Genomic DNA, 111,490 nt, shown 5'->3' with positions numbered 1-111,490 from the left:
CGGTGATGATCGCCTCGCCTGCGGCCATGCCGAGCGAGCCACCCATGAACTCGAAATCCTGTACCGCCGCGGTGATGGTCGCACCCTCGACCTCGCCCACGCCAACCTGGACGGCATCCTGCATGCCGGTCTTGGCGCGGGCGTCGCGCAGGCGGTCGACATAGCGCTTCTCGTCGCGGAACTTGAGCGGGTCGATCGGCACCTCTGGCAGGGCGATCTCTTCCCATGCGCCGCCGTCGAAGAAGGAGACGAGGCGCGCCTTGGCGCCCATGCGCAGGTGATAATCGGAGCCCGGGATGACGAAGAGGTTGGCCTCGACGTCCTTGTGGAAGACCATCTGCCCCGTTTCGGGGCACTTGATCCAGAGATTTTCCGGCACCTCACGCTTGAACAGCGTCTTGATCTTGGGCCGTACGACGTCCGAAATCCAGTTCACGGGGGCAACCTCTGGTGTCCCGGCGTGGACCCGCCACGCCCGAATGGGTCACGGAACCTGGCCGCAACCCTGATATACCGTCACGCGGCCTTCACATAGACCTTCGCGAGGCTTTTCGCTAGGTGCGACGGTGTTGCAAAGGTGGCGCCTCTCCCTCATCCGGGGAACGGGAGAGGGCCTCGTCCTCACGCCGCCGTTGCCTTGGCGGCCGAGCGCACGCCGGCGGCGAGCTCGCCCACCAGCGCCTCCACGGCTGCGAGCGTCCCTGCCGTCGCCCGCCCCTCGCCGTCGAGCGAGGCGCGCACGGCCTCGACGAGGGCGGAGCCGACCACGACGCCGTCGGCGCCGCGGGCGATGGCCGCCGCGTGCTCGCCGGTCTTGACGCCGAAACCGACGACGACCGGCAGGTTCGTATGGGCCTTGATGCGCGCCACCGACTGCGCCACGGCGCCGAAATCCGGCGTCGCGCTGCCGGTGATGCCGGTGATCGAAACGTAGTAGACGAAGCCCGAAGTGTTGGCGAGCACAGCCGGCAGGCGCGCGTCGTCCGTTGTCGGCGTGGCGAGACGGATGAAGGACAGCCCCGCCTTTAGCGCCGGGACGCAGAGCTCGTCGTCCTCCTCCGGCGGCAGGTCGACCACGATGAGGCCGTCGACGCCGGCTTCACGCGCATCCTTCAGAAAGCGCTCGACGCCATAGATGTAGATGGGATTGTAATAGCCCATCAGGATGACAGGCGTGTCCGCCTCGCCCGCGCGGAGGGCGCGCACCATGTCGAGGGTCTTCTTAAGCGTCTGGCCGCCCTTCAGCGCCCGCTGCGAGGAGAGCTGGATGGCCGGGCCATCCGCCATCGGATCGGTGAAGGGCATGCCGATCTCGATGAGATCGGCGCCGGCGCGGGGCAACGCCTTCAGGATTGCGAGCGAGGTGTCGGCATCCGGATCACCGGCCGTGACGAAGGTCACGAGCGCCGCGCGGCCCTCGGCGCGGCAGGCGGCAAAGCGCCGGTCGATGCGGCTCATCAGAACTGTCCTCCAAGGATGTCGGCGACCTGCGGCACGTCCTTGTCGCCGCGGCCGGAGAGATTGACGACCATGATGTGGTCCTGAGGCTTTTGCGGCGCGAGCTCGACCACCTTGGCCAGCGCATGGGCCGGCTCGAGGGCAGGGATGATGCCCTCGAGCTTGGACAGGAGCATGAAGGCCTCGAGCGCCTCCTTGTCCGTCGCGGAGATGTAGGTGACGCGGCCGGTCTCGTGCAGGAAGGCGTGCTCGGGGCCGATGCCCGGATAGTCGAGCCCGGCCGAGATGGAGTGAGCCTCGGCGATCTGGCCGTCGTCGTCCATCAGCAGATAGGTGCGGTTGCCGTGCAGCACGCCCGGCCGCCCGCCGGTGAGCGAGGCCGCGTGCTGGCCGCTCGCAAGGCCGTGGCCGGCCGCCTCGACGCCGTAGATCTCGACATCCTTGTCGTCGAGGAAGGGATAGAACAGGCCCATGGCATTGGAGCCGCCGCCGATGCAGGCGACGAGCGAATCGGGCAGCCGCCCCTCGGCCGCAAGTATCTGCTCGCGCGTTTCCTTGCCGATGACGGCCTGGAAGTCGCGCACCATGCCGGGATAGGGATGGGGGCCCGCCACCGTGCCGATGCAGTAATAAGTGGTGGCGACATTCGTCACCCAGTCGCGCAGCGCCTCATTCATGGCGTCCTTGAGGGTGCGCGAGCCGGACTGGACGGGCACCACAGTGGCCCCGAGCATCTGCATGCGGAAGACATTGGGCTTCTGCCGCTCGACGTCGACGGCGCCCATGTAGATGACGCATTCGAGGCCGAAGCGCGCGCACAGCGTCGCCGTCGCGACGCCGTGCTGGCCCGCGCCGGTCTCGGCGATGATGCGCTTCTTGCCCATGCGGCGGGCCAGCAGGATCTGGCCGAGCACGTTGTTGACCTTGTGCGAGCCCGTGTGGTTGAGCTCCTCGCGCTTGAGATAGATCTTCGCGCCCTTGCCGCCGGCACCTTCACGCAGGCGCTCCGTCAGGCGCTCCGCATAATAGAGCGGGCTCGGCCGACCGACATAATGGGCGAGATAGCCGTCCATCTCTGCCTGGAAGGCGGGATCGTCCTTGGCCGCGGCATAGGCCTTCTCGACCTCGAGGATGACGGGCATCAGCGTCTCGGCGACGAAGCGGCCGCCGAACATGCCGAAATGGCCGCGCTCATCGGGCCCCGAGCGGTAGGAGTTGAGCGGTTGCACAGTCACGCGACCTTCATCCTTCTCAAGCGGCGGAGCCTCGGCCCGCGCCTCGTCCATTCTCTGTTCGTGCGACAGCGGGAACCGGCTCGCCGCCGAGGTCTCCCGTTGCATAAGCCAAAGCGGCCGGCAGGGCCACCGTGACCGTGACGCCTTCACGCCCGCGCCGCGGCGACAAAGGCAGCGATTCTACCAGCGTCCTTCTCGCCCGGCGCGCTCTCCACCCCGGAGGACACGTCGACGCCGACGAAACCTGGAACATCCGTCAGCCGCGCGACGGCTGTGCCCACATTGTCGGGATCGAGCCCGCCCGAGAGCATGAAGGGCCGCCCCCCGGCCCCAGCCGCGAGGATATCCCAGTCGAACGCGATGCCGTTGCCGCCGGGCAGCACGGCCCCCTTCGGCGGCTTGGCATCGAACAGCAGGCGGTCGACGACCGCCGCATAGGGAGCGTGGCGAGCGAGGTCTGCCGGCTCGCTGACGCCGATCGCCTTCATCACCTGCGTGCCGGCGAGCCGCCGGATGGCGGCCGCGCGCTCGGGCGTTTCCTTGCCGTGGAGCTGGAACCAGTCGGGCTTCAGGCGATCGCGGATGGCGGCGATCGCCGCGTCGTCGGCATCGACGGTGAGCGCGACGATCTCGGCGCGGCCGCGCACGAACCCGGCGAGGGTGACAGCCTCGGCGAGCGAGACATTGCGCGGGCTCTTGGGAAAGAAGACGAAGCCGACCATGTCGGCGCCCGCCGCCAGCGCCGCAGCGACGGCCTCGGCGCTTCTCAACCCGCAGATCTTGACGATGGTGGACATGACGCCTGCAAGTGGCACGACGGCACCGGCTTGTCCATCGGGTACCCCCGGTGACGCAACAGCGAAGCCGGCTGAAATGCTTCAGCGGCTCACGCCTTCGGCAGCGCGGCCCGCCCGGTGGTGCCGCGCAGTTGTTCGGCCTCGCTGCGCCATCGGTCCGCCTCGCGGCGATAGCGCTTCTCCGCCTTGCGGTGCTTGCCCTGGGCGAGCCAGGCGGCAATGCCGCCGACGAGGACGCCGAGTATCACCGCAGCGAAGATCACGACAAAGAATGGCACCGTCACGGCAAGAGCCGGCTCTGTGCGCGAGAAGGGATCAAAGGACAGCTGGACCGGCGCGCGGTTGGCCACCGCCAGGAGCACGATGACGACCGCGACTGGCGCCAGCACCAGAAACTTGACGAAGCGCTTCAACGTCACGGCTCCACTTCCCTCACGCGCTCACGCTCACGGCGGCCTTCCTGCCCGCCGCCGGGGCGGCGGCGCTGCCGTTGAGGCGCAGGCGCATCTCCTTGCCGGTCTTGAAGACGGGAATCATCTTCGATGCAACATCGACCGTCTCGCCCGTGCGCGGGTTGCGGCCAACGCGCGCATTGCGCTGCTTGACCGAAAAGGCGCCGAACCCGCGCAGCTCGACCCGATCGCCTCGCGCGAGCGCGCGAGTAATCTCCTCGAGGATCGCATTGACGATATTCTCGACATCGCGCTGGTAGAGGTGCGGATTCTGCTCGGCGATCCGCAACACGAGCTCGGACTTGATCATATCCCCCGCCTATCTCTTTGAAATTTCAATTATTTTGAAGCGAAGGGTGCCAGACGGCGAGGAGACCGTCAAGCCGTCCCGCTTCTTCGCGCAGCGCAGCCGCCCGCAGCGCACCGGCCAGGTCGTCATAACCGGCGAAAGCTGCCGCGCGGCCGAGGAGCGACCAGAACGACAGGCCGAGCCGCTCGCTCTCGGCCTTCCATTCCCGGACCGGCAGATCGCTGGCGAGCTTCTTCTCCTTCTCGAGCCATGCCACCGCCTGGCGCTGGCCGCCGAGTTCGTCGACGAGACCAAGTTCCTTCGCCTGGCGACCGGTGAAGACACGCCCGTCGGATACCTGATCGAGCGCGGGGCCGGAGAGGGAGCGACGCTGGCCGACAAGGCCCTTGAACCAGGCGAAGGAATCGCGAACGACGCTCTCGAGCGCGGCGCGCGCCTCCGGCGAAGTGGGCTCGAACCCGTTCGGCGCCGCCTTGAGCGGGCTCGACTTCACTTCCTCCACCTTCACTCCGAGGGTGTCGAGCAGGCCGGCGAGGTTGGGATACTGGATCAGGACACCGATGGAGCCGACGAGCGAGGTATCGCGCGAGACGATGCGCTCGGCCGCAAGGGCGGTGATATAGCCGCCGGAGGCGGCGAGGCCGTCGACGAGCGCGACCGTCGGCTTCTCCGCGGCGAGCTCGCGCAGCGCCGTATAGATCGCCTCGGCGCCGGAGGTGGTGCCGCCGGGGCTGTCGACGCGCACCAGCACGGCGCGCACCGAGCGGGCGTCCTTGACTCGCCTGATGAGGTCGAGCGTGCGCTGGTCGCCACTGATGAAGCCGCCGATGCGGATGGCGGCGATCTGGTCACCCGTGACCACCGAACCCGCGCCGAACCGCGCACCGAGCGCGACCACGACGGCGATGAGGGCGAAGACGGCAAGGACGCGCCAGAACGAGAGCTTGCGCCTCAGGCGCCGGCGGTCTGCCATGATGTCGGCATCGTATGTCATTGGCGAAGCTCGGCTCTTCACCTCGGCTGGTCGGGACGCCGTGGACACTAGCCCCGGGCCCCGTCACGGGCAAGGCGGGGCGGTGACAAAAAGCAGGCAAAGCAAAACCCGCCCGGAGGCCGGGCGGGTCGCTTGCGAGGATCACCTGCAGATCGTGCTGCGGGGCAGCATGGCCGTCCCGCAACGAAGATCGCGGCTTACTTCTTCTCGTTGGCGCGCTTGAGGGCGGCGCCGAGGATGTCGCCGAGCGAGGCGCCCGAGTCGGTCGAACCGTACTGGGCGATCGCCTCCTTCTCCTCCGCGACCTCGAGGGCCTTGATGGAGAGCTGGATGCGGCGGGCCTTGCGGTCGAACTGCACGACGCGGGCATCGACCTTCTCGCCCGGGGCGAAGCGCTCGGGGCGCTGCTCGGAGCGGTCCCGCGCGAGCTCGGCGCGGCGGATGAAGGCGGTCATGTCGGTGTCGACGATCTTCACCTCGATGCCGGAATCCTTCACCTCGACCACCTCGCAGGTGACGACGGCGCCCTTCTTGACATCGCCGGCATCGGCGAAGGGGTCGCCCTCGAGCTGCTTAATGCCGAGCGAGATGCGCTCCTTCTCGACGTCGACGTCGAGAACGACGGCACGCACCACGTCGCCCTTCTTGAACTCCTCGATGACCTGCTCGCCGGGACGGTTCCAGTCGAGATCCGACAGGTGGACCATGCCGTCGACGTCGCCGTCGAGACCGATGAAGAGGCCGAATTCGGTCTTGTTCTTGACCTCGCCCTCGACGACGGAACCGATCGGGAACTTCTCGGCGAAGGCATCCCACGGGTTCTGCAGGGTCTGCTTGAGGCCGAGCGAGATGCGGCGCTTGACCGGATCGACCTCGAGAATCTGCACCTCGACCTCCTGGGAGGTCGACACGATCTTGCCGGGGTGGACGTTCTTCTTCGTCCAGCTCATCTCGGAGACGTGGATGAGGCCCTCGATGCCCGGCTCGAGCTCGACGAACGCACCGTAGTCGGTGATGTTCGTCACGCGGCCCTTGAAGCGGGCGTTGACCGGGTAGCGGCCGGCGATGCCTTCCCACGGATCGGCCAGCAGCTGCTTGATGCCGAGCGAGATGCGGTGCGTCTCGTGGTTGATCTTGATGATCTTGACCTTGACGGTCTGGCCGATCGAGACGACGTCGGTCGGGTGGTTGACGCGCCGCCACGCCATGTCGGTGACGTGCAGCAGGCCGTCGATGCCGCCGAGGTCGACGAAGGCGCCGTACTCGGTGATGTTCTTGACCACACCCTCGACGACCTGCCCCTCCTCGAGGTTGGCCACGAGCTCGGAACGGGCCTCGGCGCGCGTCTCCTCGAGCACCGTGCGGCGCGAGACGACGATGTTGCCGCGGCGGCGGTCCATCTTGAGGATCTGGAACGGCTGCGGCACGCCCATGAGCGGCGTGACGTCGCGCACCGGACGGATGTCGACCTGCGAACGCGGCAGGAAGGCCACGGCACCGTCGAGGTCGACGGTATAGCCGCCCTTGACCTGGTTGAAGATGATGCCTGTGACCTTCTCATTGTCCTCGAAGGCCTTCTCGAGCTTGACCCAGCTCTCTTCCCGGCGCGCCTTGTCGCGCGAGATGACGGCTTCACCGAGCGCATTCTCGATGCGCTCCAGGTAAACCTCGACCTCGTCACCCACCTCGAGCGACTGGTCCCGACCCGGACCGACGAATTCCTTGAGAGCAACGCGGCCTTCGGTCTTCAGGCCGATATCAATGACGGCGACGTCCTTCTCGATGGCGACGACGCGGCCCTTGACGACGGAACCCTCGACGGGCTCGGCATGCGAGAAGGACTCTTCGAGAAGCGCCGCGAAATCTTCACGGGACGGGGCCTGGTGAGCGGATACGGACATTCGGTCTCCTAACGCCGATCAAGGCGGACAACGCCGGCGGCTGGTGTTGCATCACGCCCCCTGTCGCCGGCCGCACGGAATACGCACGTATTCCATGCGGTAGTGGCCGCCCGCCTGCACCATGCGGCCCGGCGGCCGTGCCGGCGTCTTGAACCGGCGACGGAGAGCGTCTGATCAATGTCGGGGAGCGGGGGTCTTGCGGCACGGAGCCCATCTCGCACGAAGCTAATGGCAAACTCCGCCGCACACAGGATGCAGCGCCCCACCGAACGGTGGTGTCATAACGAAAACGCGGCTTTTCCACAAGCGGAAACGGCCGAGCGACGGGGAAAAGGAACCCGTCAGCGCCGCACGAAGGTGAGATACATCGGCAGGCGCCCTTCCCGCAGCGCCTTGGCCTCGTAGCGCGTGCCGGGCCAGCCCGTCCAGGGCCGGCGCCAGTCGTCCGCTCGTTCGGCCCGCCAGGCGAAGAGGCCGCTGCGGTCGATCCGCGCCAGCGCCCAGGCGGCATAGTCGTCGATGTCGGTGGCGAAGCGTAGCTCGGCGCCCGGCCGCATGACGCGCGCGAGCGCGGCGAGGGTTTCCTCGCCGATGAAGCGCCGCTTGCGGTGGCGGCGCTTCGGCCAGGGGTCGGGATAGAGCACGAAGACGCGCCCGATAGAGGCCTCGGGCAGACGCGGCAGGACGAGGGTCGCATCATCGTCCCAGACACGCAGGTTGGCGATGGCGTGCTCCTCGACGCCGGCAAGGAGCTTCGCCATGCCATTGACGAAGGGCTCGCAGCCAATGAAGCCGATGTCCGGGTTCTCGCGGGCGCGGGCGAGAAGGTGCTCGCCGCCGCCGAAGCCGATCTCGAGCCAGACCTCACGGACCGGATGCGGGAACAGGCCCGCGGGGGCGAGCTTATCCGTGCCCGCCGGCAGGCGCAGCCGCGGCAACACCTCCGCCAGCAGGCGGGCGTGGTTGTCGCGCAGCTTGTGGCCCTTGCGGCGCCCGAAGAAGGCGCCGCCCCTGTCCTGCTCCGCGATCACGCGTGTCGTCCGGATACCTGCCTCAGCCGAGCGCGGCGCGGATGGCGCCGGCGAGATCGGTGCGCTCCCAGGAGAAGCCACCGTCCGCCTCGGGAGCGCGGCCGAAATGACCGTAGGCCGAGGTGCGGGCGTAGATCGGCCGGTTGAGGCCGAGGTGCTGGCGGATGCCGCGCGGCGACAGGTCCATCACGTCCATGAGCACGCGCTCGAGCCGTGCCTCCTCGACCTCGCCGGTGCCGTGCAGGTCGACATAGAGCGACAGGGGCCTGGAGACGCCGATGGCGTAGGAGAGCTGGATGGTGCAGCGCTGGGCGAGGCCCGCCGCCACCACGTTCTTGGCGAGGTAGCGCGCGGCATAGGCGGCCGAGCGGTCGACCTTGGTCGGGTCCTTGCCCGAGAAGGCACCGCCCCCGTGCGGCGCCGCCCCGCCGTAGGTGTCGACGATGATCTTGCGCCCGGTCAGGCCGCAGTCGCCATCCGGACCGCCAATCACGAACTTGCCCGTCGGGTTGACGTGCCAGACGGTCTTGTCGTCGACCCAGCCCGCGGGCAGCGACTTGCGCACATAGGGCTCCACGATCGCGCGGATGTCGTGCGAGGTCAGCTCCTTGCCGGCATGGCTCTCGATGTGCTGGGTCGAGACCACGATCTGGGTGACGCCGACCGGCTTGCCGTCGGCGTAGCGCACCGTCACCTGGCTCTTGGCGTCGGGACCGAGCAGGCCGGTCTCGCCGGACTTGCGCGCGGCGGTCAGCGTCTTGAGGATCTCGTGAGCGTAGTAGATCGGGGCGGGCATCAGCTCGGGCGTCTCGCGGCAGGCGTAGCCGAACATGATGCCCTGGTCGCCGGCGCCCTCGTCCTTGTTGCCGGAAGCATCGACGCCCTGCGCGATGTGCGCCGACTGGGCATGGAGGTGTACCTCGACCTTGGCCGTCTCCCAGTGGAAGCCTTCCTGCTCGTAGCCGATGTCCTTGATGGCAAGGCGGGCGAGGTGGGCGAGATAGTCGTTCGTGATGTCGGACGGGCCGCGCACCTCGCCGGCGATGACGACGCGGTTGGTGGTCGCCAGCGTCTCGCAGGCGACGCGCGCCTCCGGCATGGCGCTGAGATAGGCGTCGACAATCGTGTCCGAGATCCGGTCGCAGACCTTGTCAGGATGGCCTTCCGAAACGGATTCGCTGGTGAAGAGATAGTCCGAACGCGCCACGTTCCCGATCCTTTCGTCACACGCCAAGGCCCGTCTCCGAGCTCCAGGAAAGAGACCGTGTTACAGACCGGATTGCATCGCAGTCCGGTCGGAACGGGCTCTGGCCCAAAGGCGAGGTGTTGTGACAGCCCGGACGCACAGGGTCAAGATGGAATGACGGACGGGTTCGATAGAGCGAACGAAACGGACGGCGTCAGGCGTCCTCGCCTTCCGTGTCGGCGAGAGCGACGACGAGGTCGACGATGCGCCGGCGCACCTTCGCGTCCTTGATGCGGATGAAGGCCTTGGTGAGCTGCACGCCCTCGCTCGTCGACAGGAAGTCGGACACATAGCTCGAGGATGGCGCCTCGGCGAAGCCACCGCCGATGACGCCGTCCGCCGCCGGCGCGCCGTCAAAGAAAAACTCTACCGGCACGCCGAGCACCTTGGCGATCTGCTGGAGGCGGCTCGCGCCGATGCGGTTCGTGCCCTTTTCGTACTTCTGCACCTGCTGGAAAGTCAGGCCGAGGGATTCGCCAAGCTTTTCCTGGCTCATGCCGACGAACATGCGTCGCATGCGCACGCGACTGCCGACGTGCTTGTCGATCGGATTGGGGACTTTCTTGACGCTCGCAGGCGCTGTTCTCATGGTCTTCCCGTCCGTTCGTCGCGGCCCACCCGGCCATGTCGCCGTGCGGTCATCGCGCCGGCGGCTACACTCAAGGTGAAGAACCAGAATACCACATCCCCGAGCCGGGCATAAATCGTCGGTGACAGCGCTTCAGGCAAGGGGGCATCGAGAATCCCCTCCGTCCCCAGCGGCAGCGAGGCGATGACCCGGCCGTAGCCGTCGGCGACCGCCGAGATGCCGGTGTTGGCCGCCCGCACGAGAGGAATACCTTCCTCAATGCTGCGTAGCCGGGCTTGCGCCATGTGCTGGTAGGGGCCGGGCGTCTCACCGAACCAGGCATCGTTCGTGACATTGATCAGAACGCCGGGACGCGTGCCGTCCTGCGGCACCACCGCGCCCGGAAAGATCGCCTCGTAGCAGATGAGCGCCGCCACCGGCGGCAGGCCCGGCACCGGTAGGACGGTTCGCTCGCGCCCGGCCTCGAAGCCGCCCGGCGCATGCACGAACTGGCGCAGGCCCAGACGGCGCAGCAGCCCGTCCAGCGGCAGGTATTCGCCGAAGGGGACAAGGTGAACCTTGTCGTAGATGCCGGTGATGCGGCCTTCGTCGTCGACGACCTGGACCGCATTGAAGAAGCGCAGGCTCGTCTCGCCGGGGAGCGGCTCCATCGCCCGCGCGGCGCCCGTGACGAGCACAGCCCCGGGCGGCAGAAGCGCCGCGATGGCGCCAAGGGCATCGGGGTCGCGCGCGAGAAGGAATGGAAAGGCGCTTTCGGGCCAGACGAGATGGGTGACGCCATCCATGCCCCGAGCCGCACCGGCAGGCGCGACGCCGTCACCCTGCACGGCGGGCCCGTTGTCGCTGAGCGCAAGATAGCGGTTGAGGATCGCCTCCCGGTTCTCGGGACGGAACTTGGCATCCTGCGGCAGGTTTGGCTGCATGATGCGCAACGCAACGCCCGGCACGGTCGGTGAGGGGCTTCCGGGCAGCCGCCACAATCCGTAGCCGGCCATGGCGGCGAGGACGAGCAGGCCGGCGACCGTCGGCCCCGCACGACGCCAGTGCCCGCCGTCGTCGGCGAGGGTCGCCGGTGCCGCGAGAATCGCCGCCGCAAGCACCGTCAGGCCGTAGAGCCCGACGAGGGACGCCACCTGCGCCAGGTGCAGCTGCTGGCCGAGGGCCATGCCGAGGCTGTTCCAGGGAAAGCCCGTGAGGATGTGGCCGCGCAGCCATTCGGCAACGGCAAGGCCCGTGGCGAGGGCGAGGATGCGCGCCGGGCCGGGAGACCAGATGAGCCGGGCGAGGCCGAAGCCGAGAGCATAGAAGAAGGCGAGCCCCGCGGGCAGGCCGACGACGCCGAGCGGCAACGCCCAGGCGAACTCGTCCGCCTCCACCAGGAAGGCGGCGCCGAGCCACCACAGGCCGGCGAGAAAATAGCCGAAGCCGAACCACCAGCCGGTCGCCGCGGCCGCCAGCACGGGGCGCATCGGCGTGCGCCCGCCCGCCCCGTCAATGAGCCAGACGGCGAGCGGCAGGCTGACGGCGAGCACGGGCCAGAGCCCGAAAGGCGGCATGGCGAGGGCGGCGAGCCCCCCCGCGGCGAAGGCCGTCAGGCGCCGTCGCCATCCCCAGGACAGGACGACGCCGCGCGCGAAGCCGGCGAGCGTCAAGCGGCGGCTCCCGGCTTCTGGTGCTCCAGCGCATCCCGCGCCGCAGTCACGTTGTCTTCCGTCACGGGCGCAGGCGCCTCTTCCGCCCCGCCCTCGGCCCTGCGGGCCGCGCGGCGCACCAGGGCCGGCTCGGTCCTGACCTTGTGGATGCGGATCTTTTTCAGGCGGCGCGGATCGGCATCGAGAATCTCGAATTCGAGGCCTTCGGGCCCCGGCACAAGCTCGCCGCGTACCGGCACGCGGCCGGCGAGGGTGACGATGAGGCCGCCGAGCGTATCGACCTCCTCGGCGATATCAGCGTCGGCGAGTTCGACGCCGAGAGCCTCCGAGACGTCCTCGAGGCTGGCGCGCGCATCGATGATCCAGCGTTCGTCGCCGTCGGCGACGATCTGCGAGGCCTCCTCGTCGTCGTGCTCGTCCTCGATGTCGCCCACGATCATCTCAACGATGTCCTCCATCGAGACGAGGCCATCGGTGCCACCATATTCGTCGATGACGAGGGCCATATGCGTGCGCGTCGTCTGCATCTTCACGAGCAGGTCCATGGCCGGCATGGACGGCGGCACGAAGAGCACCGGGCGCAGGATGCTGGCGCGCGAGAGCGGGGCCTCGAGGTCGACGCCGAGTCGCACGGCCTGGGCCTGCACCTCCACCGGCGCATCGCCACGGCCGCGGCCGACATTCCGGCGCAGGCGCTCGCGACCCGCCGTCTCAGCTCGCGCGGCGATATAGTCGACGAAATCACGGATGTGCACCATGCCGAGCGGCTCGTCGAGATTCTCGCCGTAGACGGGAATGCGCGAATGGCCGGCCGTGCGGAAGAGGTGCAGCACGCTCGCGAGGGTCGCGGAAGCCTGCACGGCGACGATGTCGGCGCGCGGCACCATCACGTCGTTGACACGCAACTCGCGCAGCGACAGGACGTTCTTGAGCAGGGAACGCTCGATCGGCGTGAATTCTCCGCCAGGCAGGTTGGTGTCGAGCGCATCCGCGAGATCCTCGCGGATCGAGGGGCCGGCCTTCAGTCTGAGACCCGTGAGTAGCCGCTCTATCCAGCTTTCGTGCTCTCCATCCCGCCCCTGTGGAGCGGGCCTCGCTTCCTCGCTCGAACTTCGATCCTCGCTCATCGTCCTTCTTGGCTCCAGGAGCATGTACGCCAAGGGCCGCGGCCCCGTCGCAGGCGCTTCATGCACAAACAACGACTTTGGGGCGGAACGGGCCCGCCACCCTTCACTCGCCCAAGGCCGCACCGGCGTAAGGATCGGCGATGCCGAGCCCCGCCAGAATGCGGATTTCGAGACCTTCCATCTCCTCGGCCTCGCCATCGGTCTCATGATCATAACCGAGAAGATGCAGCATCCCATGCACGACGAGATGGGAAAGGTGGTCGGCCAGCGTCTTGCCCTCCTCGTCCGCCTCCCGCCGCGTCGTCTCGTAGGCGATGATGACATCGCCGATATGGGGTGCCGAGGCCAGTTGTTGAGGGGGGCAGGCGGGGAAGGACAGGACGTTCGTCGCCTTGTCCTTGCCGCGCCAGCGGGCGTTGAGCGCGCGCACGGTCTTGTCGTCCGCAAGGACGACGCTCACCTCGGCGCCCGGCGCGACCGGACGCCCGCCGGCATCGAGCGTCGCCTGCGCCGCACGTGCCACGAGCGCATCCGCGCCGGCCAACTCGTCCCAGCCCTCGCTTTCGACGGCGATGTCGATATGGGCGCCGTTCACGCTCAGATCCCCCGGCCGACCTCGTCATAAGCCTTGACGATGCGCCGCACGAGCTCGTGCCGTACGACATCCGCCTCCTTGAAGGTGATGCGGCCGATACCTTCGACGCCGTCGAGGATACGCACCGCCTCGACGAGGCCCGACACTTGCCCGGGCGGCAGGTCGATCTGCGAAGGGTCGCCCGTGACGATCATGCGGGAGCCCTCGCCGAGGCGGGTCAAGAACATCTTCATCTGCATTGACGTGCAATTCTGCGCCTCGTCGAGCAGGATCGCAGCATTGGTGAGCGTACGCCCGCGCATGAAGGCGAGCGGCGCGATCTCGATGACGCCGGTGGACAGGCCGCGCTCGACATGGCGCGCCTCCATGAAGTCGTAGAGCGCATCGTAGACCGGCCTGAGGTACGGATCGACCTTCTCGCGCATGTCGCCGGGCAGGAAGCCAAGGCGCTCACCTGCCTCCACTGCCGGGCGCGACAGGACGAGCCGCTCGACGACGCCCTGCTCGAGGAGCGAGACGGCATGGCCGACGGCGAGCCAGGTCTTGCCGGTGCCGGCCGGCCCCTCGGCGAAGACGAGCTCGCAGCGCCGCAGCAGGCGCAGATAGGCGTCCTGCGCCGCGTTCCGCGCCCTGACGGCGCCGCGCTTGCGGGTCGCAATCTGCTCGAAGGTCGAGCGCTGCTGCGCCTCATCCGCCGGCGGGAAGAGCGAGCCCTGGCGGGCGCTCTCGGCGATGGCGCCGTCGACGTCGCCGAGGGAGACGATCTCGCCGGCGCGCGCCCGCTCGTAGAGGCTCTGCAGCACGCGGCGCGCCTGCTCGGCCGCCTCGCTCGTGCCGCGGATGACGATGTGGTTGCCGTTGGCGTTGGCGAGCACGCCGAGACGTCGCTCGAGATGGGCAAGGTTCTGGTCGTACTGGCCGGCGACGACGCTGGCGAGTCGGTTGTCTTCGAAGGCGATCTTGATCTCCGGGGCATCGCGGGCGCCGCCAAAGGCCTGCGACCTGTCCTTCACCTGACGCTGCGGCAGACCATCGTCTGGCTTCAAGCTCGTTCTCCTCGCGTCCTAGGCTGCGCTCGCCCTCTCCTCGGGCGGGCCGGCGGCGAGCCGGCCGAACAGGCTGTTGGGGGCCGCCCCGACGATCTCGACCGGGACGATGTCGCCGACGGTGAGGCCCTCGGTCTCGAGCTGCACCGCCTGCAGATAGGGCGACTTGCCGGCGAGCTGGCCGGCATGGCGCCCGGGCCGCTCGATGAGGACATCGACCGTGCGCCCGACGGTCGCGGCGTTGAACGCGCGCCGGTCCTCGTCGAGAGCGGCCTGCAGGCGCGCGAGCCGCTCGGCCTTGACGGGCTCGGGCACCTGCCCCTCCATCTCCGCCGCCGGCGTGCCGGGGCGCGGGCTGTACTTGAAGGAATAGGCGCTGGCGAAGCCGATGTCGGCGACGAGGCGCATGGTGGCCTCGAAATCCGCGTCGCTCTCGCCGGGAAAGCCCACAATAAAATCGGACGACAGCGCGATGTCCGGCCGTGCCTTGCGCACGGCGTCGATGATGCGCCGGTACTCGTCGCCGGTGTGGCGGCGATTCATGGCGGCAAGGATTGCGTCGGATCCTGCCTGCACCGGCAGGTGGAGATAGGGCATCAGCGCCGGCAGGTCGCGATGGGCGGCGATCAGCGTCTCGTCCATGTCACGCGGATGGCTCGTGGTGTAGCGGAGGCGGGCCAGCCCCGGCACCTCGGCCAGGCGTTCGAGCAGCATGCCGAGCGTCCAGTCGCGCCCGTCCGGCCCCTCGCCGTGATAGGCGTTGACGTTCTGGCCGATGACGGTGATCTCGCGTACACCCGCCCCGGCGAGCCGCTCGGCCTCGGCGAGGATCTTGGCGACGGGGCGGGAGACCTCGGCGCCACGCGTGTAGGGCACGACGCAAAAGGTGCAGAACTTGTCGCAACCCTCCTGCACGGTGAGGAAGGCCGAGACGCCACGGGCGCGGATCTTCTCCCGTGCGGGGGCCGGCAGATGGTCGAACTTGTCCTCGGCCGGGAATTCCGTGTCGACGAAGCCGGGGCGCGCGCTCGCCTCGGCGAGAAGCTCGGGCAGGCGATGATAGCTCTGCGGCCCGACCACGAGGTCGACGACGGGCGCGCGGCGCACAATCTCGCCACCCTCGGCCTGGGCCACGCAGCCGGCGACGACGACCTGCGTCTGGCGCCCCTCGGTCGCTCGCTCCTTCTTCATCTCGCGCAGGCGGCCGAGCTCCGAATAGACCTTTTCGGCGGCCTTTTCGCGGATGTGGCAGGTATTGAGGATGACCAGATCGGCGTCCTCCGCCGTTCGGGCCTCCACATAGCCCTTGGCTGCCAGGGCGTCCGCCATGCGCTCCGCATCGTAGACGTTCATCTGACAGCCGTAGGATTTGACGAAAACCTTCTTCACGTGTCTGCCTGTCACCCGCTTTCGACTCAAGGCTCCGGGCCGACCGGCCCGTCCCTCTGTTTAAGGCTTCTCGCCTCCGGAGAGAATAGGCAAGGCAAGATTGGCCCCGGCAGACGGCGGATGAATGACGTGACCCGCGGCCTCAGGGGCCGCTTGCCCGCGCCGCCCGCGCCGCCGCGCGCACCACGTCCTCGGCCGCTTTCGTCGCCGCCTTGCGGTCCGTGCCGCCGTTGAAGGCGATGGGCTCACCCCAGGTGATGCGCACGTCGAACGGCGCTCCGGAGACGACCGCGGCAAGATGCGGCGCCAGCTCCATGTCCCCGTGCCAGGCAATGGCGGGCCGCTCGTTGCGGCCGAGCGGCAGGCCGTGGCGGCCGACATAGGTGATGGCAAGAGGCCGTAGCACGATCTCGGACGCAGGCGCCTCGGCATCGGTCACGGCGTCGCGCGCGGCCCCCACGAGGGCGGAGCGGAAGGGCAGGATCCGCAAGCCGTCGCCCGTGGTGCCCTCCGCGAAGAGCACCATGGCATCGCCCCGGCGCAGTCTGTGCGCCACCTCGACATTGGTTGCCGCCGTCGCCTTGCGGCGCGTGCGGTCGATGAAGACCGTGCGCTGCAGCCGGGCGAGCAGGCCGACGACCGGCCAGCCGTTCACCTCGGCCTTGGCGATGAAGGAGAGCGGCGTCAGCGTCGAGATGACGGGAATATCGAGCCACGAGATGTGGTTGGCGAGGATGAGGGCCGCCTCGCGGCCGTTGGGTGGCCGGCCCGCCACCTTGATGCGGATGCCGAGAACGCGGCAGATGAAGCGGTGGTAGACGAGGGGGATGAGGCGCGCCGCCCGGCTGTCGAGCCTGACCGCGAGCGCCTGCAGCGGAATGCCGACGAGCGTCGCCGGCACGATGAGCGACAGGCGCAGAATGCCCCGCAGCGACAGCATGGCCGGTTCAGTCCGCCTCGTCCTCGAGCGGCACGGCATAGAGCTCGAGCCGATGGTGCACCAGGCGGTAGCCGAGGCGCCGCGCGATCTCGGCCTGGAGCCGCTCGATCTCTTCGGAGTGGAACTCGATGACGTCGCCGGTATTCATGTCGATGAGGTGGTCGTGGTGCTCCTTCGGCGCGCGCTCGTAGCGCGCGCGGCCGTCGCCAAACTGGTGGCGCTCGATGATGCCCTTGTCCTCGAAGAGCTTGACAGTGCGGTAGACGGTGGACAGCGAAATGCGCTCGTCCACGGCCGCGGCACGGCGGTGCAGCTCGACGACGTCGGGATGGTCGTCGGCATCGCCGAGCACCTTGGCGATCACGCGGCGCGGCCCGGTCATGCGCATCCCGCGGGCGACGCAGGCGCGTTCGATGACGTTGCCTTGCAGTCTGCGCTTCACCCCCGCCAAACGGCCCGCCTCCCTTTCCTGATCATCCCGCTCTTATAGGAAGCCGGAAGACGCGCGTCCATGCCGGCCGGACTACGGCTCACGGCAGGTCGCGCGCCATGACGAGGGCCGTCGCCGTGCTGCCGTCCCCCTTGCGATAATAGCCGTCGCGCCGGCCGACCTCCTCGAAACCGAAGCGCCGATAGAGCGCCAGTGCCGGACCATTCTCGGCCTCGACCTCGAGGAAGATGCGCCGAGCGCCGCGCCCAGCGAGCGAGCCGAGGTGATGGGCGAGGAGATGGCGGGCAAGCCCCCGGCCCCGCCGCGCCTCGGCGACGGCGATGGTCAGGATCTCCGCCTCGTCGGCGGCCACGCGCGACAGAGCAAAGCCGTCGAGGGCCCGGCTGTCCGCCGCAAGGACGCCCTCCGCCACGTTGCTGCCTGCGGCGATGAGCCGTTCGAACTCGCTCGCCTCCCAGCCGCGGGCAAAGGAGGTGGCGTGGATCGCCGCGACCGCGGCCGCGTCGGCAGGCGACAGTGGCCTGACGAAGGCTGCGGGAAAGGAGGATGAAGCACGGCCCAGCCAGCGGTCGAGAATCATGGCGCGCCGATTATCACCGATGGCTCAGCGCCGGGGAATGCGCATGTGTTCCTGCGGCTTGGCATCGGGGGCGCGCAGGTATACGGGCTTGGGCAAGGCCGTCGCCGGGTCGGCGGCCATGCCGAGCCGCGCCACCCAGGCGATGTGCGGCGCGATCTCGGCATCGGCGATCTTGGCGTCGACACCCAGATTGCGCAACTCGTGACCGAGGATCGCCGCGCCGGAGCCGGCGATGGTCATGGGGCCCGAGCCGATGACGCGGGCAGCATCGCGCACCGAGACATGACGGGCCGGGACGATGGTGCGCCCGCCGGCAGCGATGCACTGGAAGTAGAGATGGCCATGGCGCGCATCGATGGCCGCAGCGTTGAGGCGGTTGCCGCCAGCCGCGACCAGCGGCGCGAGGAAGGCCGACAAGGTGGTGACGCCGACGACCGGGACGCCGGCGGCAAGGCCGATGGCCCGGGCCGCCGAGATGCCGACACGCAGGCCCGTGAAGCTGCCGGGGCCCACGGTGACCGCGACCCGATCGAGCGTTTCGAAGCCGCCCGGCACGGCCGCCATGACGCGCTCGACGAGCGGCAGCAGTGCCTCGGCATGGCCGCGCGCCAGCACCATGGTTTCTTCTGCAAGGACGGTGCTGCCGCCGAGAACGCAGGCGGAACAGGCGCCGAGCGCCGTGTCGATGCCGAGAACGCGCAAACTGAAGTCTCCCTCGCTGGCACGTCCTCTAGATCGCCGCGCGCGGCGCTGGCAACCGTTTTTAGTGGTCGGGCCCCGAGCTTGGCCTCAAGCCTTCACACGGCCTCGACCTCGCGCACGTCGGGCAGGAAGTGCTGCAGGAGATTCTGGATGCCGTGCTTGAGCGTCGCCGTCGAGGAGGGGCAGCCCGAGCAGGAGCCTTTCATCGCGAGATAGACCACGCCGTTGCGATAGCCGCGGAAGGTGATGTCGCCGCCGTCGCCTGCCACAGCAGGGCGCACGCGCGTCTCGAGCAGTTCCTTGATGGTCTCGACGGTGGCGGCATCCTCCTCGGCGAAGAACTCGTCCGCCTCGTCCGTATCGACGCCGGCATCCTCGCGCAGGAGCGGCGCGCCCGACATGAAATGCTCCATGATGGCGCCGAGGATGGCCGGCTTCAGGTGCTGCCACTCGCCGCCCGTCTTGGTCACTGTGATGAAGTCGTGGCCGAAGAAGACGGCAGCCACGCCATCGATGGCGAACAGTCGCTCGGCCAGCGGCGAGCGCGAGGCGTCCTCGCCCGAGCGCAGGTCGAGCGTACCCTCGGGCAGGACGGTGCGTCCAGGCAGGAACTTGAGGGTCGCCGGATTCGGCGTGGCTTCGGTCTGGATGAACATTCAGGTCTCTCCTCACGCGACCGGGTCAAGAACCGGCGGTGACAATGCAGCGGCTGTTGGCTCATTCCTTAGAACCGTTCCAACAGACAATACACCCTTCAATGTGGCGGTTCTTTTGTCCGGCGCAAGGTTCGGCGCGGGTCGCTCAGGCGAGCGCGTCGATTTCCTCGTCGGTGAGATGGCCCGGCACGATGGCGACGGGGATGGGGAAACTCGCCGCCGCCTTGCCCGCCATCATCGAGACGAGCGGCCCGGGCCCTTCCGAGCCGGTACCCGCAGCAAGCACGAGGAGGGCAATGTCCTCGTCCTCCTCGATATGACGGACGATCTCCTCGGACTTGTTGCCGACGAGGACGACACGCTCGGGCTCGAGGCCGGCGATGTCGCGCACACGGGCGCTCGCCGCGTCGAGGAATTCGTTCGCCTCTTCCACGGCCTCGGCCTGCATGAGCTCGCCCACGCCGAGCCAGTGTTGGTATTCCCCCGGCGGAACCACGCTAAGCAGCGTTACCGATACGCCGGTGCGCGCCGCCCGGCGGGCGGCGAAATAGATGGCCCGGTCGCACTCGGGCGTGTCGTCCACCACCACCAGGAACTTGGCGCGATGGCCTGCTTCATAGGATCGCCGCCGCTTTCCGGTCATCGACCACCGCCTCGTGTCCGCCGCTTGTGCCCCGATGCTGCCAAGCGGCGCAGCGCGGATCAACTGTTACGCGCGGAACGAATGAAGCCGACGATGTCATAGACGGCATCAAGCGTCTCGCGCGCGATGACGCGCGCCCGCTCCGCCCCCTTGCCGAGCACAGCGTCGATATGGCCGGGATCGGCGACCAGGCGCTTCATCTCGGCGCCGATGGGCCCCATCTTCTCCACGGCAAGGTCGACCAGCGCGCCCTTGAAGGAGGAGAACTGGGCGCCTCCGAACTCGCGCAGCACCTGCGATTTCTCCACACCCTTGAGGGCGGCGAAGATGCCGACGAGATTCGCCGCCTCGGGCCGGCTCTGGAGCCCGGCCTCCTCGCTCGGCAGCGGTTCCGGATCGGTCTTGGCCTTGCGGATTTTCTGGGCGATGGCGTCGGCATCGTCGGTCAGGTTGATGCGCGAATAGTCGGAGGGGTCCGACTTCGACATCTTCTTGGAACCGTCGCGCAGCGACATGATACGCATTGCCGGCCCCTGGATCAGCGGCTCGGTGAGCGGGAAGAAGGCGTCGCCGTGGCCGTTCTCGGCGATGGCCGCGGCATAATCGTTGTTGAACTTCTGAGCGACGTCGCGCGTCAGCTCGAGATGCTGTTTCTGGTCCTCGCCGACAGGCACGTGCGTGGCCCGATAGGCGAGGATGTCGGCAGCCATCAGGGTCGGATAGGCATAGAGCCCGACGGAGGCATTCTCGCGGTCCTTGCCGGCCTTCTCCTTGAACTGCGTCATGCGGTTCAGCCAGCCGATGCGGGCGATGCAGTTGAAGATCCAGGCGAGTTCGGCGTGCTCGGCCACCTGGCTCTGGTTGAACACGATGTGCCGCTCGGCATCGATGCCCGCCGCGAGGAAGGCCGCCGTCACCTCGCGGATCTGCCGGCGCAGTTCCTTCGGATCCTGCGGCACGGTGATGGCGTGCATGTCCACGACGCAATAGATGCAGTCGTATCTTTCCTGCAGCGGCACGAAGCGCGAGATGGCGCCGAGATAATTGCCGAGATGGAGATTGCCCGTCGGCTGTACCCCGGAAAACACCCGTTCCTTGAAAACCGCCATTGCCTGCTCCCCTGACACGAGGCGCGGCCTTATCGCAATGGCGGACGGTTTCCGCAAGATGCGGCGAGCGCTCAATGGCGCAGGAGCCGGCGCGGGTCGACTCGCAAGGCAACGCACAGGACGCCGTAAAGCGCGAGGCCGGCGAGGCAGATGGCGGCAAGGAGAGCAAGGCTCACGAGACCGTTCCGACCGGGCGTCAGGCTGCCCGCCCCCCATGCCGCGAGTCCGGCCACCGCCACCGCCATGACGACACTCGCCAGCCCGAGCCTCAGGATGCGTCCGGCGTCGAGGGCCGCTGCAGCCTGTCGCACGGCGGGGGAGAGAAGGAGTAGTGCCGCATTCGCGATGAGTCCGGCAGACATCGCGAGCGCGACGCCGGTGGCGCCGGACAGACCTTTCAGGATCAAGCCTGCCAGAAGGGTGGCAGCGATACTGCCGAGCGTCGCCATGACCGGCACGCGCATGTCGCCCTCGGCAAAGGCCGCCTGCATGAAGACGCGCGCCAGCGCTGCCGCCGGCAGGCCGACGGCAAGTGCTTTCAAGGCAATGGCGGTCATGGCCGCGTCGTGTGCGGAAAAGGCGCCGCGGACGAACAGCACCGCTGCCATCGGCTCGGCGAGCACGAGGAAGGCGGCAGCAGCCGGCAGGGACAGGGCGAGCGCCGCCTCGCCGGCACGGGCGGCCACGGCATGCCGCGCGTCTGCGCCGGCCGCGCGGGCGGCGATCTCGGGCAGGACGACCATGCCTGCCGCGAGCGACACAAAGGAGAGCGGCAACTGGAACAGCCGCTCTGCATAGTAGAACCAGGACACGGCCGAGGGTATGGCCGAGGCGAGTTGCGTCGCCGCCACCGCCATGAGCTGCGGCGCGGCACTGGCCATGAGGGCCGGGCCACCCAGGGCGAAGAGCCGCCGCATGTCGGGACTCCAGTGCGGCCGGGCAAGACCCGGCCATACCCCGCGGCTGGCCGCCATCGCGGCGACGAGTTGTAGAAGCCCGGAGAGGCCGACGCCGAGCGCGAGCCAGGTCGCCGCGGACCGCTCGTCAAGGGCAAGACCCGAAAGGATGGCCAGGAAGGCGAGGAGCACGACATTGGCCGCGAGCGCGATCGCGGCGACAGCCGAGAAGCGCCGCTCAGCCGACAGGAAGGCCGTCAGCAGCGCGGCGATGAGCGAAAAGCCGATGAAGGGCGCGGAAAGCCGCAGGTAGGACGCGGCCAGCGGCAGGCGCTCGTCCCCGCCGGCATAGCCCGCCGCCAGCGTCAGGACGACGAGCGGGGCGAGCAGAGTGACGAGCGCGACGATCCCGAAGCCGAGAAGGGCTGTCGCAGCGATCGATTCGGCCGCGAAACGTCTCGCGGCGACTGGACCTCGCTCCGCACCGATGTGCAGGAACAGGGGTACGAAGGCGCCGTTCAGCCCGCCGTCGGCGAGGACGCGGCGCACGAGGTTGGGCAGGCGGAAGGCAACGAGGAAGGCATCGGCCACCGGCCCGGCACCGATGACAGCGGCGATGGCGACGTCGCGAACGAAGCCGAGGATGCGCGAGCCCGCCGCGCCGAGCCCGACGAGAAGCCCCGCGCGGGGCAGCGGGGAGGCGGTTTCGGCTGCGGGCGCGCTCACCGCCGTTGCTCGCGGCCAATCGATTCGGCGCCGGACCGATCAGAGGATGAAGCGGCTGAGGTCGGCATTCTGGGCAAGTTCCCCGACCTCGCGACGCACATAATCGCCGTCGATCGTCACCGTCTCGCCGCCGCGATCGGGCGCCGTGAACGAGATGTCGTCGAGCACGCGCTCGATGACGGTCTGCAGCCTGCGGGCGCCGATGTTCTCCACGGTCCGGTTCACTTCGACCGCGATATGGGCGAGCGCGTCGATGGCGTCATCGGTAAAGGCGAGCGTCACGCCCTCCGTCGCCATCATGGCGACCGCCTGCTTGACGAGACTCGCCTCCGTCTCCGTCAGGATGCGGCGGAAGTCGGCCTCGTCGAGCGAGGACAGTTCGACGCGGATGGGCAGGCGGCCCTGCAGCTCGGGCAGGAGGTCCGACGGCTTCGCCACATGGAAGGCGCCGGAGGCGATGAAGAGGATATGATCGGTCTTCACCGCCCCGTGCTTGGTCGAGACCGTCGTGCCTTCGATGAGCGGCAGGAGGTCGCGCTGCACGCCCTCGCGCGAGACGTCCGCCCCGCCGCGGCCCTCACGGGCGCAGATCTTGTCGATCTCGTCGAGGAAGACGATGCCGTTGTTCTCGACCTCGCGGATCGCCTCCTGCACGATCTGGTCCTGGTCGATGAGCTTGTCGCTCTCCTCCGCCACGAGCGGCTCGTAGGCGTCGCGCACGCTCAAGCGCCGCGGCTTGGTGCGGCTGCCGAAGCCCTTGCCGAAGATGTCACCCAGCGAGATGGCGCCGACAGAGGCGCCAGGCATGCCGGGCAGTTCGAACATGGGCAACCCGGCGCCCTGCGTCTGCAGCTCGATCTCGACCTCCTTGTCGTCGAGCTCACCCGCCCTGAGCTTGCGACGGAAAGAATCGCGCGTCGCCTGGCTGGCGGTGGCGCCGACGAGCGCATCGAGCACCCGCTCCTCGGCGGCGAGCTGGGCCTTCGCCTCCACGTCCTTGCGCCGCGCCTCCTTGACGAGGGAGATGCCGACCTCGAGGAGGTCGCGCACGATCTGCTCGACGTCACGGCCGACATAGCCGACCTCGGTGAACTTCGTCGCCTCCACCTTGAGGAACGGCGCATTTGCGAGCCGCGCGAGCCGGCGGGAGATCTCCGTCTTGCCGCAGCCGGTCGGGCCGATCATGAGGATGTTCTTGGGCAGGACCTCCTCGCGCAGCGGCCCCTCGAGCTGCTGGCGCCGCCAGCGATTGCGCAGCGCGATGGCGACGGCGCGCTTGGCCTCCTTCTGCCCGACGATGTAGCGGTCGAGCTCGGAAACGATCTCGCGGGGGGAGAAGTTGGTCATTGCTGTCCTCGTTGCGCCGCACCGTCGCGCGCCATGAGAAGCACGCGGCCGAAGGGCGTATCTCTTTCCTCGAGCGGCCGGAAGCCGGCCTTTTCATAGGCCCGGATAGCCCGGGCGTTCATTGGATTCGGATCCGTCACGATCCGTGGCACGCCTTTGCTCTCCAGCATCTCGCAGAAGCGGCGGATGAAGGCCGTGCCGTGGCCTAGGCCGACCATGTCGGCCTCGCCGATGAACTGGTCGATGCCGCGCGCGCCCGGCGGCTGGTCGGCATAGGGGTGCCCTGGCTCGGCATGCACCACGTAGCTCTGCAGGAAACCGATTGGCCGCCCGGCATGGGCGACGATGAAGGCCTCCATGGCCGGGTCGGCCAGATCGGACCGGATGCCCGCCACCTCGCTGTCGACCTCACCCCACCAGGCCGCAACGTGCGGCGTCGCGATCCAGCGTCCGAGGAGGCCGAGATCCGCCTCCGTCACCGGCTCAAAGGAATAGGGGGACGCGGCCATGCCTCAGGCGTTCTCCAGGGTCTCGATGACGAGGTTGCCGTTGGTGTAGACGCAGATGTCCGCGGCGATGGCGAGCGAGCGGCGCACGATCTCCTCGGCATCGTGGGTGCTGTCGGCAAGCGCCCGCGCCGCCGCGAGCGCATAATTGCCGCCGGAGCCGATGGCCATGATGGAGGTGCCGTGGATCGCCTCCGGCTCCAGCACATCGCCGGTGCCCGACAGGAGGAGGCCGATGTTCTGGTCGGCCACCAGCATCATCGCCTCGAGGCGGCGCAGGTAGCGGTCGGTGCGCCAGTCCTTGGCGAGTTCGACGCAGGCGCGCATCAGCTGACCGGGGAACTGGTCGAGCTTGGCCTCCAGCCGCTCGAACAGCGTGAAGGCGTCCGCCGTCGCGCCGGCGAAGCCGCCGATGACCGCGCCCTTGGCGAGGCGGCGCACCTTGCGGGCGTTGCCCTTGATCACCGTCTGGCCGAGGCTCACCTGGCCGTCGCCGCCGATCACGGTGCGCCCGTCCTTGCGGACCATGAGGATGGTCGTCGCGTGAAACTGCCCGTCCGCCGCTGTCTGCATCAAGTTCACCATTCCCTCGCGCCGGTATCCGACGTGCCGGCGACCGGTCGATCATCCCGCAACATCGCCTTCATGTAGGCGTTTTTCGCCCGTCGGCCAACGCCGCCCGCAACAGAAGGGCCGGGTGACGGACGGGCGCGACGAAGCGCAGGGTGGCGCCGGGCGGCGTCGCTTGCTAGAAGGCGCATGCGCCGCGACAGCGGCTCTGACGGAGATGAGAACCCATGCGCACCGCCAGCGTGTCACGCCGCACGAGCGAGACGGACGTTTCGGTGAAGCTCGCCCTCGACGGCGCGGGCAAGGCCGAGATCGCGACCGGGGTCGGCTTTCTCGACCACATGCTCGATCTCCTGGCCCGCCATGCGCTCTTCGACCTCACCGTCTCCGTCACCGGCGACACGCATATCGACGACCACCACACGGTGGAGGACAGCGCCATTGCGTTGGGCCAGGCCTTCGTGCAGGCCCTCGGCGACAAGCGCGGCATCGCGCGCTATGCCGACGTCCACCTGCCCATGGACGAGACGCTGACGCGCGTCGCGCTCGACATCTCGGGCCGGCCCTTTCTCGTCTTCCGCACGGCCTTTGCCCGCGACAAGATCGGCACCTTCGACACGGAGCTGGTGCGCGAGTGGTTCCAGGCTTTCGCCATGAATGCGGGCATCACATTGCACGTCGAGACGCTCTACGGCGACAACCAGCACCATATTGCGGAGAGCTGCTTCAAGGGCCTCGCCCGCGCGCTGCGCCGCGCCGTGGCTCTCGATCCGCGCGAGGAGGGCCGCGTACCCTCGACCAAGGGATCCCTGTAGAGGACGCCATGGCGGTCTATACCCTGCACCTGCCGGCGGGCGCGCAACCGGGCGATGCCCGCGCGCTCGACGAGGCCGTCATCGTCAAGGACGGCATCGCCTGGTGGGCGCTGATCTTCCCGCTCGTCTGGTTCCTCTGGAACCGTCTGTGGCTCGGCGCGCTCGCGGCCCTCGGGGCGTCCGTGCTCGTCGCCGCCGCCGGGCGGGTCTTCAACCTGTCGCAGGGGGTGACGACGCTGCTCGGCATCCTCCTTGCCGTGCTCCTCGCGCTCGAGGCCAATGCCTTCCGGCGCCGGGCGCTGGAACGGCGCGGCCTCGCCGCCGTCGACGCGGTCGTCGCCGACGATCTCGAAAGCGCCGAGGTGCGCGCCTTCGCCCGCTGGCTGTCACGGGAAGCGCCGGCGCCGGCCCCGCGCGGCCCCATCGCCGCGCCCGCCATGCCGGCCCCGGCGCGCGAGGCGCCGGTCATCGGCCTCTTCCCCGAAACGGAGCGCCGGCCATGAGCGCAGCGCCGACCATCGCCATCATCGACTACGGCTCCGGCAACCTGCATTCGGCGCACAAGGCCTTCGAGCGCGCGGCCCGCGAGGCCGGCAGCGACGCGCGCGTGAGCGTCACCAGCGACCCCGACACGGTGCGCCGGGCCGAGCGCATCGTGCTGCCCGGCGTCGGCGCCTTCGCCGACTGCCGCCGCGGGCTCAATGCGGTGCCGGGCATGGTGGAGGCGCTCGAAGAGACGGTGCGCGGCCGCGGCCGGCCCTTCCTCGGCATCTGCGTCGGCATGCAGCTTCTCGCCACGCGCGGCCTCGAATACGAGACGACGCCGGGCCTCGATTGGATCGGCGGCGATGTCGCGGCCATCGCGCCGGCCGACACCGCGCTCAAGATCCCGCATATGGGCTGGAACACGCTCGACGTGCGGCGCGCCCATCCGCTCCTCGCCGGGATCCCGACGGGGGCGGACGGCTGGCACGCCTATTTCGTGCATTCCTACGCGCTCACGCCGGCGGATGCCGACGATCTCGTCGCAGTGACCGACTACGGCGGGCCGGTGACGGCGGCCGTCGCCAGCGACAATATCGCCGGCACGCAGTTTCACCCGGAGAAGAGCCAGAAGCTCGGTCTCGCCCTCATCAAGAACTTCATCGGTTGGCGCCCGTGATCCTGTTTCCCGCTATCGATCTCAAGGAAGGCCGGTGCGTGCGCCTCGTCCAGGGCGACATGGACAAGGCCACCGTGTTCAACGACGACCCCGCCGACCAGGCGGCGCGCTTCGCGGAGCAGGGCTTCGAATGGCTGCACGTGGTCGACCTCGACGGGGCCTTCGCCGGCCGGCCGATGAACGCCGCCGCGGTCGACGCCATCCTTGCCCGCATCGCGCTGCCGGTGCAGCTCGGCGGCGGCATCCGTGACCTGCGCACCGTCGAGGGCTGGCTCGAGAAGGGCGTCCGCCGCGTCATCATCGGCACCGCGGCCGTGCGCGATCCCGATTTCGTGCGCGAGGCGGCGCGGCGCCATCCGGGCGGCGTCGCCGTCGGCATCGACGCGCGTGACGGGCGCGTCGCCGTCGAGGGCTGGGCCCAGACCTCGGAAATGACGGCGGAGGACCTCGGCCGCCGCTTCGAGGACGCGGGCGTCACGGCCATCATCTATACCGACATCGCTCGCGACGGCATCCTCACGGGCCTCAACATCGAGGCGACGCTGCGCCTCGCCGAGGCGGTGTCGATCCCCGTGATCGCCTCGGGCGGGCTCGCCTCGATCGAGGACGTGCGCCGGCTGCTGCAGCCCGACTGCCGGAAGATCGCCGGCGCCATCAGCGGCCGGGCCCTCTACGACGGGCGTCTCGACCCGGCGGAGGCCATGGCGCTCATCCGCACCAGCCGCGGCGCCGCCTGATGCTCAAGATCCGCGTCATCCCCTGCCTCGACGTCAAGGACGGCCGCGTCGTCAAGGGCGTGAAGTTCCTCGACCTGCGTGATGCCGGCGATCCCGTCGAGTGGGCCATCGCCTATGACGCGGCGGGCGCGGACGAACTGTGCTTCCTCGACATCACCGCGAGCCACGAGGATCGCGGCATCCTGCTCGACGTCGTGCAGCGCACGGCGGAGGCCTGCTTCATGCCGCTCACCGTCGGCGGCGGCGTGCGCACGGTGGACGATATCCGGGCACTCCTGCTCGCCGGTGCCGACAAGGTGTCGATCAACACGGCGGCGGTGAAGAATCGCGATTTCGTGAAGGAAGCGGCCGAGAAGTTCGGCGACCAGTGCATCGTCGTGGCCATCGACGCCAAGGCCGTCGGGCCGGGCCGGTGGGAGATCTTCACCCACGGCGGCCGCAATGCGACAGGCATCGAGGCCATCGCCTTTGCGCGCGAGGTGGTCTCGCTCGGGGCCGGCGAGTTGCTCGTCACCTCCATGGACAAGGACGGCACGCGCTCCGGCTATGACCTTGCGCTGATGCGCGCCATTGCCGATGCCGTCTCCGTCCCCGTCATCGCCTCGGGCGGCGTCGGCACGCTCGACGACCTCGTGGCCGGCGTGCGCGAGGGCCATGCGAGCGCGGTGCTCGCGGCCTCGATCTTCCATTTCGGCCAGCACAGCGTCGGCGAGGCCAAGCGCCACATGGCTGCGGCTGGCCTGCCCATGCGCCTCGACACCTGAGCCGGAGGCCAGCCATGAGCGGCACTTTCTCGAGCGGCACTTTTTCTCTCGACGACCTCGCACGGATCGTGGCCGAGCGCGCCAAGGCGAGCCCGGATGAATCCTATACCGCCAGGCTCGTCGCGGACGGTCAGGGGCGGGCGGCCAAGAAGTTCGGCGAAGAGGCCGTCGAGGCGGTGATCGCCGCCGTCGCGGGCGACAAAAAGCAGCTCGTCGCCGAGGCGGCCGACGTGCTCTATCATCTGATGGTCGTACTTCATGCCGGCGGCGTGCCGTTGCAGGATGTCATGCAGGAGCTGGCACGCCGCACCGCACAATCGGGCCTTGCGGAGAAGGCGTCCCGGCAGAAGTAGGAACGGCCGGCCCCGCCGGACGGGAGACGCATATGGACAAGCCCGTGCCTGGCCTCGTGCCGCTGGAAGACAACATCTCGCCCTACCGCACCTTCTCGCGCGAGGAATGGGCGAAGCTGCGCGCCGACACGCCGCTGACGCTCACCGCCGAGGAGGTAGTGCGCCTGCAGTCGCTGAACGATCCGATCTCGCTCGCCGAAGTCGCCGCCATCTATCTGCCGCTGTCGCGCCTGCTCTCGCTCTATGTAGCTGCAACGCAAGGGCTTTTCCGGGCGACCCAGCGCTTCCTCCTCGCCGAGGAGGACGGCAAGGTGCCCTATATCATCGGCATCGCCGGCTCGGTGGCCGCGGGCAAGTCGACGACGGCACGCGTGCTGAAGGCACTGCTCGCCCGCTGGCCGAACACGCCGAAGGTCGACCTCGTGACGACGGACGGCTTCCTCCTGCCGAATGCCGAGCTCACGCGCCTCAACCTCATGGAGCGCAAGGGCTTTCCCGAGAGCTACGACACGCAGGCGCTGCTGCATTTTCTGGCCGACATCAAGGCCGGCAAGCGCAACGTCTCCGCCCCAGTCTATTCGCACCTCGTCTATGACGTCGTGCCCGGCGAGACGGTGACGGTCGACCGGCCGGACATCCTCATCGTCGAGGGCCTCAACGTGCTGCAGCCGGCTCGCATGCCGCGCGACGGCAAGGCCATCCCCTTCGTCTCCGACTATTTCGACTTCTCGATCTATGTCGATGCGGAGGAGGCGCTGCTGCACAGCTGGTACGTGCGCCGCTTCATGCGCCTGCGCGAGACGGCCTTCCGCGACCCGAAGTCCTATTTCCGCAAATATGCCGACGTGACCGAGGAAGAGGCGCTCGCCACCGCCGAGCGGCTCTGGTCGCGCATCAACCTCGTCAACCTGCGCGAGAACATCGTGCCGACGCGCCAGCGCGCCAGCCTCATCCTGCGCAAGGGTGAGGACCATCGCATCGAGGAAGTGGCGCTGCGACGGCTATGAAAACCTATATCTTGTGCCTATGAACATTTCGCATGGCACATCTTGACTCTCGCGCGCCTGCGACACTATGACTCAAGTGCTTGATGGGAATCGAAAAAGGCCACGCGAAAGCTGGCGGCTTCCACGTGGCCCTTGGTTCCTTCCCGGCTCAACCCGTTCGAGCCGCCGGGCTATGGTACCTATCGACTCGGAGGTTATGAATCCTCTTTTCGTACCATGTCAAGGGCTTGAGCAGTTAATTTATAGATGGATATCTATAAATGAACCTCCATGCGAAAACTCCGATCGGCACCCGCAAGCGCACTGGGGAGCGATGCCCCGAAAGCGGTGTTTGGAAAGTCGTTGATAGCTACGACTCCACTACCGCGCCTATTGCGAAAGGAAACATTTTTCCGCCTTATCGCAATAAGGCGGTGACGTGGGAGTTGATCCGTTACGCGTAAGTTTTTCTGTATTCTACGAAAGCGGCCGGTTTCCGGCCGCTTTCTTTTGTTTCACGTGAATCACTCCACCGGCAGGCCGTTGTCGACCGCCATGTCCTTGAGGCTCTTCTGCGGGCGGGCGCCGAGGTGCTGGATGACTTCCGCCGCGGCGAGGGCGCCGAGGCGGGCGCAGGTGCGGTGATCATAGTTGCGGGCGAGGCCGAAGAGGAAGCCCGCGGCGAAGAGGTCGCCGGCGCCGGTGGTATCCATAAGCTGGTCGATGGGGAAGGCCGGCACCGCCGCCGTCTCCTCACGCGCGACGACGAGGCAGCCCTTTTCCGAGCGGGTGACGACGCCGAGCGCGCCCTCGCGGCGGAAGGCGGCGACGGCCGTGTCGAAATCCGCCGTCTGATAGAGGCTCTTCAATTCGTGCTCGTTTGCGAAGACGATGTCGACCTTGCCATCGCGCACCAGCGCCAGGAACTCGTCCCGGTAGCGGTCGACGCAGAAAGAATCGGACAGGGTGATGGCGACGCGGCCACCGGCGCCGTGGGCAATGTCGGCCGCCTTGACGAAGGCCTCCTTGGCCGCCGGCGGATCCCAGAGATAGCCTTCCAGATAGACGATGCCGGAGGCTTCCACCGTATCGCGGTCGATATCGGCCGGGGTGAGGTTCTGGCAGGCGCCGAGATAGGTGTTCATGGTGCGCTCGCCGTCCGGCGTCACCAGGATCATGCTGCGCGCCGTCGCCGGGCCGTTGGCCGCGGGCGCCGTCGGGAAGTGGATGCCGAGCGCGCGGATGTCGTGCGTGAAGCGCCCGCCGAGCTCGTCCGTCTTCACCTTGCCGATGAAGGCGCCTTGCCCCCCGAAGGAGGCGAGCCCCGCCACCGTGTTCGCCGCGCAGCCACCCGAGATCACCACGGCCGGGCCCATGGCCTCGTACAGGGCTTGCGCCCGCGCCTCGTCGATCAGGATCATCGCGCCCTTGTGCACGCTCTGGCTGACGAGAAAGGCCTCGTCAGTATGGGCGATGATGTCGACGATGGCATTGCCGATGCCGAGCACGTCGTAGCGATGATGGAACATGGGAGCCTTTCGGGAAGAACCGGGAACCGGCTCCGCTTTGCCCGCTCCTCCGCGGGCGGTCAAGCGGCAGGGCCGGACCTGCGCTTGCGGGCCGCATCGAGAATGGCATCGAGGGAGGCGATCTCCTCCTCGCTCAACTGGGCGATCTCGCCGGCGAGGCGGTTGGCGAAGGCGGTCGCCTGCGGCGACAGGCCGGCGGTGTCGATGACCGAGCGCGGCGCCGAGAGTTCGGCGAGCCGCTGCAATTCGTCCGCCTCGTCCCAGATCACGTTGAAATACTGGATGATGGCCTGCAGCAGCGGCCAACTCGGCCGGCCACGCTTGCCGTGCTCGAGCGCCGAGAGATAGGCGCTGGAGACGCCGAGCGCATCGGCCATGTCCTTCAACGTCAGCCCGCGCTCGGCCCGCATCGCCCGCACACGCTCGCCGAAGGGCGTCACAGCGTGCCTCCCGCGCTCTTGCGGCGGCGCAGGCGCACGTAGAGGGCGCCGGCGCCCCCATGAGTGCGGCCGGCCTCCTCGAAGCCGAGCACGACGACGCGCAGATCGGGCAGCGACAGCCATTGCGGCACCAGGCGCCGCAGCACGCCGCGCTCGCCGCCGAAAAGATCGGCGGAATGAGCCTCGGTACCGCCCTTGCCGGTGACGACGATGACGAGCTGGCTGCCGCGCGCCTGTTCCCGCAGCAAAAAAGCCCGCAGGGCGGCGTGCGCCTCGCTCTGGCGCAGGCCGTGCAGGTCGATCTTGGCATCGACGGCGCGCGTGCCGCGGTTGAGCGCTTGGCGCAGGCGCCGCTCCAGCGGCGCAAGCGGCAGGGTTTTCGTCTTGAGGCCACGGCCCGTCGTCCCGGTGTCGGCGGTGCGCAGGGCCATCGTCGCCGTCGCCGCCTCCTCGGGCGGTGCAGGTGGCGGCTTCGGCGCCTCCGGCGGCGGCAGGGCGCGGCCGGGCAGGGGCTTCACGTCCCTCAGAACATGGCGCCACAGGGTCAACTCGGCCTCGTCCAGCCCGCGCCGGCGCCGACGGCTCATGGCTTGCGCTCCCGGCCGGCGGGCAGGCTTCCCTTGGGCAGCAGCACGACGAAGGCGGAGGGCGCGTGGCGAACGATGCCGGAAGCTTCGCCGGCCGCGGGCCCGCTGCCGAAGAAGATGTCGGCCCGGGCCGGGCCGCGGATGGCGGTGCCGGTGTCCTGGGCGATGAAGAGACGGCGCAGCGGACGCAGGGCCTCGCTGCCGGGCTCGGGCAATTCCGCCTCCACCCAGACGGGCAGGCCGTAGGGCCAGAGCGTGCGGTCGACGGCGAGGCTGCGGCCGGGAATGAGCTGCGTCATGCCGGCGCCGAGCGGCCCCTCGGCCGGATCGAGCTCGTCCGCCCGGCGGAAGAAGATGTAGGACCGGTTCTCGCGCATCAGACGCCGGCCGGCCTCGGGATTGGCCCTAAGCCAGGCGATGAGGGCCGGCGCCGTCATCTGTTCAGGCGGAATACCGGTCTCGGCGACGACGAGCTTGCCGAGCGACGCATAGGGATGACCGTTGCGGCCGGCATAGGCGACGCGCACGACGTCTTCTGCGCCCGGCCCGATGCGCACCCGCGCCGATCCCTGGACATGGACGAAGAAGGCATCGATCCAGTCGAGATAGACGAGCGGGCGCGCCTGCGCCCCGAGCGCCCCGTCCTCGATGGCGGCACGGTCATGGTAGGGAGCGAGCCCGTCCGGCGTCCGGCGTGCGGCTGTGAATCCGGCGAGATGGGCAGGGACGTCACGGTCGCCAAGAGGCACGAGATCGTCCGGCAGGGCAAGCAGCGGCGTCGCGAAGCGGGCCGATGGTTTCAGCGAACCTTGTACCTCCGGCTCGAAATAGCCGGTGAGAAAACCGTCCCCGGCCTGCGGCACGACACGGTAGGGCACGAAATGGGCCTCGAAGAAGGCTCGCGCCTCGACATCACCAGTCTCAGGCGGCAGGCGCCGGGCCGCGGCGCAGGCCGGTACGAGGCCATCGGCCGGAAAGCCGGTGGCGCGCCGGGCGGCGGCGGTATCGACCATGACGGCGCAGGAGCTACGGAAGGCGGCGAGCGCCATTGCCTGAGCGTCGCTGCGCCAGCCGGTCAGGTCTGCGTAGCTGCGCTCGACAAGGCGCGCGCCAGCGAACACGTTCGGCTCGGCGGCAGCGTCGCACGCCGATGCTGCAAGTGCCGCAAGGATCGGGAGCGATCGCCGGACGATAACGCAAGCGATCCGGGAAGCCACGCGCCTCCCGGACGGAGGAAAACCATTCGCTGCCTGTCGCCCGGGGCTCATTGCCCGGATTCGGTCGCCACGAGCAGCCAGTTGGGGTCGCGTGCCCCGAGGGTGCGCGAAAAGGTCCAGACATCCACCACGTCGGCCACGGTTTCCGGATCGCCGTCGATGACCTTGCCGTCCTTGTCGCGCGTCGCCGTGATCAGCTTGGACAGGAAGCGCACCGTGATCTGGGCGGCCTTGCCACGCACCTCCACCTGCTCAACCTTGGCGTCATCGATCGAGACGAAGGTGGTCTCCACCTTCTCGCCGCGTGCCTCGCGATCGGTGATGGCCTTCTCGAAGCCCTCGAAGACGTCCCGCGACAGCAGGCCCTTGAGCGCCTTGCGGTCGCCGGCGGCGAAGCTGGTCACGATCATCTCATAGGCAAGGCGCGCGCCTTCCAGGAAACTGCGGGCGTCGAACTGCGGCTCGACGGCGGCGATGGCATCGAAGCCGCGCGCGGTGGGCGAGCCCTGCTCTGCCACACCGGCCCAGCGGTCCGGCCGCGCCTGGGCGCCGACCTCGGCCATCGCCCCCCGATCGTTGGCGGCGCCCGGAAGGCGCACGACATTGTCCTCACCCGGCTGCTTCGCCTGCTCACGGCGTGCGAAGGGATCCTGCGGCGGTCTTTCGTTGCCGGTGCGCTGACCGAGGACGGAGCGCAGCCGCCAGATGACGAACACGGCCAGGGCGAGAAAGACGATCGTCGTGATGTCGAAGGTGTCCTGCATGGCCTCTCTGTCGTCTCAAGCCCGGGGGCAGCCCCGTTGTCTGCCCGTCTGTCCAGCGTTGGCGCGGAAATGATAACCACCTTCGCATATGGGGGCGAGCGCTCGTAACATCCACCCCGCGTGCGGACAAGTCCGCGGTCGCCCGCGCGAGTTGCCTTGTTTGCCAAATGCTTCCGTGGTAGCCCGCACGGGCTCAACAAAACGGTCGTCCTGACGCAGAGTGCGAGCATTCCGGTTCTTTTCCGCCGGGGTCGTCCCTTCGGGCGGTCCACGGAGGGCCCGGCTACTGTGAACCGATCACGACCCCGAGACAATCATCATTCCTCCCGGAGGAGTTCGACATGACCGACAACCCGACCAACGGCGCAGCGAACGCCGATACGACGCCATCGCTGAACGCCCTTGCCCAGTTCATCAAGGACCTGTCCTTCGAGAACCCGAACGCCCCGCGCTCCCTCGCCCCGCAGCAGCAGAGCCCCGAGATCTCGATCCAGGTCAATGTCGGCGCCAATCAGCTCTCCGACACCGATTTCGAGGTCACGCTCGCCCTCGAGGGCAAGGCGCAGATCGGCCAGGACGTGCTCTTCGCCTTTGAGCTCTCCTACGGCGGCGTCTTCCGCGTGCGCAACATCCCGAAGGATCAGCTGCATCCGGTCGTCATGATCGAATGCCCGCGGCTGCTCTTCCCGTTCGCCCGGCAGATCGTGGCCGATGCGGTGCGCAACGGCGGCTTCCCGCCCCTGTTCATCGATCCGATCGACTTCACCGCGCTCTACCGCCAGAAGCTCGGCGAGCTGCAGGCAGCACAGCAGCAGACCGTGTCGTGACGACCGGCGGCGGCGCGCTCCTCACGCGGCGCGCCGTTCACACGATCTTGCTATTCGGCGCCGGGGCTGATGTATTCGCGCCACAGGGCGCTTTCCCCGAGTTCGGCGATGAAGGCCGTATGAGCCGACCGCTCGGCTTGCGTGATCGAGGGGGGCAGGGCGATGGGCCGCTGAAGCGCTTCATGCGGGCGCCGGGTGGCGGACCGCGTGGACACGGCTAGAGTCGTGACCGTTTCCGTCACGCCGAAACCAAGGTCGGCCTGCTTGCCCCCGATCAGCTCGATATAGACCTCCGCCAGAATCTCCGCATCGAGCAGCGCGCCGTGCTTGGTGCGGCGTGAATTGTCGATGCCGTAGCGGGCGCACAGAGCGTCGAGGCTGTTGGAAGCGCCGGGATGCTTGCGGCGCGCCATGGACAGCGTATCGATGACGTCCTCCGGAACCACACGCGGAAGACCCACGCGACCGAATTCCATGTCAATGAAGCCGACGTCGAAGGCGGCGTTGTGGATGACGAGCTTCGCATCCGCGATGAAGGCGTGGAACTCCCTCGCGATCGATTCGAAGGTCGGCTTGTCGGCCAGGAACTCGTCCGACAGCCCATGCACCTCGAAGGCACCGCGCGAGACCGGTCGCTGCGGGTTGATGTAAACGTGGTAGTGACGTCCGGTCGGGATGTGGTTGAGAAGCTCGACGCAGCCGATCTCGACGATGCGATCCCCCTTGAGAGCGTCGACTCCGGTCGTTTCCGTATCGAGGACGATCTCCCTCAGCATGCCGTTCCTTCCTGCGATAACGCGCCGCCGGGACGCCCGGCGAGCGCCCTTACGATAGATGCTACCTGAGCCTCTGCTGCAGCGAGGCCGCGGCTGGTATCCACGAGAAAATGCGCCCGCCGGCGTTTTTCGGCGTCCGGCATCTGTTTCACGTGAATCATCGCGAAGCGCTCTTCCGTCATGCCGGGTCGGGCCATGACACGCGCCTTCTGGATATCCGGATCAGCCGTGACCACGAGTACGGCATCGCAGCGTCCGTCGCCGCCCGTCTCGAAGAGGAGGGGGATGTCGAGCACGGCGAGCGATGCCCCGGTCCGCCGGCAGGAGGCGAGAAACCGCTCCTCCTCGCGCCGCACCAGCGGATGCACGATGGCTTCCAGCCGACGCAGCGCTTCCGGCTTGCCAAGCACCGCCGCGCCGAGCTTCTGACGGTCGACACCTTCGTCGCCGGTTGTGCCCGGAAAGGCCGCCTCGATGAGACCGGCAGCCTCGCCACGATAGAGCCGGTGCACGGCAGCATCGGCATCATGCACCGGCACGCCCTGCCGGCGGAACATGGCAGCCGTCGTCGATTTGCCCATGCCGATCGATCCGGTCAGTCCGAGAACGAAGGTCACACTTTCGCCCGCTCGATATCCCGTACCAGGATCGCCCGTAGGTCTTCCGTCACGCTGGGCATCCTGCCGAACCAGTGCGCAAAACCCGGCACCGCCTGATGCAGCAGCATGCCGAGACCATCAACCGTTGCAAGGCCACGAGCCCGTGCCGCCGACAGAAGGCCTGTCGTCAGCGGTATATAGACGATGTCGTGCACGACGGCCGTGTCCGGCAACGGCGCAAGATCGATGACGAGCGGCGGTTGGCCGGCCATGCCGAGGGAGGTCGTGTTGACCAGGAGGTTCGTCTCGGACAGGGCTCGATCGAGCCCCTCCCAGCCACAGGACGTCACCGCGGGACCGAAGGCCGCCTCAAGGGCGAGGCTGCGCTCCCTGCTACGGTTGACGAGATGGATGGTCGAAAAGCCGCGCGCGAGAAGCCCATAGACGACGGCGCGGGCGGCACCGCCCGCGCCAAGCACGGTGGCTGTTCCGCCCCGCCTGTCCCAGCCCGGCGCCCGCTCATCGAGATTGGCGAGGAAACCGGCCACGTCCGTATTGTCGGCATGTAGCAAGCCGTTCTCGAACCAGAGCGTGTTGGCAGCGCCCATGGCCCGCGCCGTCTCGCTGGCAACTTCGGCAAGGCCGAGCACTGCTTCTTTGTGCGGCACCGTGACGTTGGCGCCGACATAGCCACGCTCCCGCAGCGAGGCGATGAAACGAGCAAGATTTTCCGGCCGCACGTCCTCGCGGGTATAGTCGCCCGGAAGGTCCAACTCCTTCAACCAGAAACCGTGCACCATCGGCGATCGCGAATGCGCGACCGGGTGGCCGATGATGCAGGCCTTGGGGACGGGACGGGCGGGATCGGTCATCGGGCAAGAACTCCCATCGTGCGCAGCCCCTCGAGAAGGGGCAGCAGCGGCAGGCCGAGAATGGTGAAATGATCGCCGTCTATGCGCTCGAAGAGATGGATGCCGAGCCCTTCGAGCTGATAGCCGCCGACGCTGCCGAGCGCACCGGACCCGGCGAGCGCCACATAAAGCCGGATGAAGGCGTCCGACAACGGCCGCATGGTGAGTCGCGCCTCGGCCAGCGTCGAAAAGACGATTTCGCCGTCACGGGCGATGGCGCAGGCGCTGCAGAGACGATGGGTGGTGCCGGCGAGACGGGCGATCTGGGAGGCGGCATCGTCCGCGTCGCGCGGCTTGGACAGACGCGAACCGTCGTCTAGAGCAAGCGTCTGATCAGCGCCAAGCACGAGGCGGCCGGGTCGCCGCCGGCTGACCTCGAGAGCCTTTTCACGGGCGAGGAGCACCGCCGTCTCCGACGCAGCGGCATCAGCCGTCAGCTTCTCGGCTTCGACCGCCCGTTCGTCGACCGATGGCGCTTCGATCTCGAGCGCGAGCCCGGCCGCGACGAGCAGATCGCGCCGGGTTGGGCTCGTCGAGGCAAGGACGAGCGGATGGGCATCGAGCCATAAACCTGTTGTGTCGCCCTGCGCTCTGCGTTGCATGTCGCTGTCCCGGCAGGCTCAGATCGCGATGAATTTCATGCGATGGGCCTTGTAGAGATCGATGATGGCGGCGGCCGTTTCCTCGATCGACCGGCGCGTCACGTCGATCATGGGCCATTGGCTGCGGGCGAAGAGACGTCGCGATTGGGCGATCTCTTCGGCGACGCTGTCGCGATCGACATAGGGCGAGGCCTCATCGGCATTGAGGCTGAGCAGGCGATTCTGGCGGATCTGGACGATGCGCTCGGGACTCGCGACGAGGCCGACGATCAGCGGCTTCTTCGCGTTCTGCAGACTTTCAGGCAGCGGAATGCCCGGCACCAAGGGAATGTTGGCGGTCTTGATGCCGCGGTTGGCGAGGTAGATCGACGTCGGCGTCTTCGACGTGCGGCTGACGCCGACGAGCACGACGTCGGCATCCTCGAGGTTGTCAGCCATCTGCCCGTCGTCATGGAGCAGCGTATAGTTCATGGCATCAATACGCTTGAAATATTCGCTGTTAAGCACGTGCTGGGCGCCGGGCCGGGACGCCTGGGCGGCGCCCAGATAGGATTGGAACAGGTTGAGGACGGGCGAGAGCACCGACAGGCACGGGCAGGCGGCCGCGGCGCAAGCCGCTTCCAGCCGCTCGGCGAACTCCGCCTCGACCATCGTGTAGAGGACGACACCGGGCGCGGAGTCGATCTCCTCGATGACCCGCTCGAGCTGGGCACGCGAGCGGATGAGCGGATAGATGTGCTCGATCGCCGAGACTCCTTCATATTGCGCAGCCGCTGCGCGTGCGACAGCGATCAGCGTCTCGCCGGTGGCGTCCGAGACCAGGTGGAGATGAAAGAAGTTGCGACCCAAGGCACGAGCTCCGGCATAGCAGCGGGGGCGCATCAGATGCAGATGCCCGTCAACGGATCCGTCGACCGATCCTGGGGGCCGGGAGTCGAGGAATGTGGACAAGCACCCTTCGGTGCGCCAACTGCCGTTGGCACTCTGGCGCTTGTCGCTGGCGCGATCAACAGGCCTGCAGCTGTGGGAGGATCGAACGCACGTGATCCCGCCTTTGGGGACGGATCGTGAGCGATGCTGATCGCCCGTGCGTTAACGGATCTGAAAGGTTAATAAACCGTTAAGCTTGCCGCCGACGCCGGCGAGTCGACCGTCCCCGTGCGACCATCGGCAGCGGACGGGAAGGCTGGGGATGGATTGTGGATCCGGGTGAGGCACGCTAATCCGCTGCCCAACAAGAAAAACAGTAAAGATTCCTTTCAATCATTCTTTCTTTCTCTCTGAAGGGTGCACAGTGGAGCCTGCGACGACGAAGCCCCTGCTTCTCAGCGTGATCGACGGCAAGACGAGCGAGCGTCCGCCGGTCTGGCTCATGCGACAGGCAGGCCGCTATCTGCCGGAATACCGGGAGGTGCGCGCCAGGGCCGGCACCTTCCTCGACCTATGCTACAATCCGGATCTTGCCACCGAAGTGACGCTGCAGCCGATTCGGCGCTTCGGCTTCGATGCGGCCATTCTCTTCAGCGACATTCTCGTCATTCCCCACGCGCTCGGGCAGGACGTCACCTTCGCCGAAGGAGAAGGTCCGCGCTTGCGGCCGGTTAACGACAAGGAAGGGCTCGAGGCGCTTGCACCATCCTTCGATGTCGACCGGCTGGCACCCGTTTTGGAAACGGTCAGGCGGGTGCGCACAGCACTGCCATCCGAGACGGCGCTTCTCGGCTTTTGCGGAGCACCCTGGACGGTCGCGAGTTACATGATTGCCGGCAAGAGCACGCCCGACCAGGCACCGGCACGCCTCCTCGCCTATCAGGACGACGTTTTCTTCGCGTCGCTTGTCGACCGCCTCGTCGATGCCTCCGTCACCTATCTCGTGGCACAGCTCGATGCCGGCGCCGATGCCGTGCAGATCTTCGAGAGCTTCGCCGGGGCCCTGCCGCCGGCACTGTTTGACCGTTGGTCACTGGGGCCGATCAGCCGCATTGCCGAGGGCGTTCGCGCGGCACGTCCGCAGGCGCGCATCCTCGTCTTTCCCCGCGGTGCCGCACAGCGGCTCGAGATGCTGGCGCAGTCGGGCATCGCCGATGTCATCGGCCTCGACTGGTCGGTCGATCCGGACTGGGCGCAGGAGCATGTCCAGGCGCATGTCTGCGTGCAGGGCAATCTCGATCCGCTGTCCCTCGTTGCCGGCGGCAGCCAGCTCGATGCAGCTGTCGATCGAATCGTCGCAACCTTCGCGGGCCGGCCTCACATCTTCAATCTCGGGCACGGCATCCTCCCGGAGACGCCCGTTGCCCATGTCGAGCAGATGCTGCGCCGTGTCAGGGGCGTTTGAGACAGGATAAAGCCGGGAGCGGAAGAGCGGGGTTTGGACAATGGCGCTTTACGAATGGATCAAGGCATTGCACATCCTCGCAGTCATTTCGTGGATGGCAGGCATGCTCTATCTGCCGCGGCTGTTCGTCTATCATACGGCTGCCACGCCCGGCTCGGAGATGTCGGAAACCTTCAAGGTCATGGAGCGCAGGCTGCTCAAGGCGATCATCAATCCGGCGATGATCGTGACCTGGATCGCCGGCCTCTATCTTGCCTATGAAGGCGGCTGGTTCAGGTCCGGCTGGTTTCACGGCAAGTTCACGCTCGTCATCCTCCTATCGGCCGTGCACGGGGTCCTGGTGCGGCGATTCAAGGACTTTGCGGTGGATCGCAACACGCGTTCCAGCCGCTACTACCGCATCCTCAACGAGACGCCGGCGGTGCTGATGATCGGCATCGTCCTTCTCGTCGTGCTGAAGCCCTTCTGATCCTTTCGATTGGAGGGGGCTTGAGCGGGGCGGGAAAAGGCGCTATTGCATGGTGCCTTCCCAACCATCAGGCTGGCGTCGCTGCAGCTTGTCTGCAACAGCTGCGCGATCCCGAGAGGTGGCCCCCGCTGTGGATGTGCCGCCCGAGCCTGAACTTCCCACCTGTCTTGTCTGCCTTTTCCGGCAATCATAACCATCAAAACAGAGAGTCCCCGATGCGGGAGATCAAACTTCAGTATCTGAAGTCGAAGTCGCCGACCGAATTGCTGGCCTTTGCCGAAGAGCTCGAGGTCGAGAACGCGAGCACGATGCGCAAGCAGGAGCTCATGTTCGCCATCCTGAAGCAGCTGGCGGTGAGCGATACGGAGATCATCGGCGAGGGTGTCGTCGAAGTGCTGCAGGATGGCTTCGGCTTCCTGCGTTCATCCGATTCCAATTACTTGCCTGGACCGGACGATATCTACGTCTCGCCGTCGCAGATTCGCCGCTTCGGCCTGCGCACGGGCGACACTGTCGAGGGTCCCATCCGCAGCCCCAAGGAGGGCGAGCGGTATTTCGCCCTGCTGAAGGTCAATACCATCAATTTCGAGGATCCGGAGAAGATCCGGCACAAGGTTCACTTCGACAACCTGACGCCGCTCTATCCGGACGAGCGCCTGAAGCTCGAGATCGAGGATCCGACGCGCAAGGACTTCTCCTCGCGGATCATCGACATCGTCTCGCCCATCGGCAAGGGCCAGCGCGGCCTCATCGTGGCACCGCCGCGCACCGGCAAGACGGTACTTCTGCAGAATATCGCGAAGTCCATCACCACAAACCATCCCGAGTGCTATCTCATCGTTCTCCTCATCGATGAACGGCCGGAGGAAGTGACTGACATGCAGCGCTCGGTGAAGGGCGAAGTCATCTCCTCGACCTTCGACGAGCCGGCGGCCCGCCACGTGCAGGTCGCGGAAATGGTGATCGAGAAGGCCAAGCGCCTCGTCGAGCACGGGCGCGACGTCGTCATCCTGCTCGATTCGATCACCCGTCTCGGCCGCGCCTACAACACCGTCGTCCCGTCCTCGGGCAAGGTGCTGACCGGTGGTGTCGACGCCAATGCCCTGCAGCGGCCGAAGCGCTTCTTCGGCGCAGCGCGAAACATCGAGGAGGGCGGCTCCCTCACCATCATCGCCACGGCGCTGATCGATACCGGCAGCCGCATGGACGAGGTGATCTTCGAGGAGTTCAAGGGCACCGGGAATTCGGAGATCATTCTCGACCGCAAGGTCTCCGACAAGCGCGTCTTCCCGGCCATCGACATCACCCGCTCCGGCACCCGCAAGGAGGAGCTGCTGGTGCCGTCGGACGTGCTCAAGAAGATGTATGTCCTGCGCCGCATCCTCAATCCGATGGGCACCGTCGATGCCATCGAGTTCCTGCTCGACAAGTTGCGCCAGACCAAGACCAACGCTGATTTCTTCGAATCGATGAATACCTGACGCTTCAGGAACGACGTTTGTACAAGGGGCGGGTTCAGACCGGCCCCTTTTTATCTCCGCGCAGGTCCTGCAGCATTTCCGTCAACCGATTCGGATCCGTGACGGGCAGCGAGCACGTGCCGCCGGAGCAGACAAAGGCTGCGGAGCGGCCGGCAGTGGGTGAAACGCCCGCGGCCATACCGGGGTAACTTGCCGCATCACTCCCGGAGAGATCCACGACCGTTCGATTCGGATACGGAACATCCCGTGCGGCCGTGAGAAGGTCGTCAGCAACAGTTCCGACCACTGCGATGGCGGCTCCGGACAGCCGGAAGTCGAGCGCGTTGAGGGCGGTGGCGTGGGCGAGGGGTGCCCTTGCCGCATGTGCCAGAAGTTGATCGAGGAAGCGGTCGGCCTTGAGCTGATCTGCAGGTTCACCGGAGAGTGCGGCGAGCCGCAGCAGGTTTTCGGCATGCATGCCGTTGGCATTGGGCACGGCGTCGTCGTGCGTCGGTTTGGGGCGCAGAATGATGTCGTCCGCCTCGCTGTCCGACATGGCAAGGATGCCGTCATCGGTGAGGTAGTGCCGTTCGACGAGTTCGGTCCAGGCCTGCGCATCATCCCTGTAGCCGATCTTCCCGGTTGCCTCGTACAAGGCGAGAGCGGCGCGGACCATGGCCGCGTGGTCGCTGGCCATGCCCGGAAAAAGCAGGCGTCCATCCCGCCAGGAGTGGCCGAACCGGCCATTCCGCTGCATCGATTCGGCAATGAAACGGTAGGCACCTTCCGCCGGGGCCAGCCATTGCGGCCGGTGCAGGAGGAGGGCGGCGCGGGCGAGGGCGGCGATCATCAGGCCGTTCCAGTCGGCCAGAATCTTGTCGTCCCGTCCTGGCGGCGTGCGTGCGGCTCGCCGCCTGAGCAGTCTGTCTCGCAGACCGGCGAGCTGCCTTTCCTCGTCCGCTGTCGCGGGTATGCCGCTGAGACGGTTGAGGATGACCTTGCCCTCCCAGTTGCCGCCTGCCGAGACGTCGTAGTGCCGGGAAAAGAGGGGCGCGTCCGGGCCGAGGACGGCCTCGATCTCCTCGGCGGACCATACGTAGAAGCGTCCCTCCTCCCCGTCCGAATCGGCATCGAGGCTGGCGGCGAACCCGCCGCCAGGCAGTGTCATCTCTCGCGTAAGCCAATCGACGATACCTGCGGCTGCTCCCGCAAACAACGGATCGCCCGTGTCCCGCGCCGCGAGAGCATAGAGTTCCAGCAGCTGGGCATTGTCGTAGAGCATCTTCTCGAAATGTGGCACCAGCCATCGCTCATCCACGGCGTAACGGGCGAATCCGCCACCCAGGTGATCGTGGATGCCGCCGCGCGCCATGCGCTCCAGCGTCAGGATGAAAGCTCTTCGGTCCTCCTCGCGGCCGGTGCGTGCCGCATGGCGCCACACTAGCTCGAGCAGGGGCGGATTGGGGAATTTTGGCGCTCCGGGCAAGCCGCCATTTACGGGGTCGATGGCGCGGGCGAGTTTCTCCGCGAGTTGCTCCAGCGTCTCGTGGCCGAAGACCGGTCCCGTCTCGGGCTCCGCCCCAAGCGCTGCGGCGATGGCGCGGCGGTTGTGCTCGACACGCGCCGGCTCCTCGGCCACGAGACGGGCAATCTCGCGCAGGACCGTGACGAAAGCAGGCCGACCGAAGCGGCTCCGCTTGGGGAAATAAGTGCCGCCCCAGAAGGGCTCGCCGTGGGGCGTGAGGAACATGGTCAGCGGCCAGCCTCCTTGCTCGCCGAGCGCATGCAGGGCCGACATGTAGATGAAGTCGATGTCGGGCCGTTCCTCGCGATCGACCTTGATGTTGACGAACAATTCGTTCATGACCTCGGCCGTGGCGGGGTCCTCGAAGCTCTCGTGGGCCATAACATGGCACCAGTGGCAGGCGGCGTATCCGACCGAAAGAAGGATCGGCTTGTTCTCGCTGCGGGCTTGGGCGAGCGCCTCTTCACCCCAGGGCCACCAGTTTACGGGGTTTTCCCTGTGCTGCAGAAGATAGGGACTGGTCTCGTTGGCGAGGCGGTTCATGGATCGTCCTCCTTGTCCCAGCCGCCGAACAGGGGCGCCGGAGATCCTGCATCGGGAAAGCCACGCTGGCAGTATAGCCTCAAGTCAGTCGGCATACGCGCCGGCCCGCAATTCGATTCAATATCGTAACGATGCAGATCAGCCGAAACGACACGATCTTTGCCTTGGCGAGCGGTGCGGGGCGGGCGGGCATTGCCGTGGTGCGCCTTTCCGGTCCGGCGTGTCGATTCGTTCTCGAATTGATGGCCGGCCACGTGCCGAGACCGCGGCGGCTGGAGCTCTGCCGGTTGCGTCATCCTCTCTCGCGAGACCTGCTTGACGAGGCGCTGGTGGCCTTCTTTCCATCCCCGAACAGCTTCACTGGAGAAGACGTTGCCGAACTGCACGTACATGGCGGTCGGGCTGTCATCGGCGCGGTGATCGCGGGCCTGGGAGAAATATCGGGTTGCAGGCTCGCCGGTCCGGGAGAGTTCAGCCGTCGCGCGCTGCTCAACGGCAAGATGGATCTGAGTGCCATCGAGGGCCTCGGCGATCTCATCGATGCCGAAACGGAGATGCAACGCCGACAGGCGATGCGGCAGATGCGGGGCGAATTGCGCGACGCCGTGGAGCGGTGGCGGACGACCCTCATTGAGGCATCGGCCTTCGTCGAGGCGGAACTCGATTTCGCCGATGAGAGCGATGTGCCGGACGGCTTGCGCGAGCGTGCCATGGCATTGCTCGTTTCGGTGGCGGATGAGCTGCGGCGGGAGATTGCGCGTGCCCGCAGTGGCGAGCGGATCCGGAGCGGCCTGACCGTGGTCATCGCGGGTCCGCCGAATGCCGGCAAGTCGACGCTCCTGAACGCGCTGGCGCAGCGCGACGTCGCCATCGTCTCGGACATACCAGGTACAACCAGAGACAGTATCGAGGTGCACTGGGACCTCGCCGGCATACCGGTCACCTTGGTCGACACCGCCGGCCTGCGTGAGAGCCGCGATCCGATCGAGCAGGAGGGCGTGCGGCGTGCCCGCGACCGGGCGCGAAACGCCGACGTCATCCTGTCGCTCCGCGCATTCGATTCGCAGACGGAACATCTTCAGGATGCTCCTGGTGCCGTGATCATTCCGATCCGGACCAAGATCGATCTGGCTACGGGCCGGGGCGTTGGCAGTGACGCGTCGCTCGATGAGCTTGAGCTTTCGGCCGCGACCGGCGAAGGTGTCGAGGCGCTCGTTGCGCGCCTTGAAACCATGGCCAAGAATGTCGTCGCGGACGGTGGTCTGGTGACCCGTGCGAGGCATCGGGAGGCCTTTGCAGGTGCGCTTACGACGCTGGAGCGGGCGATCTCCGCCGGCCCCGGCCATCCCGGCGAGCTCTTTGCAGAAGACATTCGCCTGGCGATGCGCTATCTCGGGCGTGTCACCGGCAGGGTCGATGTCGAGGATGTTCTCGACCGTCTTTTCGCTGGCTTCTGTATCGGAAAATGAGCCTGTGTTTCACGTGAAACAGGATTGATTGGACCGAGGAATTCGTATGGACCGTTCTTTCGACGTCATCGTGATCGGAGGCGGGCATGCCGGCGTCGAGGCGGCTGCAGCCGCGGCTCGCATGGGGGCGTCAACGGCCCTTGTGACCCATCGCTTCGACACTGTCGGCGCCATGTCGTGCAATCCGGCGATCGGCGGTCTGGGCAAGGGTCATCTGGTGCGCGAAGTGGATGCTCTCGACGGTCTGATGGGACGAGTGGCGGATGCCGGAGGCATCCAGTTCCGCGTTCTCAATCGCCGCAAAGGCCCGGCCGTTCGCGGTCCGCGCACCCAGGCAGATCGCAAGCTCTATGCTCTGACCATGCAAGCCGAGATTCGTGCGACCGCAAACCTTGCCGTCGTCGAGGCAGAGGCGGACGATCTGCTGTTCGATGGTAACCGGGTCAAAGCGGTCGTTCTTGCGTCTAGCGCGATTCTGCGGACAGGTGCCGTGGTCCTGACGACAGGGACCTTCCTGCGAGGCCTCATCCATATCGGCGAGGTGAAGATCCCGGCGGGCCGCCTGGGCGAGGCGCCGTCACATGGACTGTCGAAGGCCTTGGCGCGCTTCGGCTTTCCCCTGGGACGATTGAAGACAGGAACACCGGCCCGCCTGGATGGACGCACCATCGATTGGGCGGGTCTCGACCGACAGGCGGCGGATTCCGAACCGGAGCCCTTCTCAGCCCTCACGGAGCGGATCACCAATCCCCAGATCGAATGCGGGATCACCCGCACAACGGCGAGAACCCACGCGATCATTCGGGCCAATCTGCATCGCGCACCCATGTACTCGGGCGAGATCGAAAGTCGAGGTCCGCGCTATTGCCCATCCATCGAGGACAAGGTTGTCCGCTTCGGAGACCGGGAGGGTCATCAGATCTTTCTCGAACCCGAGGGGCTCGAGGATCACACGATCTATCCCAACGGTATCTCCACGTCGCTGCCGGAAGATGTGCAGCGGGCCATGATCGCGACCATACCGGGGCTTGAGCGGGCGGAGATCCTCCGGCCCGGCTATGCCATCGAGTATGATTTCGTCGATCCGCGTGCGCTTTGTCCGACACTTGAGACGAAGGCGGTGCGGGGTCTGTTTCTCGCAGGCCAGATCAACGGTACGACCGGCTATGAGGAGGCTGCGGCACAAGGTCTGCTCGCCGGCCTTAATGCCGCGCGCCATGCCGGCGGGCAGGAAGGCGTGGTCTTTGACCGGGCCGAGAGCTACATGGGCGTTCTCGTCGACGACCTCGTTACCCGCGGGGTGACGGAGCCCTATCGCATGTTCACGTCTCGTGCCGAATATCGGCTGTCGCTGCGGGTGGACAACGCCGACGAGCGGCTGACGGAACGCGGCATTGCCATGGGCTGCGTTGGTGGACGACGCGCTGCGGCCTATCGGGCCAAGCGCGAACGACTCGAAGAGGCACGGGCCCTGCTCGATCGACTGGCGCTTACACCCAACGAGGCGGCCGCGCATGGACTCTCGGTCAATCGCGACGGGCGACGCCGCACGGCCTTCCAGCTGCTCGCCCATCCCGATGTTACCTTTGATCGGCTTGCGGCGATCTGGCCTGAAGTGGCGGCATTTGATCGCCAGACCAGGGACCGAGTAAACACAGATGCGATCTACTCCGTCTATCTCGACCGACAGGCGTCGGACATTGCATCGTATCGGCGCGATGAATCCGCGACCCTGCCGGACGGACTGGATTTCAACCTGCTCGCGGGACTCTCGGGGGAGCTTCGCCAAAAGCTGATGACGGTGAGGCCACGGACGCTCGGCCAAGCTGGGCGCATCGAGGGGATGACGCCGGCGGCGTTGACGATTCTCGCCGCCGAAGTCGCCCGGTCGCGCCGTGCTGTTGCGGTAGAATGATTCGGATCCGGATCGATCATGCAAAGCAGAATCGCGCTGCGCGATGATCGCGCTGCGGCCCTAGCACTGGGTTTGATTCCGGACACCGCGTTGCCGGCCTTCGACATCTATGTCGATCTTCTGTGCCGCTGGCAGGATATAAAGAACCTCGTGGGACCGCGGACCCTCGATCATGTCTGGACGCGCCACGTCGCCGATTCCGCACAGTTGCTCCCATTGGCGCCGACGGCGCGAAAATGGATCGACATTGGCACTGGTGCCGGGTTCCCCGGTCTGGTTCTTGCGATCCTGCTGCGGGGCCGCCCCGATTGCGAGATCCATCTGATCGAGAGCAATAGCCGCAAATGCGCGTTCCTGCGAGCTGTTTCACGTGAAACAGGAGCACATGCTCAGATCCATGCCGGTCGAATCGAGGACATCCTGCCCCGTCTCGGCGAGGCGGACGTGATCACTGCGCGAGCCCTCGCGCCGCTCACGGAGCTCCTCGCTCTCGGCAAAGATCTGTTGAGAACCGGCGCGATCGGTATCTTTCCCAAGGGACAAGATTTAGAGGCCGAATTGACGGTCGCCGCTAAATCTTGGAATATCGACTACCACATTGTTCCGAGCGTCACCGATCCTCAGGGACGCATCTGCATCGTCCGTCAGCTGCGGGAGCATGGTTCGGATCATGGCTGATATCAGCTCGCCCCTTCATGTGCCGTCCTGCTGCAGCCTGCCGCGGGTGCTGGCCCTCGCCAACCAGAAGGGCGGCGTCGGCAAGACGACGACAGCCATCAATCTCGGCACCGCCCTGGCGGCGATCGGCGAGCGTGTTCTGATCATCGATCTCGACCCGCAGGGCAACGCCTCGACCGGTCTCGGTATCGATCGTAAGAGCCGTCGCGTCTCGACCTATGATGTCATGACGGCAACGGCAACGTTGCAAGCGGCAGCACTTCAAACAGCGGTTCCGGGTCTGGCCGTTGCTCCTAGCACGCTCGATCTGCTCGGCGTCGAGCTCGAGATCGCGGCGCATCGCGACCGAGCGCAGCGCTTGTCGGCCGCCATCAAGGCCTTGCCGCCGGACGAGGATGGCCGGCCCGCCTATAGCTATGTATTGATCGACTGCCCGCCTTCGCTGAACCTGCTGACTATCAATGCCCTGACGGCGGCAGATGCGGTGCTGGTGCCGCTGCAGTGCGAGTTCTTTGCCCTCGAGGGTTTGAGCCAACTGCTCCGAACGGTGGAGCAGGTGCGCTCCGCGCTCAATCCCCGCCTGACGATCCACGGCGTGGTGCTAACCATGTTCGATCCGCGCAACAATCTTTCCGGGCAGGTGGTTGCGGATGTGCGCCAGTTCATGGGATCGAAGGTCTACGAAACCATTATTCCCCGCAACGTCCGCGTCTCCGAGGCGCCGTCGCATGGCAAGCCGGTGCTCCTTTACGACCTCAAATGCGCGGGAGCGCAGGCTTATCTGAAGCTCGCCTCGGAGATCATTCAGCGCGAGAAAACCCTGCGCGCCGCCTAGATCGCAACGAAGCGAGCGGCGCAGGGATCGCGTGTCGTTTCGGTACCGTGTCGGTTGCGTTTCGGTCAGGGTCTGGAGGCGGCACAAGCGATGGTGGAGTTGAAAGATGGTCGATGATCCTGCCCGTTCCCGCCTTGGTCGCGGGCTTGCTGCGCTCATAGGAGAGGTCGGCGAAGATTTTGGCGACGCCGGGCGTGGTCCCCGCGGGCAGCGCGCTGTTCCCATCGAGTTCCTGCGGCCCAACCCCCGCAACCCCCGAAAGGTCTTCGACGACGAAGCGCTGGACGAGCTGGCGAGTTCGATTCGCGAGCGCGGTCTGATCCAGCCGATCGTCGTTCGGGCCGTTCCCAATCTCGTCGACGTCTTCGAGATCGTTGCGGGGGAGCGGCGCTGGCGTGGTGCGCAGCGAGCCGGCCTGCACGAGGTGCCCGTCATCGTCATCGAGGCCGACGACCGTCTGGCTCTCGAAATTGCCATCATCGAGAACGTGCAGCGCGCCGATCTCAATCCGATCGAGGAGGCGATCGGTTACGAGCAGTTGATGGCGGAGTTCCAGTATTCACAGAACGAGCTTGCTCAGGTCATTGGCAAGAGCCGCAGCCATGTCGCTAACACCTTGCGGCTTCTGCGCCTGCCCGACAGCATCAAGAGCAAGCTCAACGACGGCCTGCTCTCGGCCGGCCACGCGCGGGCACTGCTGTCGGTCAGCGATCCGGAGACGATCGCCGAGCGGATCGTTGCCCAGGGTCTCAATGTCCGCGATGTCGAGCGCATTGCGCAAGAAGAAGCGCGCGGCGGAGGCGACGAACAGGGACGCGAGGCGCGGCCGCGCAAGGAGAAGGATCCAGATACACGGGCGCTCGAGCAGGCGCTGGAGGACGTTCTCGGTCTCGCCGTCAGTGTAGAGCACAAGGCGCAGGGTGGCGAGGTGCGCATCCGCTACAAGACGCTAGAGCAGCTGGACGCGCTTTGCCGCCGGTTGCGGGGCTGACCGACCCTATCGCGCAGCGCGTCGGGCCATACCGGCAAGTGCCCACAGCGTCTTGAGCGCATGCTGGGCAGCAAGTTGCGGCTGGCGCCGGGTCATGCCGATGGCCTGACCGAGTTCGACTGCGGCCCGGTTGAGGCCAGCGGTCGCCCACAGGCGCAACTGGCGCTCAATCGCCGCCTTGCGCTTGAAATGCAGGCCGCGGAAGCTGCCGATGGCAACGGCGTGTGAAGACCCGGTATCGACGGCCTGCCGCGCAGCCATGAGCGCGAGTGTATGTCGGAGGGCAAAGCCCAGCAGCACGTCGGCATCCGTGCCCTCGGCCTGCAGTCGTGTGAAGCTGCGGTCGAGCGTGGTGAAATCGCCGAGGAAGGCGGCGTCGATGGCTGCGTCGAAGGCGATGGCCGAGACGTCCCCCACGACGGCGGCCACATCCTCCATGGTGACGACGTCGCGGCCGTGGACATAGGTGAAGAGCTTGTCGAGCTCGGACCGGCTTGCCACTCGGTCGGCGCCGAGCGAGGCGAGCAGCAGTTCGCGGGCATCGGGCTCGACACGCAGGCCGACCTTGCGGCTCATGTCGTCGATCAGTGCCCCGAGGTCGCGGACGCCATCCGCATAGCAGGGCATGGCGGCTGCTGCGGCCGCCTTCTCGCAGAGCTGGCGCAGAGGGGCCGTGCGGGAAAGATCGCCCGCCTCCACGATGACCACGGCATCCTGCGGCGGCGTGTTCAGCACCGGCGTCAGGGCGGGAGCGAGATTACGGCTCCCGGCGCGCAGCCAGATGGCGCGGCGGCCTCCGAAGAGCGGCACCGTATTGGCCTCGTCGGCGAGGCGCAAAGGATCGGACGCGATCTCATCGCCGTCGAGGCGCACCAGCTGGAAAGGATCGTCCGGATCGTCGATGGTTCCGGCCACGAGCCGGCGCACGCGTTCGCCCACGAGGCCACTATCCGGACCATAGACGAGGAAGACGGCCGTCTGCGGCGACGGGTGTCTGATGGCTCTGTCGACATCGCCCGCCTTGATCGCCACCATGTCCCGTCGGCCCGCGTCTCAGCCGCGCGTCGCGAGCGTTGCGGCGATGCGCGTGCTGATCTGGTCGGCGAGCTCCTTGGCGACGCGGATCTCCGCATCGCGCGCCGCGCGTACCGAGGCGAAGCGCTGCGGATTGCGGTCGTAGCTCGCCGAGGCGGTGGCCTTGCCAGTCATCACGGGTTTCTCCTCGCCGATGCGCGTGAGGACGAAATTCGCAGTCGCCTGCAGGTTCGCCGACTGCGCGTTACCGCTCACCGTGTCGACGATCGCCGTACGCACTTGGATGCCCGCCGGCGAGATCTGGAGCCGGTAGCGCGGCTCGAGGGCGCCGTTGCCGCCGGTGAGTTCGTAGACGAGCTCGTTGCGCAGGTAGTGGGCGAGGCGCTCCTGGCCGGGGATATCGGGGATCGATGCGACCTCGATGGTACGCAGGGAATCCTGCACGGATGTGCCGTCCGCCCGCTCGGCATAGAGCGGGCGAAGGCAGCCGGCAAGCCCGAGGGCCAGCGTGACAATGGCGGCAACGCGCAGCCCGGCGCCGGCGCGGCGGGCGAGACGATCAGGCGACGACATTGACGATCCTCTGCGGGACGACGATGATTTTGCGGACGGGCCGGCCCTCGGTGGCGCGCTGGACGGCTTCGAGCGCGAGCGCCGCGGCCTCGACGGTCGCGTTGTCGGCATCGCGCGGTACCGTTACGTCGGCGCGCTTCTTGCCGTTGACCTGCACGGGCAGGGTGATGACGTCCTCGACGAGGAGAGCCTTGTCCGCCTTGGGCCAATGCGTCTCGGCGACGAGCGTCTCGAAGCCGAGCACCTTCCAGCACTCCTCCGCCAGATGCGGCATCATCGGCGCCACGAGCTGCACGAGGATCGAGGCTGCCTCGCGCAGCGCAAAACGCATGTCCGCGGCTGGCGGCTCGCCGTCGCGAATGCCGTTCAGGGCGGCCTGCAGCGCGTTCGACAATTCGTAGACCTGGGCGACACAGCGGTTGAAGCGCAGCTTGAGGACGTCGTCCTCGACGGTCGCCAGGGCCCGGTGGGCCGCCTTGCGCAGGATGAGGGAGGCCTCGTCCAGCGTCGTCTCGGCCGACCCGTCGGTCGCATCGGTGACAGCCACCACCTCGCCGATCAGGCGCCACAGGCGCTGCACGAAGCGGTGGGCGCCCTGCACGCCCTCCTCCGTCCAGATCACGTCGCGCTCGGGCGGCGAATCGGAAAGCATGAACCAGCGGGCCGTGTCGGCACCATAGGTGCCGATGATCTCGTCTGGATCGATGGTGTTCTTCTTGGACTTCGACATCTTCTCGATGCTGCCGATGCTGATCGGCTCACCGGTGCTGACGTGGAAGGCCTTGCGGGCGCCGCCGTCGCTCTCGATGCGCACCTCGGCCGGCTGTACCCAGGCACCACTCGCGTCGCGGTAGGTCTCGTGGACCACCATGCCCTGGGTGAAGAGGCCGGCGAAGGGCTCGTCGAGCCCTACGTGGCCGGTCGCCTTCATGGCCCGTGTGAAGAAGCGGGAGTAGAGGAGGTGCAGGATGGCGTGCTCGATGCCACCGATATACTGGTCCACCGGCAGCCAGCGGTCGACGACCTCGCGGTTCGTCGGCTGGCTCGTGAGGTGCGGATCGGTGAAGCGCGCGTAGTACCAGGACGAATCGACGAAAGTGTCCATTGTGTCCGTCTCGCGACGGGCGGGCTTGGCGCAGCGCGGGCAGGCGACGTGCTTCCAGGTCGGATGCCGGTCGAGCGGGTTGCCGGGCTTGTCGAAGTCGATGTCCTCCGGCAGCACCACCGGCAGCTGGTCGTCCGGCACCGGCACCGCGCCGCAGTCGTCGCAGTGGATGATCGGGATCGGGCAGCCCCAGTAGCGTTGGCGCGAGATGCCCCAGTCGCGCAGGCGGAAGTTGATGCGCCGCTCGCCGACCGGCCGGCCGTCGCGCATCTCGGTCTCGAGCCGGCGGGCGACCTCTTCCTTCGCCGCGGCGATGGTCATGCCATCGAGGAAGCGCGAGTTGATCAGCGTTCCCTCGCCGTCATAGGCGGTGTCGGTGACGGTGAAGGCGGCGGGATCCGCGTCCGGCGGGCAGACGACGGGGGTGACGCCGAGGCCGTAGGCATTGACGAAGTCGAGGTCGCGCTGGTCGTGTGCCGGGCAGCCGAAGATGGCGCCGGTGCCGTAGTCCATCAGGATGAAATTGGCGACATAGACCGGCAGTTTCCAGTCCGGATCGAAGGGATGGACGGCGCGGATACCGGTATCGAAGCCCTTCTTTTCGGCTTTCTCGATCAGTTCCGCGGCCGTACCGGTGCGCTTGCACTCCTCGATGAAGGTGGCGAGCTGCGGATTGATCTTTGCTGCAGCGGTGGCGAGCGGATGGTCGGGCGCTACCGCCATGAAGCGTGCGCCGAACAGCGTGTCCGGCCGGGTGGTGTAGATCTCGAGCTCGCTCTCGCCGTTCGGCGTCGTCGCCGCATCGAGCGCGAAGCGCACGAGCAGGCCCTCGGAGCGGCCGATCCAGTTCTTCTGCATCAGCCGCACCTTTTCCGGCCAGCGATCCAGCCGGTCGAGGGAGGCGAGGAGGTCATCCGCGAAGGCGGTGATCCTGAAGAACCACTGGGTCAACTCGCGCTGCTCGACGAGCGCGCCCGAGCGCCAGCCGCGGCCATCGATCACCTGCTCGTTGGCGAGTACGGTCTGGTCGACGGGATCCCAGTTGACCTTGGCCGTCTTGCGGTCGACGAGACCAGCCGCGAGGAAATCGAGGAACATCTTCTGTTGGTGCCGATAGTAGGAGGGATCACACGTGGCGATCTCCCGGCTCCAGTCGAGCGACAGGCCCATGGACTTCAGCTGGCCGCGCATGGCGGCGATGTTGGCATAGGTCCATTCCTTGGGATGGACCTTGTTCGCCATGGCGGCATTCTCGGCCGGCATGCCGAAGGCGTCCCATCCCATGGGGTGAAGAACATTGTAGCCCTTGGCGCGCATGAAGCGGGCGACGACATCACCCATCGTGTAGTTGCGCACGTGGCCCATGTGGATGCGCCCCGACGGATAGGGGAACATCTCGAGGACATAGTACGTATCGCGCGGGTCGTCGTTGCGCGTACGGAAGATGCCGCGCTCTTCCCAGATGGCCTGCCACTTGGGTTCGGCCTCCTTGGGGTTGTATCGTTCCACCGTCATGGTCTCGGTCAAGTCGGAATGCTCGCGAAATGGCCCGGCCGCAGGTGACGCGGCGGGCCGGTGAGGCGGCTCTACAACGCGGCACGCCGCACCGCCGGCGCGGGCACCCATTGCATCGTTGCTGCCGGGCGGACTAGGACACGAATGCCGTTTGCGGTCAACGCCCGGCGCCGCTTTCGCGGTGTCGTGACACGCCCGCAACGGCGGAAGGGGTCACGAGGAGGGTGAGGATCGTGGACGACAAGGCGCAGCTGGCCGCCGAGCGACTGAGGGCCGTCACGGAATCGATCGCGCGCACGGCGCGCGAAGAAGGGCGCGATCCCGCCTCCGTGACGCTGATCGCGGTGTCGAAGACCTTCACGGCGGAGGCCATCGAGCCGGTGCTCGCAGCCGGCCATCGCGTCTTCGGCGAGAACCGCGTGCAGGAGGCGAAGACGAAATGGCCCGCGCTCAAGGAGCTCTATCGGGATGTCGAGTTGCACCTCATCGGACCGCTGCAGTCGAACAAGGCGCACGACGCCGTCATGCTCTTCGACGTGATCCATTCCCTCGACCGGCCCTCGCTCGCCGAGGCGCTGAAGCGGGAGATGGACAAGACGGGTCGGCGACCGCGGCTCTTTGTGCAGGTCAACACCGGCGAGGAGGCACAGAAGTCTGGCGTCGCGCCCGGCGAGGCCGAGGCCTTCATCGCGCGGTGCCGTGACGTCTGGAACCTGCCCGTGGTCGGGCTGATGTGCATCCCGCCGGCGCACGAGCCACCCTCGCCGCATTTCGCCCTGCTCGCGAAAATGGCCGCGCGCAACGGGCTCTCGGGCCTGTCGATGGGCATGAGCGCCGATTTCGAACAGGCGGTTATGTTGGGCGCGACCCACGTGCGCGTCGGCAGCGCCATTTTCGGGGCGCGTCATTAGCTCTTGCGGGAGGCCTGGGAACGGCTCCTGGATGCCTCTCAGTCGTCCTGGCCGGGGTTTGTCCCAGCCATCCATGCCTTGCCGCCTCATGCGATCGAAGCGGCGTGGATGCCCGCGACGGGCGCGGGCATGACGGCAGGAGGCGTTGCGCTTCACCGCCCGCAGTTCGGGCCGTGTGAATCGGTCTTCACGGCTCTACCAGCGAGGATCAGGGGCGTTTTCGCTTATCCTCAGGGGCTGCCGCCGAGCCGCGCGTCCAGAACCTCCATCAGCCGCGGGTCGGTAAAGTCGGCGATGGCGAGGCTCGCGCCGGCGGCCTCGAGCGCCTCGGCGCAGAGGGTCGTCATCAGACCGACCACGAAAAGCCCGGCCGCGTGGGCGGATTGCACGCCGGAGGCCGAATCCTCGAAGGCGAGGGAGCGCGTGGCGTCGGCGCGCAGGAGGTCGAGCCCCATGCGGTAGGGCAGGGGATCGGGCTTGGGCCGCGGCAGTTCGTCGCCGATGACGATCGCTTCGAAGCGACGCCCGAGGCCGATGGCGCCGAGCATCATCTCCGCATTGGCGCGCGGCGCATTGGTGACGACGGCGCAGCCGATCGATCGCCTCTCCGCCAGCGCCAGGAAGTCGAGAAGGCCGCGCGCGGGCTGCAACTGGCTCTCGGCCATGGTGCGGAAGGCGGCTTCCTTGGCGTCGGCGAGGCGGATGTGCTCGCTCTCGGGCAGGTCCGGGAACATGTCGCGCATGATCGCGGCATTGGCGCGGCCCTGCACCTCCCGCGCATAGGCCTCCGGCGTGATGCTGCGGCCAAAGCCAGCGAGCATGGCGTTGAAGGCCTCGAAATGCAGGTGGTCGGTTTCGGTCAAGGTGCCGTCGAGGTCGAAGAGAAAGGCGGAGCGGCTCATCGTTTCTGCTTTCGGGGAGGGCATGACCGGCGTGGATCGTTGCCGATCACAAGAAGGGTCCTGGGGCCTAGGCGCGGCAGGAGCCGGTCGAGGTCGGCCCGCCGCAGGGCGACGCAGCCCGCCGTCGGCGCAAAGCCGGGCCGGGCAAGATGCATGAAGATGGCGCTGCCGCGGCCGGGGCGGATGGGGCCGCGGTTGTAGCGGATGTCGAGCACGCGGTCATAAACGTCGTCCTCGCGCCACATGCGCTCGTGGCTCGCCGGATAGGGAAGGCGCACCGGGCGGTTGTAGCGCCGATCGCCGGGCGCGTCGCACCAGCCGTCGTCCGGGCGCGTCCTGCGCGCGGGGAGGCCGGAGCGCGGGCGGGCGCCCTTGTCGGTCCGAAGATAGAGAGCGCCGAGGGCAAAGCGGCCGAGCGGGGTCGCGCCGTCGCCTTCGCGCTTCAAGCGCGCAACGCCGCCCTTGCCGAGCGCGCAAGGCAGCACGACATGTCCTGCGACAACAAGCCCGCGCGAGGCAGCGAGCGGACGTGGAAGGACCCTGACGGTGCGAAGGAAGGTTCGTTTCATCACAAGCCGGTGCATCAACCTCGCCTACTTGTTGCCCGGCGCGGATCGCTTAGTCTAGGACTTCCTCGCCCGGACGCGTCCCTGCACCGCCGGGCTCACCGGCCAGCGCCAGCGCCGGCATCTCCTGCCCAACAATGGAAGGACCATGCCTCACGCCCGCCATCTGCTCATCGTGGACGACGAGGAAGACCTGCGCGAGACGCTGAGCGAGCAGCTCGCGCTGACCGACGAGTTCACACTCTCCACCGCCGCATCCGGCGCCGAGGCACTCGATGTGGTGAAGGAGAACAACATCGATCTCGTCATCATGGACGTCGGCCTGCCCGACATGGACGGGCGCGACGCCGTCAAGCGCATGCGCGAGGGTGGCTTCCGCAGTCCGGTGATCATGCTGACCGGCCATGCGACCGACAGCGACACGGTGCTCGGTCTCGATGCCGGCGCCAATGATTATGTCGCCAAGCCGTTCCGCTTCGCAGTGCTGCTGGCACGCATCCGCGCCCAGCTTCGCCAGTACGAGGCGAGCGAGGATGCGGTCTTCTCCATCGGGCCCTATACGTTCCGCCCGAGCGCCAAGCTCCTGGTCAGCGAGCGTGGCTCGAAGCTCAAGCTCACGGAGAAGGAGACGGCGATCCTGCGCTTCCTCTATCGTGCCGGGCAGAAGGTGGTAACGCGCGAGGTGCTGCTGGCCGAGGTCTGGGGCTACAACGCCAATGTCACGACCCACACGCTCGAGACGCATATCTACCGCCTCAGGCAGAAGATCGAGCAGGATCCGTCCAACGCGCGCATTCTCGTGACCGAGCAGGGCGGCTACAAACTGATACCGTGATGATCGGAGCGCGGACAGGCGGCCAGACATGGGACTGAATGAGGACATCGCGGCGCTCGAGGCGGTGCCGACCTTCGCCGGGGTCGAGCGCGAGGCGCTGCGGCTCATCGCCTTTGCGGCCGAATCGCGGATCCTGAGGGCCGGTGACGTCCTCTTCCGCCGCGGCGAGCCCGCTGATGGCGGTTATCTGGTGCGATCGGGCGCGATCGCGCTCGATGCGCGCGACGACGGCTCGCCAACGGATCACGTGGTCGGGCCGGGCGTGCTCATCGGCGAACTCGCACTCTTTGCCGAAACAAAGCGGCCGGCGACGGCCATCGCTCGCGAACCGTCCTCCGTGACGAAACTGCCGCGCAGCGTCCTGCGGCGCGTGCTGGTCGAGTTCCCTGACGTGGCCGTCCATTTGCGCGCCATTTTCGCCGAACGGCTGAACGGCATCGCGGCTGATCTCGCTGCCGTGCGGCGCTCCCTCCTGTCCATCGAGCGCTAGTTTTCTCGCCGATCCCCGGCGCCTCCTTCTTCAATATTTCGATGCGGTGAGCCGCCTGAGGTCTGCAGGGGTGGCGGGCGCGCTTGGCGCGGCGCTTGCGCTGTTTCGCGAACGCGCTAACATGTCAGGAAGAACACAAAAGCTGTCCCTGACGATCGCCGGGACGATCCTTGGGAGATCCACGTGAGCGAGGCGCGACGTTTCGGCCTGTCCGCAGCCCTGGTTTCGCCGTTCGACGAGCGGGGCAGGCCCGATCTCGCGCGACTCGTCGGCCAGGCCCGTGCCGTCCTCGCGGAGGGCTGCGACAGCATCACGCTGTTCGGTACGACCGGCGAAGGCTTCTCCATCCCGCTGCGAGAGCGCGCCACCATGCTCGGCGCCGTGGCGGGTGCCGGCATTTCGCTCGATAAGGTCTACGCGGGCGTGTCGGCGACGACCGTGGCCGAGGCCGCCGAACAGGCGGAGCTTGCCCTGTCGGCCGGTGTGAAGGGCCTGCTGGTGGCGCCGCCCTTCTATCTCAAGGGGGTCGACGACGAGGGGCTCTACGGCTGGTTCCACGATTTTCTCGCGCGCCTCGGCAGCGAGGCGCGTGGGGTCATTCTCTATCATATCCCCGGGCAGACGGCAGTGCCCCTGTCGAGCAGCCTGGTGCGGCGCCTGCGCGATGCCTTCAGCGGCGTCATCGCCGGCATCAAGGATTCCTCTGGCGACTGGGCGACGACCGAACGCTTTCTCGCCGATCACGGCGACATCGCCATTCTCGTCGGCGACGAGCGGCTGCTGGCGCGCGCGGTGCGCCATGGCGCCGAGGGCAGTATCTGCGGCCTCGCCAACATCACCCCGGCGCTGCTGCGGCCCCTCGTCCACGAAGGCCGCGACGACCGCCGCGTCAATGCGCTCGTCGAAGCCATCGTGAGCCTGCCGGTGCTGCCGGCGGTGAAGGCCCTTGTCGCCCACCGGCGGGGCGACAAGGGTTATTGTCATGTGCGCCCGCCGCTCATGCCGCTTGCCGCGGCGGATCGGGAGAAGCTCGTTGCCACCTTCGAGGCCATCACCGGCGAGCCGGCTGGCGCCTGAGATCATCCCGCAGCGGCCTGTCGCCGCTATGGGGCACGGATCGCCCGGCCGCCATCGGCCTGGTCAAGAACGACGGCAAAGCCGCGCCCTGATCCAATGGGAGGACAAACGATGCACGGTGTCAGCAGACGGACGTTTCTCGCGGGCAGTGCGGCGCTCGGGGCCGGCGTATTCATGCCGGCCATCGCCAAGGCCCAGGCCACGGTGATCCGCTGGGGCGAGATGCTGCCCCAGTCACACCCGCAGGTGCAGATGATCGACCGCATCGCGGCCGAGGTGAAGGAGAAATCCGGCGGGCGCATCGACATCCAGAGCTTCCCCAACGGCCAGCTCGGATCGGGCAAGGACATGATGGATGCGGTCGTCTCCGGCGCCCTCGCCTTCACGACGGACGGCGCCGCGGCTCTCGGCGCGCTGCTGCCGCAGCTCTCCGTGATCGAGGCGCCCTACCTGTGGCGCGATGCCGCCCACATGACGAAGGCCGGCTCCTCGCCCATCTTCGCCAAGATGAACGAGGAGCTCGTCCGCCGGCGCGGCCTGCGCATGCTCGCCATCACCTATTACGGCAAGCGCCATCTGACGACGGGCAACAAGGAGGTGCGCTCGGCGGCCGACATGGCCGGCTTCAAGCTGCGCGTGCCGCCGGTCGATACCTTCCGCGCCATGGCCGAGGCCTGGGGGGCGCGCGCGACGCCGATCAACTTCAACGAACTCTACCTCGCCCTGAGCCAGGGGGCGGTCGACGGGCAGGAGAACCCGCTGCCGACGATTCACAGCGCCAAGCTCGCCGAGGTGCAGAAATATCTCGTCCTGACCGGCCACATCATCACGCCGCGGCTCGTCATCGCCAACGAGGCGGCCCTGAAGGGGCTTTCGGCCGAGGACCGCGCGATTCTCGACGCGGCCATCGCCAACGGGGCCCAGTGGCAGGATGCCGAGCTTTCGCGTCAGGAGGGCGAGCTCATCGGCACGCTGAAGACAGCGGGCATGACCATCATCGAGCCCGACGTGGAGAGCTTCCGCAAGCCTGTGCTGGAGCAACTGCCGCCGAAGTTCGAGGAGAAATGGGGCAAGGGAACCTGGGACGCGCTCGCTGCGCTCTGACGTTTCGCCAATCCTCTCCCTTAGCGGGGTCTCCGGCGGGGGACCCCGACCCGACTTCGGAGCTGCCATGCTGCGCCTTGCCGGGCTTTTCGCTGACCGGGCGGTTGCCGCTGCTGCGGTCCTGCTTCTCCTTGCCCTCCTCGCCTGCGTCTTCCTCGGTGTGGTGTTCAGGCTGGTGAACCAGCCGCTCGCCTGGTCCGACGAGATGGCGCAATATCTGATGGTCTGGACCGCCTTCGTCGGCTGGATCCTGGCCGCGCGGCGGCGCAGCCATATCCGCATCATGGTGGTCATCGACAAGCTGCCGACGCCCCTGCGCCGGGCGGCCGAGGTGCTGATCCAGCTCGCGGTCGCTGTGCTCGGCGTGGTGCTCCTGTCGCGCAGCTTCGGGCTGGTCGAGCGCAACTTCGACGTGGAGTGGGTCAGCTTGCCGCTCTCGGCCGCGCTCGTCTACGTGCCGATGCCCGTTGCCGGTGTCGCCATTACGGCACAGGCGCTGATCGAGATCGCAGAAGTGCTCGCCGGGGCCCGCCGGCGGGATTTCGAGGCGGGGGCCGCGCCATGACCGCCGCGATGGCCGAGATCCTCATCGTCTGGTTCGCCGCGCTGCTGCTTGGCCTGCCGCTGTTCGCCTCCATGGGGCTCGCAGCCTTCGCCTTCGTCGTCATCAACGGCATGCCGGTCGACATTGTGCCGCAGAAGATCGCCCAGGCGGCCAATTCCTTCCCCATTCTCGCCGCGCCGCTGTTCATCCTGATGGGCAACATCATGAACTCGGCGGGCATCACCGACCGGATTTTCACGTTCGCCCGCGCCTGCGTGGGCTGGCTGCGCGGCGGCCTGTGCCACGCCAATATCCTCGCGAGCGTGATCTTCGCCGGCATGTCCGGCTCCGCCGTGGCGGATGCGGGCGGCGTGGGCTCGCTCGAGATCAAGGCGATGCGCCAGGAGGGCTACGATCCGGAGACCGCCGCGGCCATCACGGCCGCCTCGGCGACCATCGGGCCGATCATTCCGCCGTCTCTGCCGATGGTCATCTACGGTGTCAGTGCCGACGTCTCCATCGGCGGGCTGTTCCTCGCGGGGGTCATTCCAGGCCTGCTGATGGCGCTCGCGCTCTCCGCCATGGTTACGGTGGTGGCCACGCGGCGCGCCATGCCGCGCCATCCCTTCGAGGGGGTGAAGGCCCTTGCCGTCGCCTATCGGCGGGCGCACTGGGCGCTGATGACGCCAGTCATTCTCTTTGGCGGCATGATGAGCGGCATCATGACACCGACCGAGGCGGCGGCCGTCGCCTCCGTCTATGCACTCTTTCTCGGGCTCGTTGTCTACCGCGACTTCGACCTGCGACAATTGCCACGTATCATCGTCGACACGGTTGAGACGACCGGGATCGTGCTGGCGCTCGTCATGACGGCAGCGGCGCTCGCCTGGTGCCTGTCGATCTCGCGCATCCCGCAGACGCTCGGGCCGCTGATCATCGAGGCCGTGGGCGACCCACTCGTCTTCCTTTTCGTCGTCAACCTGCTGCTGCTCCTTGTCGGCTGCGTGATGGAGGCGCTGGCGGCGATGCTCATCCTCATCCCTATCCTGGTGCCGATTGCAGGGCAGTTCGGCATCGATCCCTTGCAGTTCGGTCTTATTTTCGTGCTCAACTTGATGATCGGCACGATCACGCCCCCCGTCGGTGTCGTTCTCTTCGTTACGGCACGGATTGCCAATATCCGCTTCGAGGCCATGTCGCGGGCCATCGTGCCGTGGATGCTGCCGCTCGCCGCCGTGCTCCTCGCTGCCACCTTCTGGCCGCCGCTGACGACCTGGCTGCCGGCGCTCGTGCTGACGCGGTGAGGCCTCGCCGCCTCAGCGTGGGGCCGGCCGCCAGCCGGCCGGTGCCATCTCGAAGCCGTCGAAGGTGAAGCCCGGCGCCACCGTGCAGCCGACGAGAGTGAAGGCGCCGAGGCTCGTTGCCGTCTGCCACCAGCCCGCCGGCACGACGCATTGCGGCCGCTCGCCCGCCGCAAGATCCGCGCCGAGGCGGTGGGCCTCCGTCTCGTGCCCATCGGGCGACACGGTCAGCACCAGCGGCGCGCCGCAATACCAGTGCCAGACCTCGGCGGCGTCGACGCGGTGCCAGTGGGATGTGCCGCCGGGGCCCAGCAGATAGTAGATCAGTGTCGAAGCGGCGCGCCCGCCCTCCACCGGTTGCGGGTCGCGATAGGTCTCCCGGAACCAGCCGCCCTCCGGGTGGGGCTTAAGATCGAGCAGGCGGACGATGGCCTCCGCCGTAAGCGCTTCCCGTCCGTTCGTCGGCAGCATCAGAACCGGTCCTTCCAGGCGCGGAGCGCGGCGAAGACCTCCGCAGCCGGCCGGCCGGCGAGGTTGACGGCGGCGGCGAGGGCCTGCTCGCGCGCGCGCAGGAAGGGATTGGTCGCCTTCTCCTCGCCGAGGAGGGACGGGACCGTCAATTCGCCCCGTGCCCGTCTCGCCTCGATGTCGGCGGCGCGTTTGGCGAGCGCGGCATTGTCCGGATCGGCGGCAAGCGCGAAGTGCGCGTTCGCGAGCGTATATTCGTGGCCGCAGTAGAGGCGGGTGTCGTCCGGCAGGGCGGCGAGCTTCTCGAGGGTCGCCCACATGTCCGCCGGCGTGCCCTCGAACAGGCGCCCGCAGCCGAGCGCGAACAGCGTGTCGCCGGCAAAGAGGGCCCGCTCGCGTGCGAACCAATAGGCGATATGGCCGAGGGTATGACCGGGCGTGGCGATGACCTCGCCCCGGAGAGCGCCGACCTCGACGACGTCGCCTTCCGCAACCCGCCGGTCGATGTCGGGAATGGCGGCCGCTTCCGCCGCGGGCCCAATGACAGTGGCGCCCGTCTCCCGCTTGAGGCCGGGAATGCCCTCGACGTGGTCGGGATGCTTGTGGGTGACGAGGATGTGCGTCAGACGCCATCCGGTTTCGGCGAGGGCTCGGCGCACCGCGGCCTCCTCCGGGGCGTCGATGGCGGCGCAGGCGCCGCTCGCCGCATCGCGCACGAGGACGCCGATATTGTCGCTGCGGCAGGGAAAGACATGGATGTCGGCTGGCACGATGGTTCTCCTTGGCTTCCGGCCTGCGGGGCGACCCCACGTTCCAGGCGACCTTACAGACTCTGTCCCGCGAGGCGAATCACGGCATCGGTTCTCTCGCGAGACGCGGTCATCTTGCAACCGGCGGTTCCCATCCCGATGATCAGAGGAGAAGGAGGAGCTCCCTTGGCGGTCGATGTGGTCGATCTGAGGCATTTCTACGCGAGCCCGCTCGGCGTCGTGGCCCGGCGCCTCGTGCTGCGCGCGGTCGAAGGGCTGTGGAAGGACCTTTCCGGCCAGCGGCTCCTCGGCATCGGCTATGCGACGCCCTATCTCACCGTCCTCAAGGCCGGCAGCGAGCGCACGCTCGCCTTCATGCCGGCGGCGCAGGGCGTGGTGAACTGGCCATCCGCCGGGCCGTCCGCCTCGGCTCTCGTCGAGCCGACCATGCTGCCCCTGCCGGATGCCTGCATCGACCGGGTGCTCGTCGTGCACGCCCTGGAGACGAGCGAGGCGCCGGACGAACTGATGAGCGAGGTGTGGCGTGTGCTGAGCCCGGGCGGCCGGGTTCTTCTCGTCGCGCCTAACCGCCGTGGCTTATGGGCGCGCATGGACACGACGCCCTTCGGCCAGGGCCAGCCATATAGCCGCTCGCAGCTCAACGGGCTCATGCGCCGCACGCTCTTCTCGCCGGAGAACTGGCTGGAGGCGCTCTACGTGCCGCCGTTGCAGCGCCAGCTCTTCCTGCGCTCGGCCGTGGCCTGGGAAAGGGCGGGGGCTGGCCTGTCTCTTCCCTTCGCCGGCGTGCACGTCATCGAGGCGGTCAAGCAACTGCATCGGCCCGTCGCAGTGCGGGCGATGCGGCGCGCGGCGCGGCTGCGTCCCGTGCTGGTGCCGGCCCAGGGGGCTCTGTCCCCGCGCTTCGTGGCGGGTGACGACATGTCGCCGCCGGCCGGGCGGCAGCCGGGCCCTTCCTGAAACACCCATGTTCGAGGACGCGTCGCTCCCCGCCGCCCGGGCCGGCTTCATACCGACTTCGTCTTGACTTGGCGCCAGCCAGTCGCCAAGGTCCGCCCGCGCCGACCCTGCGGGGGTCCTCCGCGGCCAGACGCCGTGGATGGGCCACCCGAAGATGGACAACCCCGGCGCCCCATATCGCATGCGAAGCTATCTGGATTTCGAAAAGCCCGTCGCCGAGCTTGAGGCCAAGGTCGAGGAACTGCGTGCCATGGCCGAAGGCGGCAGCGCTGTGGCCATCGGCGACGAGATCGCTCGCCTCGAGGCCAAGGCGGACAAGGCCCTCGCCGATCTCTACGCCAATCTGACGCCGTGGCAGAAGACGCTCGTGGCGCGCCATCCGCAGCGCCCGCATTTCATCGACTATTGCGCCGCGCTGATCGCGGATTTCACGCCGCTCGCCGGCGATCGCAAGTTCGGCGAGGACGAGGCCATCCTCGGCGGCTTCGGCCGTTTTCGCGGCGAGAGCGTCTGCGTCATCGGCCAGGAGAAGGGTGCCAGCACGGAGGCGCGCCTGCGCCACAATTTCGGCATGGCCAAGCCCGAGGGTTACCGCAAGGCGGTGCGGCTGATGGACATGGCGGACAGGTTCGGCATCCCGGTCATCAGCTTCGTCGATACGGCCGGCGCCTATCCAGGCATCGGCGCGGAGGAGCGCGGCCAGGCCGAGGCCATTGCCCGCTCGACCGAGGCCTGCCTTGCGCTCGGCGTGCCGAATGTTTCCGTCATCATCGGCGAGGGCGGCTCGGGCGGCGCCATTGCACTTGCCACGGCCAACCGCGTGCTCATGCTCGAGCACGCAATCTATTCGGTGATCTCGCCGGAGGGCGCGGCCTCGATCCTGTGGCGCGACTCCTCGCGCGCCCAGGACGCCGCGACCAGCATGAAGATCACCGCACAAGATCTCTTACGCTTTTCGGTCATCGATGGCATTATCCCGGAGCCGTCGGGGGGAGCGCATCGCGATCCGGCGGCAGCCATGAACGCTGCGGGCGATGCGATCGCAGCGGCTTTTCAGGATCTGGCCGGGCTTTCGCCCGACGAGATCCGGTCCTTGCGTGCTGACAAGTTCCTGGCCATCGGGCGCCAGCTTTAACAATCCGTTAACCGCGCCGGTGTGTGGCGGGCACCGGTAAGGTTCGAGTAACGCTAACGGGTTTAAAGCTCAATGGTGCCGGTGTGCCCAGCGCCCGGCATCAGGGAAGCGAGAGGTTGCGTTATGCTCAAGCGATTGCTGCTGGTCTCGACGATGGCTCTTGCGGTGGCAGCCTGTGAGGACGACGCCACCTACTCGCGCAGCGTGCGTGCCTCCCAGCCCGTTCCGAGCAAGACGCTCTCCCTCATGGAGCAGAAGGACATGTCGCGGTACGCGCCGGTCCTGATCCGCTCCTACAAGAAGGAATCGGAGCTTGAAGTCTGGAAGCAGACCAAATCCGGCAAATACGCGTTACTGAAGACGTTTCCCATCTGCCGCTGGTCGGGCCAGCTCGGTCCGAAGAAACGCGAGGGCGACCGGCAGGCGCCGGAAGGCTTCTATGCCATCACGCCAGCCCAGCTCAATCCGAACTCGAGCTATTATCTCTCGTTCAACATGGGCTATCCCAACGCCTACGATCGCGCCTACGGTCGCACGGGTGCCCATCTCATGGTCCACGGTGCCTGCTCATCGGCCGGCTGTTATTCGATGACCGACGAGCAGATCGCCGAGGTCTATGCCATCGTGCGCGAGGCTTTCGCCGGCGGACAGAAGGCGGTGCAGATGCAGGCGATGCCGTTCCGCATGACGGCGGAGAATCTCGCCAAGCATCGCTACGACCCGAACATGGCCTTCTGGCGCAACCTGAAGGAAGGTGCGGATCACTTCGAGGTGACGAAGCAGGAACCGCAGGTTGCCGTCTGCGGCAAGCGCTACGTCTTCAACGCCAGGCCGGCCGATGGCCAGCGCCTCGATCCCTCCGCGGCCTGCCCGCCGCTCAATGTCGACGAGGACATCGCCGTGGCCGTGGCGCAGAAGCAGCGCGCCGACGAAGCGAAGGTCGCCGATCTCGTCAACAGCGGCACCAAGGCCATCAAGCTGGTCTATGCCGATGGAGGCCAGCACGAATCCTTCCGCCGCCGGACGGCAGCCGTTGCCGAAAGCAACGTTGGCGTCTTCGCCCAGTCCAGCCGGCCGGAGTTCGAAGTCAGCCGGCCTGATGCGCTGGAAAGCGGGCCGCAGGTCGTGGAGCTCGACAGCAGCGGCCGGGAACGGCCGGTCGAGACCTCCAAGCCAGTCCAGATCGCGACATCGCTCCCTGCTGGGCCCGTAGCAGCGCCGGCTTCGGCCGCCCCTGCTGCGATGCCGGTCGTCACGGCCCCTGCGCCACAGGCGCAACCTGTCGTCGCCTCGGCGTCGAGCGGGCGGCCGCTCGTCGATCGCATCCTTTCCTTCGGTGGTCTTTTCGGCTCCAAGGACGAGCCGCAGGCCGAGACCGCGGCGATGCCGGCACCGGCCGAGGCGCCGCTGCCGCCGCGCCGTCGCGGCGCCGATGCCTCTTCGGGGGCCGCCAACAAGAAGGATCGGCAGGCTGTGCTGCCGCCCGTAATGCATGGCGCCCAGGCGGCCCTGCCCTCGCGTCTGTCGGCCCATTGGGAACAGACCAACTGACTTTTCCGCCCGATCCGAATCGGGAGAGAAGCGGCCGTCTCCGACGGCCGCTTTCGTTTTGCGGCGTTACAGCGGCCAAACGACGAGGATGACAGGGATCGACACGCTCACCATCAGGATCTCGAGCGGAAGGCCGAGACGCCAGTAATCGCCGAAGGAATAGCCGCCGGGACCCATGATAAGCGTGTTGTTCTTGTGGCCGATGGGTGTGAGGAAGGCGAGCGAGGCGGCGACGACCGTCGCCATCAGGAAGGCGTCGGGATTGACCGACAACGTCCGTGCCGTCTCGATGGCCACAGGGCCCGCGATGACCATGGTCGCGACATTGTTCAGCATGTCCGACAGGATGACGGTGACGAGCATCAGGCCGACGAGGGCGACCACGGGCGAGTGGCCCTGGGTCACAGCGACGATCAGGTTGGCGACGAGAGCCGTGCCGCCGACGCTCTCGAAGGCGGCGCTGAGCGGCAGGAGGGCGGCGAGCATAACGACGACCGGCCAGTCTACCTGGTCGTAGACCTCGCGCGGCGTCACGAGGCCCGTGGCGGCATAGCCGACGACGGCGATGGCGATGGCGGTGGTGAAGGAGATGAAGCTGGTGCTTGCCGCGATGATCGCCCCGATGAACAGGCCGAGCGCGACCACGACGCGCCAAGTACGCGCCGCCTGAACGCTCGTTTCGCTGAGCGGCATGGTGCCGAGCCAGTTGACGACATGGGCGAGCGCGGCCTGAGGCCCGGTCAGCAGCAGCATGTCGCCCGGCTCGATGATGCGCGAGCTGATCCGTTCGCGGAAGGTGCGTCCCTGCCGGGAGATGCCGAGCAGAGTCACGCCGAAGCGCGAGCGCAGGCGGAAGGCCTCGGCCGATCGCCAGGCAATGCGGGAATCGGCCCGCACCACGGTCTCGACCAGGGCCGGTTCGCCGGCGCGGGCGGCATCCTCCGCCTCCGGCGCATCGACCGAGATATCGTCCTTGGCCTGCTCGAGCGCGAGGGCCTTGATGAAGGCGGCGACCGCGTCGGCCGAGCCTTCGACCTCGAAGAGATCGCCTTCGCGGATGGTGGCGAAGCGGGCACGCCCGGGTAGGCGCCGCCCGTCGCGGATCAGGCCCAGGATGACGACGTCGGCCGCCTCGCTCTCCTCGTCGAGCTGGGCTACAAGGCGCCCGATGGCCGGCGATTGGGGCGAGACCGCAAGCTCGACGACGAAGTCGTCGATGCGGGCCGGCTCTGGCACCTGCCGACCTGCCTTAGCACGGGGAATGAGGCGCCAGCCGCCGAAGGCGATGAAGAGAATGCCGGTAATGGCACAGACGAGCCCGACGGGAGCGAAGTCGAACATCCTGTAGGGCGCCCCCAGCGCATCCTGACGGAAGGTGGATGCGACGATGTTCGGCGGGGTACCGATGAGCGTGACGAGGCCGCCGAGGATCGTGGCGAAGGCGAGCGGCATCAACGTCAGCCGCGGCGAGCGGCCGGCCTTGCGGGCGGTATTGATATCGATCGGCATCAACAGCGCCAGCGCCGCGACATTGTTGATGAAGGCCGACAGGGCGGCGCCCACACCGCCGATGACAGCGATATGAACAGCGATGGGGCGACCGGGCCGGACGATCCGCCGGGCGATGATGGAGAGGGCGCCGCTGTTCTCGAGCGCACGCGAGGCGATGAGCACGAGCGCGACGACGATCACGGCCGGATGGGCGAAGCCGCTGAAGGCATCCTTTTCCGGCACGACGCCGACGATCACTCCGATGAGAAGACCCGCCATGGCGACGAGGTCGTGTCGGATGCGCCCCCAGAGCAGCAGGGCAAGAACGCTGCCCATAAGGGCGAAGAGGATCATCTGCGGTTGCGTCATGCAGCCTCACGGATGCGGCAAGACTGGCGGGCGCCAGTCTCAGTCGGATGGCGGATCCGGTTGGTGATGGTGGCCGGCCGGAGGGGCCGCGCGCAAGATCAGCCCGGCAGGCTCACCTCATCCTTGGGGAAAACGTGCTCGAGGACCACGACCGCGACGATGAGGATCGGCACCGCCAGGAACGCACCGATGGGCCCCCAGATCCATGTCCAGAAGGCTACGGCAAGAAAGATGATGAACGGGTTCAGCGTGAGGCGGCGGCCGACGATGCTCGGCGTGATGAACTGGCCCTCGAGTGTTGTCAGCGCGAGGAAGACGACCGGTGGCAGAACCGCCATGCCGAGCGTCTCGAAGGATACGAGGCCGACGGCGAAGATCGTTAGCGTCGTGAGGACCGCGCCGATATAGGGGACGAAGTTCAGCATGAAGGCGAGCAGACCCCACAACGCGGGGCTGGGCAGGCCGATGAGCCACATGGCGATGCCGGTTGCGATGCCAAGTCCAGCGTTGATCATCGTGACGGTGCCGAGATAGCGGCCGAGGGCCCGCTCGATATCCGAGACGATCTGCAGCGCCATAAGGCGTGCCTCGCGCGTCATGAAGCCAACGACGAGCCGGCGCTTCATCTGAGCCCGCCCGGCGAGGAAGAAGACGAGGGTGCCGGCGAAGAGAAGGAACTGCGCCACGGCTGGTGTTGCTGCGGCGAGCACCGTCTCCAGAAGCGAAGTCTCGCTCACCTGAACGTCGATCACGCCGCCCCGGCCGACATCGGACAGGCCGCGTTCGATGCGCCGCAGGAAGCCCATGGGTTCGCGCAGGGCCTGAAAGCGCTCCTCGAGGATTCCGCCGAGTTCCGGCGCGCGCTCGACCCACATGTTGACCTGATCGGAGAAGGTGAGCGCCAGAAGATAAAGGGCCGCGACGAAGATCGACACGAGACCGATGGAGCCGAGGAAGGGTGGAACGCCCCGGCGCGCCATGTGCTCCACCAGGGGGCCGACGATGCTGCCGACGATGATCGCGGCGCAGACGGGTGCTGTGACCGCCCGTGTCGCCATCAGTACCGCGCCGAAGGTCATCACGAAGATGCCGATCACCGCAAGGCGCGCGATCGTCTTCCAAAACAGTTCCTCGTCGACGGGCGTCGTCCCGGCCGGATCGGTGACAGGCGCATCCCGACGGTGGGACAATGCAGGCCAGCGCAGCCGACGCCTGTAGTTTCGCAGATCCATGGCGACCGCCCGTTTCCGCCCGCACGCCACCGCGCGATGGCTGTGCGAAGCAACGTGCCGCCGGCCATATTGTTCCGCGCATCCGCTGCCGGCTCGGCGGGCGGGTCAGGCGAAGGCTCCGTGGCAGTGCTTATACTTCTTGCCTGATCCGCAGGGGCAGGGGTCGTTGCGCCCGACCTTGCCCCAGGTCGCGGGATCGTTCGGATCGCGCGCTGCCTGTGCGCCCGTTTCGTTCGCGATCGGGGCCAGTGCGAGCGCCAGCTCGTCCTCGCCCGTGAGCGGGTCGAGGTGGTGCGCCTGCATGGGCGGTAGCTGCGCCTCGGTCGGGGGTTGGAACATCACTTCGACGCGCATGAGCTGGGCCGTCACGTGCTCGCGCAGATGGTCGATGAGGCCGTCAAAGAGCTGGAATGCCTCGGCCTTGTATTCGTTGAGCGGATCGCGCTGGGCGAGGCCACGCCAGCCGATGACCTGCCGGAGGTGATCGAGGGTGACGAGATGCTCGCGCCAGAGATGGTCGAGGGTCTGCAGCAACACCTGCTTCTCGACATAGGTCATGACCTCGGGCGTATTCTTCTCGAGTCGGGCCGCATAGGCCTCGTTCGCGGCTTTCAGCAGGCGCTCGCGCATCTCCTCGTCGGCAATGCCCTCCTCCTTCGCCCAGTCGGCGACGGGAATATCGAGGTTGAGGATCCGACCGACGCTTTCCTCCAATCCGGCGACGTCCCACTGCTCGGGATAGGCACCCTCGGGGATATGCTTGGCGACGATGTCGTCTATGACCGTCTGGCGCATGTCGTCGATGGTTTCACGCACCGACGCGGCTGCCATGAACTCCCGACGTTGCTCGAAGACGACCTTGCGCTGGTCGTTCATGACGTTGTCGTACTTCAGGATATTCTTGCGAATGTCGTAGTTGCGCGCTTCGACCTTGCCCTGCGCCTTCTCGATGGCCTTGTTGATCCACGGATGGATGATGGCCTCGTCCTCCTTCAGCCCGAGTCTCTGAAGCATGCCGTCCATGCGGTCGGAGCCGAAGATGCGCATCAGGTCGTCCTGAAGCGACAGGTAGAACTTGGAGCGGCCGGGATCGCCCTGGCGACCGGAGCGGCCGCGCAGCTGGTTGTCGATGCGCCGGCTCTCGTGGCGCTCGGTGCCGAGCACGTAGAGGCCACCGGCCTCGAGCGCGCGCTGCTTGAACTGGGCAACCTCAATGCGGATCGCCTCTTCCTTCGCCCGGCGCTCCTCGCCCTCGGGCATTTCACCGAGCTCGTGGGCGATGCGCATGTCGGCATTGCCGCCGAGCTGGATGTCCGTGCCGCGGCCGGCCATGTTGGTGGCGATGGTGATGGCGCCCGGCACGCCGGCCTGGGCGACGATGAAGGCCTCCTGCTCGTGGAAGCGCGCGTTGAGCACGGCGAAATGCTTGGATGGCTTGCCCGAGCGGGCCGCCTCGAACAACGGTTTCAGGGCATCCTCCCGGCCGAAGTCGATCTGCTTGAAGCCGCTGCGGGAGAGCGCTCCCGCGAGCTGCTCCGACTTCTCGATGGAGGTCGTGCCGACGAGGATCGGCTGGCCCTTCGCGGAGGCAGCCTCGATCTCGCGGATGATCGCCTTGTACTTCTCCTCGGCGGTCCGATAGACCTCGTCGTCCTCGTCGAGGCGCTGCACGGGCAGGTTGGTCGGAATCTCGACCACCTCGAGCCGATAGATGTCGGCGAACTCGTCGGCCTCGGTCGCCGCAGTACCGGTCATGCCGGCGAGCTTGTCGTAGAGGCGGAAATAGTTCTGGAAGGTGATGGACGCGAGCGTCTGGTTCTCCGGCTGAATCTGCACGCGCTCCTTGGCCTCGAGCGCCTGGTGCAGGCCTTCCGAATAGCGCCGCCCCGGCATCATGCGGCCGGTGAACTCGTCGATGATGACCACCTCGCCGTTGCGGACGATGTAGTCCTTGTCGCGTTGGAAGAGCGTGTGGGCGCGCAGCGCTTGGTTGACGTGGTGGACGATGGTCGCGTTGTTCGCCTCGTACAGTGAGCCCTCCTTGAGGATGCCCGCCTCCTCGAGGAGCTGCTCGATGTGCTCGTTGCCCTTCTCCGTGAGGGAGACGGCGCGCTGCTTCTCGTCGACCTCGTAGTCTTCTTTGACGAGCTTCGGGATCACCGCGTCGATGGCATTGTACAGCTCGGAGCGGTCGTCGAGCGGTCCCGAGATGATGAGCGGCGTTCGCGCCTCGTCGATGAGGATCGAGTCGACCTCGTCGACGATGGCGAAGTTGTGCCCGCGCTGCACCATCTGCGCGAAGTCGTACTTCATGTTGTCGCGCAGGTAGTCGAAACCGTATTCGTTGTTCGTGCCGTACGTGATGTCGCAGGCGTAGGCGGCCTTGCGCTCACCGTCATCGAGCCCGTGGACGATGATGCCGACGGTGAGGCCCAGGAAGCGATAGACGCGGCCCATCCATTCGGCGTCGCGGCGGGCGAGATAGTCATTGACCGTGACGACGTGGACGCCCTTGCCGGAAAGCGCGTTGAGATAGGTCGGCAGGGTGGCGACGAGCGTCTTGCCCTCACCGGTACGCATCTCGGCGATGCCGCTCTCGTGCAGCACCATGCCGCCGAGGAGCTGGACGTCGAAGTGGCGCTGGCCGAGCACGCGCTTGGCCGCCTCGCGCACGGTGGCGAAGGCGGGCACCAGAAGGTCGTCGAGGCTGCGCCCGGCCGCGACCTGGCGCCTGAACTCCTCGGTGCGGGCGCGCAGCGCCTCGTCGCTCAGCGCCGCAAGCTCGGGCTCGAGCGCGTTGATGGCCGCAACCTTCGGCTTGTACGCCTTGAGACGGCGATCGTTGGCCGAGCCGAAGATTTTTTTTGCGAGAGCGCCGAACATCGATGGCCTTTCCGGACGGTACAGATCTTGCGGTACTATCTTGCGCGCGGGTCATGCGCCCGAGGAGCCGCCGAGCGGGCGGAACTCCTATCGTCGCGCGACAATTACCCGGCGCGGGCGCGCCGGTCCAGCACAAGCTCTGAAGGTTGCGCGTCGCTGGTCCGCCGGGATGCCGTCGGGCGGGCGAGACCCTCGCGCCACATGGGATCGAGCCACCGCAATGTCAACGCTTTCAACAGCGGAAGGGGCGCGTCCCGGACGATTTGTCCCTTGCAAAGCGCCGACGCTTCGGCCACTCATGCCGACCATGATGCCGGCTGGCCCAGCGCGAGCGGCCCGTCGGCCCATGTCCCATGCTGCTCGCGCCGGACCGATCCATGAAACGATTTCGCCCGCATGCCCTCGTCCTGCTGACCGGTGCCGCTTTCCTCGCAGGTGCGGCGGCCACGGCCCAGACGTCGGCGCCGGCGCAGCCGGCACCCGCGCAGAGCCAGGCAGCGGATGAGGCGAAGGTGCTCGCCCGTGTCGACGGCGAGCCCATCACCGCCCTCGATCTCGAGATCGCGGCGCAGGATCTCGGCGACCGGCTGCCGGCCATGGCCGACGCCCAGCGGCAGGACTATCTCATCGGCTATGTTATCGACCTCAGGCTCGGCGCCAAGGCCGCAAGGGCCGCGAAGGTCGATGCCGCGCCCGACTTCGAGCGTCGCTTGGCCTATTACCGCGACAAGGTGCTGCTCGACGAATACCTGCAGAGGCAGGTCGAGCAGGCCGTCACGCCGGAGGCCGCCAAGGCGCTCTACGACGAGACGATGAAGAACCTGAAGCCGGAGGACGAGGTGCGTGCCCGGCATATCCTCGTCGAGAACGAGGAAGATGCCAAGAAGGTCGTCGCACGCATCGAGGCGGGCGAGGACTTCGCCAAGGTCGCCGGCGAGATGTCGAAGGATCCCGGCTCGGCCAAGGAGGGCGGCGATCTCGGCTATTTCACGAAGGACCGGATGGTGAAGGAATTCGCCGAGGCCGCCTTCGCGCTCGCGCCCGGCAAGGTCTCGGCACCGGTCAAGTCGCAGTTCGGCTGGCACGTCATCAAGGTCGAGGACAAGCGCGAGAAGCCGCTGCCGACCTTCGACGAGGTCAAGGAGCAGGTCGAGGCCTATCTCGCCCGCAAGGCGCAGCAGGACCTCATCCTCGCCCTGCGCAAGGACGCCAAGATCGAGCGCCTCGACAAGGCCGACGGTGCAAAGCCCGGCGAGAAACCGGCCGAGGGCGCGACGCCCGCCGAGCCGAAGAAGAACTGAGCAGGAACCGAGGCACCTTCCTCGCGGGCCGGCCCGTCCGGGCCCGGCGCGCGAGGTTCCGCCGCCCGAGAGGGCACCGCACAAGGGCATCCCGAGGCATCCGATGTCCACTACCGTCTCCCCGCTTGCTCCGAAATCCGTGCCTGACATGCCCGCCGTCGAGGGCGTGCGCTTCGCGACCGCCGCGGCCGGCATCCGCTACAAGAACCGCACCGATGTGCTGATGGCGGTGTTCGACGAGGGTACGACGGCGGCGGGCGTCTTCACCCGCTCCAAATGCCCGTCGGCCGCGGTCGACTGGTGCCGGGAGCACCTGGCTGCCGGTACGGCGCGGGCCCTCGTAGTCAATTCCGGCAATGCCAATGCCTTCACCGGCATGAAAGGGCGCGACGCGGTGGCTCTGACGGCGAAGATCGCCGCCGCTGCCGCCGGTTGCCGTCCGGAGGAGGTGTTTCTCGCCTCCACCGGTGTCATCGGCGAACCGCTCGATGCGACGAAGTTCGAGGGCGTGCTGGCCGACTGCGTGAAACGTGCCGCGGGCGGGCCGTGGATCGAGGCGGCCTGCGCCATCATGACCACGGACACCTTTCCGAAGGTGGCGACGCGCACGGTCAATCTCGGTGGCGTGCCGGTGACCATCAACGGCATCGCCAAGGGGGCGGGCATGATCGCGCCGGATATGGCGACCATGCTGTCCTTCGTCGTCACCGATGCACCGATCGCCGCGCCCGTCCTGCAGCGCCTCCTGGCGCGCGGTGTCGAAGGCACCTTCAACGCGGTGACGGTGGACGGTGACACCTCGACCTCCGACACCTTGATGCTGTTCGCCACCGGCGCGGCGGCGAAGCGCGGCGCGCCCCGCATCAACGAGGCAGGTGATCGCAGGCTCGCCGCCTTCCGCAAGGCGCTCGGCGAGCTCCTGCTCGATCTCGCCCAGCAGGTGGCGCGGGACGGCGAGGGCGCGCGCAAGTTCGTCGCCGTCACCGTCGAGGGGGCGGTCAGCGCCGCCTCGGCCCGGCGCATCGCCTTCTCAATCGCCAATTCGCCGCTGGTGAAGACGGCGGTGGCCGGCGAGGACGCCAACTGGGGCCGTATCGTCATGGCCGTGGGCAAGGCCGGCGAGCCGGCCGAGCGCGATAGGCTCGCCATCTTCTTCGGCAACATCCGCGTGGCGCATGAAGGGGCGCGCGATCCCGCCTATGACGAGGCCGCCACCTCCGCCTACATGCAGGGCGAGGAGATCGCCATCCGGGTCGATCTCGGCCTCGGCCGCGGCAAGGCGACGGTGTGGACCTGCGACCTGACGAAGGACTATGTCGCCATCAACGGCGACTACCGCTCGTGAGGCGGGGCATGAAGCTCGTCCTCGTCGCCGCCTGCGCCCTTCTCGACGTGGACGGGCGCGTGCTCATCGCCCAGCGGCCCGAGGGCAAGCAGCTCGCCGGCCTGTGGGAGTTCCCCGGCGGCAAGGTGGAGCCCGGCGAGCGGCCGGAGGAGACGCTGATCCGCGAGCTTCACGAGGAACTCGGCATCACCGTCGCGGAGCCGTGCCTCGCCCCGCTCACCTTCGCGAGCCACGCCTACGAGGGCTTTCATCTCCTGATGCCGCTCTACGTCTGCCGGCGCTGGGAGGGCACGCCCATGTCGCGCGAGGGGCAGGCGCTCAAATGGGTGATGCCGAACCGCTTGCGCGACTACCCCATGCCCCCGGCCGACGAACCGCTGATCCCGCATCTGATTGCGCTAATGTGAGCGCGCTTAGATTTGCCGGCTATAGTTTTCGGCGATGTGTCTCAAAAGCTACAAGCGGATTTTGGATTATCCAATCTATCCACAATCTGCACATTTTGCTTTTTGCGAGCGAATGCGTTGAGGGCTCTGCGCAAAAATGCGCTTCTAATCCAACACCCTAGCCGCGTTCTTATGAACGAAAGCGCTCAATCGAAGTGCAACCAGCCTACCAAGGTATTGCGATGAGAACTTTCCCAGAACGGGAAAGTCGAGCGGAACCTTGACAGGTTTCCGAGTCGATCTGATTATTATCAGAGCGATTCCATATCGCGAAAAGGGAAGGCTCGCTCCGCTGCAACGGAGCGAGCCTTGAATGAAGCGGCCCTGTTGGGGCAACTTGATGTGATCACGTACGCACACTGCGTGTGTTCGCGTTCGCTGTCAACCCCCTATGGGCCTCATATAAGGACAGGCTATATGACGGCACGTAGGCCCAGTTATAAGTTAACGTTTGAAGACGCAGTTCAAATCCATCTGCGAATTCAGGCAGGTGAATTGCAAAGTCGAATCGCCGCTGATTACGACGTCAATGGCGGTCGGATTTCTGAAGTAAATACCGGCAAGTTGCATCCTGGAAGTGCCGATGTTGCGCGACAGCGCTACGGCAGTCACCGTGCAGCCTGAACATTAGAAAGGATGGGCGGCTATTGCCGCCCATCCGCGTCTAAATGTTAGTCGCTGTTTAATGGCTGGCTAATTTCTGCAGCGCCATCCTGATCTTGTCCGAGATTTCCACAGGCCTCTGGCTGTCTCGTTCCACATAGACATGGACGAAGTGGCCGCGCGCCACGGCCTCGTCCGCGCCGGCGCGGAACACGGCGACGTCGTAAGTGACGGACGAGCGGCCGAGGCGGGAGACGGCGAGTCCGACCTCGAGCGTGTCAGGATAGGCGGTGCTCGCGAAATAGGTGAGGCCGGTTTCCGCGACGAGGAAGACGTGCGGGCTCGTGGCGATGTCGATGAGGCCGTTCTCGATGAGGAAGCGGTTCACCGCCGTGTCGAGATAGCCGTAGTAGACCACGTTGTTGACGTGGCCGTAGGCGTCGTTGTCGTGCCAGCGCGTCTCGATGGGGTGGAAGTGGCGATAGGCCGCGCGGCCGGGCCGCGTCCGCCGGGCCTTGGCCGGCGCGGGCGGATAATGGTTCACCAGGCGGCCTCGTAGATGGAGAGGGCGTCGGCCTCGCTGAGGGGACGCGGGTTGTTGACGAGCAGGCGGGTCTGCTTCATCGCGTCATGCGCCAGCCGGGCGAGATCCTCCCGCGGGATGCCGACGTCGCGCAGGCGTTGGGCGAGGCCGACCTCCTCGCACAGGTGCGTGAGTGCCTCGACGAAGGCCTCGGCCCGCCGTGCCACGGGCACCTCGGCGAGCCAGGGAAAGGCGCATGGGGCGATCTCGGCATAGGCGCGGCCGCAGGTCTCGGCGTTGAAGCGCAGCACGTGCGGCAGCACCAGCGCATTCGAGAGGCCGTGCGGCACATGGTAATGGCCGCCGACCGGATAGGCGAGGGCGTGCACGGCTGCGACCGGCGAATTGGCAAAGGCCTGGCCGGCGAACATGGCGCCGAGCAGCATGTTGGCGCGCGCCTCCACATGCGTGCCCTCGCGCACGGCCGAGCGGATGTCGCCGCCGAGGAGCCTCAGCGCCTCCTTGGCGAGCAGGCGCGAGACGGGATTGTTGTTGGCGCTCGCCGAGGTATAGGCCTCGATGGCGTGCACCATGGCATCGATCCCCGTCGCCGCCGTCACGTGATGCGGCAGCGCATAGGTGAGCTCCGGGTCGAGCAGGGCGATGTCCGGCAGGAGGACGGGCGAGACGACGCCCTTCTTCTCCGCTTCGCCGGTGGTGACGATGGAGATCGGCGTCACCTCGGAGCCAGTGCCCGCCGTCGTCGGTACCAGCATCAGCGGCAGGCGCGGCCCCCTGACCTGGCCGACGCCGTAGATCGAGGAGAGCTCCTCCTCGCCGCGGGCGAGCAGCGCCACGAGTTTGGCGACGTCCATGGACGAGCCGCCGCCGAAGCCGATGACCCCTTGCACCCCTTCGCGCCGCGCCTGTTCGGCCGCAGCGAGCACCACCTTCTCGGGCGGGTCGGCCATCACACCGTCGAAGATGGTCACGGCGATGCCCGCCGCCGCCAGGGACGCGAGCGCACCTTCGTGCAGCTTCGCGTCGACGATGCCTCGGTCGGTGACGAGAATGACGCGCGCGCCGAGCTGGTCGCGGGCGATGTCGCCGATCTGGGCAATGCTGCCGGCCCCGAAGACGACCGTTTTCGCCGTGCTGAAGGTGAAGGGGTGCATCGCCTCCTCCCGTCCCGGGCGGGAACTCGTTCCGAAGCCGGTTTCCTGGGAATGAGACGTGAGCCGCCGGCCGTTGGCAAGACCCTTGCTGCTAGACATATGCGCCGCTTCACGGGGAGCTCAGTCGTCCTTGCCTTCTCCGGGCGGCTCCAGCCCCTTGAGCGCGTCGGCGAGGCGCATCTTCGCCGAGCCGGGCCGCAGCGGCTTCTGCTGGCTCTCGTGAGGCGCCCAGCCCGATAGCCAGACGATGTCGAAGGTCGCCGGGATGCGCCCGTCAGCCATGGCGAAACGCTCGGCATAGATGGCAGCGGCGCGCATCAGGGTCGCCCGCCGCAGGGGCGTGCGACGCCGCTCGGCCAGCGTATTGGTGAGGCCCATGGCCCGGAGGTCGCGCATCAGCGCGAAAGCGTTGTCGTAGCGCACGGTGAGCGTGTCGACATCCGTCACCGGTAGGGCAAGGCCGGCACGCTGCAGGAGCGCGCCGACATCGCGCAAATCGGCGAAGGGGGCGACGCGCGGACTGACGCCGCCCTCGATCTCCGCCTCGGCCGTCGCGAAGGCGGCGCGCAGCTCGCTCAGCGTGCCGCCGCCGAACAGGCAGCCGATGAACAGCCCGTCGTCGACGAGGCAGCGGCGGATCTGTGCGAGCGTGCCGGGCAGGTCGTTGACGCCGTGCAGCGCAAGCAGCGAGACGACGAGGTCGAAGCTCTTCGGCGCGAAGGGGACGAGTTCCTCGTCCGCCACCACCGCGGCCGCGCCGGAGAGGGCGGGGCGGGAAAGATACAAAACCGAGGCGGCGCGCAGGACGTGCTCGACCTGGCCGCTTGCCGCGAGCGTCGCGACGGCGCCGCAGTGCGGGGAGCCGAGGTCGAGGGCGCGCGAAAAGCTGCGCTTGACGGCCGCGAGCCGTTCGGCAAGCTCGTCGCAGACCTGCGCCAGCAGGAAATCGGCATAGCCGAGGCGCTCGGCGCGCGTCAGGCGCAGCCGCTGCTGCCGGCGGTCGAAGATCTGGGGGGGCTTTGTCATGGCGCGTGATCCGTTGCGGCCTTATGGGCCGTTGTGCCGGCAAGGTCAAAGCTTTCCGCCGGCCGTTCGTCCATGAGCCAGATCGCTGGCTCGCCCCTCGCGGTCCGCCTGCGGCGCTCCGTCCGGCGGGTCGGGACGATGCTGGCGGACCTCCTCTATCCGCCGCGCTGTGTCGCCTGCGGGGCGGCGACGGCCGAGGCGCACGCGCTCTGTTCCCGCTGCTGGGGCGGCCTCGCCTTCATCGAGCGGCCGTTCTGCGAGCGGCTCGGCACGCCCTTCGCCGTGGACATTGGCGGCTCGCTCCTGTCGCCGGCGGCCATTGCCGACCCGCCCGTCTTCGGCCGGGCGCGGGCGGTCGCCCGGTTCGACGGCGCGGCGCGTGAGATGGTGCACCGGCTGAAATACGGCGACCGGATGGACCTCGCCGAAGCCATGGGCCGCATGATGGTGCGGGCGGGTGGCGAGATCCTGGCCGAGGCAGAGGTTCTTCTGCCCGTGCCGCTGCACCGCACGCGGCTCTTCTCGCGACGGTTCAACCAGGCGGCGGCGCTCGCCCGCGTAGTCTCCCACCACGCCGGCGTGCCGTGGGAGGCCGAGGCGCTGCGCCGCGTCAAGCGTACGCGGCCGCAGGCGGGCCTCACGCGGCCGCAGCGGGCGGGCAACCTGCAGGGCGCCTTCGCGGTGCCGCCGGAGCGGCGCGTGGCGGTCGAAGGCCGGTCGGTGGTCCTCGTCGACGACGTGCTGACCACGGGGGCCACGGCCAATGCGGCGAGCCGCGCGCTGCTGCGTGCCGGAGCGCGGCGGGTCGACGTGCTCGCCTTCGCGCGAGTTGTCGTCGGCGGGGAATGACCCCTATATGACAGGAAAGGCGCCGCGGGCCGGCGCGCGTGAAGGTAAGGCAGGAGTATGGCTCCCATCGTCATCTATACCAAGTCCTGGTGCCCCTATTGCAGCGCCGCCAAAGATCTGCTGCAGCGCAAGGGGGTGCCGTTCGAGGAGATCGAGATCACCGGCCGCAGCGAGCTGCGCGAGGAGATGATCGAGCGGGCGGACGGGCGCACCACCGTGCCGCAGATCTTCATCGGCGAGCAGCATATCGGCGGCTGCGACGACCTCTATGCGCTCGACGCCCGCGGCGGGCTCGACCCGCTACTCGTGGCGTGAAGCGCGCGGTCCGGACGCCGGAGTGAGCGTGAAATGATCCGCTACGACCTCGTCTGCGATAAGGACCATGCCTTCGACAGCTGGTTCCCCGACAGCGCGGCCTACGAGAAGCTTCTCGCCGGCGGGTTTGTCGCCTGCCCGCACTGCGGCTCCACGAAGGTGGCGAAGGCGATCATGGCGCCGGCTGTGAAGCGCACCGACAAGGGCCGGACGGCGCCTTCGCCGGCCCCGGCGGCCGGCCCGCCCGGCCCGGCGCCCGTTGCGCTCCTGTCGGAAAAGGAGCAGCAGATGCGCGCGTTCCTGCGCGCGGTGCGCCGTCACGTCGTGGAGAACGCCGAGAACGTCGGCGAACGCTTCCCCGACGAGGCCCGGCGCATCCATGCGGGCGAGACGGAGGAGCGCGCCATCTACGGCGATGCCTCGCTCGAGGAAGTGCGTTCCCTTCACGAGGAGGGTATCGAGGTGCTGCCGCTGCCGCGCCTGCCCGAAGAAGGCAACTGATCCGCCCCCGTGAACGGCTTTGACGCCGGTAGCGGCCGGCGTCAATCTGATCGGCACGAACAATGGAGCTTCCGGCCATGGCCGATCCCGCCTGGCGCGCCGTGCGCGGTCGCGTCCTCACTTTCCTTGCGCCGCCGCTCGGGGCGGGGGACGGGGCGAGCTATCGCTATCTCGCCGATGGCCTGGTGCTGGCGCGGGACGGCCGCATTGCAGCCGTCGGCGAGGCGAGCCCGCTTCTCGCGACGCTGCCGGCCGATACGCCGGTCGATCATTACCCGGACGGGCTCGTCCTGCCCGGGTTCATCGATCCGCACATCCATTTCCCGCAGACGCAGGTCATCGCCTCCTACGGTGCGCAACTGCTCGAATGGCTTCAGAAATACACTTTCGTCGAGGAGCAGCGTTTCGCCGATGCCGCGCATGCGGCCGAGCAGGCGGCGTTCTTCTTCGACGAACTCGCCCGCAACGGCACGACGACGGCGCTCGCCTTCTGCTCGGTGCATCCCGTTTCAGCGGACGCCTATTTCACCGAGGCCGAGCGGCGCGGCATGGGCATGCTCGGCGGCAAGGTGATGATGGATCGCAATGCGCCGCCGGCGCTCACGGATACGGCGCAAAGCGGATATGACGAGACGAAGGTGCTGATCGAGCGCTGGCATGGGCGCGGCCGCCAGCGCGTCGCCATCACGCCGCGCTTCGCTATCACCTCGACGCCGGAGCAGCTCGCGGCCGCCGGGACGCTGAAGCGGGAGCACCCCGATCTTCTCGTGCAGACGCATCTGTCGGAGAACCGCGCCGAGATCGAGACGGTGCGCCGGCTCTTTCCCGAGGCCGCCGGCTATCTCGACGTCTACGATCGTTTCGGTCTCACCGGTGAGCGCAGCCTCTTCGGCCACTGCATCCATCTCACCGAGGCCGAGCGGCGGCGCATGGCCGAGACCGGCTCGGTCGCCGTCTTCTGCCCGACATCCAACCTCTTCATCGGCAGCGGCCTCTTCGACATGGGACAGGCGCGCGAGGCGCCGGCCATGCGGGTCGCGGTGGCGACCGATGTCGGTGGCGGCACGAGCTTCTCCATGCTGCGCACCCTCGCCGAGGGCTACAAGGTACAGCAGCTCCTCGGCCGCAACTGGAGCGCGCTGGAAGCCTTCCACCTCGCGACCGCCGGCAATGCGGCGGCACTCGGCCTCGCCGGCGAGATCGGCACGCTGGAGCCAGGGGCCTTCGCCGATCTGGTGGTGCTCGATGCACACGCGACGCCGGTGATGGCGAACCGCATGGCCCGCATCGACGGCAACCTCGAGCAGGAGCTGTTCGTGCTCATGACGCTTGGCGACGATCGGGCCGTCCGCGCCACCTATGCAGCCGGCCGGCTCATCCACGCCGCGTCCTGATCAGGCCTTGCGGCTGGAGAGCCTCGCGATGGCCTCGGCTGTCTCGGCGGCCAGCCGGGTCATGAGCTCCGCCGCGCCCTGGCGGCGGGCGAGGCGCACGCCCTGGCCCGCCCAGAGCGAGAGGTATTCGGAGCGCCCCGCCTTGGCGGCGGCGGTGCGCATCGGCCGTGTCAGGGCGTTCTGCAGCGGGAAGGGGAGGATCGCACCCTTGGCGTCGATCGTCTCCATGAACCGGTTGGCGATGCCGCGGGCCGGCCGGCCAGAGAAGGCGCGGGTCACCCTTGTGGCATCCTCCTTCGCCGAGAGAATGGCCTCGCGATAGGCCTCGGGGATCCCGGCCTCGGCGCAGGTCAGGAAGGCGGTTCCCATCTGCACGGCGCTGGCCCCGAGCGCCAGGGCCGCCGCGATGCCGCGCCCGTCCATGATGCCGCCGGAGGCGACGACAGGGATCGACACTACGTCGGCCACCTGCGGTACGAGCGCCATGGTGCCGATCATGGCGCGCTCGAAAGGCGCGGCGAAGGTGCCGCGATGGCCGCCGGCCTCGCTGCCCTGGGCGACGACGATATCGGCGCCGGCGGCCTCAACGGCCAGAGCCTCCTCGACAGTCGTCGCCGTCGCCGCAAAGAGCATGCCCTTCGCCTTGACGGCCGCCACAACATCCGCGCCGGGCAGGCCAAAGGTGACGCTGAAGAGACCCGCGCCGCTTTCCAGCACCGCCTCCACCTGCTCGGCAAAGGTCTTGCCGGGAGCGTTCGGCATCGCGGGGGCGGGCAGCGCCAGTTCCTCACAGAAGGGAGCGACGGCGGCAACCGCTGCTTCCGCCTCGGCTGGGGTCTGCGGCGCAGGCAGGGGCGCGAACAGGTTGATGCCGAAGGGACGCGTCGTCGCCGCACGCACGGCGGCGGCCGCATCGAGGATTTGCTGCGGCGACAGATAGGCGGCGCCGATCGTGCCGAGGCCGCCGGCCTCGCTTACTGCCGCGACGAGGGCGGGCGTGTCGCCGCCGCCCGCCATCGGGGCCTGGATGACAGGGTGCGTGAGGTGGAGGCGCTGCATGATATCGGTCCGTTCACTCGGGAATGGACGAACGATAGCGCCATGCCATCCATCAGGAAAAATGGTTTTCGACGATCCCTGCCATCTATGAAAGAGATGGCCCGTGGTTGTCCTTACTTGCGCTCGAAGCCAGCTAGCTCGTCCGTCGAGCCCGGGGAGGGGTCGAGTGTCGCCCACCCCTTCTCGCTGCCGGTGGGCGGCAGCTTTGCGCGCTCGCGCCTGTCTCGCAGGATATGCGCCTTGGCGACCATGAAGGCTGTCACCGGTGCCGTCAGGAAGAGGAAGAGCGTGATGAGCAGTTCGTGAATGGACAGGGTGCCGCGCACCACCGCCGCATAGGCCATCGAGGCGATGAGGATGGAGCCGACGCCGAGAGTCGTCGCCTTGGTGGGGCCGTGCAGGCGGCGCATCATGTCCGGCAGCTTGGCGAGCGCGAAGGAACCGACGAGCAGGAAGAAGGCGCCGACGACGATGAGGGCGGCGATGAGGAATTCAGCGACGATGGGCATCGGTCCGTCCCTTGCCGGGGGTCATTCGATCACGTTGCCGCGCAGCAGGTACTTGCAGAACGACACCGTCGTGAGAAAGCCGACCATGGCGAAGAGCAGCGCTGCCTCGAAATAGGTCGGCGCCTCGAACAGCATGGCGATGACGACGATGAGCGCGATGGCGTTGATCACCATGGTGTCGAGGGCGAGGATGCGGTCGAGCACGTCGGGCCCTGCGACGATGCGGTAGACGTTGAGCACCACCGAAAGCCCGATGGCGACGAGCGCGATCTGGCAGGCGAGCGTGATCATTCGAAGATCCTCTTCAGCCGGGCCTCGTAGCGGGCCTTGATCTGGGCCACGGTGCCGGCCGGGTCGTCGACATCGAGGCAGTGGACGAGCAGCGCCCGCCCGTCGGCGGACAGGTCGGTACTGACCGTGCCCGGCGTCATGGTGATGGTGCCGGCGAGCGTTGTGATCGCCTCTGGTGCCGTGAGCTCGAGCGGAACGGTTATGAAGGTGGAGCGCAGGGCGTCGCCCCGGTGGAAGAGGACGAGCCGGGCGACCTGCACATTGGAGACGATGATATCCCACAGCACGACCAGCACGTATTCGACGATCACGAGCGGCGCGCCGATCTTCGGTCGCTCCGGCCAGTAGACGCTGGTGATCTGGGGAATGCCGATGCCGAGAATCAGCCCGAGCACCACGTGGCCGGCCGAGAAGTCATTGGCGAGCAGCAGCCAGACGAGCGTGATGAACAAGGTCAGGATGGGATGGGGGACGAGGATCTTGCGCATGGCTCAAAGTCCCGTCGCGCGGGCGGTCTTGATGGTGCCGAGAACCGCCTCGACATAGGCGCGCGTGTCGAGCGCCTGCTGCGCCGTCTCCGTGACGGCACGGGAGACGGGCGCGGCGAAGACCGACAGCAGGATCATGCCGGCGACGAGGGCGCCGGCGGCCATCGTCGGCAGCGCCCGGCGCTTCGGCTCATCCTCTTGCTCCTGCGGCGGCTGGGCGGCGCTCTTCCAAAAGAGCACGCTGCCGGCCCGGGCGAAGCCGACGAGCATGATGAAGCTACTACCGAGCACGATGGTCCAGATCAGGCCAGCATGGGCGGTCTCGCGCGTCGCGTCGAGGATGAGCAGCTTGCCGAGAAAGCCCGACAAGGGCGGCAAGCCGACCATGGCTATGGCCGCGAGGAAGAACAGCCCGCCATAGACGGAGTCGCGCGGGAAGGGGGGAGCGGCATTCAGCCGGTCGCGCGCCCGACCGCGCCGGACGGCGATGAGATCAACAAGGAGGAAGAGCGCCGCGCCGGCGAGGGTGCTGTGCAGGAGGTAGTAGAGGGCGGCGGCGACGCCGACCTGGTCGAAGAGGCCGACGGCGATCAACAGCGTGCCCATCGAGGCGACGACGGCAAAGCAGACGAGGTCGAGAAGCGTGCGGCTGGCGAGGACGCCGATGGCGCCGATGGCCAGGGTGACGATGGCGGCGGGAATAACCCAAGGTGCCGCGACGAGAGCCAACGGCCCGGCATCGGTACCGAAGACGAGGCCGTACATGCGCAGGACGGAATAGGCGCCGACCTTGGTCATGATGGCGAAGAGCGCGGCGACCGGCGCCGAGGCGGCGGCATAGGTCGTCGGCAGCCACCAGTGCAGCGGCACCAGTGCCGCCTTGATGGCGAAGACCATGAACAGCAGGAGCGCGCCAGTGCGAAGAAGCGCGATGTCTCCCGCGGCAACTTGGCCGGCCTTCACGGCCAGATCCGCCATGTTGAGCGTGCCGGTGACCGAATAAATGATGCCGACGGCGAAGAGGAAGAGCGTCGAGCCGATGAGGTTGATGGTGACGTACTGGAAGCCGGCCTTGAGCCGGCGCGGCCCGCCGCCGTGCAGCATGAGGCCGTAGGAGGCGATCAGCATCACTTCGAAGAAGACGAAGAGGTTGAAGAAGTCGCCGGTCAGGAAGGCGCCGTTGATGCCGAGCAGCTGAAACTGGAAGAGGGCGTGAAAATAGCGGCCGCGGCGATCCCAGCCGTGAATGGCGTAGACGACGACGATGAAGGCGAGACAGGCCGTCAGCAGGAGCATCATGGCCGACAGCCTGTCGAGCACTTGCACGATGCCGAAGGGTGCCGGCCAATTGCCGAGCAGATAGGCACGCGATTCGCCATCGCCGGCCAGCTGGTAGAGGCCGAAGGTGAGGAGGACGAGCATCAGCGTCGCGGCGATCGAGACAATGCGCTGGTGGAAGATGTCGTTGCGCGCGAACAGGATGAGATAGGCGGCGGTCAACGCCGGCAGCAGGGTGGGGGCGACGATCCAGTGGCTCATCGGGACGCCTCCCCGCCACGGGATTCGATATTCGCGCCTTCGTTCATCTCTCGCATGGCGACGTTGTCCGATCCCGTCTCGAGGAAGCTGCGCAAGGCCAGGACGACAATGAGCGCCGTCATACCGAAGGAGATGACGATGGCGGTCAGCACCAGCGCCTGCGGCAACGGATCCGTATAGGTGGTGGCGAGGGGGTGGATGATCGGCGGCTTGTCCACCACGAGCCGGCCCATCGCGAAGAGAAAGAGGTTCACCGCATAGGAGAGGAGAGCGAGCCCGATGATGACCGGGAAGGTGCGCGCCCTGAGAGTCATGTAGACGCCCGCCGCCGTGAGCGTGCCGATGGCGCTGGCGAGGAGAAATTCCATGCTCATTCGCCCGCTCCTTCCGTGGCGGCCGGCACCGGCAGAGGCATCTCCTCCGGCTTCAGCTTGATGTCCATGGGCCCCTCCGGCACCGGCTCGCGCTCGGCCCGCTGCTCGACGCGGGAGATCTGCGCGAGCGACAGCATCACGGCGCCGACCACGGTGAGGAAGACGCCGGTGTCGAAGCCCATGGCGGAGGCAAGCTCGAACTCGCCGACGACGGGCAGGTGCACATAGCCGAAGGTGCTCGTGAGGAAAGGCGCGCCGAAGAGCCACGCGCCGATGCCGGTAAGGCCGGCGACGATGATGCCGGCGCCGATCATGGCCTGGGCGTCCACCCGGGCGCGGTCGGCCGCGAAGGTGTAGCCGCTGGCGATGTACTGCATGATATAGGCGATGGCGACGATCAGGCCGGCGATGAAGCCGCCGCCGGGCTGGTTGTGACCGCGCAGGAATATGTAAGCGGCGACGGTGAGGGCGAGCGGCAGCAGCACGCGCGTGGCGACGACGAGGATGAGCGGGTGCGCGTCCTTGCCTTCTTCGCCCTGCCGCATGGCATCCAGGCGGCGGGCCGCTGCTCCGCGCAGCGCGTTGTCGAGCAGGGCGAAGATCGTCAGGGCGGCGATGCCGAGCACGATGATCTCACCGAAAGTGTCGAAGCCGCGGAAGTCGACCAGTGTCACGTTCACCACGTTCGTGCCGCCGCCACCGGGCTTCGACTGGGCGATGTGAAAATCGGAGATGGTGGTGAAGTCCCGCGTCATCACGGCATAGGCGATGCCGGCGATGCCAAGTCCGGCGACGAGGGCGATTGCCCCGTCGCGCAGGTGCACGCCGAGGCCCTTCTCGAGCACCGTTTTCTTCGGCAGGAGGTTGAGCGCGAGCAGCAGCAGGATCGTGGTCACCACCTCGACGGAGATCTGCGTCAGGGCGAGATCGGGTGCCGAGAACTGCAGGAAGGCAAGCGAAACGATGAGGCCGATGACGCTGGTGAGGACGAGCGTCAGCAGTCGGTCCGCATGGCGCAGGACGATGGCGAGCGCCGCCCCGAGAAGGACGGCCCAGGCGATGACGGCCGGCAGGTTGACCGCCATGGGCACTCGCTCGCCGGCGCCGTGCGGCGCATCGAAGAAGGCGACGAGGCCAACGGTGACGACAGCGACGATGGTGGCGCCCGCATAGGCTTGCAGCGACCCGGCGTGCGAGGCGTCGATGAAGCGGCGCGAGGCGAGGACGAGCGCGCCGATCGTCCTGTCGAACAGGCGCTTGGCTTCCGGCCGCGGCAGCGAGAGGCGCAGGCTGTTGGCGGCGTCGAAAGCCGCGAAGAGTGCCGCGCCGCCGGCGATCGCGACGAGGCTCATGAAGAGCGCGGGCGTCAGGCCGTGCCAGAGGGCAAGGTGGAACTCCGGCAGCGGCCCGCCGACGATCGCCGTCGCCGTGCGGATGACGACGGGCTCGGCGATGGCCGGCAGAAGGCCGATGGCGACGACCGGGACGACGAGCACGGCGACCGGCAGCCACATGCCGAAGGGCGGATCGTGCGGGTGGTGCGGATAGTCGTCCCGGACGGGGCCGAGGAAGGTGCGGATGGCGAAGCGGGCCGAATAGGCGACCGAAAGGAGCGCGCCGAGCGTGGCCAGCGCGGGGACGAGCCAGGCCGTGCCGGCGTAGGCGGTGTGCGACGCCTCCTCCAGCATCATCTCCTTTGACAGGAAGCCGTTGAGGAGCGGGATGCCCGCCATGGACGCGGCGGCGACGAGGGCGAGCGTAGCGGTGATCGGCATCAGCGTCATGAGACCGCCGAGGCGACGGATGTCGCGTGTGTGCGCCTCGTGGTCGACAATGCCGGCGCTCATGAAAAGCGGCGCCTTGAAGGTGGCATGGTTGAGGATGTGGAAGGCGCAGGCGATGGCTGCCATGGGTGTGCCGAAGCCGAGCAGCATCACCATGAGGCCGAGGTGGCTGACGGTGGAGAAAGCAAGCAGGGCCTTGAGATCGTCCTTGAAGATGGCGATCCAGGCTCCGACGATCATGGTGACGAGGCCCGCCGACGTGACTGTGAGGAACCACATGTCGGTGCCGGCGAGCGCCGGCCACAGGCGCGCCAGCAGGAAGACGCCCGCCTTCACCATGGTGGCCGAGTGCAGGTAGGCGGAGACCGGCGTCGGCGCCGCCATGGCGTGGGGCAGCCAGAAATGGAAGGGAAACTGTGCCGACTTCGTGAAGGCGCCGAGGAGGATCAGCACCAACGCCGGGCCGTAGAGCGGAGATGCCTTGATGATCTCGCCGCGCGCGAGGATCTCCGTGAGCTCGTAGCTGCCGGCGATCTGGCCGAGGATGAGCATGCCGGCGATGAGGCATAGCCCGCCGCCGCCGGTCACCGCCAGCGCCATGCGGGCGCCCTGGCGCGCTTCGGGCAAGTGCCGCCAGTAGCCGATGAGCAGGAACGACGAGAGCGAGGTGAGCTCCCAGAACACAAGCATCATCAGGATGTTGTTCGACAAGGCGATGCCGACCATGGCGCCCTGGAACAGCAGGAGATAGGTATAGAACACGCCCATCGGATCCCGGCGGTCGAGATAGAAGCGGGCGTAGAGGATGATGAGCAGGCCGATGCCGAGGATGAGCGCGGCGAAGAACAGGCCGAGGCCGTCGACGAAGAAGGAGAAGCGCAGACCGACCGGCGCCAGCCACTCGACGCTCCAGGCCGGTACCTCGCCCCGGTAGACGGCGGGCACCTCGGTCAGGAGCAGCACGAGCGCGGCGAGCGTGAACGCCCCCGCGAGACTGGCGCATGCATTACGGCCGGATCGAATGGAGAAGACGGGGAAGACGGCTCCGAGAAACGGTAGCAGGGTGATGAGCGCCAGTTTCATGCGAGTGCGTCGTTCCCACCTTCGATTGACCGCATCCGGCCACCCCTCCCGGCGTGCCAGCGCGCCGGACAGGGCCGTTCACAAGGTCGTGAGTCCCTCTCGGGCCGGCATGCGGGAGGACTCCCGCTGCCGGGACGGGAGCCGGCGACGTCGTTGCCGACGGGCGCCCTTCTCATCCGGCCCGGTCGTCATCCAGCCGGAAGCCCGCGAAGGGCAGCGGAAAGATGCCGACGGGGGGATGTGCCATCCCCGTTGCGCGCGGGTCAAGACTTTCAGGCGCTGCGCCGGTCGTTTTGTGCAGCGCAGCAAAGACTTCAGGGCAGCCGCCGTTCCTCGAAGAAATCGGCAATGCCGGCGTTCGTCGCACTGTCGGCGGCCTCGATCGCTTCCTTGACGCGGTTACGGTAGCTCATCATGGCGTTGAGGAGCTGGGCCGCATCGTGGGACAGGCCGAAGCGCAGCCAGCTCTCGATGGTGCTCTCCGGCAAGCCTGTGCGGTCGCAGAACTCACGCATGGAGGAGAAGCCGAGTCCGGCCACGGTCGCACGGAACGCGTCCGGGCTCATGCGCTGCTTGAGCGCATGGGTATGAACGCGTTCCATGACATGGCCGAGGTCGTCGAGGGCCGTTTTCAGCGATCGCTTGGCAAGGTCGGGCAGGCGCGGTGCCATTGTCGTGCCTCCGTCGCAGCCGCTCCCATGGAGCGGACATCATGCGCCATGGCGGCGGCGGCGCAAGCTCCCGCCTCCCCATCCTTCCTGCCCAAAGCCGCCGCTCCTGCGTGATATGTCAGCCTCTTGGCCGGGTTCGCCAGTCGCTGGTGAGTCGAATTTGCCCCCGGCGCGCATACCATCAGGTTGGTGTCGGCCGCAACCGCATGCCGTCGGCCCCAGCGCCCGTTCGGCGGCAAGGAATCGCTGCAGGGAGAGGCTTTCTCCGCGTGCCCAACACCCTCTTTCCTTTCATGCATTGCGTCTTTTTCTTTAATCACGGTGGAATTTTCAGATGCAGCAGATTGTTTCCAGGCTGACACATGGCGTTCGCCAACAGACGGGCAGAAACGGATTTGCCTCGGATCTGGACAGTCTCGTCTTGGCCTGTGCGACAAAAATCAACGCCGCATGCCTCTATCTGGCGCATGCCTTCCGGGTTCTCTTCTTTCGAGCCGGACAATACGGGGCGCAATGGGCCTACCTCCTTATCCGGCGGAAACTCGTAGGTGCCCTCGGCTACGGCGCTTTCCTGTCCGTCAATCTCCTGCACCGTGTGCCGGTCGTCGGACACGGCATCGCGATCACGCTCAGCGGGCTCATCCTCGAGAAATATGGCCGCTGGCTCTGCAGCGTCCACTTCCATCGGGCGCCCGATCGGGCCGGACGGCTTTCCGGAATGCAGGACCTGCTGCGCGGCAATGTGACCGTGGTGCCGATCCAGTTCTTCGATCCGGCCTATTACCAGCAGCATTTCCCCGGCCGATCCCTCATCACGATGGAGGCTCTGCTGCATTTCCTGCTCGTCGGCCGCTGGCGGCGTATGAGCCCGACGCCGTGGTTCTCTTATCCCGTCTACCTCAGGAAGAACCCGGATATCGCGGGCTGGGGAGGCGAGCCTTTCCGACATTTCGTCACCTTCGGGCTCCGGGAGGGCCGCAGCGCCAGCGACATGTTCAATCCGGCCGGCTATCTCGCTGCCAATCCGGACGTGGCGGCTGGCGGCATGCCGGCGCTGGAGCATTTCGTATGCTATGGCCAGGTGGAGCGGCGGCGCGGCGTGCCCCTGCCGCCGGGGCCCGAAGAGCCCCGTTTTGCCGGCAGCGACCACGATGCCGACCACTACCTGCGCAAGATCCTGGCTCTGCCACGCCCCGGCGCGATGCAGCACCTCTTCGGCTGGACCGCACGCGCGGCCGTCGATGTCATCATCCCCGTTTATCGCGGCAAGTGCGAGACCATCACCTGTCTCTACCGCGTGCTCTCGGCCGCCAACGGGACGGCCTCCTGCGTCGTCGTTGTCGACGATTGCTCACCGGAAGAGGATCTGTCGGACATCCTCAAGCTCCTCGCCAAGAAGGGCTACATCCGGCTGATCAGGAACCCTGTGAACGAAGGCTTCGTCAGGTCCGTCAACAAGGCGATGCAGCTTCACCCGGCCCGTGACGTCATCCTGCTGAACTCCGACACGGAAGTGTTCGGCGACTGGATCGACCGCTTGCGGAAGGCCGCGCAGGCGGATGCGCGCTTCGGCACCGTGACGCCCCTGACGAACAACGGGACGGTCTGCTCTTATCCCTTCTTCAACGAAGACAACGACCGGCCGCTCGAGGTTCCCTACGCGGAGATCGACCGCATCGCCGCCTCAGTGAATGCGGGAGAGCCTATCGAGCTGCCGACCGCCATCGGCTTCTGCATGTACATCAAGCGGGAGCTCATCGACAGGATAGGCTATTTCGATGCGGAGGCATTCGGGACAGGTTACGGCGAGGAGAACGACTTTTCGCTGCGCGCGATCGATGCTGGTTGGAAGAACGTCGCCGCCCCGAATGTCTTCGTCCGGCACCTCGGTGCGACGTCGTTCCGCGAAGAGCGGCGGGAGCGGATCGAGCACGCCATGCGGGTCATCGACGAGCGGCATCCGCACTATCAGACCGAGGTGCAGGCCTTCCTCAAGGCGGATCCACTGCGAAACGCGCGCGAGCAGATCGACCGGGAGCGCTTGCGACGTGCGTGCCGCGCCCAGAACGTGCTGCTCGTCAGCCATATTCGCGGAGGCGGTACGGAGCAGCACGTGCGCGAGGAGATGCGCCGCCTGGAGGCGGCAGGATATGGCGTCTTCCGTGCCGTGGCCGATCCGAGGTTCCATGACCGTTTCGATATCGTCGGCGCGCATGTCGCGAAGATGCCGATGCTTTCGGCGCTCCACACCGGGCTCGACCTGCAGCTGCTGCAACACCTGGCGGACGATCTGGCGATCACGGAGGTCCACGTCCACCACATCATGGATTTCGGCGCTCGTCCGGCCTCGAGCGTGACAAATCTCCTCAGACACCTGCAGCGGCCGTGGCGCGTCGTCGTGCACGACTATTTCGGCATCTGCCCGCGTGTGAACCTCATCGACACCAAGGGCATCTACTGCGGGGAGCCGGGTGACTCTGCCTGCCAAACCTGTTTGCAGGCCAGTCCGACCGAGTTCGGCGTGCCCGACATCCGGGCGTGGCGGGCCGATTACCATGAACTGCTCGCCGGAGCGCAGGCCGTGGTCGTACCCGATGAGGACGTGGCCAGGCGACTGCGCGGCTACTTTCCCGATATCGGCTTCCAGATCCGGCCGCACGACAATGTCATGCCGATGCCGCTGCTCAAGCGACCGCGTCCCGGTTCCCGCATCCTGCGCGTCGGCGTTCTCGGCGCCATCTCCGCCATCAAGGGTTTCGAGAAACTCATCGACTGCGCGACTGACGCCCGGCTGCGCGGTCTGCCCGTCGAGTTCGTCGTCATCGGCTATACCGAGAACGACGACAGGGCGGCGCAGGCCGGGATCACGGTAACCGGACCCTACGACAATGCGACCGTTCTCGAAACCATCGATGCCCTCGATATCGACGTCATCTTCCTGCCTTCCGTCTGGCCGGAAACCTATTCCTACACCCTCTCGCTGGCATTGCGCGCGGCGCGGCCGATCATCGTGTTCGACGTCGGCGCCGCGGCGCGACGGATCCGCGGATTACATGGCCACAAGCTGGTTCCGCTGCATTACAACGGCTGGAGGATCAACAATACGATCCTCGAGCTTCTGCCCTAGAGTGATCGTGACCGGCTCGGATCGGATCTGACCTCGAACGCGGGGGTTGGCAGGGGGGCCGAGAGAGCCGCAGCGGCGCGAAACCTGCGGGACGAGACGGTTGGGCGTCCGGCCGCGACCTGCTATCCTGTCGACGTCACAGGGTCGAGACGAGGTGTGCTGTGGATGGCACGAAGCTGAGCGGCGGAGTACGGACCTCGGATGAGGTCGCGCTGACGAGCGGGCAGCGGCTGCTCCTGCTTGCCGTCTCGGCCGTTTTCGGCGTCGCGCTCATGGCGGCGGGGCTCTTCTTCTGGAGCCAGTCGTCCCAGGCCGTTTTCGCCGACTGGTTGCTCACGGCGATCGCCGGTTGCTTCTGACGGGATGAATGATCGCTTCGGCGGAAGCCGTGCGGCGCCGCGCCGCTTCGGATGTGCGCGCTAGCCCGTGTTCCGTCTTGTTCCAGCGGAACGGGCTGCAGATGAGTTCGATCGCACCCAGCCAGGCGGCGAAGGAAATCAGCACGAAATAGAGCGGCATGAGCGCGACATAGGGCGCGAGCCGCTGCAGCTTCCGGCGACGCAGGCCGATGCAGGCGGGTACGAGCATGGCAAGGCCGCCCGCCGCGAAGAGTGTGAGGCCGATGGCGGCGACGGCGCGGCGAACCGGCTCGTCGGCGGCCAGCAGGCTGCCGTCGGCGAGCATGCGCACCGATGCGATGAGGAAGATGGGGAAGAACAGCGCCGTCAACACGGTCCCGGCCACCGTTGCGAAGGCGCCCAGAGTGCCGGCGGGGCCCAGCTGCCGCAGCGCGGTTCGCGGTTCGCGCGTATGCGTGACGCACACCTGGAGCCATCCCTTCATCCATCGCGCACGCTGGGCGAGCCAGGCGCGCAGCCGGGCCGGCGCCTCCTCCCGCGTCGTTGACGGCAGGTCCTCGACCGCGTAGCCGAGCCGCGCCAGCCTGAGGCCGAGGTCGGCATCCTCGGTGACATTCCAGGCATCCCAGGCATGGACCCTGCGCAACACCGCCGTCCGGAAATGATTGGACGTGCCGCCGAGCGGCACAGGGAAACCGAAGGTGGCAAGGCCCGGATTGATGACATCGAACAGCACCGCATATTCGATGGCGAACAGGCGCGTCAGCAGGCTGTCGTCGACATTGTCGATGGCGAGGTGCGCTTGCAGGCAGGCGACATGCGCGGGCGCGGCGGCCAGATGCGCGGCCGCTAGGCGCAACTGCTGCGGCTCAGGCACGTCCTCGGCATCGTAGACGACCGTATATTCGCCGCGTGCCAGTTGCAGCGCCAAGTTGAGCGCGCGGGGCTTGGTGCGCGGCAGACCCGGTGGTGCGACGACGACCTCGAACCAGGGCGGCAGCGTCTGACGGCGCAGCGCCACGGCGGTCGTCGCGTCGTCGCTCTCGACGACGAGCTTGATATCGAGCTTGGCCGGCGGATAATCGAGATCCTCAAGGGCGGTGAGGAGCTGCGGCAGGACGCGCTCTTCCCTGTGCAGGGGCACGATGACGGTATAGGTCGGCAGCGCGTGATCCTCCGGGCTGCGCCGCGGCGGGTGCCGGGGCGGCTCCAGGCAGCAGGCGAGGCGCACCGTCACCATGGCGATGAAGACGAGGCCGCACAGCGAGGCGAACAGGCCGAAGGCTGCCGCCGGCGCCCGGACGAGGAAGAAGCTCATGACGCCCACGGCGAGCGCGAGCAGGCCGATTTGCGGGCCGCTCATCTGACCGCGGTAGGAGAGCGCGGCGGCCGCATCGGCAAGACCATTGGCGGCAAGATGGGCGATGTGTCGGGGAAAGGCACGCATCGCCAGCCTCGTCAGCAGACGCGGCGTCGTGAGCGCCACGCCGGCATCGTGCCAGCGGGCGTGCTGCTCCATGAACCGGCCGAGATGACGCACGCCCGGCGCGATGGCGAAGCGCAGGCCCTGCTCGTCAGGGTGCAGCGGCACAACCCCGGCGGTCAGACATTCGGGGAAACGTGCGCCGGTGCCAATGCGCATGTTGCGGCGCAGGAACGGCATGCCAACGGCCTCGGCGACGGCGGCATAGAGCCTCTCCTCGTCGATGGCGCCGCACGCGAGAAGTGCTTCGAAGGGTGAGACCCGCCATAGGTATGCACGTCGGCGGGCCTCGGCGAGAGCCTGTCCCGACACGCCGTGCTGCAGCAGAAAACCGATTTCGTCCGTGTCTGCTCCGCAATCAAAACTTGTATAGTTCAAATAGACATCTTCGCTTTGTTGATCGAAATGCCATTGATTTCCCCCGACGGCTTCGGAGGAGAGAATTTCACTCTTCATCTATTATGCCCCGTAACCCGCAGACAGATTATCCACAGGCGGAATTTTGTAAATTTGTTTGTTTCGAAGAGCCGGGCTCGGTGCTCGGTAGCGCCGCGACCCCCTTGCCGGCACGGGCGCCCTTGGCGCACAACTGCAGATATCAGCCGGCAGGTTCTCAAGGAGGCGGAGTGTTCAAGGCATCGCTGCTTCGATTGCTCGTCCTCGTGTTCCTCGGCGGACCTGTCCTTGCGGCCGAGGCGGACGGTCCCGTCGTGCCCAATTTCTGGGACACGCGGACGCGCATCGAGAAGCCGGACCTGTCCTGGGTCCGGGTCGTGCGGGTGATGACGGACGATGAGTTTCCGCCGCTGCATTTCGCGGGTCCCGACGGTGTGCCTACTGGCTTCGCGGTCGAGCTTGCGCGCGCCGCCTGTGAGGTGCTGTCGGTTGCCTGCACCATCCAGGCGCGCCGATTCGACACGCTGCTGCCGGCGCTTGAAGCCGGCCACGGCGACGTGGTGGCTGCCGGCATTGCCATCACCGCATCTCTGAGGGAGGGCTTTGCCGTCACGGCCCCCTTCCACCGCATGCCGGCGCGCTTCGTCGTGCGCCGTGAGAAGGCGCCGGACAGACTTACGCCCGAGGTGCTCGCCGGCCGCTCCATCGCGGTGATTGCCGGCAGCGCGCACGAAGCCTTCCTGAAAGCCTATTTCCCCGAGACCGAGGCGAAGCCCTATGCGAATCTGATCGCGGCGCGTGAGGCGTTGAGGGCGGGCGAGGTCGATTACCTGTTCGGCGACGGCATGAGCCTTGCCCTGTGGCTCAACGGGCGTGTGGCCGACGATTGCTGCCGCTTCGTCGGCGGCCCCTATCTCGAGAGCCGCTATTTCGGCGAGGGTGTGGGCTTCGTGCTGCGTAAGGACGACAAGGTGCTGAGGCGCGCATTCGACTACGCGCTGCAGCGCCTTTGGGACAACGGCACCTATGCCGAGCTCTACCTGCGCCATTTCCCGGTCGGCTTCTATTGACCTTTCCGGAATTTGGCGGGAAATGCCGCGTTGACGCGCGGGGGTGCCCTACCTAGTGTCCGCCCGCCCTGGCCTCGGCCCCGATCGGCGGCCGGCCCCTCATTCTTGAAGAGACCTGTATCATGACGCATCCGCTCCATCTCGATCCCGCGCTCGTCGAGGCCGCCCGCGCCTCGGCCGCCTGGCCGTTCGAGGAAGCGCGCAAACTCGTTGCGCGCCTGGAGCGGTCGGGCAAGAAAGAGGCGCTGTTCGAGACGGGATACGGCCCCTCGGGCCTGCCGCACATCGGCACCTTCGGCGAGGTGGCGCGCACCTCCATGGTGCGTCACGCCTTCCGCGTGCTGACGGAAGACCGCATCCCGACGCGGCTCGTCGCCTTCTCGGACGACATGGACGGGCTGCGCAAGGTGCCGGACAACGTGCCGAACCGCGAGATGCTCGCCGCGCATATCGGCAAGCCGCTGACGCGGGTGCCCGATCCCTTCGGCACGCACGAGAGTTTCGGCCACCACAACAACGCGCGCCTGCGCGCCTTCCTCGACGCCTTCGGCTTCGACTACACCTTCATGTCGGCGACCGAGTGCTACACCTCGGGCCGCTTCGACGCCACGCTGCGCCTCGTCGTCGAGCGCTATGACGAGGTGATGGCGATCATGCTGCCGAGCCTGAGGGCAGAGCGGGCGCAGAGCTATTCGCCCTTCCTGCCCGTCCATCCGAAGACCGGCATCGTGATGCAGGTACCGATCGAGGAGGTGAGGAAGGACAGCGCCACCATCGTCTGGCGCGATCCCGCGACGGGCGAGCGCTTCGAGACACCGGTCACTGGCGGCCATGCCAAGCTGCAATGGAAGCCGGACTGGGCCATGCGCTGGGTGGCGCTCGGAGTCGACTACGAGATGGCGGGCAAGGACCTCATCGATTCCGTGCGTCTGTCGGGCCAGATTGCCCGCGCGCTCGGTGCGCCGCCGCCCGAGGGTTTCAATTACGAGCTTTTCCTCGACGAGAACGGTCAGAAGATCTCGAAGTCGAAGGGCAACGGCCTGACCATCGAGGAGTGGCTGCGCTACGGCACGCCCGAAAGCCTCGCCCTCTTCATGTACAACAAGCCGCGCGAGGCCAAGCGCCTGTTCTTCGACGTCATCCCGCGCCACGTCGACGATTATCTCGGCTTCCTCAACGCATACGGCCGGCAGGAGTGGAAGCACCGGCTCGGCAATCCGGCCTGGCACATCCATGCCGGCGAGCCGCCGGCGCCCGAGACGATCGAGGCGGCCGGCGCCAACGGGACGTCGACGCAACTTACCTTCGGCATGCTGCTCAACCTTGCCGGCGTCGCCAATACCGAGGATCCGGCGGTGCTGTGGGGCTTCATCCGGCGCTATGCGCCTGGCGCGTCGCCTGAGACGCATCCGCGCCTCGACAAGCTCGTCGGCCATGCCGTCAACTACTTCCGGGACTTCGTGCGCCCGGCCAAGACGTTCCGGGCGGCGAGCGAGGCGGAGCGGAAGGCGCTCGCCGATCTCGACAACGAGCTTGCGGCGTTCGAAGGATCGAGCGACGCCGATGCCCTTCAGGCGGTCGTCTACGAGGTCGGTCGCCGGCACTTCCCCGATCTCAGCGGCAAGACGAAGAGTCCGGACGGGCGTCCGGGCGTCTCGCAGCAGTGGTTCTCGAGCGTCTACCAGGTGCTGCTTGGCGAGGAACGCGGGCCGCGCTTCGGTTCCTTCATCGCCCTCTATGGCGTCGCGGAGACCCGGGCGCTGATCGAGAAGGCACTGTCCGGCGCGCTCCTGGCTGAGCACGAGGCTTTCCTCGCGGCGCGTTGAGCCGGCCCAAGGTGCGGCGAGCCGTTTCCGGACGGCCCCGGGGGGCGCAACGTGCCGTGCCATGGCGCGACCGCGCCTGCCGGGCTATGGTCCCGGCGTTCGATGAGGTGGGACGATGACGGCAGTGCGCGACGAAGACACGCATTTCGGCTTCTCGAACGTGAGGCTCACGGACAAGCAGCGCCTCGTCGACGATGTCTTTCACAAGGTCGCCAGCCGTTACGACCTGATGAACGACCTCATGTCGGCCGGCCTGCACCGGGCGTGGAAGGATGCCCTCGTCTCCACACTGCGACCGCCGCGGCACCGGCCCTTTCACCATCTCGACGTCGCCGGCGGCACCGGTGACATCGCCTTCCGCGTGAGCGACGCCGGCGGGCCGGATACCAAGGTCACGGTGCTCGACATCAACGGCGAGATGCTCGCTGTCGGGCGCGCCCGGGCGGCGGCGCGCCATGCGCACGACATCGAGTTCGTGCAGGGCAATGCCGAGAGCCTGCCCTTTCCGGACCGCAGCTTCGATGCCTATACGATCGCCTTCGGCATCCGCAACGTGCCGCGCATCGAACTTGCCCTGAAGGAGGCGCACCGCGTGCTGAAGCGCGGCGGCCGCTTCCTGTGCCTCGAGTTCAGCCGGGTCGACGTGCCGGTGCTCGATGCGATCTACGACGCCTATTCCTTCAATGTCATCCCGGCGATGGGCCGCATGGTGACGGGTGACGGCGAGCCGTATCGCTATCTCGTCGAATCGATCCGCAAGTTCCCCAATGCCCGCGCCTTTGCCGGCATGATCGAGGAAGCAGGCTTCGTGCGTGTCACCGCCCGGCCGATGACGGGCGGCATCGTTGCCCTGCATTCCGGCTGGAAGATCTGAGGCGCTCGTGATCTCAGCGCTCGTCCACTGCTTCAGGCTCGCCCGCGTCGGCTTCGTGCTGGCGCGCGAAGGGGCGCTCTCCCTGACCGACGTTGCCCCGCTGCCGCCGGCGATGCGCCTCATGATCTCGCTCGGTCGCACCGTCGAGCGGCGCGGCGCGCGCGAGAGCGGATCGCGCCTTGCGGCGGCGATGACGCGGCTCGGGCCCTCCTACGTCAAGTTCGGCCAGTTCCTGGCGACGCGGCCCGACGTCGTCGGCGTGCGCGCGGCTGCCGATCTCGAGAGCCTGCAGGACCGGCTGCCGCCCTTTCCGCGCGAGGAGGCGGTGCGCACCATCGAGGAATCCTTCGATGTGCCGATCGAAAGGCTCTTCAGCGACTTCGGCCCGGCGCTCGCCGCAGCCTCCATCGCCCAGGTGCACAGGGCACGCATCGGCGAGGGTGAGGGAGCGCTGACGGTCGCGGTCAAGGTGCTGCGGCCGGGGGTGCGCGAGCGCTTCGCGCGCGATCTCGCCTCCATGCGCTTTGCCGCCGCCATGGCGGAGCGCCTGTTCCCGTCCATGCGGCGCCTCAGGCCCATCGAGGTGGTGGAGACGCTGGCGCGCTCCGTCGCCATGGAGATGGACCTGAGGCTCGAGGCAGCGGCGCTCTCGGAGCTCGGCGAGAACACCCGCGACGACGTCGACTTCCGCGTACCTCAGGTGAAGTGGGACCTGACCGCTCGCGACGTCATGACGAGCGAGTGGGTGGACGGCACGCCGCTGTCAGACATGGCGGCGCTGGTCGCCGCCGGCCACGACCGCGTGGTGCTGGCGCGCACGATCATCCAGTCCTTCCTGCGCCAGGCGCTGCGCGACGGCTTCTTCCATGCCGACATGCACCCCGGCAATCTCTTCGTCGATCCCGAGGGGCGGCTCGTCGCGGTCGACTGCGGCATCATGGGCCGGCTCGGCCACAAGGAACGGCGCTTTCTCGCCGAGATCCTCCTCGGCTTCATCACGCGCAACTACCGCCGCGTGGCGGAGGTGCATTTCGAGGCGGGTTACGTGCCGCGCCACCACAGCATCGCGGATTTCGCCCAGGCCATCCGCGCCATCGGCGAGCCGATCCACGACCGGCGCGCCGACGAGATCTCGATGGCGAAGCTCCTGACGCTGCTCTTCGAGATCACGGCGCTGTTCGACATGAACACGCGCACCGAGCTCGTGATGCTGCAGAAGACCATGGTGGTGGTCGAGGGCGTGGCGCGCTCCCTCGACCCGCGCCTCGACATGTGGTCGACGGCCGACCCGGTCGTGCGCCAGTGGATCGAGCGCAACCTCGGCCCCGTCGGCCGGCTGGAGGAGGCCGGGCGCGGCGCTTTGTCGATCGCGGGCTTCGCCGGGCACCTGCCGTCGATCCTCAACCGCGGCGAGCGCATCGTCGAGCAGCTCGAGATCGCCGGCGAGCGCGGCTTCCTGCTCGCGCCGGAAAGCGTTGCCGACATCGGCCGCGCCGAGGCCCGCCGCGCCCGTTGGGGCAATCTGGCGCTATGGGCTATCGCCGCCATCCTGGCCGCCATGTGGCTCGGCGGCTGAAAATCCGCCGCTCTGCACGTTAAGGTTGATTCTTCATTTCCGCTTCGAAGGCATCCTTGGAGCGCTGAACTGTTTGCGCGCTGTGCACGACGCGCTAGTTTGCGCGTCGCGCCGCGCCGGCCTCGCTCGCCGAAAGCGCCCGGCGCCGAATCGATCCTCGACGGGAGCGGCGCGTGACCAAGCGTATCCTTCTCATCATCGGTGGCGGAATCGCGGCCTACAAGTCGCTCGATCTCATCCGCCGCTTGAAGGAGCGCGGCCATGAGGTGCGTGTGATCCTGACGAAGGGCGGCGCCGAATTTATCACGCCGCTCTCCGTCGCCAGCCTGTCGCGCGAGCGCGCATTTACCGACCTCTTCTCGCTGACGGATGAGGCGGACATCGGCCACATCGAACTGTCGCGCTCGGCGGACCTCCTCGTCGTCGCGCCGGCGACGGCCGACCTGCTCGCGAAGATGGCCGGCGGCCATGCCGATGATCTCGCCTCGACGGCGCTTCTTGCCACCGACAAGCCGGTCCTCGTCGCCCCGGCGATGAACCCGCGCATGTGGCAGCACCCCGCGACGCGCCGCAACATGGCGCTCCTCCAGGCCGACGGCGTTACCGTCGTCGGACCGAACGAGGGGGCCATGGCCGAGCGCGGCGAGTTCGGCCCCGGACGCATGGCCGAGCCGATGGAGATTCTCGCCGCCGTCGAGCGGCTTCTCGGCGGTGCGGACCTGCCGCTCGCCGGCCGCCACGTTCTCGTCACGTCGGGCCCGACGCACGAGCCGATCGATCCCGTGCGCTACATCGCCAACCGCTCCTCCGGGCGCCAGGGGCACGCCATCGCGGCAGCCGCGGCCGCCGCCGGGGCGCGGGTGACGCTCGTGTCCGGGCCGGTCGCCATCGCCCCACCCGCGGGGGTGACGACGGTGGCCGTCGAGACCGCCCGCGAGATGCTGGCGGCGGTCGAGGCGGCGCTACCGGCCGATGCCGCAGTCTTCGCCGCGGCGGTGGCGGACTGGCGCACGGCGGGCGAAGCCGCTCAGAAGATGAAGAAGAACGGCAAGGGGGCGCCCAGGCTCACCCTCGTCGAGAACCCCGACATCCTCGCCACCATCGCGCATCGTGCCGAGCAGCGGCCCGGCCTCGTCGTCGGCTTCGCGGCCGAGACGGAGAAGGTGGTGGAGCATGCCCGCCAGAAGCGTCTGCGCAAGGGCTGCGACTGGATCGTCGCCAATGACGTCGGCCCCGGCACGGGGGTGATGGGCGGCACGCGCAACACGGTGCATCTCGTCACCGGCGAGGGCGTCGAGGACTGGCCGACCATGGACAAGGACGAGGTGGCGCGCCGGCTCGTGGCCCGCATCGCCGCCGCCATGCCGAAGGGATCCGCATGACACCGACGCCGCCTGCCGAACCGCACGTGGAGGTCGTGCGCCTGCCGCATGCGGGTGACCTGCCGCTGCCGCGCTACGAGAGCGCGCATGCCGCCGGGCTCGATCTGATGGCGGCCGTGCCCGCCGATGGGCCGGTGACGCTGCCGCCCGGCGGCCGCGCGCTCGTGCCCACCGGTTTCGCGATGGCGCTGCCTCCCGGCTATGAGGCGCAGGTGCGGCCACGCTCCGGTCTCGCCCTGAAGCACGGCGTGACCGTTCTCAACGCGCCGGGGACTGTGGATGCGGATTACCGCGGCGAGATCGGTGTTATTCTGATCAACACGGGTGCAGCGGATTTTACGGTGAGCCGCGGTATGCGCATTGCACAGCTGGTCGTCGCGCCCGTGCGGCAGGTCCGGTTGGCGGAAGTCGACCGGCTGGGCGCGACGGAACGCGGCGCCGGCGGTTTCGGGTCGACCGGCATGTGACCCGCGAGAAGCAGACGAAGAGGAACGACGACAATGATCCTGCTCTCCCGGCGCAGCCTTCTCGCCATTGCCGCTGTCGTCGACGTGGCCATCCACGCACGGCCGAGCCCGGTGGCGGCGAAACTGCTCGCGGCCCGTCACAACCTGCCGCCGCGTCATCTTGAGACGGTGCTGCAGCAACTCGTGCGGGCCGGCATCCTCAAGGGAGTTCGGGGACCGCGCGGCGGCTATGAACTCGCGCGTGAGCGCCGCCGCATCACGGCCGGCGAGATCGTGCGGGCGGCGATGGCAACCTCAACGGAGGAATCGCTGCCGCCCGTGCCGGAATCCGCCCTCGTCGACCTCGTCGTCGGGCCGGTAGTGCGCGATGCCGGGGAGGCCTTTCTCAGGATCCTCGATGAATCGACGGTCGAAGACCTGTGCCGACGCGCCGAGGAGGCCGCGGTCTTCGGGCTCGTGCCGTCGTCGGTCGATTTTACGATATAGAATGTGATTATAGGAATATTATCGACAGTCTTTGTGTAAATATGCTATCGGGGCTGAGGTTCAATCACCTGGCCTGCCTTTCATTTCTGTGGCAGGCCGGCAGCAGGGTGGAGACGAGATCATGGCCGAACCAGCCACCAAGCCCGCAACGGACAAGCAACATGTGCCCGGGCGCGGGCGGATCTACAATTCGATCACCGAGACGATCGGCGACACGCCCCTGGTGCGGCTCGACCGGCTGGCGAAGGACAAGGGCGTCAAGGCCAACCTCCTCGCCAAGCTCGAGTTCTTCAATCCCATCGCCAGCGTGAAGGACCGCATCGGCGTCAGCATGATCGACGACCTCGAGGAGCGCGGCCTGATCAGGCCGGGCGCGACGCTCATCGAGCCGACCTCGGGCAACACCGGCATCGCGCTCGCCTTCGTCGCCGCCGCGCGTGGCTATCGCCTCATCCTCGTCATGCCGGAGACGATGTCGATAGAGCGGCGCAAAATGCTCGCCTTGCTCGGCGCCGAACTCGTCCTCACCCCCGGCCCGCAGGGCATGCGCGGCGCCGTCAACCGCGCCGAGGAACTGAAGAACGAGATCCCCGGCTCCATCATCCCCCAGCAGTTTGCCAACCCGGCCAATCCGGCCATTCACCGTCGCACCACTGCGGAGGAGATCTGGAACGACACCAACGGCGCGGTGGACATCTTCGTCTCGGGCGTCGGCACCGGCGGCACCATCACCGGCGTCGGCCAGGTACTGAAGCCGCGCAAGCCCTCGCTGCGCGTCGTCGCGGTCGAACCCGAGGATTCGCCCGTTCTTTCCGGCGGCCAGCCCGGCCCGCACAAGATCCAGGGCATCGGCGCCGGCTTCGTGCCGCAGGTGCTCGACCGCTCGGTCATCGACGAGGTGGTGACGGTGGGCAACCAGACGGCCTTCGACACCGCGCGCTTGGTCGCCCGCCTCGAGGGCATCCCGGTCGGCATCTCCTCCGGCGCGGCGGTGGCTGCGGCCCTCGAGATCGCCGCCCGTCCGGACAGCGCCGGCAAGACCATCGTCATCATCATCCCCTCCTTCGCCGAGCGCTATCTCTCGACGGCGCTGTTCGAGGGTCTGTGATCTTCATCCCTCTTTCCGCGAGTGGGGAGAGGGAACGTCGACGCTCCTTCAGGAGGCTTTTGCTCAACTGGTTTGCGAAGCGCAGGGGCGGCCATGTGGCCGCCCTTTTGCTTGTCCGGCTTCGGCGGGCCCCGCCGCGTGCGGGGGCGCACGCCGGCCCGTTCCGGTTCGGCGCATTTTGTCCCTGCCTGACGCGCCGATGCGGCGCCGGGCACCGGGGAGCCGAACCATGTACCGCCGCCTCGCACTTCTCTCGATGTTCGTGTTCTTCGCCGCGGCCTATGCGACGCAGGACCGGCTGCCGCGCTCGGCGGTGAGCTTGCTGCGCCGGGCTGGCGAGCATGTTGCGATCGTCTCAGAAACGGACGTGAGCATCGGTCCGGACATGTGAGCGTCGCCCAAGCGGGACATGAAAAAGGGCGCCTTCGGCGCCCTTTCATTTGGCCCGGCGTCAGCCCGCCGCCGCTTCCTTGGCGCGCTCGGCGCGCTTGCGGTCGTTGGGGTCGAGCAGGGTCTTGCGCAGGCGGATGGACTTCGGCGTCACCTCGACGAGCTCGTCGTCCTGGATCCAGGCGAGCGCCCGCTCCAGCGTCATGCGAATGGGCGGCGTCAGGCGCACCGCCTCGTCCTTCGACGTCGTGCGGATGTTGGTGAGCTTCTTGCCCTTAAGCACGTTGACCTCAAGGTCGTTGTCGCGCGTGTGCTCGCCGACGATCATGCCCTGGTACACCTTCCAGCCGGGCTCGATCATCATCGGGCCGCGGTCCTCGAGGTTCCACAGCGCATAGGCCACGGCCTCGCCGGCGTCGTTGGAGATGAGCACGCCGTTGCGCCGGCCGGCGATCTCGCCCTTGTAGGGGGCGTAGGCGTGGAACAGCCGGTTCATGATCGCGGTGCCCCGCGTGTCCGTCATCAGCTCCGACTGATAGCCGATGAGGCCGCGCGTCGGGGCGTGGAAGACAAGGCGCAGCCGGTTGCCGCCGGAGGGGCGCATCTCGATCATGTCCGCCTTGCGCTCAGACATCTTCTGCACGACGACGCCCGAGTGCTCCTCGTCGACGTCGATGACGACCTCCTCGATCGGCTCCAGCGTCTCGCCCGTGGCCTCGTCCTTCTTGAAGACGACGCGCGGGCGCGACACTGCGAGCTCAAAGCCCTCGCGGCGCATGGTCTCGATGAGGATGGCGAGCTGCAGTTCGCCGCGGCCGGAGACGAAGAAGGAATCCTTGTCGGACGATTCCTCGATCTTCAGCGTGACGTTGCCCTCGGCCTCCTTGAACAGGCGGTCGCGGATCATTCGGCTCGTCACCTTGTCGCCCTCGGTGCCGGCGAGCGGCGAATCGTTGACGAGGAAGGACATGGTGACCGTCGGCGGATCGATCGGCTGGGCCGGCAGCGGCGTGTCGACCTCGGGGGCGCAGAAGGTGTCCGCCACCGTGCCCTTTTCGAGGCCGGCGATGGAAACGATGTCGCCCGCCTCCCCCAGCTCGATCGGCTGGCGCTCGATGCCACGGAAGGCGAGGATCTTCGATACGCGGCCCTGCTCGATGACCTTGCCGTCACGGTCGATGACCTTGATGGCCTGGTTCGGCTTGACCTGCCCCGCCGAGATGCGGCCGGTGATGATGCGGCCAAGGAAGGGGTTCGCCTCGAGGATGGTGCCGAGCATGCGGAAGGCGCCGTCCTCGACGGTCGGCGGCGGCACGTGGTCGAGTACGAGGTCGAAGAGCGGCCCAAGCCCGGCCTCCTTCGGGCCCTCGGGCGAGGCCGCCATCCAGCCGTCGCGGCCCGAGCCGTAGAGGATCGGGAAGTCGAGCTGCTCGTCGGTGGCGTCGAGGGCGGCGAAGAGGTCGAAGACCTCGTTGATCACTTCCTGCGCCCGCGCATCCGGCCGGTCGACCTTGTTGATGGCGACGATGGGGCGCAGACCGATCTTGAGCGCCTTGCCGACGACGAACTTGGTCTGCGGCATCGGGCCCTCGGCGGCGTCGACGAGCACGATGGCGCCGTCCACCATGTTGAGGATGCGCTCCACCTCGCCGCCGAAGTCGGCGTGGCCGGGCGTGTCGACGATGTTGATGCGCGTGCCCTTCCAGACGACCGAGGTCGCCTTGGCAAGAATCGTGATGCCGCGCTCCTTCTCGAGGTCGTTCGAATCCATCACGCGCTCGGCCACGCGCTGGTTCTCGCGGAAGGCGCCGGACTGGGCGAGCAGCTTGTCCACGAGGGTCGTCTTGCCGTGGTCGACGTGGGCGATGATGGCGATATTGCGCAGCTGCATGAAAACTCCTGCCGCGGCGGATGGGGCCCGGCTCATGACACGAAATGGCAAAGCGGATGGGACAGCGCGCGCTGCCTACGCGCCCTGGCACGCGGTTCCTATAATCCGATGTGCGTCAAACGGCAACGGAAAGTCTGTTGCGGCGCAGCAGCCCCTTGACCTTCGCCATTGATTTCATAAGGTGTACTTATATTAAGGCGAGCGATGAAATCCGGTCCAGCCACCTTCGGTTTCCTCTTGACGGATGCAGCGCGCCTCCTGCGCGCGCGCTTTGACCGCGCCATGGAGGAGGCGGGGCTCGGCCTCACGCCGGGCGAGGCGCGCGCCCTCGTCTTCGTCAGCCATTTCGCTCCGATCCGCCAGAGCCACCTTGCCGAGCGCATGAGCGTGGAACCGATGACGCTCGTCGGCTTCATCGACCGGCTGGAGGCACGCGGGCTCGTTGAACGTATGCCGGACCCGGAGGATCGGCGCGCCAAGACGGTGCAGCTCACGCCGGCGGCCCTGCCGCTCGTCGAGGAGATCAAGATCGTGCTGACGCGGGCCCGCGAGGACGCGACGCGCGACTTCTCGCAGGAGGAGATCGAAACCATGCGCCGGCTGCTCGACCGCATGCGCAGCAATCTCTGCAGCCGCAGCGGCGGGGAGGGAGCATGAAGCCGTCCGCCGCCACGCCGATGATGAGCGAGATGCGCACCGCCGTCATCGGCGCCTTCATCGTGGCGCTCGGGCCGGTGAGCCTGGCGCTCTACACCCCAGCTATGCCGGCGCTGGTCGGAGCCTTCAACACGACGCCGGCGGCGATCAACCTGACGCTGACGGTTTATTTCTTCGGCTTCGCCTTCGCCCAGCTCGTCTGCGGTCCGCTTTCGGACGCCTTTGGACGGCGGCCTGTGGCCATCGGCTTCTTCTCCATCTACCTGGCCGGCAGTCTCGTCGCCGCCTGGTCGCCGAGCATCGGCTGGCTGCTCGCCGGCCGGGCGCTGCAGGGCGTCGGCGTGGCGGCCGGCGTCGCCATCTCGCGCGCCATCGTGCGCGACCAGTTCACGGGCCAGACTTCGGCCCGCATCATGAACCTGATCGGCCTGATGCTGGCCGTCGGCCCGGCCGTCTCGCCGACGCTCGGCGGCATGACGGCGAGCGCCTTCGGCTGGCACGCCCTGTTCGTCATCATGGTCGTCTACGGCCTCGCCGTGGTCCTCACGCTCGCCCTCGCGACGCGCGAGACGAACCTTGCGCCCGACAGGGCGCTGGCGCGTCCGGCCCGCATGCTGACGAGCTACGGCGTTCTCCTGTACGATCGGCGCTTCCTGCGTGCGGGCCTCGTGCTCGGCCTCACCACCGGCGGGCTCTACACCCTCGCCTCCATGCTGCCCTTCGTCATGATCGACCGGGTGGGCCTGACGCCGACGGGTTTCGGCCTGTCAATGCTTTGCCAGACCGGAGCCTATACCATCGGCACGGTGATCGCCGGGCGGCTGCTGCGCCGCTTCGAGGCGAGCCGCCTCATCTCGGCCGGTCTCGTCTTCTCGCTCTCGGCCGCCCTCTGGTTCGCGGTGGGCCTGAGGCTGCTGCCGCCGAGCTTTGCCACCGTCATGGTGCCGGTGGCGCTGTGGGCCTTCGGCATCGCCCTCGTCATGCCTGGCGTCACGACCAATGCGCTCGCCGGCTTTCCGCATATCGCCGGCGCCGCGGCAGCCATGACGGGATTCATGCAGATCGGCGGTGGGCTCGTCGGCTCGGCGGTCGGCGCGGCCTTCTTCAGCGATCCCTTCGTCGCCATGACAACGGTCTTGCCGCTGATGGGTGTCCTGGCGGTTGCCGCCCATACCGGCCTCGCGCCGCGCCCGCTGCGCGCAGCCCCTCCCGCAGCCGAGGATCTGATGGCGGCTGCCGACCCCGCAGGCATCGTCGGCACGGGCGCGGAGGAGGCCATGCTGCTGGAGGAGGCGCGCCCGCGCGAACCCCGGACGGCGCGGGAGGACGCCCGCACCTGATCGGTCAGGCGCGCGGGTTGCGGTGGCCGAAGCGCCATTCCGGCTGCACGGAGCGCACCAGCATCATCTCGCCGATGTTCTCCGCCGTGAGGAGGCCGACGAGACGATCGTTTCCGTCGAGCACGCCGAGGGCCGGGGCCTTGGCCTCGTTGAGCTTGCGAAAGGCGGCCTCGAGCGGCTGGCGGTAGTGGATCGTCGGCACCTCGGCATTCATGACCTCGATGACCGGCGATGCGGCGCCGTGGTTCCTGAGCGCCATGACAAGGGCGTCGCGCGTCAGGATGCCGCGCAGGTGCCCGCCGCCGTCGACGACCGGGAATTCCTTCTGGGACGTGCGGATCATGGTCTCGACGGCATCGTCGAGCGAGCTCTGCGGGCCGAGCACCTCGAACTGCGTGATCATCGCCTCGCCGACCGGCAGGCCGCGGGTGACGTCGCGGAAGGCGACGTGCTCGGCCTCCGAGGAGGCGGCGAGATAGACGAAGATGGCGATGAAGATGAGGAGCGGGTTGAGGAAGAGGCCGGCGAAGCCGAGGAGGAAGGCGAAGCCCTGGCCGATGGTGGCGGCAAGCTGCGTCGCCCGCGAGAAGCCGACCCGCATGGCGAGGATCGCCCGCAGCACCCGGCCGCCGTCCATGGGAAAGGCCGGGATCATGTTGAAGAGGACGAGGATGATGTTGGCCCCGGCGAGGCGCGCGAGCAGGCTGACGCGTGGATCCTCGAGGCGCGCCATGTCCGTCAGATCGACCGTCGCGCCGAGGATGATGACGAGCACGAGGGCGATGACGACATTGACCGCCGGCCCCGCGACGGCGACGACCAGTTCCTCGCCCGGCTTTTCCGGGATGCGCTCGAGGCTCGCGACGCCGCCGATCGGGAAAAGCGTGATGTGCGGCGTGCGCACGCCGTAGCGCCGGGCGGCGAGCACGTGGCCGAACTCGTGCAGCAGCACGCACAGGAAGAGGAGCGCGATGAAGAGGACGCTGTCAGCGGCGGCGGCGGGTCCGCCGAGGCGGTATTGCGCGAAGCCGATCCACGCCAGGAAGAGCAGGAAGGTGACGTGGATGCGCACCGCGGTGCCGGCGATGGTGCCGACGTGAATGGACCAGGGCATGGGCGCGAGCCTCCGGGAATCGGGCCGTCCGATCTACAGGAAAGCACGAACCGGGGCGGGCGCGCCATGCGGCCGAATGGTCCTGGCCGCGGCGCGAAACGCGTGGAGGAAGGCGAGAGGGATAGAGCGATGTCGGGACTGCCTCCCTCCCCACCATTTCGTTGGAGGGGAGGGGAATGCGGTCGCCTGCGCCGCGCGCTCAGAGCCGGGCGCGCCACCAGGCGATCTGGGCGCGCACGTTGTCGGGGGCCGTGCCGCCGAAGCTCATGCGCGAGCGCACGGAGTTCTCGACGCCGAGGACGCCGTAGACCGCGTCCGTGATGCGCGGCTCCACCGCCTGCATCACGTCGAGCGACAGGTCTTCCAGGCCGCAGCCGCGCTGCTCGGCTTCGGCGACGAGGCGCCCGGTGACATGGTGGGCGTCGCGGAACGGCATTTCGAGCGCGCGCACCAGCCAGTCGGCGAGATCGGTCGCCGTGGCGAAGCCGGCGCCGGCGGCGGCCGCCATCCGCTCGGACACGGGCTTCAGGTCCGCGATCATGCCGGAGACGGCGGCGAGCACGAGCTCGTAGGTGTCGGCGGCGTCGAAGAGGCGCTCCTTGTCCTCCTGCATGTCCTTGGAATAGGTGAGCGGTAGGCCCTTCATCACCGTGAGCAGCGCCACCAGCGAGCCGATGATGCGGCCCGGCTTGGCGCGCACCAGCTCGGCCGCGTCCGGATTCTTCTTCTGCGGCATGATGCTGGAGCCGGTCGTCCACTGGTCCGACAGGCGCACGAAGCCGAACTGCGGCGTCATCCAGATCACGATCTCCTCCGCGAGGCGCGAGAGGTGCATGGCCGAGATCGAGGCGATCGACAGATATTCGAGGATGAAATCGCGGTCGGAGACGGAATCGAGCGAGTTGCGCGTCGGCCCGTCGAAGCCGAGCGCTTCGGCCGTTGCGTGCCGGTCGATGGGGAAGGAGGTGCCGGCGAGGGCGGCGGCGCCGAGCGGGCATTCGTTGAGGCGCTTGCGCGAGTCGCGGATGCGCGAGCGGTCGCGCCCCAGCATCTCGACATAGGCCATGAGGTGGTGGCCGAAGGTGACGGGCTGGGCGCTCTGCAGGTGGGTGAAGCCGGGCATCACCGTCTCCGCATGGGCGGCCGCCTGGGTGAGCAGCGTGTCCATCAGGTTGGTGATCTGGGCGTCGGCCCGGTCATGCGCCTCGCGCACCCACAGGCGCACGTCCGTCGCCACCTGGTCGTTGCGGCTGCGGGCCGTGTGCAGGCGCCCGGCGGCCGGGCCGATGAGGTCGCGCAGGCGGCCCTCGACGTTCATGTGGATGTCTTCGAGCGCCGTCGAGAAGGTGAAGTGGCCGCCCTCGATCTCCTCGAGGATGCGCTTCAGCCCGTCGTGGATGGCGTCGCGGTCCTCTTCCGAGATGATGCCCTGCTTCGCCAGCATGTCGGCATGGGCGACGGAGCCGCGGATGTCCTGCGCGGCGAGGCGTCTGTCGAAGCCGATGGAGACGTTGATGGCCTCCATGAGTGCGCTCGGCGAGGAGGCGAAGCGCCCGCCCCACATCGCATTGGCGTTCTTGTCCTGCCCGTTTGCCGGCTTGCCGCTCATGTCGCCTC

The 111,490-nt window shown here is 67.5% G+C and carries 111 protein-coding genes (1 of these 111 running past the window's edge); 47 read left to right on the top strand and 64 right to left on the bottom strand.

The genetic code is table 11. From position 1 onward, the window contains the following. From accD to hslV, 27 genes are all read right to left on the bottom strand, one after another. On the bottom strand, positions 1–436 hold the 5' end (the start) of the coding sequence (accD, locus tag BOQ54_RS01020) for an acetyl-CoA carboxylase, carboxyltransferase subunit beta (RefSeq protein ID WP_055459538.1). Its footprint begins 470 nt before the window's first position; 436 of the gene's 906 nt are visible here — the first part of the coding sequence; it begins with the start codon at positions 434–436; its stop codon lies off the left edge, out of view. A gap of 185 nt (positions 437–621) precedes the next feature. Further along, complete coding sequence (gene trpA, locus BOQ54_RS01015; RefSeq protein ID WP_425349128.1) at positions 622–1,458, bottom strand: tryptophan synthase subunit alpha; 837 nt, start codon at positions 1,456–1,458, stop codon at positions 622–624. Further along, on the bottom strand, positions 1,458–2,633 hold the full coding sequence (gene trpB / locus BOQ54_RS01010; protein ID WP_425349135.1) for a tryptophan synthase subunit beta: 1,176 nt from the start codon (positions 2,631–2,633) through the stop codon (positions 1,458–1,460). Before trpB ends, trpA begins: the two co-directional genes overlap by 1 nt. Before the next feature lie 206 nt (positions 2,634–2,839). Beyond that, positions 2,840–3,490: a phosphoribosylanthranilate isomerase gene (locus BOQ54_RS01005; RefSeq protein ID WP_055459536.1), complete on the bottom strand. Its 651-nt coding sequence runs from the start codon at positions 3,488–3,490 to the stop codon at positions 2,840–2,842. Between the two features lie 89 nt (positions 3,491–3,579). After that, a complete protein-coding gene (locus BOQ54_RS01000) occupies positions 3,580–3,909 on the bottom strand; it encodes a LapA family protein (protein ID WP_083585863.1) in 330 nt (109 codons plus the stop codon). 13 nt (positions 3,910–3,922) lie between these two features. Beyond that, positions 3,923–4,252: an integration host factor subunit beta gene (gene ihfB / locus BOQ54_RS00995; protein WP_055459534.1), complete on the bottom strand. Its 330-nt coding sequence runs from the start codon at positions 4,250–4,252 to the stop codon at positions 3,923–3,925. A 25-nt stretch (positions 4,253–4,277) separates the two neighbouring features. Continuing rightward, positions 4,278–5,246, bottom strand: coding sequence for a signal peptide peptidase SppA (sppA, locus tag BOQ54_RS00990; RefSeq protein ID WP_055459533.1), 969 nt, complete (start codon positions 5,244–5,246; stop codon positions 4,278–4,280). Positions 5,247–5,443: 197 nt separating this feature from the next. Then, positions 5,444–7,147 carry a 30S ribosomal protein S1 gene (gene rpsA, locus BOQ54_RS00985; protein ID WP_055459532.1) on the bottom strand — a complete coding sequence of 568 codons (1,704 nt, stop codon included), beginning with the start codon at positions 7,145–7,147 and terminating at the stop codon, positions 5,444–5,446. A 341-nt stretch (positions 7,148–7,488) separates the two neighbouring features. Further along, a complete protein-coding gene (trmB, locus tag BOQ54_RS00980) occupies positions 7,489–8,178 on the bottom strand; it encodes a tRNA (guanine(46)-N(7))-methyltransferase TrmB (RefSeq protein ID WP_082464815.1) in 690 nt (229 codons plus the stop codon). Between the two features lie 22 nt (positions 8,179–8,200). Beyond that, entirely contained in the window at positions 8,201–9,385 is a 1,185-nt protein-coding gene (gene metK / locus BOQ54_RS00975; protein ID WP_071923076.1) for a methionine adenosyltransferase, read from the bottom strand. A gap of 193 nt (positions 9,386–9,578) precedes the next feature. Beyond that, positions 9,579–10,013, bottom strand: coding sequence for a helix-turn-helix domain-containing protein (locus tag BOQ54_RS00970; protein ID WP_055459530.1), 435 nt, complete (start codon positions 10,011–10,013; stop codon positions 9,579–9,581). After that, positions 10,010–11,665, bottom strand: a complete 1,656-nt coding sequence (gene lnt / locus BOQ54_RS00965; RefSeq protein WP_071923075.1) for an apolipoprotein N-acyltransferase — start codon at positions 11,663–11,665, stop codon at positions 10,010–10,012. The genes BOQ54_RS00970 and lnt overlap by 4 nt, the downstream gene beginning before the upstream one ends. Next, positions 11,662–12,792 carry a hemolysin family protein gene (locus BOQ54_RS00960; RefSeq protein WP_083585862.1) on the bottom strand — a complete coding sequence of 377 codons (1,131 nt, stop codon included), beginning with the start codon at positions 12,790–12,792 and terminating at the stop codon, positions 11,662–11,664. The genes lnt and BOQ54_RS00960 overlap by 4 nt, the downstream gene beginning before the upstream one ends. A 103-nt stretch (positions 12,793–12,895) precedes the next feature. Next, positions 12,896–13,387 (bottom strand): rRNA maturation RNase YbeY, encoded by a 492-nt coding sequence (gene ybeY / locus BOQ54_RS00955; protein ID WP_186438011.1) that lies wholly within the window; start codon positions 13,385–13,387, stop codon positions 12,896–12,898. A gap of 2 nt (positions 13,388–13,389) precedes the next feature. Then, positions 13,390–14,400 carry a PhoH family protein gene (locus tag BOQ54_RS00950; protein ID WP_096335216.1) on the bottom strand — a complete coding sequence of 337 codons (1,011 nt, stop codon included), beginning with the start codon at positions 14,398–14,400 and terminating at the stop codon, positions 13,390–13,392. Positions 14,401–14,451: 51 nt separating this feature from the next. Beyond that, the gene (miaB, locus tag BOQ54_RS00945; RefSeq protein ID WP_071923074.1) at positions 14,452–15,822 is read right to left on the bottom strand and encodes a tRNA (N6-isopentenyl adenosine(37)-C2)-methylthiotransferase MiaB; all 1,371 of its coding nucleotides are present in this window, start codon (positions 15,820–15,822) and stop codon (positions 14,452–14,454) included. Between the two features lie 142 nt (positions 15,823–15,964). Continuing rightward, positions 15,965–16,762, bottom strand: coding sequence for a lysophospholipid acyltransferase family protein (locus tag BOQ54_RS00940; protein WP_055459525.1), 798 nt, complete (start codon positions 16,760–16,762; stop codon positions 15,965–15,967). A 7-nt stretch (positions 16,763–16,769) separates the two neighbouring features. Beyond that, complete coding sequence (locus BOQ54_RS00935) at positions 16,770–17,144, bottom strand: Fur family transcriptional regulator (RefSeq protein ID WP_245280536.1); 375 nt, start codon at positions 17,142–17,144, stop codon at positions 16,770–16,772. Between the two features lie 148 nt (positions 17,145–17,292). Then, positions 17,293–17,793, bottom strand: coding sequence for a ribosomal protein S18-alanine N-acetyltransferase (gene rimI / locus BOQ54_RS00930; RefSeq protein ID WP_063186819.1), 501 nt, complete (start codon positions 17,791–17,793; stop codon positions 17,293–17,295). Positions 17,794–17,817: 24 nt separating this feature from the next. Next, a complete protein-coding gene (tsaB, locus tag BOQ54_RS00925; RefSeq protein ID WP_071923073.1) occupies positions 17,818–18,495 on the bottom strand; it encodes a tRNA (adenosine(37)-N6)-threonylcarbamoyltransferase complex dimerization subunit type 1 TsaB in 678 nt (225 codons plus the stop codon). A 95-nt stretch (positions 18,496–18,590) separates the two neighbouring features. Continuing rightward, positions 18,591–19,151: a NifU family protein gene (locus BOQ54_RS00920; protein WP_055459523.1), complete on the bottom strand. Its 561-nt coding sequence runs from the start codon at positions 19,149–19,151 to the stop codon at positions 18,591–18,593. A 145-nt stretch (positions 19,152–19,296) separates the two neighbouring features. Next, positions 19,297–19,794, bottom strand: a complete 498-nt coding sequence (locus BOQ54_RS00915; protein WP_055459522.1) for a universal stress protein — start codon at positions 19,792–19,794, stop codon at positions 19,297–19,299. A gap of 59 nt (positions 19,795–19,853) precedes the next feature. Then, the gene (gene trpS / locus BOQ54_RS00910) at positions 19,854–20,903 is read right to left on the bottom strand and encodes a tryptophan--tRNA ligase (protein WP_055459521.1); all 1,050 of its coding nucleotides are present in this window, start codon (positions 20,901–20,903) and stop codon (positions 19,854–19,856) included. A gap of 71 nt (positions 20,904–20,974) precedes the next feature. Continuing rightward, the gene (gene murJ, locus BOQ54_RS00905) at positions 20,975–22,525 is read right to left on the bottom strand and encodes a murein biosynthesis integral membrane protein MurJ (RefSeq protein ID WP_071923072.1); all 1,551 of its coding nucleotides are present in this window, start codon (positions 22,523–22,525) and stop codon (positions 20,975–20,977) included. 39 nt (positions 22,526–22,564) lie between these two features. Beyond that, positions 22,565–23,872 carry an ATP-dependent protease ATPase subunit HslU gene (gene hslU / locus BOQ54_RS00900; protein ID WP_063186812.1) on the bottom strand — a complete coding sequence of 436 codons (1,308 nt, stop codon included), beginning with the start codon at positions 23,870–23,872 and terminating at the stop codon, positions 22,565–22,567. After that, positions 23,869–24,381, bottom strand: coding sequence for a GNAT family N-acetyltransferase (locus tag BOQ54_RS00895; RefSeq protein ID WP_071923071.1), 513 nt, complete (start codon positions 24,379–24,381; stop codon positions 23,869–23,871). The genes hslU and BOQ54_RS00895 overlap by 4 nt, the downstream gene beginning before the upstream one ends. A 3-nt stretch (positions 24,382–24,384) precedes the next feature. Beyond that, the gene (gene hslV, locus BOQ54_RS00890; RefSeq protein ID WP_063186922.1) at positions 24,385–24,951 is read right to left on the bottom strand and encodes an ATP-dependent protease subunit HslV; all 567 of its coding nucleotides are present in this window, start codon (positions 24,949–24,951) and stop codon (positions 24,385–24,387) included. A gap of 224 nt (positions 24,952–25,175) precedes the next feature. Between hslV and hisB the strand changes: the two genes are divergently transcribed. The 7 genes from hisB to coaA are packed head-to-tail and all read left to right on the top strand — an operon-like array spanning position 25,176 to position 29,786. Then, entirely contained in the window at positions 25,176–25,763 is a 588-nt protein-coding gene (gene hisB / locus BOQ54_RS00885; RefSeq protein WP_055459518.1) for an imidazoleglycerol-phosphate dehydratase HisB, read from the top strand. A gap of 8 nt (positions 25,764–25,771) precedes the next feature. After that, a complete protein-coding gene (locus BOQ54_RS00880; protein ID WP_055459517.1) occupies positions 25,772–26,266 on the top strand; it encodes a DUF2628 domain-containing protein in 495 nt (164 codons plus the stop codon). Continuing rightward, complete coding sequence (gene hisH, locus BOQ54_RS00875; protein WP_071923070.1) at positions 26,263–26,925, top strand: imidazole glycerol phosphate synthase subunit HisH; 663 nt, start codon at positions 26,263–26,265, stop codon at positions 26,923–26,925. Before BOQ54_RS00880 ends, hisH begins: the two co-directional genes overlap by 4 nt. Continuing rightward, positions 26,913–27,662 (top strand): 1-(5-phosphoribosyl)-5-[(5-phosphoribosylamino)methylideneamino]imidazole-4-carboxamide isomerase, encoded by a 750-nt coding sequence (gene hisA / locus BOQ54_RS00870; RefSeq protein WP_186438010.1) that lies wholly within the window; start codon positions 26,913–26,915, stop codon positions 27,660–27,662. The genes hisH and hisA overlap by 13 nt, the downstream gene beginning before the upstream one ends. After that, complete coding sequence (hisF, locus tag BOQ54_RS00865; protein WP_055459515.1) at positions 27,662–28,426, top strand: imidazole glycerol phosphate synthase subunit HisF; 765 nt, start codon at positions 27,662–27,664, stop codon at positions 28,424–28,426. The genes hisA and hisF overlap by 1 nt, the downstream gene beginning before the upstream one ends. 14 nt (positions 28,427–28,440) lie before the next feature. Further along, positions 28,441–28,779, top strand: a complete 339-nt coding sequence (locus BOQ54_RS00860) for a phosphoribosyl-ATP diphosphatase (RefSeq protein ID WP_071923069.1) — start codon at positions 28,441–28,443, stop codon at positions 28,777–28,779. Positions 28,780–28,811: 32 nt separating this feature from the next. Next, a complete protein-coding gene (gene coaA / locus BOQ54_RS00855; RefSeq protein ID WP_071923068.1) occupies positions 28,812–29,786 on the top strand; it encodes a type I pantothenate kinase in 975 nt (324 codons plus the stop codon). Between the two features lie 503 nt (positions 29,787–30,289). On the opposite strand, the gene BOQ54_RS00845 is transcribed toward coaA, so the two are convergent. From BOQ54_RS00845 to BOQ54_RS00825, 5 genes are all read right to left on the bottom strand, one after another. Next, positions 30,290–31,294, bottom strand: a complete 1,005-nt coding sequence (locus BOQ54_RS00845; RefSeq protein ID WP_071923066.1) for an adenosine kinase — start codon at positions 31,292–31,294, stop codon at positions 30,290–30,292. Positions 31,295–31,353: 59 nt separating this feature from the next. Beyond that, the gene (locus BOQ54_RS00840; RefSeq protein WP_055459512.1) at positions 31,354–31,734 is read right to left on the bottom strand and encodes a helix-turn-helix domain-containing protein; all 381 of its coding nucleotides are present in this window, start codon (positions 31,732–31,734) and stop codon (positions 31,354–31,356) included. Further along, positions 31,731–32,321, bottom strand: a complete 591-nt coding sequence (locus BOQ54_RS00835; RefSeq protein ID WP_071923065.1) for a Smr/MutS family protein — start codon at positions 32,319–32,321, stop codon at positions 31,731–31,733. Before BOQ54_RS00835 ends, BOQ54_RS00840 begins: the two co-directional genes overlap by 4 nt. Continuing rightward, positions 32,318–33,442, bottom strand: coding sequence for a murein transglycosylase A (gene mltA, locus BOQ54_RS00830; protein WP_245316256.1), 1,125 nt, complete (start codon positions 33,440–33,442; stop codon positions 32,318–32,320). The genes BOQ54_RS00835 and mltA overlap by 4 nt, the downstream gene beginning before the upstream one ends. A 143-nt stretch (positions 33,443–33,585) precedes the next feature. Then, entirely contained in the window at positions 33,586–34,302 is a 717-nt protein-coding gene (locus BOQ54_RS00825) for a Tim44/TimA family putative adaptor protein (protein WP_055459510.1), read from the bottom strand. Positions 34,303–34,643: 341 nt separating this feature from the next. Between BOQ54_RS00825 and secB the strand changes: the two genes are divergently transcribed. After that, on the top strand, positions 34,644–35,129 hold the full coding sequence (secB, locus tag BOQ54_RS00820; RefSeq protein WP_055459509.1) for a protein-export chaperone SecB: 486 nt from the start codon (positions 34,644–34,646) through the stop codon (positions 35,127–35,129). 50 nt (positions 35,130–35,179) lie between these two features. Here the strand turns inward: secB and dnaQ are convergent, their stop codons facing one another. From dnaQ to BOQ54_RS00795, 5 genes are read right to left on the bottom strand one after another with little or no spacing between them, the layout of a single operon-like run. Then, positions 35,180–35,905, bottom strand: coding sequence for a DNA polymerase III subunit epsilon (gene dnaQ, locus BOQ54_RS00815; RefSeq protein WP_055459508.1), 726 nt, complete (start codon positions 35,903–35,905; stop codon positions 35,180–35,182). Continuing rightward, the gene (coaE, locus tag BOQ54_RS00810) at positions 35,899–36,522 is read right to left on the bottom strand and encodes a dephospho-CoA kinase (protein WP_071923064.1); all 624 of its coding nucleotides are present in this window, start codon (positions 36,520–36,522) and stop codon (positions 35,899–35,901) included. The genes dnaQ and coaE overlap by 7 nt, the downstream gene beginning before the upstream one ends. Continuing rightward, entirely contained in the window at positions 36,519–37,376 is an 858-nt protein-coding gene (locus tag BOQ54_RS00805; RefSeq protein ID WP_071923063.1) for a shikimate dehydrogenase, read from the bottom strand. Before BOQ54_RS00805 ends, coaE begins: the two co-directional genes overlap by 4 nt. Beyond that, positions 37,373–38,017 carry a Maf family protein gene (locus tag BOQ54_RS00800; protein ID WP_071923062.1) on the bottom strand — a complete coding sequence of 215 codons (645 nt, stop codon included), beginning with the start codon at positions 38,015–38,017 and terminating at the stop codon, positions 37,373–37,375. Before BOQ54_RS00800 ends, BOQ54_RS00805 begins: the two co-directional genes overlap by 4 nt. 18 nt (positions 38,018–38,035) lie before the next feature. Continuing rightward, on the bottom strand, positions 38,036–38,866 hold the full coding sequence (locus BOQ54_RS00795; RefSeq protein ID WP_055459505.1) for a pyruvate, water dikinase regulatory protein: 831 nt from the start codon (positions 38,864–38,866) through the stop codon (positions 38,036–38,038). A gap of 445 nt (positions 38,867–39,311) precedes the next feature. On the opposite strand from BOQ54_RS00795, the gene hemE reads away from it, so the two are divergent. The 3 genes from hemE to rho all read left to right on the top strand — a co-directional run bounded on the left by hemE (position 39,312) and on the right by rho (position 42,302). Further along, entirely contained in the window at positions 39,312–40,352 is a 1,041-nt protein-coding gene (gene hemE / locus BOQ54_RS00790) for a uroporphyrinogen decarboxylase (RefSeq protein ID WP_071923061.1), read from the top strand. 40 nt (positions 40,353–40,392) lie between these two features. Then, positions 40,393–40,821, top strand: coding sequence for a protoporphyrinogen oxidase HemJ (hemJ, locus tag BOQ54_RS00785; protein ID WP_071923060.1), 429 nt, complete (start codon positions 40,393–40,395; stop codon positions 40,819–40,821). Positions 40,822–41,036: 215 nt separating this feature from the next. Next, the gene (gene rho, locus BOQ54_RS00780; protein WP_055459502.1) at positions 41,037–42,302 is read left to right on the top strand and encodes a transcription termination factor Rho; all 1,266 of its coding nucleotides are present in this window, start codon (positions 41,037–41,039) and stop codon (positions 42,300–42,302) included. Positions 42,303–42,336: 34 nt separating this feature from the next. Here the strand turns inward: rho and BOQ54_RS00775 are convergent, their stop codons facing one another. Then, positions 42,337–44,349, bottom strand: coding sequence for a thioredoxin domain-containing protein (locus BOQ54_RS00775; RefSeq protein WP_071923058.1), 2,013 nt, complete (start codon positions 44,347–44,349; stop codon positions 42,337–42,339). Positions 44,350–44,480: 131 nt separating this feature from the next. Between BOQ54_RS00775 and mnmE the strand changes: the two genes are divergently transcribed. The 5 genes from mnmE to BOQ54_RS00750 all read left to right on the top strand — a co-directional run bounded on the left by mnmE (position 44,481) and on the right by BOQ54_RS00750 (position 50,237). Beyond that, complete coding sequence (gene mnmE, locus BOQ54_RS00770) at positions 44,481–45,818, top strand: tRNA uridine-5-carboxymethylaminomethyl(34) synthesis GTPase MnmE (RefSeq protein ID WP_071923057.1); 1,338 nt, start codon at positions 44,481–44,483, stop codon at positions 45,816–45,818. 46 nt (positions 45,819–45,864) lie between these two features. Continuing rightward, a complete protein-coding gene (gene mnmG, locus BOQ54_RS00765) occupies positions 45,865–47,733 on the top strand; it encodes a tRNA uridine-5-carboxymethylaminomethyl(34) synthesis enzyme MnmG (protein WP_071923056.1) in 1,869 nt (622 codons plus the stop codon). A gap of 18 nt (positions 47,734–47,751) precedes the next feature. Continuing rightward, positions 47,752–48,411, top strand: coding sequence for a 16S rRNA (guanine(527)-N(7))-methyltransferase RsmG (gene rsmG / locus BOQ54_RS00760; protein WP_071923055.1), 660 nt, complete (start codon positions 47,752–47,754; stop codon positions 48,409–48,411). Next, positions 48,404–49,246: a ParA family protein gene (locus BOQ54_RS00755; RefSeq protein ID WP_055459497.1), complete on the top strand. Its 843-nt coding sequence runs from the start codon at positions 48,404–48,406 to the stop codon at positions 49,244–49,246. Before rsmG ends, BOQ54_RS00755 begins: the two co-directional genes overlap by 8 nt. A gap of 106 nt (positions 49,247–49,352) precedes the next feature. Next, positions 49,353–50,237: a ParB/RepB/Spo0J family partition protein gene (locus tag BOQ54_RS00750; RefSeq protein WP_055459496.1), complete on the top strand. Its 885-nt coding sequence runs from the start codon at positions 49,353–49,355 to the stop codon at positions 50,235–50,237. A 6-nt stretch (positions 50,238–50,243) separates the two neighbouring features. Here the strand turns inward: BOQ54_RS00750 and holA are convergent, their stop codons facing one another. From holA to leuS, 3 genes are read right to left on the bottom strand one after another with little or no spacing between them, the layout of a single operon-like run. Beyond that, positions 50,244–51,272 carry a DNA polymerase III subunit delta gene (gene holA / locus BOQ54_RS00745; RefSeq protein WP_055459495.1) on the bottom strand — a complete coding sequence of 343 codons (1,029 nt, stop codon included), beginning with the start codon at positions 51,270–51,272 and terminating at the stop codon, positions 50,244–50,246. 18 nt (positions 51,273–51,290) lie between these two features. Further along, positions 51,291–51,845, bottom strand: a complete 555-nt coding sequence (lptE, locus tag BOQ54_RS00740) for an LPS assembly lipoprotein LptE (protein ID WP_071923054.1) — start codon at positions 51,843–51,845, stop codon at positions 51,291–51,293. Next, positions 51,832–54,465, bottom strand: coding sequence for a leucine--tRNA ligase (leuS, locus tag BOQ54_RS00735; protein ID WP_083586012.1), 2,634 nt, complete (start codon positions 54,463–54,465; stop codon positions 51,832–51,834). Before leuS ends, lptE begins: the two co-directional genes overlap by 14 nt. 233 nt (positions 54,466–54,698) lie before the next feature. On the opposite strand from leuS, the gene BOQ54_RS00730 reads away from it, so the two are divergent. Next, the gene (locus BOQ54_RS00730) at positions 54,699–55,376 is read left to right on the top strand and encodes a YggS family pyridoxal phosphate-dependent enzyme (protein ID WP_082831579.1); all 678 of its coding nucleotides are present in this window, start codon (positions 54,699–54,701) and stop codon (positions 55,374–55,376) included. A gap of 230 nt (positions 55,377–55,606) precedes the next feature. Here BOQ54_RS00730 and BOQ54_RS00725 read toward each other — a convergent pair whose 3' ends face one another. Continuing rightward, positions 55,607–56,278: an HAD family hydrolase gene (locus tag BOQ54_RS00725; protein ID WP_055459494.1), complete on the bottom strand. Its 672-nt coding sequence runs from the start codon at positions 56,276–56,278 to the stop codon at positions 55,607–55,609. Then, positions 56,275–56,847, bottom strand: a complete 573-nt coding sequence (locus BOQ54_RS00720) for a L,D-transpeptidase family protein (RefSeq protein ID WP_055459493.1) — start codon at positions 56,845–56,847, stop codon at positions 56,275–56,277. The genes BOQ54_RS00725 and BOQ54_RS00720 overlap by 4 nt, the downstream gene beginning before the upstream one ends. A gap of 145 nt (positions 56,848–56,992) precedes the next feature. Here BOQ54_RS00720 and BOQ54_RS00715 point away from each other — a divergent pair, with 145 nt between their 5' ends. From BOQ54_RS00715 to BOQ54_RS00690, 6 genes are all read left to right on the top strand, one after another. Then, positions 56,993–57,679 carry a response regulator transcription factor gene (locus tag BOQ54_RS00715; RefSeq protein WP_055459492.1) on the top strand — a complete coding sequence of 229 codons (687 nt, stop codon included), beginning with the start codon at positions 56,993–56,995 and terminating at the stop codon, positions 57,677–57,679. A gap of 28 nt (positions 57,680–57,707) precedes the next feature. After that, positions 57,708–58,169 (top strand): cyclic nucleotide-binding domain-containing protein, encoded by a 462-nt coding sequence (locus BOQ54_RS00710; RefSeq protein WP_055459491.1) that lies wholly within the window; start codon positions 57,708–57,710, stop codon positions 58,167–58,169. Between the two features lie 183 nt (positions 58,170–58,352). Then, positions 58,353–59,246: a dihydrodipicolinate synthase family protein gene (locus BOQ54_RS00705; protein ID WP_071923052.1), complete on the top strand. Its 894-nt coding sequence runs from the start codon at positions 58,353–58,355 to the stop codon at positions 59,244–59,246. Between the two features lie 111 nt (positions 59,247–59,357). Beyond that, a complete protein-coding gene (locus tag BOQ54_RS00700; protein WP_055459489.1) occupies positions 59,358–60,350 on the top strand; it encodes a sialic acid TRAP transporter substrate-binding protein SiaP in 993 nt (330 codons plus the stop codon). 67 nt (positions 60,351–60,417) lie between these two features. Further along, a complete protein-coding gene (locus BOQ54_RS00695) occupies positions 60,418–60,915 on the top strand; it encodes a TRAP transporter small permease (RefSeq protein WP_055459488.1) in 498 nt (165 codons plus the stop codon). Then, positions 60,912–62,198: a TRAP transporter large permease gene (locus BOQ54_RS00690; RefSeq protein ID WP_055459487.1), complete on the top strand. Its 1,287-nt coding sequence runs from the start codon at positions 60,912–60,914 to the stop codon at positions 62,196–62,198. Before BOQ54_RS00695 ends, BOQ54_RS00690 begins: the two co-directional genes overlap by 4 nt. Positions 62,199–62,210: 12 nt before the next feature. Here the strand turns inward: BOQ54_RS00690 and BOQ54_RS00685 are convergent, their stop codons facing one another. Together BOQ54_RS00685 and gloB are read right to left on the bottom strand one after the other, a co-directional pair. Beyond that, positions 62,211–62,666, bottom strand: coding sequence for a cupin domain-containing protein (locus BOQ54_RS00685; RefSeq protein ID WP_055459486.1), 456 nt, complete (start codon positions 62,664–62,666; stop codon positions 62,211–62,213). Further along, positions 62,666–63,433, bottom strand: coding sequence for a hydroxyacylglutathione hydrolase (gene gloB, locus BOQ54_RS00680; RefSeq protein WP_145979698.1), 768 nt, complete (start codon positions 63,431–63,433; stop codon positions 62,666–62,668). The genes BOQ54_RS00685 and gloB overlap by 1 nt, the downstream gene beginning before the upstream one ends. 165 nt (positions 63,434–63,598) lie before the next feature. Between gloB and BOQ54_RS00675 the strand changes: the two genes are divergently transcribed. The 3 genes from BOQ54_RS00675 (at position 63,599) to BOQ54_RS00665 (ending at position 67,076) form a co-directional block, all read left to right on the top strand. Continuing rightward, complete coding sequence (locus BOQ54_RS00675; protein WP_055459485.1) at positions 63,599–64,390, top strand: class I SAM-dependent methyltransferase; 792 nt, start codon at positions 63,599–63,601, stop codon at positions 64,388–64,390. 181 nt (positions 64,391–64,571) lie between these two features. After that, positions 64,572–65,525 carry an acetyl-CoA carboxylase carboxyltransferase subunit alpha gene (locus BOQ54_RS00670; protein WP_055459639.1) on the top strand — a complete coding sequence of 318 codons (954 nt, stop codon included), beginning with the start codon at positions 64,572–64,574 and terminating at the stop codon, positions 65,523–65,525. A gap of 123 nt (positions 65,526–65,648) precedes the next feature. Next, entirely contained in the window at positions 65,649–67,076 is a 1,428-nt protein-coding gene (locus tag BOQ54_RS00665; protein ID WP_055459484.1) for a L,D-transpeptidase family protein, read from the top strand. 66 nt (positions 67,077–67,142) lie between these two features. On the opposite strand, the gene BOQ54_RS00660 is transcribed toward BOQ54_RS00665, so the two are convergent. From BOQ54_RS00660 to secA, 3 genes are all read right to left on the bottom strand, one after another. Beyond that, positions 67,143–68,936: an SLC13 family permease gene (locus BOQ54_RS00660; RefSeq protein WP_063186749.1), complete on the bottom strand. Its 1,794-nt coding sequence runs from the start codon at positions 68,934–68,936 to the stop codon at positions 67,143–67,145. A 98-nt stretch (positions 68,937–69,034) separates the two neighbouring features. Next, positions 69,035–70,168, bottom strand: coding sequence for an AI-2E family transporter (locus BOQ54_RS00655; RefSeq protein WP_055459482.1), 1,134 nt, complete (start codon positions 70,166–70,168; stop codon positions 69,035–69,037). A gap of 105 nt (positions 70,169–70,273) precedes the next feature. After that, complete coding sequence (gene secA, locus BOQ54_RS00650) at positions 70,274–73,051, bottom strand: preprotein translocase subunit SecA (RefSeq protein ID WP_055459481.1); 2,778 nt, start codon at positions 73,049–73,051, stop codon at positions 70,274–70,276. Between the two features lie 377 nt (positions 73,052–73,428). Here secA and BOQ54_RS00645 point away from each other — a divergent pair, with 377 nt between their 5' ends. The 4 genes from BOQ54_RS00645 (at position 73,429) to BOQ54_RS00630 (ending at position 76,767) form a co-directional block, all read left to right on the top strand. Then, complete coding sequence (locus BOQ54_RS00645) at positions 73,429–74,352, top strand: peptidylprolyl isomerase (RefSeq protein ID WP_245282576.1); 924 nt, start codon at positions 73,429–73,431, stop codon at positions 74,350–74,352. A 103-nt stretch (positions 74,353–74,455) separates the two neighbouring features. After that, the gene (gene argJ, locus BOQ54_RS00640) at positions 74,456–75,697 is read left to right on the top strand and encodes a bifunctional glutamate N-acetyltransferase/amino-acid acetyltransferase ArgJ (protein WP_055459480.1); all 1,242 of its coding nucleotides are present in this window, start codon (positions 74,456–74,458) and stop codon (positions 75,695–75,697) included. A gap of 8 nt (positions 75,698–75,705) precedes the next feature. Continuing rightward, positions 75,706–76,104: an 8-oxo-dGTP diphosphatase MutT gene (gene mutT / locus BOQ54_RS00635; protein ID WP_071923051.1), complete on the top strand. Its 399-nt coding sequence runs from the start codon at positions 75,706–75,708 to the stop codon at positions 76,102–76,104. Between the two features lie 456 nt (positions 76,105–76,560). Continuing rightward, a complete protein-coding gene (locus tag BOQ54_RS00630) occupies positions 76,561–76,767 on the top strand; it encodes a hypothetical protein (RefSeq protein ID WP_071923050.1) in 207 nt (68 codons plus the stop codon). 58 nt (positions 76,768–76,825) lie between these two features. Here BOQ54_RS00630 and BOQ54_RS00625 read toward each other — a convergent pair whose 3' ends face one another. The 3 genes from BOQ54_RS00625 to BOQ54_RS00615 all read right to left on the bottom strand — a co-directional run bounded on the left by BOQ54_RS00625 (position 76,826) and on the right by BOQ54_RS00615 (position 79,470). After that, positions 76,826–77,290: an acyl-CoA thioesterase gene (locus BOQ54_RS00625; RefSeq protein ID WP_055459478.1), complete on the bottom strand. Its 465-nt coding sequence runs from the start codon at positions 77,288–77,290 to the stop codon at positions 76,826–76,828. Further along, complete coding sequence (locus BOQ54_RS00620) at positions 77,287–78,444, bottom strand: iron-containing alcohol dehydrogenase (protein WP_063186735.1); 1,158 nt, start codon at positions 78,442–78,444, stop codon at positions 77,287–77,289. Before BOQ54_RS00620 ends, BOQ54_RS00625 begins: the two co-directional genes overlap by 4 nt. Positions 78,445–78,564: 120 nt before the next feature. Then, complete coding sequence (locus tag BOQ54_RS00615; RefSeq protein ID WP_071923049.1) at positions 78,565–79,470, bottom strand: class I SAM-dependent methyltransferase; 906 nt, start codon at positions 79,468–79,470, stop codon at positions 78,565–78,567. A 72-nt stretch (positions 79,471–79,542) separates the two neighbouring features. On the opposite strand from BOQ54_RS00615, the gene BOQ54_RS00610 reads away from it, so the two are divergent. The 4 genes from BOQ54_RS00610 to guaD all read left to right on the top strand — a co-directional run bounded on the left by BOQ54_RS00610 (position 79,543) and on the right by guaD (position 82,529). Further along, positions 79,543–80,319 carry a ComF family protein gene (locus tag BOQ54_RS00610; protein WP_063186732.1) on the top strand — a complete coding sequence of 259 codons (777 nt, stop codon included), beginning with the start codon at positions 79,543–79,545 and terminating at the stop codon, positions 80,317–80,319. Between the two features lie 57 nt (positions 80,320–80,376). Then, positions 80,377–80,634 (top strand): glutaredoxin 3, encoded by a 258-nt coding sequence (gene grxC / locus BOQ54_RS00605; protein WP_063186730.1) that lies wholly within the window; start codon positions 80,377–80,379, stop codon positions 80,632–80,634. A 33-nt stretch (positions 80,635–80,667) separates the two neighbouring features. After that, positions 80,668–81,135: a DUF1178 family protein gene (locus BOQ54_RS00600; RefSeq protein WP_071923048.1), complete on the top strand. Its 468-nt coding sequence runs from the start codon at positions 80,668–80,670 to the stop codon at positions 81,133–81,135. A gap of 77 nt (positions 81,136–81,212) precedes the next feature. Further along, a complete protein-coding gene (guaD, locus tag BOQ54_RS00595; RefSeq protein ID WP_071924347.1) occupies positions 81,213–82,529 on the top strand; it encodes a guanine deaminase in 1,317 nt (438 codons plus the stop codon). Here the strand turns inward: guaD and BOQ54_RS00590 are convergent, their stop codons facing one another. The 9 genes from BOQ54_RS00590 to BOQ54_RS19925 form a co-directional block, all read right to left on the bottom strand. Then, positions 82,530–83,588 (bottom strand): NAD(P)H-dependent flavin oxidoreductase, encoded by a 1,059-nt coding sequence (locus BOQ54_RS00590; protein ID WP_071923047.1) that lies wholly within the window; start codon positions 83,586–83,588, stop codon positions 82,530–82,532. A 113-nt stretch (positions 83,589–83,701) separates the two neighbouring features. Continuing rightward, the gene (locus tag BOQ54_RS00585) at positions 83,702–84,097 is read right to left on the bottom strand and encodes a Na+/H+ antiporter subunit G (protein ID WP_055459472.1); all 396 of its coding nucleotides are present in this window, start codon (positions 84,095–84,097) and stop codon (positions 83,702–83,704) included. Between the two features lie 21 nt (positions 84,098–84,118). Beyond that, positions 84,119–84,388, bottom strand: a complete 270-nt coding sequence (locus BOQ54_RS00580) for a K+/H+ antiporter subunit F (RefSeq protein WP_055459471.1) — start codon at positions 84,386–84,388, stop codon at positions 84,119–84,121. Then, complete coding sequence (locus BOQ54_RS00575; protein WP_055459470.1) at positions 84,385–84,876, bottom strand: Na+/H+ antiporter subunit E; 492 nt, start codon at positions 84,874–84,876, stop codon at positions 84,385–84,387. The genes BOQ54_RS00580 and BOQ54_RS00575 overlap by 4 nt, the downstream gene beginning before the upstream one ends. Before the next feature lie 3 nt (positions 84,877–84,879). Next, positions 84,880–86,415, bottom strand: coding sequence for a monovalent cation/H+ antiporter subunit D (locus BOQ54_RS00570; RefSeq protein ID WP_055459469.1), 1,536 nt, complete (start codon positions 86,413–86,415; stop codon positions 84,880–84,882). After that, complete coding sequence (locus tag BOQ54_RS00565) at positions 86,412–86,783, bottom strand: Na+/H+ antiporter subunit C (RefSeq protein ID WP_055459468.1); 372 nt, start codon at positions 86,781–86,783, stop codon at positions 86,412–86,414. Before BOQ54_RS00565 ends, BOQ54_RS00570 begins: the two co-directional genes overlap by 4 nt. Before the next feature lie 2 nt (positions 86,784–86,785). Beyond that, on the bottom strand, positions 86,786–89,656 hold the full coding sequence (locus BOQ54_RS00560) for a monovalent cation/H+ antiporter subunit A (RefSeq protein WP_071923046.1): 2,871 nt from the start codon (positions 89,654–89,656) through the stop codon (positions 86,786–86,788). Positions 89,657–89,970: 314 nt separating this feature from the next. Next, positions 89,971–90,327 (bottom strand): hypothetical protein, encoded by a 357-nt coding sequence (locus BOQ54_RS00555; protein ID WP_055459466.1) that lies wholly within the window; start codon positions 90,325–90,327, stop codon positions 89,971–89,973. Positions 90,328–90,643: 316 nt separating this feature from the next. Next, positions 90,644–91,012 (bottom strand): hypothetical protein, encoded by a 369-nt coding sequence (locus BOQ54_RS19925; protein ID WP_157672606.1) that lies wholly within the window; start codon positions 91,010–91,012, stop codon positions 90,644–90,646. 33 nt (positions 91,013–91,045) lie between these two features. Here BOQ54_RS19925 and BOQ54_RS00550 point away from each other — a divergent pair, with 33 nt between their 5' ends. Continuing rightward, positions 91,046–93,454 (top strand): glycosyltransferase, encoded by a 2,409-nt coding sequence (locus BOQ54_RS00550; protein WP_186438009.1) that lies wholly within the window; start codon positions 91,046–91,048, stop codon positions 93,452–93,454. A gap of 161 nt (positions 93,455–93,615) precedes the next feature. Then, positions 93,616–93,813, top strand: coding sequence for a hypothetical protein (locus BOQ54_RS00545; RefSeq protein ID WP_055459464.1), 198 nt, complete (start codon positions 93,616–93,618; stop codon positions 93,811–93,813). Here BOQ54_RS00545 and BOQ54_RS00540 read toward each other — a convergent pair. Further along, positions 93,788–95,608, bottom strand: coding sequence for a glycosyltransferase family 2 protein (locus tag BOQ54_RS00540; protein WP_157672333.1), 1,821 nt, complete (start codon positions 95,606–95,608; stop codon positions 93,788–93,790). The genes BOQ54_RS00545 and BOQ54_RS00540 overlap by 26 nt on opposite strands. 314 nt (positions 95,609–95,922) lie before the next feature. Between BOQ54_RS00540 and BOQ54_RS00535 the strand changes: the two genes are divergently transcribed. The 9 genes from BOQ54_RS00535 (at position 95,923) to BOQ54_RS19920 (ending at position 104,872) form a co-directional block, all read left to right on the top strand. After that, positions 95,923–96,762, top strand: a complete 840-nt coding sequence (locus BOQ54_RS00535) for a transporter substrate-binding domain-containing protein (protein ID WP_082831575.1) — start codon at positions 95,923–95,925, stop codon at positions 96,760–96,762. A gap of 122 nt (positions 96,763–96,884) precedes the next feature. Continuing rightward, entirely contained in the window at positions 96,885–98,588 is a 1,704-nt protein-coding gene (locus BOQ54_RS00530) for a lysine--tRNA ligase (protein ID WP_063186722.1), read from the top strand. A 115-nt stretch (positions 98,589–98,703) separates the two neighbouring features. Beyond that, positions 98,704–99,462, top strand: coding sequence for a bifunctional demethylmenaquinone methyltransferase/2-methoxy-6-polyprenyl-1,4-benzoquinol methylase UbiE (gene ubiE / locus BOQ54_RS00525; protein WP_186438008.1), 759 nt, complete (start codon positions 98,704–98,706; stop codon positions 99,460–99,462). Positions 99,463–99,469: 7 nt separating this feature from the next. Next, positions 99,470–101,038: a 2-polyprenylphenol 6-hydroxylase gene (ubiB, locus tag BOQ54_RS00520; RefSeq protein ID WP_071923044.1), complete on the top strand. Its 1,569-nt coding sequence runs from the start codon at positions 99,470–99,472 to the stop codon at positions 101,036–101,038. A gap of 173 nt (positions 101,039–101,211) precedes the next feature. Further along, entirely contained in the window at positions 101,212–102,420 is a 1,209-nt protein-coding gene (gene coaBC / locus BOQ54_RS00515) for a bifunctional phosphopantothenoylcysteine decarboxylase/phosphopantothenate--cysteine ligase CoaBC (protein ID WP_063186720.1), read from the top strand. Further along, complete coding sequence (gene dut / locus BOQ54_RS00510) at positions 102,417–102,887, top strand: dUTP diphosphatase (RefSeq protein ID WP_055459458.1); 471 nt, start codon at positions 102,417–102,419, stop codon at positions 102,885–102,887. Before coaBC ends, dut begins: the two co-directional genes overlap by 4 nt. Positions 102,888–102,920: 33 nt before the next feature. Beyond that, positions 102,921–103,373: an RrF2 family transcriptional regulator gene (locus BOQ54_RS00505; RefSeq protein ID WP_019402126.1), complete on the top strand. Its 453-nt coding sequence runs from the start codon at positions 102,921–102,923 to the stop codon at positions 103,371–103,373. 121 nt (positions 103,374–103,494) lie between these two features. Continuing rightward, complete coding sequence (gene cysK / locus BOQ54_RS00500; protein ID WP_055459457.1) at positions 103,495–104,481, top strand: cysteine synthase A; 987 nt, start codon at positions 103,495–103,497, stop codon at positions 104,479–104,481. A 229-nt stretch (positions 104,482–104,710) separates the two neighbouring features. Next, positions 104,711–104,872, top strand: coding sequence for a hypothetical protein (locus BOQ54_RS19920; protein ID WP_157672332.1), 162 nt, complete (start codon positions 104,711–104,713; stop codon positions 104,870–104,872). Positions 104,873–104,932: 60 nt separating this feature from the next. On the opposite strand, the gene typA is transcribed toward BOQ54_RS19920, so the two are convergent. After that, positions 104,933–106,762 carry a translational GTPase TypA gene (gene typA, locus BOQ54_RS00495; protein ID WP_055459456.1) on the bottom strand — a complete coding sequence of 610 codons (1,830 nt, stop codon included), beginning with the start codon at positions 106,760–106,762 and terminating at the stop codon, positions 104,933–104,935. Positions 106,763–106,966: 204 nt separating this feature from the next. On the opposite strand from typA, the gene BOQ54_RS00490 reads away from it, so the two are divergent. Together BOQ54_RS00490 and BOQ54_RS00485 are read left to right on the top strand one after the other, a co-directional pair. Next, complete coding sequence (locus tag BOQ54_RS00490; RefSeq protein WP_055459455.1) at positions 106,967–107,419, top strand: MarR family winged helix-turn-helix transcriptional regulator; 453 nt, start codon at positions 106,967–106,969, stop codon at positions 107,417–107,419. Beyond that, positions 107,416–108,759, top strand: a complete 1,344-nt coding sequence (locus tag BOQ54_RS00485; protein WP_071923043.1) for a multidrug effflux MFS transporter — start codon at positions 107,416–107,418, stop codon at positions 108,757–108,759. Before BOQ54_RS00490 ends, BOQ54_RS00485 begins: the two co-directional genes overlap by 4 nt. 4 nt (positions 108,760–108,763) lie before the next feature. Here the strand turns inward: BOQ54_RS00485 and BOQ54_RS00480 are convergent, their stop codons facing one another. After that, entirely contained in the window at positions 108,764–109,873 is a 1,110-nt protein-coding gene (locus BOQ54_RS00480; protein ID WP_055459453.1) for a site-2 protease family protein, read from the bottom strand. 199 nt (positions 109,874–110,072) lie between these two features. Further along, positions 110,073–111,482, bottom strand: a complete 1,410-nt coding sequence (argH, locus tag BOQ54_RS00475; protein WP_055459452.1) for an argininosuccinate lyase — start codon at positions 111,480–111,482, stop codon at positions 110,073–110,075. Positions 111,483–111,490 lie beyond the last annotated feature (8 nt).

Source organism: Chelatococcus daeguensis, from assembly GCF_001887265.1.
In the GTDB taxonomy this organism is placed as follows: Bacteria; Pseudomonadota; Alphaproteobacteria; order Rhizobiales; family Beijerinckiaceae; genus Chelatococcus_A; species Chelatococcus_A sambhunathii.
Note: the sequence above shows the minus strand (reverse complement) of the source record. Positions and strands in the feature narration are given on the sequence as shown.

Bases quoted from the DNA above. Each gene is read 5' to 3' on its own strand.
- trpA (WP_425349128.1), bottom strand. From the start codon at position 1,458: ATGAGCCGCATCGACCGGCGCTTTGCCGCCTGCCGCGCCGAGGGCCGC.
- trpB (WP_425349135.1), bottom strand. From the start codon at position 2,633: ATGTTCGGCGGCCGCTTCGTCGCCGAGACGCTGATGCCCGTCATCCTC.
- BOQ54_RS01005 (WP_055459536.1), bottom strand. From the start codon at position 3,490: ATGTCCACCATCGTCAAGATCTGCGGGTTGAGAAGCGCCGAGGCCGTC.
- ihfB (WP_055459534.1), bottom strand. From the start codon at position 4,252: ATGATCAAGTCCGAGCTCGTGTTGCGGATCGCCGAGCAGAATCCGCAC.
- sppA (WP_055459533.1), bottom strand. From the start codon at position 5,246: ATGACATACGATGCCGACATCATGGCAGACCGCCGGCGCCTGAGGCGC.
- rpsA (WP_055459532.1), bottom strand. From the start codon at position 7,147: ATGTCCGTATCCGCTCACCAGGCCCCGTCCCGTGAAGATTTCGCGGCG.
- BOQ54_RS00970 (WP_055459530.1), bottom strand. From the start codon at position 10,013: ATGAGAACAGCGCCTGCGAGCGTCAAGAAAGTCCCCAATCCGATCGAC.
- BOQ54_RS00960 (WP_083585862.1), bottom strand. From the start codon at position 12,792: ATGAGCGAGGATCGAAGTTCGAGCGAGGAAGCGAGGCCCGCTCCACAG.
- BOQ54_RS00940 (WP_055459525.1), bottom strand. From the start codon at position 16,762: ATGCTGTCGCTGCGGGGCATTCTGCGCCTGTCGCTCATCGTGCCGGCG.
- BOQ54_RS00935 (WP_245280536.1), bottom strand. From the start codon at position 17,144: ATGACCGGGCCGCGCCGCGTGATCGCCAAGGTGCTCGGCGATGCCGAC.
- rimI (WP_063186819.1), bottom strand. From the start codon at position 17,793: ATGATTCTCGACCGCTGGCTGGGCCGTGCTTCATCCTCCTTTCCCGCA.
- BOQ54_RS00920 (WP_055459523.1), bottom strand. From the start codon at position 19,151: ATGTTCATCCAGACCGAAGCCACGCCGAATCCGGCGACCCTCAAGTTC.
- BOQ54_RS00915 (WP_055459522.1), bottom strand. From the start codon at position 19,794: ATGACCGGAAAGCGGCGGCGATCCTATGAAGCAGGCCATCGCGCCAAG.
- trpS (WP_055459521.1), bottom strand. From the start codon at position 20,903: ATGGCGGTTTTCAAGGAACGGGTGTTTTCCGGGGTACAGCCGACGGGC.
- hslU (WP_063186812.1), bottom strand. From the start codon at position 23,872: ATGACCAACTTCTCCCCCCGCGAGATCGTTTCCGAGCTCGACCGCTAC.
- BOQ54_RS00895 (WP_071923071.1), bottom strand. From the start codon at position 24,381: ATGGCCGCGTCCCCCTATTCCTTTGAGCCGGTGACGGAGGCGGATCTC.
- hslV (WP_063186922.1), bottom strand. From the start codon at position 24,951: ATGCAGACAGCGGCGGACGGGCAGTTTCACGCGACGACCATCCTCATG.
- hisB (WP_055459518.1), top strand. From the start codon at position 25,176: ATGCGCACCGCCAGCGTGTCACGCCGCACGAGCGAGACGGACGTTTCG.
- BOQ54_RS00880 (WP_055459517.1), top strand. From the start codon at position 25,772: ATGGCGGTCTATACCCTGCACCTGCCGGCGGGCGCGCAACCGGGCGAT.
- hisH (WP_071923070.1), top strand. From the start codon at position 26,263: ATGAGCGCAGCGCCGACCATCGCCATCATCGACTACGGCTCCGGCAAC.
- hisF (WP_055459515.1), top strand. From the start codon at position 27,662: ATGCTCAAGATCCGCGTCATCCCCTGCCTCGACGTCAAGGACGGCCGC.
- BOQ54_RS00860 (WP_071923069.1), top strand. From the start codon at position 28,441: ATGAGCGGCACTTTCTCGAGCGGCACTTTTTCTCTCGACGACCTCGCA.
- coaA (WP_071923068.1), top strand. From the start codon at position 28,812: ATGGACAAGCCCGTGCCTGGCCTCGTGCCGCTGGAAGACAACATCTCG.
- BOQ54_RS00845 (WP_071923066.1), bottom strand. From the start codon at position 31,294: ATGTTCCATCATCGCTACGACGTGCTCGGCATCGGCAATGCCATCGTC.
- BOQ54_RS00835 (WP_071923065.1), bottom strand. From the start codon at position 32,321: ATGAGCCGTCGGCGCCGGCGCGGGCTGGACGAGGCCGAGTTGACCCTG.
- BOQ54_RS00825 (WP_055459510.1), bottom strand. From the start codon at position 34,302: ATGCAGGACACCTTCGACATCACGACGATCGTCTTTCTCGCCCTGGCC.
- secB (WP_055459509.1), top strand. From the start codon at position 34,644: ATGACCGACAACCCGACCAACGGCGCAGCGAACGCCGATACGACGCCA.
- dnaQ (WP_055459508.1), bottom strand. From the start codon at position 35,905: ATGCTGAGGGAGATCGTCCTCGATACGGAAACGACCGGAGTCGACGCT.
- BOQ54_RS00805 (WP_071923063.1), bottom strand. From the start codon at position 37,376: ATGACCGATCCCGCCCGTCCCGTCCCCAAGGCCTGCATCATCGGCCAC.
- BOQ54_RS00800 (WP_071923062.1), bottom strand. From the start codon at position 38,017: ATGCAACGCAGAGCGCAGGGCGACACAACAGGTTTATGGCTCGATGCC.
- hemJ (WP_071923060.1), top strand. From the start codon at position 40,393: ATGGCGCTTTACGAATGGATCAAGGCATTGCACATCCTCGCAGTCATT.
- rho (WP_055459502.1), top strand. From the start codon at position 41,037: ATGCGGGAGATCAAACTTCAGTATCTGAAGTCGAAGTCGCCGACCGAA.
- BOQ54_RS00775 (WP_071923058.1), bottom strand. From the start codon at position 44,349: ATGAACCGCCTCGCCAACGAGACCAGTCCCTATCTTCTGCAGCACAGG.
- mnmE (WP_071923057.1), top strand. From the start codon at position 44,481: ATGCAGATCAGCCGAAACGACACGATCTTTGCCTTGGCGAGCGGTGCG.
- mnmG (WP_071923056.1), top strand. From the start codon at position 45,865: ATGGACCGTTCTTTCGACGTCATCGTGATCGGAGGCGGGCATGCCGGC.
- rsmG (WP_071923055.1), top strand. From the start codon at position 47,752: ATGCAAAGCAGAATCGCGCTGCGCGATGATCGCGCTGCGGCCCTAGCA.
- BOQ54_RS00755 (WP_055459497.1), top strand. From the start codon at position 48,404: ATGGCTGATATCAGCTCGCCCCTTCATGTGCCGTCCTGCTGCAGCCTG.
- BOQ54_RS00750 (WP_055459496.1), top strand. From the start codon at position 49,353: ATGGTCGATGATCCTGCCCGTTCCCGCCTTGGTCGCGGGCTTGCTGCG.
- holA (WP_055459495.1), bottom strand. From the start codon at position 51,272: ATGGTGGCGATCAAGGCGGGCGATGTCGACAGAGCCATCAGACACCCG.
- lptE (WP_071923054.1), bottom strand. From the start codon at position 51,845: ATGTCGTCGCCTGATCGTCTCGCCCGCCGCGCCGGCGCCGGGCTGCGC.
- leuS (WP_083586012.1), bottom strand. From the start codon at position 54,465: ATGACGGTGGAACGATACAACCCCAAGGAGGCCGAACCCAAGTGGCAG.
- BOQ54_RS00725 (WP_055459494.1), bottom strand. From the start codon at position 56,278: ATGAGCCGCTCCGCCTTTCTCTTCGACCTCGACGGCACCTTGACCGAA.
- BOQ54_RS00720 (WP_055459493.1), bottom strand. From the start codon at position 56,847: ATGAAACGAACCTTCCTTCGCACCGTCAGGGTCCTTCCACGTCCGCTC.
- BOQ54_RS00715 (WP_055459492.1), top strand. From the start codon at position 56,993: ATGCCTCACGCCCGCCATCTGCTCATCGTGGACGACGAGGAAGACCTG.
- BOQ54_RS00710 (WP_055459491.1), top strand. From the start codon at position 57,708: ATGGGACTGAATGAGGACATCGCGGCGCTCGAGGCGGTGCCGACCTTC.
- BOQ54_RS00700 (WP_055459489.1), top strand. From the start codon at position 59,358: ATGCACGGTGTCAGCAGACGGACGTTTCTCGCGGGCAGTGCGGCGCTC.
- BOQ54_RS00695 (WP_055459488.1), top strand. From the start codon at position 60,418: ATGCTGCGCCTTGCCGGGCTTTTCGCTGACCGGGCGGTTGCCGCTGCT.
- BOQ54_RS00690 (WP_055459487.1), top strand. From the start codon at position 60,912: ATGACCGCCGCGATGGCCGAGATCCTCATCGTCTGGTTCGCCGCGCTG.
- BOQ54_RS00685 (WP_055459486.1), bottom strand. From the start codon at position 62,666: ATGCTGCCGACGAACGGACGGGAAGCGCTTACGGCGGAGGCCATCGTC.
- BOQ54_RS00670 (WP_055459639.1), top strand. From the start codon at position 64,572: ATGCGAAGCTATCTGGATTTCGAAAAGCCCGTCGCCGAGCTTGAGGCC.
- BOQ54_RS00665 (WP_055459484.1), top strand. From the start codon at position 65,649: ATGCTCAAGCGATTGCTGCTGGTCTCGACGATGGCTCTTGCGGTGGCA.
- BOQ54_RS00660 (WP_063186749.1), bottom strand. From the start codon at position 68,936: ATGACGCAACCGCAGATGATCCTCTTCGCCCTTATGGGCAGCGTTCTT.
- BOQ54_RS00655 (WP_055459482.1), bottom strand. From the start codon at position 70,168: ATGGATCTGCGAAACTACAGGCGTCGGCTGCGCTGGCCTGCATTGTCC.
- secA (WP_055459481.1), bottom strand. From the start codon at position 73,051: ATGTTCGGCGCTCTCGCAAAAAAAATCTTCGGCTCGGCCAACGATCGC.
- BOQ54_RS00645 (WP_245282576.1), top strand. From the start codon at position 73,429: ATGAAACGATTTCGCCCGCATGCCCTCGTCCTGCTGACCGGTGCCGCT.
- argJ (WP_055459480.1), top strand. From the start codon at position 74,456: ATGTCCACTACCGTCTCCCCGCTTGCTCCGAAATCCGTGCCTGACATG.
- mutT (WP_071923051.1), top strand. From the start codon at position 75,706: ATGAAGCTCGTCCTCGTCGCCGCCTGCGCCCTTCTCGACGTGGACGGG.
- BOQ54_RS00630 (WP_071923050.1), top strand. From the start codon at position 76,561: ATGACGGCACGTAGGCCCAGTTATAAGTTAACGTTTGAAGACGCAGTT.
- BOQ54_RS00620 (WP_063186735.1), bottom strand. From the start codon at position 78,444: ATGCACCCCTTCACCTTCAGCACGGCGAAAACGGTCGTCTTCGGGGCC.
- BOQ54_RS00615 (WP_071923049.1), bottom strand. From the start codon at position 79,470: ATGACAAAGCCCCCCCAGATCTTCGACCGCCGGCAGCAGCGGCTGCGC.
- BOQ54_RS00610 (WP_063186732.1), top strand. From the start codon at position 79,543: ATGAGCCAGATCGCTGGCTCGCCCCTCGCGGTCCGCCTGCGGCGCTCC.
- grxC (WP_063186730.1), top strand. From the start codon at position 80,377: ATGGCTCCCATCGTCATCTATACCAAGTCCTGGTGCCCCTATTGCAGC.
- BOQ54_RS00600 (WP_071923048.1), top strand. From the start codon at position 80,668: ATGATCCGCTACGACCTCGTCTGCGATAAGGACCATGCCTTCGACAGC.
- guaD (WP_071924347.1), top strand. From the start codon at position 81,213: ATGGCCGATCCCGCCTGGCGCGCCGTGCGCGGTCGCGTCCTCACTTTC.
- BOQ54_RS00590 (WP_071923047.1), bottom strand. From the start codon at position 83,588: ATGCAGCGCCTCCACCTCACGCACCCTGTCATCCAGGCCCCGATGGCG.
- BOQ54_RS00585 (WP_055459472.1), bottom strand. From the start codon at position 84,097: ATGCCCATCGTCGCTGAATTCCTCATCGCCGCCCTCATCGTCGTCGGC.
- BOQ54_RS00580 (WP_055459471.1), bottom strand. From the start codon at position 84,388: ATGATCACGCTCGCCTGCCAGATCGCGCTCGTCGCCATCGGGCTTTCG.
- BOQ54_RS00575 (WP_055459470.1), bottom strand. From the start codon at position 84,876: ATGCGCAAGATCCTCGTCCCCCATCCCATCCTGACCTTGTTCATCACG.
- BOQ54_RS00570 (WP_055459469.1), bottom strand. From the start codon at position 86,415: ATGAGCCACTGGATCGTCGCCCCCACCCTGCTGCCGGCGTTGACCGCC.
- BOQ54_RS00565 (WP_055459468.1), bottom strand. From the start codon at position 86,783: ATGGAATTTCTCCTCGCCAGCGCCATCGGCACGCTCACGGCGGCGGGC.
- BOQ54_RS00560 (WP_071923046.1), bottom strand. From the start codon at position 89,656: ATGAAACTGGCGCTCATCACCCTGCTACCGTTTCTCGGAGCCGTCTTC.
- BOQ54_RS00555 (WP_055459466.1), bottom strand. From the start codon at position 90,327: ATGGCACCGCGCCTGCCCGACCTTGCCAAGCGATCGCTGAAAACGGCC.
- BOQ54_RS19925 (WP_157672606.1), bottom strand. From the start codon at position 91,012: ATGGAAGTGGACGCTGCAGAGCCAGCGGCCATATTTCTCGAGGATGAG.
- BOQ54_RS00550 (WP_186438009.1), top strand. From the start codon at position 91,046: ATGCAGGACCTGCTGCGCGGCAATGTGACCGTGGTGCCGATCCAGTTC.
- BOQ54_RS00530 (WP_063186722.1), top strand. From the start codon at position 96,885: ATGACGCATCCGCTCCATCTCGATCCCGCGCTCGTCGAGGCCGCCCGC.
- ubiE (WP_186438008.1), top strand. From the start codon at position 98,704: ATGACGGCAGTGCGCGACGAAGACACGCATTTCGGCTTCTCGAACGTG.
- dut (WP_055459458.1), top strand. From the start codon at position 102,417: ATGACACCGACGCCGCCTGCCGAACCGCACGTGGAGGTCGTGCGCCTG.
- BOQ54_RS00505 (WP_019402126.1), top strand. From the start codon at position 102,921: ATGATCCTGCTCTCCCGGCGCAGCCTTCTCGCCATTGCCGCTGTCGTC.
- cysK (WP_055459457.1), top strand. From the start codon at position 103,495: ATGGCCGAACCAGCCACCAAGCCCGCAACGGACAAGCAACATGTGCCC.
- BOQ54_RS19920 (WP_157672332.1), top strand. From the start codon at position 104,711: ATGTACCGCCGCCTCGCACTTCTCTCGATGTTCGTGTTCTTCGCCGCG.
- typA (WP_055459456.1), bottom strand. From the start codon at position 106,762: ATGCAGCTGCGCAATATCGCCATCATCGCCCACGTCGACCACGGCAAG.
- BOQ54_RS00490 (WP_055459455.1), top strand. From the start codon at position 106,967: ATGAAATCCGGTCCAGCCACCTTCGGTTTCCTCTTGACGGATGCAGCG.
- BOQ54_RS00485 (WP_071923043.1), top strand. From the start codon at position 107,416: ATGAAGCCGTCCGCCGCCACGCCGATGATGAGCGAGATGCGCACCGCC.
- BOQ54_RS00480 (WP_055459453.1), bottom strand. From the start codon at position 109,873: ATGCCCTGGTCCATTCACGTCGGCACCATCGCCGGCACCGCGGTGCGC.
- argH (WP_055459452.1), bottom strand. From the start codon at position 111,482: ATGAGCGGCAAGCCGGCAAACGGGCAGGACAAGAACGCCAATGCGATG.